Annotated in this window: 102 protein-coding genes (2 of these 102 only partly in view); 50 read left to right on the top strand and 52 right to left on the bottom strand. The window is 64.7% G+C overall.

Annotated elements, in window-relative coordinates; all coding sequences use genetic code 11:
• Nucleotides 1–1516 carry the 5' portion of a multicopper oxidase family protein gene (locus tag LG047_RS06595; RefSeq protein WP_227966017.1) on the bottom strand. Its footprint begins 152 nt before the window's first position, so only the first 1516 of its 1668 coding nucleotides appear in the window; it begins with the start codon at nt 1514–1516; its stop codon lies beyond the left edge, outside the window.
• Nucleotides 1517–1810: 294 nt separating this feature from the next.
• Between LG047_RS06595 and LG047_RS06590 the strand changes: the two genes are divergently transcribed.
• Nucleotides 1811–2827, top strand: a complete 1017-nt coding sequence (locus tag LG047_RS06590) for a TonB family protein (RefSeq protein WP_036285784.1) — start codon at nt 1811–1813, stop codon at nt 2825–2827.
• Here LG047_RS06590 and LG047_RS06585 read toward each other — a convergent pair whose 3' ends face one another.
• The 6 genes from LG047_RS06585 to LG047_RS06560 form a co-directional block, all read right to left on the bottom strand.
• Nucleotides 2828–3604 carry a polyphenol oxidase family protein gene (locus LG047_RS06585; RefSeq protein WP_227966016.1) on the bottom strand — a complete coding sequence of 259 codons (777 nt, stop codon included), beginning with the start codon at nt 3602–3604 and terminating at the stop codon, nt 2828–2830.
• Nucleotides 3605–3619: 15 nt separating this feature from the next.
• Entirely contained in the window at nt 3620–4702 is a 1083-nt protein-coding gene (locus LG047_RS06580) for a class I SAM-dependent methyltransferase (RefSeq protein WP_227966015.1), read from the bottom strand.
• Nucleotides 4699–5523, bottom strand: a complete 825-nt coding sequence (lgt, locus tag LG047_RS06575; RefSeq protein WP_227966014.1) for a prolipoprotein diacylglyceryl transferase — start codon at nt 5521–5523, stop codon at nt 4699–4701. The genes LG047_RS06580 and lgt overlap by 4 nt, the downstream gene beginning before the upstream one ends.
• 138 nt (nt 5524–5661) lie before the next feature.
• Nucleotides 5662–7869 carry a 3-hydroxyacyl-CoA dehydrogenase NAD-binding domain-containing protein gene (locus LG047_RS06570; protein WP_227966013.1) on the bottom strand — a complete coding sequence of 736 codons (2208 nt, stop codon included), beginning with the start codon at nt 7867–7869 and terminating at the stop codon, nt 5662–5664.
• Between the two features lie 152 nt (nt 7870–8021).
• The gene (locus LG047_RS06565) at nt 8022–9230 is read right to left on the bottom strand and encodes an acetyl-CoA C-acetyltransferase (protein WP_227966012.1); all 1209 of its coding nucleotides are present in this window, start codon (nt 9228–9230) and stop codon (nt 8022–8024) included.
• Nucleotides 9231–9287: 57 nt separating this feature from the next.
• The gene (locus LG047_RS06560; RefSeq protein WP_227966011.1) at nt 9288–11081 is read right to left on the bottom strand and encodes an acyl-CoA dehydrogenase C-terminal domain-containing protein; all 1794 of its coding nucleotides are present in this window, start codon (nt 11079–11081) and stop codon (nt 9288–9290) included.
• 373 nt (nt 11082–11454) lie between these two features.
• Between LG047_RS06560 and LG047_RS06555 the strand changes: the two genes are divergently transcribed.
• From LG047_RS06555 to LG047_RS06540, 4 genes are all read left to right on the top strand, one after another.
• The gene (locus tag LG047_RS06555) at nt 11455–16155 is read left to right on the top strand and encodes a peptidoglycan-binding protein (protein ID WP_227966010.1); all 4701 of its coding nucleotides are present in this window, start codon (nt 11455–11457) and stop codon (nt 16153–16155) included.
• 102 nt (nt 16156–16257) lie between these two features.
• A complete protein-coding gene (locus tag LG047_RS06550) occupies nt 16258–16557 on the top strand; it encodes a hypothetical protein (RefSeq protein WP_036285794.1) in 300 nt (99 codons plus the stop codon).
• A 110-nt stretch (nt 16558–16667) separates the two neighbouring features.
• Nucleotides 16668–17843 carry a lytic murein transglycosylase gene (locus LG047_RS06545; RefSeq protein ID WP_227966009.1) on the top strand — a complete coding sequence of 392 codons (1176 nt, stop codon included), beginning with the start codon at nt 16668–16670 and terminating at the stop codon, nt 17841–17843.
• 151 nt (nt 17844–17994) lie between these two features.
• Nucleotides 17995–18696, top strand: a complete 702-nt coding sequence (locus LG047_RS06540; RefSeq protein ID WP_227966008.1) for a sulfotransferase family protein — start codon at nt 17995–17997, stop codon at nt 18694–18696.
• 78 nt (nt 18697–18774) lie between these two features.
• Here LG047_RS06540 and LG047_RS06535 read toward each other — a convergent pair whose 3' ends face one another.
• Together LG047_RS06535 and LG047_RS06530 are read right to left on the bottom strand one after the other, a co-directional pair.
• A complete protein-coding gene (locus tag LG047_RS06535) occupies nt 18775–19935 on the bottom strand; it encodes an AI-2E family transporter (RefSeq protein WP_227966007.1) in 1161 nt (386 codons plus the stop codon).
• 61 nt (nt 19936–19996) lie between these two features.
• Nucleotides 19997–21712, bottom strand: coding sequence for a hypothetical protein (locus LG047_RS06530; protein WP_227966006.1), 1716 nt, complete (start codon nt 21710–21712; stop codon nt 19997–19999).
• A 147-nt stretch (nt 21713–21859) separates the two neighbouring features.
• Between LG047_RS06530 and LG047_RS06525 the strand changes: the two genes are divergently transcribed.
• The 4 genes from LG047_RS06525 to lptA all read left to right on the top strand — a co-directional run bounded on the left by LG047_RS06525 (nt 21860) and on the right by lptA (nt 24112).
• Complete coding sequence (locus tag LG047_RS06525) at nt 21860–22114, top strand: hypothetical protein (protein WP_144259737.1); 255 nt, start codon at nt 21860–21862, stop codon at nt 22112–22114.
• Between the two features lie 67 nt (nt 22115–22181).
• Nucleotides 22182–22796, top strand: a complete 615-nt coding sequence (locus LG047_RS06520) for a ribonuclease D (RefSeq protein WP_227966005.1) — start codon at nt 22182–22184, stop codon at nt 22794–22796.
• A 51-nt stretch (nt 22797–22847) separates the two neighbouring features.
• A complete protein-coding gene (gene lptC, locus LG047_RS06515; RefSeq protein ID WP_036285808.1) occupies nt 22848–23558 on the top strand; it encodes an LPS export ABC transporter periplasmic protein LptC in 711 nt (236 codons plus the stop codon).
• Between the two features lie 8 nt (nt 23559–23566).
• Nucleotides 23567–24112 carry a lipopolysaccharide transport periplasmic protein LptA gene (lptA, locus tag LG047_RS06510; protein WP_227966004.1) on the top strand — a complete coding sequence of 182 codons (546 nt, stop codon included), beginning with the start codon at nt 23567–23569 and terminating at the stop codon, nt 24110–24112.
• Between the two features lie 4 nt (nt 24113–24116).
• Here lptA and LG047_RS06505 read toward each other — a convergent pair whose 3' ends face one another.
• Nucleotides 24117–24617, bottom strand: a complete 501-nt coding sequence (locus tag LG047_RS06505; RefSeq protein WP_227966003.1) for a lytic transglycosylase domain-containing protein — start codon at nt 24615–24617, stop codon at nt 24117–24119.
• Nucleotides 24618–24770: 153 nt separating this feature from the next.
• Between LG047_RS06505 and LG047_RS06500 the strand changes: the two genes are divergently transcribed.
• Nucleotides 24771–25115: a DUF3175 domain-containing protein gene (locus LG047_RS06500; protein WP_227966002.1), complete on the top strand. Its 345-nt coding sequence runs from the start codon at nt 24771–24773 to the stop codon at nt 25113–25115.
• Between the two features lie 274 nt (nt 25116–25389).
• A complete protein-coding gene (locus LG047_RS06495) occupies nt 25390–26667 on the top strand; it encodes an acyltransferase (RefSeq protein ID WP_227966001.1) in 1278 nt (425 codons plus the stop codon).
• 62 nt (nt 26668–26729) lie between these two features.
• On the opposite strand, the gene LG047_RS06490 is transcribed toward LG047_RS06495, so the two are convergent.
• Entirely contained in the window at nt 26730–27377 is a 648-nt protein-coding gene (locus LG047_RS06490; RefSeq protein ID WP_036285818.1) for a hypothetical protein, read from the bottom strand.
• A 106-nt stretch (nt 27378–27483) separates the two neighbouring features.
• A complete protein-coding gene (gene ettA, locus LG047_RS06485; protein WP_036285820.1) occupies nt 27484–29136 on the bottom strand; it encodes an energy-dependent translational throttle protein EttA in 1653 nt (550 codons plus the stop codon).
• Between the two features lie 133 nt (nt 29137–29269).
• On the opposite strand from ettA, the gene purD reads away from it, so the two are divergent.
• Together purD and LG047_RS06475 are read left to right on the top strand one after the other, a co-directional pair.
• On the top strand, nt 29270–30568 hold the full coding sequence (gene purD / locus LG047_RS06480; protein ID WP_227966000.1) for a phosphoribosylamine--glycine ligase: 1299 nt from the start codon (nt 29270–29272) through the stop codon (nt 30566–30568).
• Nucleotides 30569–30803: 235 nt separating this feature from the next.
• Nucleotides 30804–32771, top strand: a complete 1968-nt coding sequence (locus tag LG047_RS06475; protein WP_227965999.1) for a methyl-accepting chemotaxis protein — start codon at nt 30804–30806, stop codon at nt 32769–32771.
• Between the two features lie 63 nt (nt 32772–32834).
• Here the strand turns inward: LG047_RS06475 and LG047_RS06470 are convergent, their stop codons facing one another.
• Nucleotides 32835–34082: an argininosuccinate synthase gene (locus LG047_RS06470; RefSeq protein WP_227965998.1), complete on the bottom strand. Its 1248-nt coding sequence runs from the start codon at nt 34080–34082 to the stop codon at nt 32835–32837.
• Between the two features lie 291 nt (nt 34083–34373).
• Here LG047_RS06470 and LG047_RS06465 point away from each other — a divergent pair, with 291 nt between their 5' ends.
• On the top strand, nt 34374–35516 hold the full coding sequence (locus LG047_RS06465; RefSeq protein WP_227965997.1) for an acyltransferase: 1143 nt from the start codon (nt 34374–34376) through the stop codon (nt 35514–35516).
• Here LG047_RS06465 and LG047_RS06460 read toward each other — a convergent pair.
• Nucleotides 35463–36383: a hypothetical protein gene (locus LG047_RS06460; protein WP_227965996.1), complete on the bottom strand. Its 921-nt coding sequence runs from the start codon at nt 36381–36383 to the stop codon at nt 35463–35465. The two genes, LG047_RS06465 and LG047_RS06460, sit on opposite strands and share 54 nt — an antisense overlap.
• A 96-nt stretch (nt 36384–36479) precedes the next feature.
• Between LG047_RS06460 and LG047_RS06455 the strand changes: the two genes are divergently transcribed.
• Nucleotides 36480–36980, top strand: a complete 501-nt coding sequence (locus LG047_RS06455) for a hypothetical protein (RefSeq protein WP_227965995.1) — start codon at nt 36480–36482, stop codon at nt 36978–36980.
• Here LG047_RS06455 and LG047_RS06450 read toward each other — a convergent pair whose 3' ends face one another.
• Nucleotides 36981–37442, bottom strand: a complete 462-nt coding sequence (locus LG047_RS06450; RefSeq protein ID WP_036285834.1) for a hypothetical protein — start codon at nt 37440–37442, stop codon at nt 36981–36983.
• A 265-nt stretch (nt 37443–37707) separates the two neighbouring features.
• On the opposite strand from LG047_RS06450, the gene LG047_RS06445 reads away from it, so the two are divergent.
• The 5 genes from LG047_RS06445 to typA all read left to right on the top strand — a co-directional run bounded on the left by LG047_RS06445 (nt 37708) and on the right by typA (nt 43019).
• The gene (locus tag LG047_RS06445) at nt 37708–38142 is read left to right on the top strand and encodes a Fur family transcriptional regulator (protein WP_036285836.1); all 435 of its coding nucleotides are present in this window, start codon (nt 37708–37710) and stop codon (nt 38140–38142) included.
• 1 nt (nt 38143) lies between these two features.
• Complete coding sequence (locus tag LG047_RS06440) at nt 38144–38980, top strand: YgcG family protein (protein WP_227965994.1); 837 nt, start codon at nt 38144–38146, stop codon at nt 38978–38980.
• Nucleotides 38980–39588 carry a TPM domain-containing protein gene (locus tag LG047_RS06435; protein WP_227965993.1) on the top strand — a complete coding sequence of 203 codons (609 nt, stop codon included), beginning with the start codon at nt 38980–38982 and terminating at the stop codon, nt 39586–39588. Before LG047_RS06440 ends, LG047_RS06435 begins: the two co-directional genes overlap by 1 nt.
• A gap of 70 nt (nt 39589–39658) precedes the next feature.
• Nucleotides 39659–40984 (top strand): TAXI family TRAP transporter solute-binding subunit, encoded by a 1326-nt coding sequence (locus LG047_RS06430; RefSeq protein ID WP_227965992.1) that lies wholly within the window; start codon nt 39659–39661, stop codon nt 40982–40984.
• 211 nt (nt 40985–41195) lie between these two features.
• Nucleotides 41196–43019, top strand: coding sequence for a translational GTPase TypA (gene typA, locus LG047_RS06425; RefSeq protein ID WP_227965991.1), 1824 nt, complete (start codon nt 41196–41198; stop codon nt 43017–43019).
• Between the two features lie 92 nt (nt 43020–43111).
• Here the strand turns inward: typA and LG047_RS06420 are convergent, their stop codons facing one another.
• Both LG047_RS06420 and LG047_RS06415 read right to left on the bottom strand, forming a co-directional pair.
• A complete protein-coding gene (locus LG047_RS06420; RefSeq protein ID WP_227965990.1) occupies nt 43112–46132 on the bottom strand; it encodes a class I SAM-dependent DNA methyltransferase in 3021 nt (1006 codons plus the stop codon).
• A 28-nt stretch (nt 46133–46160) separates the two neighbouring features.
• Nucleotides 46161–47180: an RluA family pseudouridine synthase gene (locus tag LG047_RS06415; RefSeq protein WP_051134377.1), complete on the bottom strand. Its 1020-nt coding sequence runs from the start codon at nt 47178–47180 to the stop codon at nt 46161–46163.
• A 78-nt stretch (nt 47181–47258) separates the two neighbouring features.
• Here LG047_RS06415 and LG047_RS06410 point away from each other — a divergent pair, with 78 nt between their 5' ends.
• Nucleotides 47259–48641, top strand: a complete 1383-nt coding sequence (locus tag LG047_RS06410; protein WP_036285845.1) for a TIGR03862 family flavoprotein — start codon at nt 47259–47261, stop codon at nt 48639–48641.
• Here the strand turns inward: LG047_RS06410 and LG047_RS06405 are convergent.
• Complete coding sequence (locus LG047_RS06405) at nt 48569–49042, bottom strand: DUF411 domain-containing protein (RefSeq protein WP_051134564.1); 474 nt, start codon at nt 49040–49042, stop codon at nt 48569–48571. The genes LG047_RS06410 and LG047_RS06405 overlap by 73 nt on opposite strands.
• 127 nt (nt 49043–49169) lie before the next feature.
• Here LG047_RS06405 and LG047_RS06400 point away from each other — a divergent pair, with 127 nt between their 5' ends.
• Genes LG047_RS06400 through LG047_RS06390 form a run of 3 tightly spaced genes read left to right on the top strand, consistent with a single transcriptional unit; the run spans nt 49170 to nt 50687 of the window.
• Nucleotides 49170–49676, top strand: a complete 507-nt coding sequence (locus LG047_RS06400) for a Spy/CpxP family protein refolding chaperone (protein WP_084679252.1) — start codon at nt 49170–49172, stop codon at nt 49674–49676.
• 57 nt (nt 49677–49733) lie between these two features.
• Nucleotides 49734–50525, top strand: coding sequence for a creatininase family protein (locus LG047_RS06395; protein ID WP_227965989.1), 792 nt, complete (start codon nt 49734–49736; stop codon nt 50523–50525).
• Between the two features lie 18 nt (nt 50526–50543).
• Entirely contained in the window at nt 50544–50687 is a 144-nt protein-coding gene (locus LG047_RS06390) for a hypothetical protein (protein WP_158497348.1), read from the top strand.
• A 1-nt stretch (nt 50688) separates the two neighbouring features.
• Here LG047_RS06390 and LG047_RS06385 read toward each other — a convergent pair whose 3' ends face one another.
• Complete coding sequence (locus LG047_RS06385) at nt 50689–52248, bottom strand: glucan biosynthesis protein (protein ID WP_036289021.1); 1560 nt, start codon at nt 52246–52248, stop codon at nt 50689–50691.
• A 750-nt stretch (nt 52249–52998) separates the two neighbouring features.
• Between LG047_RS06385 and LG047_RS06380 the strand changes: the two genes are divergently transcribed.
• Nucleotides 52999–54144, top strand: coding sequence for a type III PLP-dependent enzyme (locus tag LG047_RS06380; protein WP_036289024.1), 1146 nt, complete (start codon nt 52999–53001; stop codon nt 54142–54144).
• A 156-nt stretch (nt 54145–54300) separates the two neighbouring features.
• Nucleotides 54301–54894: a GNAT family N-acetyltransferase gene (locus tag LG047_RS06375; RefSeq protein ID WP_227965988.1), complete on the top strand. Its 594-nt coding sequence runs from the start codon at nt 54301–54303 to the stop codon at nt 54892–54894.
• Nucleotides 54895–54900: 6 nt separating this feature from the next.
• Here the strand turns inward: LG047_RS06375 and LG047_RS06370 are convergent, their stop codons facing one another.
• Nucleotides 54901–55683, bottom strand: coding sequence for a GGDEF domain-containing protein (locus LG047_RS06370; RefSeq protein ID WP_051134379.1), 783 nt, complete (start codon nt 55681–55683; stop codon nt 54901–54903).
• Nucleotides 55684–55798: 115 nt separating this feature from the next.
• Between LG047_RS06370 and LG047_RS06365 the strand changes: the two genes are divergently transcribed.
• Complete coding sequence (locus LG047_RS06365) at nt 55799–55990, top strand: DUF2256 domain-containing protein (protein ID WP_084679254.1); 192 nt, start codon at nt 55799–55801, stop codon at nt 55988–55990.
• Here the strand turns inward: LG047_RS06365 and LG047_RS06360 are convergent.
• From LG047_RS06360 to LG047_RS06350, 3 genes are all read right to left on the bottom strand, one after another.
• Nucleotides 55969–56574 (bottom strand): phosphatase PAP2 family protein, encoded by a 606-nt coding sequence (locus LG047_RS06360; RefSeq protein WP_227965987.1) that lies wholly within the window; start codon nt 56572–56574, stop codon nt 55969–55971. The genes LG047_RS06365 and LG047_RS06360 overlap by 22 nt on opposite strands.
• 507 nt (nt 56575–57081) lie before the next feature.
• Nucleotides 57082–58896, bottom strand: coding sequence for an aminopeptidase P family protein (locus tag LG047_RS06355; protein ID WP_227965986.1), 1815 nt, complete (start codon nt 58894–58896; stop codon nt 57082–57084).
• Nucleotides 58897–58987: 91 nt separating this feature from the next.
• Complete coding sequence (locus LG047_RS06350; protein WP_227965985.1) at nt 58988–59887, bottom strand: 50S ribosomal protein L11 methyltransferase; 900 nt, start codon at nt 59885–59887, stop codon at nt 58988–58990.
• A 93-nt stretch (nt 59888–59980) separates the two neighbouring features.
• Here LG047_RS06350 and LG047_RS06345 point away from each other — a divergent pair, with 93 nt between their 5' ends.
• Both LG047_RS06345 and LG047_RS06340 read left to right on the top strand, forming a co-directional pair.
• Nucleotides 59981–60976: a hypothetical protein gene (locus LG047_RS06345; protein WP_227965984.1), complete on the top strand. Its 996-nt coding sequence runs from the start codon at nt 59981–59983 to the stop codon at nt 60974–60976.
• 55 nt (nt 60977–61031) lie between these two features.
• On the top strand, nt 61032–61826 hold the full coding sequence (locus LG047_RS06340; protein WP_227965983.1) for a hypothetical protein: 795 nt from the start codon (nt 61032–61034) through the stop codon (nt 61824–61826).
• An 85-nt stretch (nt 61827–61911) separates the two neighbouring features.
• On the opposite strand, the gene LG047_RS06335 is transcribed toward LG047_RS06340, so the two are convergent.
• Together LG047_RS06335 and LG047_RS06330 are read right to left on the bottom strand one after the other, a co-directional pair.
• Nucleotides 61912–64122, bottom strand: a complete 2211-nt coding sequence (locus LG047_RS06335; protein WP_227965982.1) for a hypothetical protein — start codon at nt 64120–64122, stop codon at nt 61912–61914.
• Between the two features lie 177 nt (nt 64123–64299).
• Complete coding sequence (locus LG047_RS06330) at nt 64300–65136, bottom strand: hypothetical protein (RefSeq protein WP_227965981.1); 837 nt, start codon at nt 65134–65136, stop codon at nt 64300–64302.
• Between the two features lie 1193 nt (nt 65137–66329).
• Here LG047_RS06330 and hpnH point away from each other — a divergent pair.
• The gene (hpnH, locus tag LG047_RS06325; protein WP_227965980.1) at nt 66330–67481 is read left to right on the top strand and encodes an adenosyl-hopene transferase HpnH; all 1152 of its coding nucleotides are present in this window, start codon (nt 66330–66332) and stop codon (nt 67479–67481) included.
• On the opposite strand, the gene LG047_RS06320 is transcribed toward hpnH, so the two are convergent.
• Genes LG047_RS06320 through LG047_RS06310 form a run of 3 tightly spaced genes read right to left on the bottom strand, consistent with a single transcriptional unit; the run spans nt 67422 to nt 70507 of the window.
• Nucleotides 67422–68153 (bottom strand): phosphorylase, encoded by a 732-nt coding sequence (locus LG047_RS06320; protein WP_227965979.1) that lies wholly within the window; start codon nt 68151–68153, stop codon nt 67422–67424. The genes hpnH and LG047_RS06320 overlap by 60 nt on opposite strands.
• A 25-nt stretch (nt 68154–68178) precedes the next feature.
• Nucleotides 68179–70152 carry a squalene--hopene cyclase gene (shc, locus tag LG047_RS06315; RefSeq protein WP_227965978.1) on the bottom strand — a complete coding sequence of 658 codons (1974 nt, stop codon included), beginning with the start codon at nt 70150–70152 and terminating at the stop codon, nt 68179–68181.
• 34 nt (nt 70153–70186) lie between these two features.
• Complete coding sequence (locus LG047_RS06310) at nt 70187–70507, bottom strand: helix-turn-helix domain-containing protein (protein ID WP_036285865.1); 321 nt, start codon at nt 70505–70507, stop codon at nt 70187–70189.
• A gap of 187 nt (nt 70508–70694) precedes the next feature.
• Between LG047_RS06310 and LG047_RS06305 the strand changes: the two genes are divergently transcribed.
• Nucleotides 70695–71447, top strand: coding sequence for a hypothetical protein (locus LG047_RS06305; protein ID WP_227965977.1), 753 nt, complete (start codon nt 70695–70697; stop codon nt 71445–71447).
• A gap of 7 nt (nt 71448–71454) precedes the next feature.
• Here LG047_RS06305 and hpnE read toward each other — a convergent pair whose 3' ends face one another.
• The 5 genes from hpnE to LG047_RS06280 all read right to left on the bottom strand — a co-directional run bounded on the left by hpnE (nt 71455) and on the right by LG047_RS06280 (nt 76010).
• A complete protein-coding gene (hpnE, locus tag LG047_RS06300; RefSeq protein ID WP_227965976.1) occupies nt 71455–72702 on the bottom strand; it encodes a hydroxysqualene dehydroxylase HpnE in 1248 nt (415 codons plus the stop codon).
• A complete protein-coding gene (gene hpnD, locus LG047_RS06295; protein ID WP_192815610.1) occupies nt 72699–73562 on the bottom strand; it encodes a presqualene diphosphate synthase HpnD in 864 nt (287 codons plus the stop codon). Before hpnD ends, hpnE begins: the two co-directional genes overlap by 4 nt.
• Nucleotides 73559–74437, bottom strand: a complete 879-nt coding sequence (gene hpnC / locus LG047_RS06290; protein ID WP_036285871.1) for a squalene synthase HpnC — start codon at nt 74435–74437, stop codon at nt 73559–73561. The genes hpnD and hpnC overlap by 4 nt, the downstream gene beginning before the upstream one ends.
• Before the next feature lie 83 nt (nt 74438–74520).
• A complete protein-coding gene (locus LG047_RS06285) occupies nt 74521–75693 on the bottom strand; it encodes a glycosyltransferase (protein WP_227965975.1) in 1173 nt (390 codons plus the stop codon).
• A gap of 98 nt (nt 75694–75791) precedes the next feature.
• Complete coding sequence (locus tag LG047_RS06280; protein WP_036289051.1) at nt 75792–76010, bottom strand: ChaB family protein; 219 nt, start codon at nt 76008–76010, stop codon at nt 75792–75794.
• A 135-nt stretch (nt 76011–76145) separates the two neighbouring features.
• On the opposite strand from LG047_RS06280, the gene LG047_RS06275 reads away from it, so the two are divergent.
• On the top strand, nt 76146–76643 hold the full coding sequence (locus LG047_RS06275; protein WP_227965974.1) for a hypothetical protein: 498 nt from the start codon (nt 76146–76148) through the stop codon (nt 76641–76643).
• A 7-nt stretch (nt 76644–76650) separates the two neighbouring features.
• Here the strand turns inward: LG047_RS06275 and pyrF are convergent, their stop codons facing one another.
• The 6 genes from pyrF to dnaK form a co-directional block, all read right to left on the bottom strand.
• A complete protein-coding gene (gene pyrF, locus LG047_RS06270) occupies nt 76651–77340 on the bottom strand; it encodes an orotidine-5'-phosphate decarboxylase (RefSeq protein WP_227965973.1) in 690 nt (229 codons plus the stop codon).
• Nucleotides 77337–77954 (bottom strand): class I SAM-dependent methyltransferase, encoded by a 618-nt coding sequence (locus LG047_RS06265; protein WP_036285877.1) that lies wholly within the window; start codon nt 77952–77954, stop codon nt 77337–77339. The genes pyrF and LG047_RS06265 overlap by 4 nt, the downstream gene beginning before the upstream one ends.
• Nucleotides 77955–78033: 79 nt before the next feature.
• On the bottom strand, nt 78034–79152 hold the full coding sequence (dnaJ, locus tag LG047_RS06260; RefSeq protein WP_227965972.1) for a molecular chaperone DnaJ: 1119 nt from the start codon (nt 79150–79152) through the stop codon (nt 78034–78036).
• An 18-nt stretch (nt 79153–79170) separates the two neighbouring features.
• Nucleotides 79171–79548 carry a DUF86 domain-containing protein gene (locus LG047_RS06255; RefSeq protein ID WP_227965971.1) on the bottom strand — a complete coding sequence of 126 codons (378 nt, stop codon included), beginning with the start codon at nt 79546–79548 and terminating at the stop codon, nt 79171–79173.
• The gene (locus tag LG047_RS06250; RefSeq protein ID WP_036285883.1) at nt 79545–79835 is read right to left on the bottom strand and encodes a nucleotidyltransferase family protein; all 291 of its coding nucleotides are present in this window, start codon (nt 79833–79835) and stop codon (nt 79545–79547) included. The genes LG047_RS06255 and LG047_RS06250 overlap by 4 nt, the downstream gene beginning before the upstream one ends.
• Before the next feature lie 120 nt (nt 79836–79955).
• The gene (gene dnaK, locus LG047_RS06245) at nt 79956–81851 is read right to left on the bottom strand and encodes a molecular chaperone DnaK (RefSeq protein WP_227965970.1); all 1896 of its coding nucleotides are present in this window, start codon (nt 81849–81851) and stop codon (nt 79956–79958) included.
• Nucleotides 81852–82204: 353 nt separating this feature from the next.
• Here dnaK and LG047_RS06240 point away from each other — a divergent pair, with 353 nt between their 5' ends.
• The 8 genes from LG047_RS06240 to LG047_RS06205 all read left to right on the top strand — a co-directional run bounded on the left by LG047_RS06240 (nt 82205) and on the right by LG047_RS06205 (nt 93949).
• Nucleotides 82205–83302: an efflux RND transporter periplasmic adaptor subunit gene (locus LG047_RS06240; RefSeq protein ID WP_227965969.1), complete on the top strand. Its 1098-nt coding sequence runs from the start codon at nt 82205–82207 to the stop codon at nt 83300–83302.
• 13 nt (nt 83303–83315) lie between these two features.
• Nucleotides 83316–86444 carry an efflux RND transporter permease subunit gene (locus LG047_RS06235; protein WP_227965968.1) on the top strand — a complete coding sequence of 1043 codons (3129 nt, stop codon included), beginning with the start codon at nt 83316–83318 and terminating at the stop codon, nt 86442–86444.
• Nucleotides 86441–87070: a TetR/AcrR family transcriptional regulator gene (locus LG047_RS06230; RefSeq protein ID WP_227965967.1), complete on the top strand. Its 630-nt coding sequence runs from the start codon at nt 86441–86443 to the stop codon at nt 87068–87070. Before LG047_RS06235 ends, LG047_RS06230 begins: the two co-directional genes overlap by 4 nt.
• Before the next feature lie 91 nt (nt 87071–87161).
• Complete coding sequence (locus LG047_RS06225) at nt 87162–87986, top strand: carbon-nitrogen hydrolase family protein (protein WP_036285891.1); 825 nt, start codon at nt 87162–87164, stop codon at nt 87984–87986.
• Nucleotides 87987–88244: 258 nt separating this feature from the next.
• Nucleotides 88245–88574, top strand: coding sequence for an integration host factor subunit alpha (locus LG047_RS06220; protein ID WP_036289057.1), 330 nt, complete (start codon nt 88245–88247; stop codon nt 88572–88574).
• A gap of 87 nt (nt 88575–88661) precedes the next feature.
• Entirely contained in the window at nt 88662–90761 is a 2100-nt protein-coding gene (locus LG047_RS06215; protein WP_227965966.1) for an ABC transporter ATP-binding protein/permease, read from the top strand.
• Nucleotides 90758–91486, top strand: a complete 729-nt coding sequence (locus tag LG047_RS06210) for an RlmE family RNA methyltransferase (protein WP_227965965.1) — start codon at nt 90758–90760, stop codon at nt 91484–91486. Before LG047_RS06215 ends, LG047_RS06210 begins: the two co-directional genes overlap by 4 nt.
• 111 nt (nt 91487–91597) lie before the next feature.
• Nucleotides 91598–93949: a hypothetical protein gene (locus LG047_RS06205; protein ID WP_227965964.1), complete on the top strand. Its 2352-nt coding sequence runs from the start codon at nt 91598–91600 to the stop codon at nt 93947–93949.
• Between the two features lie 14 nt (nt 93950–93963).
• Here LG047_RS06205 and LG047_RS06200 read toward each other — a convergent pair whose 3' ends face one another.
• The 3 genes from LG047_RS06200 to map are packed head-to-tail and all read right to left on the bottom strand — an operon-like array spanning nt 93964 to nt 96990.
• Nucleotides 93964–95370, bottom strand: a complete 1407-nt coding sequence (locus LG047_RS06200) for a DHA2 family efflux MFS transporter permease subunit (protein ID WP_227965963.1) — start codon at nt 95368–95370, stop codon at nt 93964–93966.
• A gap of 49 nt (nt 95371–95419) precedes the next feature.
• Nucleotides 95420–96154 carry a DNA repair protein RadC gene (radC, locus tag LG047_RS06195; RefSeq protein WP_227965962.1) on the bottom strand — a complete coding sequence of 245 codons (735 nt, stop codon included), beginning with the start codon at nt 96152–96154 and terminating at the stop codon, nt 95420–95422.
• On the bottom strand, nt 96151–96990 hold the full coding sequence (map, locus tag LG047_RS06190) for a type I methionyl aminopeptidase (protein WP_036285899.1): 840 nt from the start codon (nt 96988–96990) through the stop codon (nt 96151–96153). Before map ends, radC begins: the two co-directional genes overlap by 4 nt.
• A gap of 201 nt (nt 96991–97191) precedes the next feature.
• On the opposite strand from map, the gene LG047_RS06185 reads away from it, so the two are divergent.
• The 3 genes from LG047_RS06185 to gpt all read left to right on the top strand — a co-directional run bounded on the left by LG047_RS06185 (nt 97192) and on the right by gpt (nt 99712).
• A complete protein-coding gene (locus LG047_RS06185) occupies nt 97192–98307 on the top strand; it encodes an OpgC family protein (RefSeq protein WP_227965961.1) in 1116 nt (371 codons plus the stop codon).
• Between the two features lie 104 nt (nt 98308–98411).
• Nucleotides 98412–99176, top strand: coding sequence for a molybdopterin-binding protein (locus tag LG047_RS06180; protein ID WP_227965960.1), 765 nt, complete (start codon nt 98412–98414; stop codon nt 99174–99176).
• A 26-nt stretch (nt 99177–99202) separates the two neighbouring features.
• Complete coding sequence (gene gpt, locus LG047_RS06175) at nt 99203–99712, top strand: xanthine phosphoribosyltransferase (protein WP_227968440.1); 510 nt, start codon at nt 99203–99205, stop codon at nt 99710–99712.
• 600 nt (nt 99713–100312) lie between these two features.
• Here the strand turns inward: gpt and LG047_RS06170 are convergent.
• Nucleotides 100313–100675, bottom strand: a complete 363-nt coding sequence (locus LG047_RS06170; protein WP_227965959.1) for a hypothetical protein — start codon at nt 100673–100675, stop codon at nt 100313–100315.
• 674 nt (nt 100676–101349) lie between these two features.
• On the opposite strand from LG047_RS06170, the gene LG047_RS06165 reads away from it, so the two are divergent.
• The 3 genes from LG047_RS06165 (at nt 101350) to LG047_RS06155 (ending at nt 104703) form a co-directional block, all read left to right on the top strand.
• The gene (locus LG047_RS06165; RefSeq protein ID WP_227965958.1) at nt 101350–101679 is read left to right on the top strand and encodes a hypothetical protein; all 330 of its coding nucleotides are present in this window, start codon (nt 101350–101352) and stop codon (nt 101677–101679) included.
• A 198-nt stretch (nt 101680–101877) separates the two neighbouring features.
• Nucleotides 101878–103455: a hypothetical protein gene (locus LG047_RS06160; RefSeq protein ID WP_227965957.1), complete on the top strand. Its 1578-nt coding sequence runs from the start codon at nt 101878–101880 to the stop codon at nt 103453–103455.
• Between the two features lie 42 nt (nt 103456–103497).
• Nucleotides 103498–104703: a sugar-transfer associated ATP-grasp domain-containing protein gene (locus tag LG047_RS06155; RefSeq protein ID WP_227965956.1), complete on the top strand. Its 1206-nt coding sequence runs from the start codon at nt 103498–103500 to the stop codon at nt 104701–104703.
• Here the strand turns inward: LG047_RS06155 and LG047_RS06150 are convergent.
• The 3 genes from LG047_RS06150 to LG047_RS06140 form a co-directional block, all read right to left on the bottom strand.
• Nucleotides 104678–106099, bottom strand: a complete 1422-nt coding sequence (locus tag LG047_RS06150; protein WP_227965955.1) for an amino acid permease — start codon at nt 106097–106099, stop codon at nt 104678–104680. The two genes, LG047_RS06155 and LG047_RS06150, sit on opposite strands and share 26 nt — an antisense overlap.
• Nucleotides 106100–106219: 120 nt before the next feature.
• On the bottom strand, nt 106220–106558 hold the full coding sequence (gene smbP / locus LG047_RS06145) for a small metal-binding protein SmbP (protein WP_227965954.1): 339 nt from the start codon (nt 106556–106558) through the stop codon (nt 106220–106222).
• A gap of 82 nt (nt 106559–106640) precedes the next feature.
• The gene (locus LG047_RS06140) at nt 106641–107042 is read right to left on the bottom strand and encodes a DUF3775 domain-containing protein (protein WP_036285915.1); all 402 of its coding nucleotides are present in this window, start codon (nt 107040–107042) and stop codon (nt 106641–106643) included.
• Nucleotides 107043–107192: 150 nt separating this feature from the next.
• Between LG047_RS06140 and ald the strand changes: the two genes are divergently transcribed.
• From ald to LG047_RS06125, 3 genes are all read left to right on the top strand, one after another.
• Nucleotides 107193–108311: an alanine dehydrogenase gene (gene ald / locus LG047_RS06135; protein ID WP_227965953.1), complete on the top strand. Its 1119-nt coding sequence runs from the start codon at nt 107193–107195 to the stop codon at nt 108309–108311.
• 179 nt (nt 108312–108490) lie between these two features.
• Nucleotides 108491–109204 (top strand): response regulator transcription factor, encoded by a 714-nt coding sequence (locus tag LG047_RS06130; RefSeq protein ID WP_227965952.1) that lies wholly within the window; start codon nt 108491–108493, stop codon nt 109202–109204.
• Nucleotides 109205–109316: 112 nt separating this feature from the next.
• A complete protein-coding gene (locus LG047_RS06125) occupies nt 109317–109757 on the top strand; it encodes a hypothetical protein (protein ID WP_227965951.1) in 441 nt (146 codons plus the stop codon).
• 12 nt (nt 109758–109769) lie between these two features.
• On the opposite strand, the gene LG047_RS06120 is transcribed toward LG047_RS06125, so the two are convergent.
• Nucleotides 109770–110216 (bottom strand): hypothetical protein, encoded by a 447-nt coding sequence (locus tag LG047_RS06120; protein WP_227965950.1) that lies wholly within the window; start codon nt 110214–110216, stop codon nt 109770–109772.
• Nucleotides 110217–110361: 145 nt separating this feature from the next.
• Here LG047_RS06120 and LG047_RS06115 point away from each other — a divergent pair, with 145 nt between their 5' ends.
• Entirely contained in the window at nt 110362–110664 is a 303-nt protein-coding gene (locus LG047_RS06115; RefSeq protein ID WP_144259743.1) for a hypothetical protein, read from the top strand.
• A 49-nt stretch (nt 110665–110713) separates the two neighbouring features.
• On the opposite strand, the gene LG047_RS06110 is transcribed toward LG047_RS06115, so the two are convergent.
• The 5 genes in view from LG047_RS06110 to LG047_RS06090 are tightly spaced (at most 43 nt apart) and all read right to left on the bottom strand, a layout consistent with a single transcriptional unit that may run on beyond the window.
• Nucleotides 110714–111163 (bottom strand): flagellar basal body-associated protein FliL, encoded by a 450-nt coding sequence (locus tag LG047_RS06110; protein WP_227965949.1) that lies wholly within the window; start codon nt 111161–111163, stop codon nt 110714–110716.
• A gap of 15 nt (nt 111164–111178) precedes the next feature.
• Nucleotides 111179–111598, bottom strand: coding sequence for a hypothetical protein (locus LG047_RS06105; RefSeq protein WP_227965948.1), 420 nt, complete (start codon nt 111596–111598; stop codon nt 111179–111181).
• 41 nt (nt 111599–111639) lie between these two features.
• A complete protein-coding gene (locus LG047_RS06100) occupies nt 111640–112131 on the bottom strand; it encodes a rod-binding protein (RefSeq protein ID WP_227965947.1) in 492 nt (163 codons plus the stop codon).
• A 43-nt stretch (nt 112132–112174) separates the two neighbouring features.
• Entirely contained in the window at nt 112175–112549 is a 375-nt protein-coding gene (locus LG047_RS06095; protein WP_227965946.1) for a hypothetical protein, read from the bottom strand.
• 2 nt (nt 112550–112551) lie between these two features.
• Nucleotides 112552–113015: the 3' portion of a flagellar biosynthetic protein FliR gene (locus tag LG047_RS06090; protein WP_227965945.1), read on the bottom strand. It continues 289 nt past the right edge of the window; 464 of the gene's 753 nt are visible here — the last part of the coding sequence; its start codon lies beyond the right edge, outside the window; it ends in the stop codon at nt 112552–112554.

The following is a 113015-nucleotide window of genomic DNA, read 5'->3' as shown; positions in this document are numbered from 1 at the left end:
CGACGAATCCGTCACGGACGGTGGCGTAAGCCTCTTCATCGTCGCCTTCGTAAATGCGGCTGACGATCTCGAACTGTTGTCCGTGAAGATGGATGGGATGCGCCATCGACATGCCCATCATTCCCATGCCGCGCATGCCGCCGCCCATGCCCATGCGGCCGCGCATCATGCCCATGCCGCCCATTCCCATGCCGCGGCCCATTCCCATTCCGCCCATTCCCCTGCCGCCCATCATTCCGCCCATGCCCATGTGGCCGTGCTCGTGGAAGATTTCCAGCAATTGCACCGTATCGACGGGGATGTGCTCCTGTGGCAGCAGGTCATCGTGTCCGAAGGCGCCGCCGTTCAGCAGCATCGACATATGCGCCATGGTTATCGCGATCGGGATCGGATCATTGCGATTGGCGACCTCCTCCATCCGGTAGTGTTTGATCGTCGAAAGTTTCTCGGGCAGCTTCGGGCTCTCGCCGATGGCGCGCGTCACCGTCGCGGAGAAGATCGGGAAGCCGTCGGTCATGGAGATCGCGCTGCCCATCATGCGCTCCGCCATCGGCGGAACGAGGCCATAGAAGCCGCCGCTCCACATCACGAGTTTCGACCCCACGGCGCGGCCGCTGAAATCGACCCAGAGATCCACGCGCTCCGCCGGCGCGAGCATCACATATGGTTTCGTCTCGGGCTTCTCCAGAAGGCCGCCGTCGACGCCGATCACGGTGAGCGGCGTTCCGTCGTCCCAGCCGAGCTTGTATATGCGCGCGTTGGAGCCGTTGAGAATGCGTAGCCGATAGGCGCGGCTTGCGACTTCGAGCTTGTAGTCGGGACGTCCGTTGACCAGCACGCGATCGGCGTAAAAGCCGAACATGCTGGTGTGCATGTCGTCGCCATAGACGAGCTGGTTTTCGCTATCGAAGGAGCGGTCCTGCAGAACGAGCGGAATCTCATATTCGCCGGAAGGCAGACCCAGCGCGCGCTCCTCCGCGTCCTCGACGATCAGGCCGCCCGCGAGGCCGCGATAGACCTGAGTCGCCGTCGCCTCATGCGTGTGCGGATGGTAGAAATTCATGCCCGCGCGATTGCGCACCTCGAACTCGTAGACATAGGTCTGCCCCGGCTCGATCGCGGCGGAAGGGTGGCCGTCCGCCGCCATCGGAACATGCAGCCCATGCCAATGGGTGATGGTGTGCTCCGGAAGTTCGTTGCGCAGGCGGATGCGCACCTTCTGCCCCTTCACGAGGCGCATCAGCGGGCCGAGATAGCTGTCGGGCAGGCTGGTCAGCGTATTCGGCGGCCCTTTCACGAGATTGCCGACGTAGCGCCACACCTGCGTGGGCTTTCCACCCAGAATTGGAACCGCGTCGCGTTTGCAAACGAGTTCGATCTCGACGTCGGGATTGAAGTTCGCGGAGGCGACATTCGGGACCCCCTGTCCACCGTGGTCGAGAGCGAAGGACGGAGTCGCCGCAGCCGCCGCCGAAAGCAGAAATCCGCGCCGCGTGAACTCGATTCTGTTGAGCATCGATCCCCCTTGCGCGCGTTTTACACCGCGCGAGGCTTAAATTAGCTGCCTCTTATATAAGCAGGGGCGGAGCCGAAAAAACTGCGGCAAATGGCGTCATTGCGCGCAGGGAGGACGCAGCCATTTCAGCCCCATGCGCGGAAGGTTTGCGAAGCGGCCACGGACTGTGCCAAAATTACAGCGCTTTCGCCGTGTTCATGGCATGAGTGACGCCAGGGCGGCGACAGCGGCGACGATGCAATCCGTATATGGCGCGCGGCTTGCGCGTGAACGGCGGCGGGTTTCTCCATCGCGATGAATGAGACTGTTCGACAAAAAGCGTTCGGCGCGAGCCTGGCCGCGGCTGCGATGGATCGGCTGTTCGAGCCGCGCCGCGACGGCCGGCTCATGCCGCGTCCGCGCTTTGCGGCCTTTATTCTGCTGTGCCTGCTGCTGCACGCCGCCATTCTCGCCTTCCTGCTGTGGGAGGATCAGCGCAATGCGCTTCTTCCGCCGGCGATCGAGGAAATCCCCGTCGAGGTGATCACCGAGCCGCCGCCCCAGCCAAAGGAGGAGCCGCCTCCGCCGGAGCCGCCGCAGCCCGAGCAAAAGGCCGAGGAACAGAAGCAGAAGCCTCCGCCGCCGCCGACCGAAATCGAGGAGCCTGCCTTCGATGCGCCCAAGCTCGAGAGCAAGGAGAAGAGCGAGCAGAACGCCCCCGAGGAGGCGAAGGAGGCCAAGACCAAGCGCAACGAGCCGGAAAAGCTCGCGCCCAAGGACGAGAAGCCTCAGGGGCTGAAGGACGCGCAGGACGACGCGGACGGCGACAAGCCGCCCGAGCCCGCGCCCGAAAAGCAGGTGGAGGACAAGCCCGACGCCGAGATCATCGAGCGCGCGGAGAAGACGCCCACGCCCACCGAGAAGCCCGACACGAAGGACACGAAGCCGGCGAAGAAAGGCGACGCCAAGTCGATCGCCGATCAGGTCGCCGCGCTGGCGCCGCTGCCGGATTTCAAGCTGGCCGCGCCGCCCAAGCAGTCGCCTGTCGGCGGCGGGCAGGCGAAGACGACCTATCTCACCATCCTCTATGGCCTCATCATGCCGCATATGCAGATCCCGGCGCGGGTCCGCGCGAGCCAGATTTCGTCGAGGGGCGTGGTCGCCTTCTATATCGACGAGATGGGCAATCTCACCCATCAGGCGGTCTATAAATCGAGCGGCATGCCCGATCTCGACGCCGCCGCGCTTTCCGCCGTGCGCAGGGCCGCGCCCTTCCCGCCGCCACCGCGCGGCCTGCCGCATTCGATGCTGTTCACCTACGCCACGAAGTGATCACGCCAGCGCTATCGCCGACACCAGCCGCCCGTAGTCCGGCTCCCGCCGATGCACGCTGCGCCGGTAGCTGAAGCAGCGCGTTTCATCCGTATAAGTGTCGACGGCAAGGCTCTCGAAGGAGGCGACGCCGAGCGCCTCGACCCGCGACGCGATGAAGCCCGGCAGGTCGAACATCGAATGGCCCTCGCGCGGCGAGGGCGCGAAGAAGCGCGCAAAGGCGCGGTCGGACTCGATGAAGCGCGCGGAAAATTCCGGCCCCACCTCATAGCTCTCCGGGTGGATCGCCGGTCCCAGCGCAACATGGATGTCCGCGCGCCGCGCGCCCTGTTTCTCCATGGCGACGACGGTCGCCTCGATCATGCCGCCGAGCGCGCCTTTCCAGCCCGAATGGCAGGCGCCGATCACGCCCGCGCGCGCGTCCGCGAAAAGCAACATGCCGCAATCGGCTCCCGTGACGCCCAGGGCGAGCGACGCCTCGCGCGTGACAAGCCCGTCGCAGCGCGGCCGATCCTCGGGCGCCCAGGGCTCGCTGACCGTCATCGCGTCGGCCGAGTGGATCTGGAACGGCACCAGCAGCCGCTCCGGCGCGACGCCGACCCGCGCCGCCATGCGCGCGCGGTTTTCGCCGACGCGGGCCGCCTCGTCCCTGGAGCCGACGCCGCCGTTGAGAGATGCGTAAACGCCCTCCGACACGCCGCCCTCGCGGGTGAAGAAAGCGTGGCGCACGCCGGGCAGATCGAGATTTCGCGCGCTGAGCGCGGGCGGATGGGTCACTCGCCGCTCCTGTGATTACACGAAGAAGCCCGGCAGGTCGGGCATGTCGGGATGCGTCACCGCCATCACCTTGAAGAGCGCGCCCATGTGGCGCCGCGGGTCCTGCGTTCCGGTCAGCCGGTCGAAAGCGCTGGCGATCTCCTCCGCCTGTTCGGGCGTCGCCTTTTTCGACAATGATTGCGCCCGCCGCTCGATGCCGAGCTGAAGCAGGAAATGCGCCTGCGTCACCGGCCCCATCACCTTTGCGCCCTGCGCGCGCGCCGCGCGGCCGAGCGCGGCGAAATCGACATGGGCGGTCAGATCGGCCTCGCCCGGCGCGGAGAGAGGATCGACATAGGTATGGCGGGCAACCGCCTGAAGGCTGTCGCCGAGCGAGGTCTGCGTATAGCCATAGTCGATGACGAGCATCGCGCCGCCTTCCGCGACCAGTCGCGCGGCGATGTCGCCCATCAGGCGCTGGCCCGCGGGGCAGACTTCGATGATCGAGCCCTCGCGCGCCGCCGCGGTCAGCGTCGGCTCGACGCGATCCGAAAGGCCGAAGGCGAGTTCGCCGCCGGCGTCGAGCCCCACGAGCCGCTCGCGCCAGCCTCCGATCGTCTTGACGAAATGGCGCACGGGCAGGGCGTCGAAAAACTCGTTGGCGAGAATGAAGGCCGGCCCATGCGGCGTATGTGCGAAATCCGTCGCCCAATCCACCGGCTTCGCGGCGCTGGCGAGCGTCTGCCGCTGGATGTCGCGCAGCGCCGGGCTCATTTCGACGAGATGCGCCGTGATCGCGTCGAGAAATTGCGGCGATATGCGCGCGACGCGCAGCACATCCGACATCAGCGTGCCTCGGCCGGGGCCAAGCTCGATGAGCCGCGCAGGCGAGGGCGACCCCGCCGCGCGCCAGGCTTCGCTCGCCCATACGCCGATGAGTTCGCCGAACATCTGGCTGATCTCCGGCGCTGTGATGAAATCGCCGCCCGCGCCGAAGGGATCGCGCGTCATGTAATAGCCATGGAGCGGATGGCCGAGGCAGAGCGACATGAAATGTTCGAGCGTCATCGGCCCGTCATGCGCGATGGCCGCGGCGATCTCCTGTTTGAGCGGATTCATGCCGGGACGCTCCTTTTGCGCAGCGCGTTCAGCATGGCGAGCGTTCCGAGAAGAACGAGCGGCAGCGACAGAACCATGCCCATCGTGAGCCCGTGCGGCAGCGCCTCCTGCACGGGGTCGGGCTCGCGGAAGAATTCGCAGAAAATGCGCGCGAGGCCATAGCCGACGCCGAAAAGCCCCGTGATGAGGCCCGGCCGCTTCAGCGCGCCGCCGCGCGCGGCGAACCACAGCAGAAGCCCGAGCGCAACGCCCTCCAGCCCTGCTTCATAAAGCTGGCTCGGATGGCGCGGCGCGTCGCCGGCGCCCGGAAACACCATGCCCCAGGGGACATCGGTTTCGCGGCCCCACATCTCTGGCTTGATGAAATTGGCGAGCCGCCCGAAGAACAGACCCACAGGCGCCACGGCCGCGCAGATGTCGCTGATGGTGAGGAAGGGGATGGCTCCGCGCCGCGCATAAAGCGCCATGCCGATGATTGCGCCGATGAGCCCCCCATGGAAGGCCATGCCGCCTTTCCACGTCTGAAAGATTTCCAGCGGATGGGCGAGATAGAAGCCCGGATCATAGATCAGCACATGGCCGAGGCGCCCGCCGATGATGATTCCGAGCGCGACATTGACGAGAAGATCGTCGATCCCCTCCCGCGTCGGCCGCGCCTGTCCGCTCGACCAAAGCGACTCCTTGCCGACAAGCGCGCGCATGCCGAACCAGGCGAAGACGAAGCCGCCGATATAGGCCAGCGCATACCAGCGCAGCGGCAGGGGCCCGATATTGACCGCGACCGGATCGACCACCGGAAAGGGAAGGGCGAAAATGGGCATGAGAGGCTGAAGTCCGAACGCGCGGCGCGGGTGGTGAGTCGCGCTTCGTTAACCTTTTTAGCCGTCGCTTATGGAGATGTCATGTCCCGCGGGAGCGTCCCTCGGCCTGTGGACGAGGGACGCAGACATCTGGCGGTTTCACGCCGCCTTCTGTTTCGGCATGAACCGGCCGTAGAAAGTCTCCCCCTTCGCCGCCATGTCGCGCAGCAACTGCGGGGGCTCGAAGCGCGAGCCGAACTTCGCCGCGAGCCTGTCGCAGAGCGCCACGAAAGCCTTTGCGCCCATGCCGTCGATGTAGGAGATCGTGCCGCCGGTGAAGGGCGCGAAGCCGAAGCCGAGGATGGAGCCGACGTCCGCCTCGCGCGGATCGGTGACGACGCCCTCCGCCATGGTGCGCGCCGCCTCCACCGCCTGAATTACGAGCAGCCGGTGCTTCAGCTCCTCTATGTCGATCGTGTCAGGATCGAGCTGATTTTCCGCGAGGGCGGAAAGGCCGGGCCAGAGCGATTTCTTGCCGTCGGCGGGATAGTCATAGAAACCCTTGCCATTCTTGCGGCCGAAGCGACCCTGCTCCTCGACCATGTAACGCAGCACGCGCTCCTGACGCGGATCGACCGCCTTCTCGCCCAGATCCTTCTTCGCGGCGCAAAGGATTTTCCAGCCGAGGTCGAGCGCGACTTCGTCGTTCAACGACAGCGGTCCCACAGGCATGCCGGCCATGCGCGCGACATTCTCGATCATCGCCGGCGGCACGCCTTCGGTCAGCATGATCTGGCCTTCGCGCACGAAGTTCAGCACGCAGCGATTGGCGTAAAAACCGCGCGTGTCGTTGACGACGATCGGCGTCTTCCTGACGATCCGCACGAAATCGAGCGCCGTCGCCAGCGCGCGGTCGCCCGTCTTTTCGCCCATGATCACTTCCACGAGCAGCATCTTCTCGACCGGGGAGAAGAAGTGAACGCCGATGAAATTCTCCGCCTTCTGCGAGGTCTCGGCGAGCGATGTGATCGGCAGCGTCGAGGTGTTGGAGGCGAAGATCACGTCCCCGCCCACCACGTCCTGCGCGCGTTTCGTCACATCGGCCTTCACCGCGCGGTCCTCGAACACGGCTTCGAGCACGAGATCGCAGCCCTTGAGCGACGCATAGTCGGCCGTGGCGTTCACCCGAGCCATCAACGCCTCCTTGTCGGCGGCGGTCGCGCGGCCTTTCATGACGGAGCCGGAAATGAGCTTGTCGATGACCGCCTTGCCCTTGTCGGCGCTCTCCTGATCGCGATCGATCAGGACGACGTCGAGGCCATTGAGCGCGCTGACATAGGCGACGCCGGCGCCCATGAAGCCCGCGCCGATAACGCCGATCTTCCTGAGATTGGTCGGCGGAACATTCGCCGGACGATGCGCGCCCTTCTCCAACTCGCCCTTGGAAAGAAACAGCGAGCGAATCATCGCCGCGGCTTCCTTCGAGCGCAGGATATGCGCAAACCAGCGCGCCTCGACCGTCAGCGCCTGATCCATGGGCAATTGCAGGCCTTCGTACACGGCGTGCAGAATGGCCCTTGCGGCGGGATAGTTGTTGTATGTCTCGCGGCGCAGGATGGCGTTGGCGGCGGGCCAGATCATCATGCCCGTCGGCGAGAAAACCTTGCCGGACGGGTTCTTGAAGTCCTTCGCGTCCCATGGCGCGAGCGCCTTGCCGCCATTGACGATCCATGCCTTTGCGCGATCGACGATCTCCGCTTTCGGCGCAATCTCATGCACAAGCTTCGCGCCGAGCGCCGCCTTCGGCTTGACCTGATCGCCCCGGAACAGGAACTGAAGCGCATCGCCGGTCTGCATGATGCGCGCGACGCGCTGCGTGCCGCCGGCGCCGGGGAAGAGGCCGACCTTGATTTCCGGCAGGCCGACTTTCGTTTTGTCGTCATCCGCCATCACGCGATAATGGCAGGCGAGCGCGAGTTCGAAGGCGCCGCCGAGGCACACGCCGTGAATGGCGATGGCGAAGGGTTTGCCGCAGGTCTCGAGTTTCCGATAGAGCAGGGAGAGCCGCCGCGCATTCTCGAGGAAAAGCCTGTTCGCCGCTTCCTCGCCCTGCTCCTTCAGCGCCCTCGCGTATTGCGCGGCGCCCTGCTGCAGCATGGTCAGATCCGCCCCGCCGGAAAAGGCGCTCTTGCCGGACGCAATCACGCAGCCCTTGATCGCGGCGTCGCTCGCGACCTTGTCGACGACCTGTTCGAGTTCGTTCATCACTTCGGGTGTGATGACGTTCATCGAGCGCTCGGGCATGTCCCATGTCAGGAGCGCAACGCCGTCGGCGCCGGTCTCGAAGCGGAAATTGACGAGGTTCATTGACTGCTCCCAAAATTCTTCTCAAGCCGCTTTCGAGCCTCGTCCTTCGATACGCCGCGCTTCGCGGGCTCCTCAGGATGAGGCTCGAGAGTGTTTCCTCATCCTGAGGAGCGAGCGACGCTCGCGTCTCGAAGGACGAGGAAACGCCGCATTCACACCCGCTCGATGATCGTCGCCGTGCCCATGCCGGCGCCGATGCAGAGCGTCACCAGCGCGATGGATTTGCCCGAGCGCTCCAGTTCGTCCATCGCCGTTCCCATCAGCATGGCGCCCGTCGCGCCGAGCGGATGGCCGAGCGCGATAGCGCCGCCATTGACGTTCACTTTCGCTGCGTCGAGATCGAAAGCCTGCAGATAGCGCAGCACGACCGCCGCGAAGGCTTCATTGACCTCGAACAGATCGATGTCCGCAAGCGACATGCCCGCGCGCTTCAGCACCTTCTTCGTCACATCGACGGGGCCGGTCAGCATGATCGCGGGTTCGGAGCCGATATTGGCGAAGGCGCGGATGCGCGCGCGCGGCTTCACGCCGATCTTCTCGCCGGCTTCCTTCGAGCCTACGAGCACGGCGGCCGCGCCGTCGACGATGCCCGACGAATTGCCGGCGTGATGCACGTAGTTGAGCTTCTCGATTTCAGGATAGGCCTGTATCGCGACGGCGTCGAAGCCGCCCTGTTCGGCATAGAAGGCGAAGGAGGGCTTCAGGCTCGCGAGCGACTGCATGTCGGTTCCCGGCCGCATATGTTCGTCGCGGTCGAGGATCGTTATGCCGTTCACGTCCTTCACGGGCGTGATGGATTTCCTGAAGCGCCCTTCCTCCCACGCCTTCGCGGCGCGCCCTTGGGATTCGACGGCGTAGGCGTCGACGTCGTCGCGGGAGAAACCGTATTTCGTCGCGATGAGATCGGCGGAAACGCCCTGCGGCATGAAATAGGAGGGAATGGCGATCGTCGGATCGACGGGCCAGGCGCCGCCCGAGGCGCCGATGCCGACGCGGCTCATGCTCTCGACGCCGCCGCCGATCGCGAGGTCATGCTGGCCCGACATGATCTCGGCTGCGGCGAAATTCACCGAGTCGAGCCCCGAGGCGCAGAAGCGGTTGATCTGCACGCCGGGAACCTTGTACGAATAGCCCGAGGCGATAGCCGCTGCGCGGGCGATGTCGCCGCCAGCTTCGCCGACGGGGTCGACGCAGCCGAGGATGACATCGTCGACTTCGGGGCCGGCGAGATTGTTGCGCTCCCTGATCGCCTTCAGCGCCGTATTGGCGAGGCCGAGCGAGGAGACTTCATGCAGCGAACCGTCCGGCTTGCCGCGTCCGCGCGGCGTGCGCACGGCGTCGTAGATGTAGGCTTCGGGCATGGGGTCTCCTCAGATGGGCGCATGGCGACGCGCGCGCCTCACGCGCCGCCTTATTTCCTAGAACATGTCCTCGGGTAACGACATCATCGTGTCGGCCCCGGTCGAAATGCGCGCGAGGCGCAGGCTCGTCTCGGGCAGCATGCGCTCCATGTAGAAGCGCGCCGTCGTGAGCTTTGCGTCCATCCACGCGGCCGCGTCTGGCTCGCGGGCCTTCTTCTCGATCGCCGCACGGGCGATTCTCACCCACATCAGCCCGAGCGCCACGCGGCCGAAGAGATGCATGTAGTCGTAGGACGCGGCGCCGGCGTTGTCGGGCTTGGCCATGGCGTTCTGCATCAGCCACATGGTCGCCTTCTGCAGGTCGCCGAGCGCCGATTGCGCCGGCGTCACAAAGGGCTTCATCGCTTCATCGCCGCTGAGCGAACCGAGAAATTCGGCCGAGTCCTTGAAATAGGCCATGATCGCGCGGCCGCCGTCTCGCGGCAGCTTGCGGCCGACGAGGTCGAGCGCCTGAATGCCGTTGGCGCCCTCGTAGATCATGGCGATGCGGGCGTCGCGGACGAACTGCTCCATGCCCCATTCGCGGATATATCCGTGACCGCCGAAGACCTGCTGCGCCTTCACGGCGTTGTCGAACCCGACATCCGTGAAGACGCCCTTCAGCACCGGCGTCAGCAGGCCGAGGCGATCCTCCGCCGCCTGACGCGCCGCCGGATCGTCGGAACGATGGGCGATGTCGCTGTCGAGCGCCGCCGCGAGCGCGAGGCCGCGCGCCGCCTCGTTGAACGACCTGATCTCGAGCAGCATGCGGCGGATGTCGGGATGCACGATGATCGGATCGGCGTTCTTGCCGGGGTTCTTCGGCCCGGTGAGCGCGCGGCCCTGCAGGCGCTCCCGCGCATAGGCGACGGCGTTCTGATAGGCGACCTCGGACTGGGAGAGGCCTTGCACGGCGACGCCCAGCCGCGCCTCGTTCATCATCACGAACATGGCGTTCAGGCCACGATTGGCCTCGCCGACGAGAAAGCCCTGCGCGCCGTCGTAGTTCATTACGCAGGTGGCGTTGCCGTGGATGCCCATCTTTTCTTCGATGGAGCCGCAGGCGACGCCATTGCGCGCGCCGAGCGAGCCGTCCGGGTTCACCAGAATCTTCGGCACGATGAAGAGCGAAATGCCCTTCACGCCGGCCGGGGCGCCCTCGATCCGGGCCAGCACGAGATGTATGATGTTTTCGGCCAGATCATGCTCGCCGGCCGAGATGAAGATCTTCTGACCGGTGATCGAATAGCTGCCGTCGGCGCGCGGGACGGCCTTGGTCGTGAGCAGGCCGAGGTCCGTGCCGCATTGCGGCTCGGTCAGGTTCATCGTGCCGGTCCAGCGGCCTTCGGTCATTTTCGGCGCGTAGAGGCGCTTCTGTTCGTCGGAGCCATGGGTCAGCAGCGCCGCGAGCGCGCCCTGCGTCAGGCCGGGATACATGGCGAAAGCCATGTTCGCCGAGGAGGCGAATTCGCTCATCGGCATGGTCAGCGTATAGGGTAGGCCCTGTCCGCCATATTCTTCCGGCACGGGCAGGCCGATCCAGCCGCCCTGCGCATAGGCGTCGAAGGCCGCCTTGAAGCCCGGCGGCGCAGCGACGCTTGCGTCAGGCTTGCGCGTGCAACCCACGGCGTCGCCCGACTGGTTCAGCGGCGTGAGAACCTCCTCGCAAAGCTTCCCCGCCTCGGAGAGAATCTGCGCCGCCACGTCCGGGGTGACATCCGCGAAACCGGGAAGACTTCCGAACTGCTGGAAATTCAGCACGTCGTTGAGGAGAAAAAGCGTGTCGTCGACCGGCGCCTTATAGCTCGGCATATACGCCTCCTTGAAAGTCAACGCTTTTCCGCCGCGCCGCGCGCGCCGGCGAAGCGCCGACGCGTCATAGGTAGATAGGCGAGCGGAGCCGCGCAATAGGCGGTGAACGTCGCTCACAACTCTTGATGCGGCGGCAGGATAGATGTTTCAATGGTTAAGCTTACGAATCACAGCCACGGCAGGGTCGGCCGCAAAGGTGAATGAAACGGCGCCGGTTGAGCTAAATCTTAACCGCTTATTTACCTTGATTGACGGAAAGTCGTCGCCGTTGGCGCCCCGCGCCCCGAGTTAAGCGCGATTCGCGCGGTTTCGAGTCGGTTCCCTTCGTCTCTTCAACATCTTGCCCACGGGCCTCGACCCGCCGGACACCCACATGACCAAGGCTCTTTCGCGCAATCTCCGTGGCCTCGATTACGACACGCGCGAGGCGGCCCGGGCGGCCGCGCGCCGCTCTGGAAAGAGCCTGGGCGACTGGCTCGACGACGCGATTCGCGAGAAAGCGGACGAACTCCCGGAGGAGGATTTCGACTCCGACGAGGATGGCGACGGCGACCGTCTCGACGCCGCCGCGCGCCGGCTCGCCCGTTCGCGGCGCGAGCCCGAGCCGCCGCGCGAAACCCGCCGCTGGCGCGACGACGCCGAGGATCGTCGCGAAGCCTCGCAGCGGCGCCAAAGCCGCCGGGAGCCGGAATTCGACCATGAGCCGCGCCACAAGGAGCCGCGCGGCGGCTCGCATCGCGGTCGGGAGCGCCGTGACTGGGAAAGCGAGGGCGACGCTCCGCGCCGCTGGCGCGACGAGGAGCCGCCGCGGATCGATCCGCGCGCGATTGTCGACGACGCCGCCGCCATCGTCGAGAAGCGCCTCGCCGAGAGCGAGCGCCAGACCGCCCGCGCGCTCGACAATCTCGCGGGGCTCATCAAGCGCAGCCAGCGCCGCGACGACGGCGCGGACGTCAAAAAGGTGATCGCCGCCTTCGCCCAGCGCACGGAGGAAAGCGAGCGCCAGACCGCCCATGCCCTGAACGACATCGCCGCCGTTCTCGAAAACGGCCAGCGCGAACGCGACGCGGCCGAGAGCGGGATCGCCGCGCTCGCCGACAGGCTCGGCCGCATCGAAAGCCGGCTCAGCGAGCAGCCGGGCGCGAACGCCACTGTTCGTCCGATCCGCAGCGCGCTCGCGCGTCTCGAGTCACGCCTCGACAAGCTGTCGAGCGAGGATCGCACAGCTGACTTCGAGGACGCGTTGAGCGGACTCGACAAGCGCCTCGCCGACATCGCCCGCCGGCTCGACGAGGACGCCCGCGAACGCGAGGAGCGCGAGCGCCAGGCCAGGCTCGCGCCAGTCGCGCCGCCCGCGCCCGCGGCTCCGCAGCCGGTCGCGCCCGCCCTCGACATGAACGGGGCCAGCGCCGCCGCGCTGGAGCAGGGCCTGCGCCGCGTCGAGCCGCGCACGCGCCGTCCGCTCGTCGACGCCATCGCCGAAATCACGCAACGACAGCGCGTTCTCGACGAAGACATCGTCCGCGCCAGCGCGCCGATTCCCGCCCCCGTTCCCGAGCCGGACGTCTGGGGCGGCGAGCCGCCGGCCCAGCGCTTCGCGTCCCTGCAGGCGACGCTCGACGCGATCGCGCAACAGCTCGACACGGTTCGTCAGGACTCCGGCGAACGCGCCGACCAGCAGATGGTCGTCATGCGCCAGGTCGAAGGTCTTCGGCGCGAGGTCGAGGACATGTCGCGCGCCATCGACGATCTCGCGCCGCGCGCCTCCGTCGCCGCCGTCGAAACCGCGCTGCGCGATCTCGCGCATCGCATCGAGTCGCAGCGCCATCGTGGCGTCGCCGACGATCTCCTCGCCCCGGCCGAGCGCATTGCCGGCGAATTGCGCGCGGTGATCAGGGAGCTCGATCCGAGCCCGATCGTGCGTAACCTTCATGCCGATGTGGAAACCATCGGCCGCCGTCTCGACGCCATGCAGGCGTCGAACCCCGACGATTCGATCGCCCTGCGCGAACTCTCCCTGCAGACGCGCGAATTGTCGGAGCAGACGCACGAAATCAAGCAGCAGCTTTCCGCGCTGACTGCGCGCCCCTTGCCGCTCGAAAAGCTCGAGACGCGGCTCTTCGATCTGAGCCAGCGCGTCGACGCTCTGGCGCTCGCCCACAGCAACGCATCCAAGGCCGCCGCCGCGCTCGACATGGGCGAACTCGTGCGCGCGATCCGCGCCATTGTCGCGGCGGAGACGGGCAGCGGCTTCGAGACCTTCAATCATCGTCTGGAGCAGCTCGCCGGCAAGCTCGACGACGCCGTCGCGCGCGTCGGCGGCAAACGCTTCGACGAACTCGGCGAGCGCATCGACGCGCTCGGCAAGTCGCTCGCGCAGCGCATCGACAAGAGCGCCGCGCAGCAGAAGCCCGTGGATACGGGGCCGCTGGAGCAGCTCGTCGCCAAGCTCGCCAAGAAGATCGACTCGGCGCTCGATCATAAATCCCACGCGCCGGCCTTCGAGGAAATCGGCCGCAAGATCGAGCGTCTCGAAACCCGCTTTGCCGATCCCGCGCCCAAGGAATCCATCGCCCGCATCGAGGCGATGCTGGCGAAGCCTGTCGCCGACCGGCAGTTCGCCGAACTCGCCCAGCGCATCGACCTCGTGCACAAGACGCTGGCGCAGCGGCTTGAGCAGGGCGTCGGCCCGAGCGAAGCCGCCGACGTGCGCTACATCGAGGAGCTGGTGCGCGGCCTCGACCAGAAGATCGAGACCGCGCTCGAAGCGGGCGTGAGGCAGCCCGAGCTGCAGGCGATCGAAAACCAGATCGGCCAGCTCTCCCGCAAGATCGACCGGCTCGAGGACCCGACCGCCAATCCGAAGCTGGGCGCGCTGCTCGCGCGGCCGCAGCACAATCCGCAACTCGACGACATTTCCGATCGTCTCGAACGCATGCAGCTCGCGCTGGCTCAGCGCGCGGAAGAGGGCGCGCGCGTCGAGGCGCGTCAGAGCGATCTCGCGGCGCTCGTTTCGGAACTCGCCGACCGCATGAATCAGGCGCTCGATCCGCGCGACGACACGGCGGCGCTGAAAGCTCTGGAGAGCCAGATCGGCGCGCTGTCGCAGCGTCTCGACCGCAATGACCATAACGGCGCCGCGCTCGCCGCGATCGAATCGAAAATCGGCGCGCTCGTCGCCCAGATCGAGGACGCGCGCACGGCGACGACTCTCGCGGCCGAAGAGGCCGTCCGCCGCGCGACGCAGGACATTCTGCGCGAAGCGTCGAGCGCCGATCCCTCCGCCTTGCGCGCCGCGGTCGAACGTGAACTCACCGATATCCGCAAGACGCAGGACGAGAGCGGCCAGCGGACGCATGAAACGCTGCTCGCCGTGCATGAGACGCTGGAGCGCGTGGTCGACCGGCTCGCCATGTTCGAGGACGAGCTGAGCGAAATCCGCAGCGCGCCCGCGCCCGCGCCCGCCTCCGTCGCCGCGCCCGCGGCGCCTGCGCCTTCGCCTGCGCCCGAGCCCGTGACGGCGCCCCGGCGTCGCACGGAGGATTGGCCGGCCGTCAACTCGCCGCGCCAGCCCAACGCGCGCCTGATCGCCGAGCCCGCGGCGCCGGCGGCCGAGCCGCGCCGTGGCCGGGTGGAGACGAGCGACGACGAAGACCTGATGGACTTTCTGCTGCCGCCGGGCGGCGGCGGCGCGCGGCGCGAGTCCCCACTGTCCGCGCCCGCGTCGGTCGAGGAGGAGGAGGAGGAGGACGTCGCCCCGGTCGGCCCGCGTTCGGTGCAGTCGGACTTCATCGCCGCCGCCCGCCGCGCCGCCCAGCAGGCGGCGCTCGACGCCAGCGCCGCGGAGTCGCAGCACGCCCGCCGCGCCGCCGCGCGCGCCAGGGTCGACGCTCCCGAAGCCCGCGAAGGCGGGAAGATCGCGAAGTTCGGCTCGATCGGCGCCGCCATTCAGGAGCGCAAGCGCCCCCTGCTTCTCGGTCTCGGCGCGATCGTGCTGCTGATTGGCGCCTATCAGATCGCTCGCGTCAGCATCCAGGGCGTCGACAACGGCGCCTCGACCCATCAGGAGCATCAGGAGGCCGAAGCCGCCGCGCCGGCGCCGACGGCCGCCGACGCGGCTCCGAAGGCCGAGGCCCCCGAGACTCCGGCGGCGCCCGTCGCCACGCCGAAAGACGCGCCGCCGCCGCGCATGATCTCCCCGCCGCAGGCGACCGATCCGACAAAGCCTCAAACGCGCGGCGCCCCGCCGCGTATGATCTCTCCCCCGCGCGCCGAGGATTCGAGCCCCGCGCAGACGCCGGCAGGCGCCGCAAGCCTCGAAACGCCGGTCGATCCGACGCCGACCGGCGCGATCAGCCCCGCGCCGGTCAATCCGCTGTCCGCGACTGACGCGACCAACGCCATCAAGGCGCTCGCAGCCGGGGGCGACGCCGCCGCGCAGTACGAGATGGGCGTACGCTACGCCGATGGCCGAGGCGTCGGCCGCGACGCGCGGACCGCCGCGCAATGGTTCGAGAAGGCGGCGGCGCAGGGTCTTGCGCCGGCGCAGTATCGGCTGGGCTCGCTCTACGAGAAGGGCGTCGGCGTCGAGCGCGACTTTGCGAGCGCCAGGAAATGGTATCAATCCGCCGCGGAGGCCGGCAACGCTCGCGCCATGCACAATCTCGCCGTGCTTGTCGCCGAGGGCGGCGACGGCAAGCCGGATTACACGGCGGCGGCGCAATGGTTCCGAAAGGCGGCGGAATTCGGCGTTCGCGACAGCCAGTTCAATCTCGCGATCCTCTACGCCAGAGGACTCGGCGTCGAGCAGAACCTCATCCAGTCCTATCTCTGGTTCGCCGCCGCCGCCCAGCAGGGCGACGCCGACGCCGGCAAAAAGCGCGATGAGGTCGGGGCGCGGCTGGACTCGAAGGAACTCGCGACGGCGAAGGCGCTCGCCGAGGGCTTCCACGCCAGGGAGCCGATCCGCGACGCCAACGACGTGCTCCCTCCGAAACTCGGCGGGCAGGCGGTGAAGGACCCCGTGAAGGCGCCGGTCAAGCCGGCCGCGAAGGCCAAGGTTTCGCAGATTTGACGGGGCAGGGGCGACGGTTTTCGAGGCGTTAATGATTCGTCTACGAAATCGCTTCTATTGTCCTGATCCAGCGGGCCTGATGACCCTGTTGGAGAGTGAGAGATGAGAAAGACCCTCGCCGCCCTTCCCGCCGCTCTTGCGATCGGGACGCTTGCGCTGGCGCCGTCGACGCCTGCGCGGGCGGACTCCGCCGGCCCCGCCATTGCGGCCGGCATCGGCGGCTTCGCGCTCGGCGCCATCGCAGGCGGCGCGCTCGCCCAGCCGCGACCGCCCGTCGTCTACGCCGAGCCGGTCTATGTCGCCCCGCCGCCGCCTCCGCCGCATTGCTGGGTCGAGCGCCGTCCGGTGTTCGACGAATGGGGCTATCAGGTCGGCTTCCGCCCGCGCCGCATCTGCGACTGAGGCGCGACCGTCGCTGTGTCCCTTGGAACTCCCGCGGAGAAATTTGCGGGAGCTTTCGTTTTTGGCGCGCCTTCCATGAAAATTAACCATGTGCGAGGTAATCTCCCGGCATGAAGGCGAATCACCTGCTTGCGGCCGGGGCCGCGCTTCTCTTCGCTTCGGCGCCGGCGCGCGCCGACTGGTCCTCCTGTCTGGGCGGTCTGCGCCATTCGGCGGCCGGGGCCGGCGTGAGCCAGCAGACCATTGCTTCGGCGACCGACGGGCTGGAGCCCAATGACGCGGTCAGCTTCATGGACAAGCAGCCGGAGTTCACGACGCCGGTCTGGGATTATGTCGCGGGGCTCGTCGACGAGGAGCGCGTCGAAGAAGGCCGCGCCATGCTGCACAAGCACGCGGCCGCCCTGCACGCCGCCGAGAGCCGCTTCGGCGTCGATCCGGCGACCGTGGTGGCCGTCTGGGGCGTCGAATCCGATTTCGGCAAGAGTTTTGGCAAGCGGCCTGTGGTGCAGTCGCTGGCGACGCTCGCCTGCGAGGCGCCGCGCCGTAACGATTACTGGCGCAAGGAATTCGTCGCCGCGCTGAAGATTCTCGACAGCGGCGACATTCGCGCCGACGAATTCATGGGCTCATGGGCGGGCGCCTTCGGGCACACGCAATTCATGCCGTCGACATTTCTGGGCGCGGCGGTCGATCACGACGGCGACGGACGGCGCAACATCGCGAGCTCGGCCGCCGACTCGCTCGGCTCGACGGCGAATTACCTCCGCAGGAGCGGCTGGCGCTCCGGCGAGCGCTGGGGCTTCGAGGTGCGGCTGCCGGAGGGCTATTCGGGCCCGAGCGGCCGGACGCGCAAGCAGCCCATGTCCTTCTGGGAAGCGCGCGGGATCACGCGGCTCGACGGCGGCGGGCTGGGCGGCGGCTCGGCGGGGCTACTGTTGCCGGCCGGACGCAACGGCCCGGCCTTCCTGGTGACGAAGAATTTCGACGCGGTCTACGCCTACAACGCCGCCGAGTCCTATGCTCTGGCGATCTGCGTGCTCTCCGACCGCCTTCGCGGCCGCCCCGGCATCCAGACGCCCTGGCCGACGGACGATCCGGGCCTTTCGCGCGCCGAACGCCGCGAGTTGCAATCGCTGCTTATCCGCGCGGGTTACGAAGTTGGCGATCCTGACGGCGTGATCGGGACCAAGACCAAAGAGGCGATCGCCGACTTCCAGGGCCGCGTCGGCCTGCCGCGAAATGGCCGCGCGAGTCTGAAAGTGCTCAACGCGCTACGCGGGCGGTGAGCGAACCGGGCGATGACGCACCCGCCTCGCCGCTCAGTTCCAGCGTTCACTGGAAGGTGATCTGCGGTCTTCCATCCGAACGCGCAACAATTTAGAAGTTGAAGCACGTTCGGCGCGCCCGGAGTCGATGTGGAGTGGATGAACACGACGCATGCAAGACAGTCTGATTGTGTTCAACCATATTCCGAGAACCTCCGGTTCTTCGATCCACGCATCTTTCGACGCGGCGTTGAAATCGAGAAACTTTTTTGTTTTCAACGGATCTTTTGAAGACGAGCAGAGATTTGCCGCCGCCTTCAATGACAGAGTCGCGGGCGTCTTCTATACGGGTGGTCACATCGGGTTCAAACGTCTGCAAAAACTCGGTCTGCTGAGCGACGGGAATTTGCTGTTGTCGATCGTCCGCGATCCAGTCGAACGCATGCTTTCGCTGTATTACCTGATGCGGCGCAGTCCCGATTGGCAGCCGCACATCGCGGCACATGTCGGCGACAGGGATTTTGCCTATTATTACGACTTCTGTCGTGAGAAAGGCTTTCACACCGGCAACGCCCAGTGCCGGGCGATCGCCGGCGTCGAGAGCTTCGAGGCGGCGCGCGAAAGGGTTTCGCAGCATTATTCCCTCGTCGGCTGCCTGTCGCATGTGGCGATGACATACAACGCGCTGGAAGTGATTGTTCGCAACTTTTTGCCCGAATTCCGTTACCTCGGCCCCATGAACGAAGCCCCGAGAGACGGACAGACAATCAGCTCCGGACTGGCGGAGCGGATCAGGCAGGACAGCTCCGAAGACTGCCTGCTCGTCGATTTCATCGAACGCGATTGCGGCGGCCTGTTTTCCCGGTCGCTGTAGCGCTGGAGCCTCGCCCGAGGCTGAGTCCGGCAAGCCGGGACATTCGACCTGCGTTTCGCCCCGATCGGAGCCAGCGTCTCAATCTTTCGAGGAAATGGAAAGCGTCTGCGACGACGAAAGCGGGCTGTCGGCCCCCGTGTCCTGGCGCGTCTCGTCGAGATCATCGGCGATCCACGCCTTGCCCAGCTCCCATACGACGGCGAGCACGACAGGACCGACGAAGAGGCCGGCGACCCCGTGCGCCAGAACGCCGCCGATGACGCCGATGAAGATGACGGCCATCGGCGTCGAGAGCCCATGCGCAAGAAGGAATGGTTTCAATACGTTATCCATGTAATTAACGGTCGCCATGCATATCGTGAGGGCCAGCGCGGGTCCGGTCGTCATATGCGTCCAGGCCCAGAAGATCACCGGGGCGACAATGAGCAGCGGCCCTATCTGAACGATACCGAGCACGAGAATGGCGAGGGTCAGCAGACTTGCGCCAGGCACGCCGGCAAGCGACATGCCCAGGCCGCCGATCACCGCCTGCATCAGCGACAGGCCCATCACGCCGCGTGAGACGGCGTTGATCGTGTCGCCGGCGAGATTGACGAATTTGTCGCCATTGGTCGGGTCGATCCGGCGGGCGAGCGCCCTTATGCCGACCAGCAATTGCGGGCCCGAGGCGAGCAGGAATCCGGCGAGCGCCACCGACAGCAGGAATTTGAGAGTGCCCAGGCCGGCGTTTCGGGCCCCGGCGAGCAGATATTCGCCGACCGGCTTCAGTTGCGGAAGGATCTGCGCCAGGGCGCCATGGATGTTCGTCGACGCGAGCTCCCAATAGGAGAAGAGCCAGTCGCCGATCAGCGGCCAGTCCTTGACGGACTCGGGCGGCGGCGGAACCGACAGGTCGCCGTTCTCGAAGCCGGCGAGGACGCCCTTGAGCGGGTCGATGACGCCCACGCCCATCCATGTGACGGGGCCGATGATGAGAACAAGGCCCGCGATGGTCATCAGCGCCGCGGCGAGGATCGGCCGCCCGCCGAGCCAGCCGGAAACCTTTTCGAACACCGGATCGAAGGCGACGGCGAGCACCACGCTCCAGACGATCATCGCCGCGAAGGGCTGGATGATGATGAAGGTCCAATAGGCGAGAAAGCCGATAACGAAGAGCCGGATCGACAATTCGATGAACATGGCGTTGAAGCGCCGTTCGACGCCGTTGAAGCCAAACAGGCCGTTGGATTCCTCGTCCACGCGACAGATCCGTTCTGCTGGAGATTATTTCGGGCGATTCTAGCGGGCCGGCGCGCCGGCGTCACTCTCCGCGCGCGTTCCGGAAAGCGGCGACCGCCCTCGATTTCACGAGATCGCGAATGTTTCGCGACCAGCAGGTGGTGTCCAGCGCCTCGGCGATCGATTTTTCGTCCGCAAACCCGAGATCGGACAGGCGCCGTCGCATTTTCGTGGTCTCTTCGACGTCGCCGCGCGCCGCCGCCAGCGCCATTTCGACGATCAGCACGACGGCCGAGTCGGTGCGCGCCGCCGCGCGGCGCAGGCGCGGCCGGTCGGCGTATTCGCCGCGTCGCAGCGCGTCGACGGCGATGGCGACGGTGTCGAGCGGGGTAAGGTCGGGGGCGATGGCGCGGGCGCGTTCGATCAGCGCCGCGCCTTCGGCGTAATCCCCGGAGCCCAGGATAAAGCGGGAGCCGATGTCGGCCAGGGCGAGAGGATTGTTGGGAAAACGCTCGACGGTCTCGTGGGCGACCTGCCGGAAGCCGTCTATGTCGCCGGTGCAGATCGCGGCGCTGTATCGCGCGACTCTGGGAATGAATTCGGAACTGTCGAGTTCATAGGCGCGCGCGGCGGTCGCCGCCGCCTCGGCGCGCGCTTCCTCGCGGGACCGGTCGGCATAGCGGGCGTTGTGCGCGTCGAAGCTCAGGAGCGAGGCGATAGCGAGCGTGTTGGCGTCGACCGCGCCGCGAGCCTTGACCGCCTCGAGGCACCGCCAGGCCGGCCCGTAATCCTGCGATTTGAAGGTTTTCCAGTAGTGGAAGGCGCGCAGCTGGCAGGTGAGGGCCTCGTCGGAGAGTTTTTCGTTGCGCGTCCTCTGGGCCAGCGCGATATCGGCGACGATGCCGAAGGGATTGCCGACGTCCCGGCCGATATTTCTGACGAGGTCGCTCTGCATGGCCAGAACCTCGCCGGCGCGCAGGCTCAGTTCGTAACGGTTCGTCCAGCGCACGGCGCCTGTTCGGCCGTCGAGCAGAAGAACGGTCGCCTTCAGCTGGTCGCCAACCAGCCGCAGTGAGCCGCGCACCACGAAGTCGGGCGTGGCGATCGAGTCGCCGCCCGGCCCCGCTCCGTTTTCGTCGGTCAGCGGAATGACCGTCAGCCATTGATATTCGGATAGAATGTCGGCGAGATCGGCCTGCAGGCCGCCGCCGATATAGGATTGTCCCTCCCTGTCGGCGTGGAAGTCGAAAGGCGCGATGGCGACGACAGGGCCGCGCCGGGCAAGGGAGGCGGTCTGTCGGGGCGCCGGCCCGGCGGCGAATTTCCAGAAAACGGCGGCGAGGAGGCCGGCCGCTAACATGACCAGCGCTGCGAGCATGGCGTGGCGGCCGAACCGCCGCGTCGGCGGCATGGCCGCCTCCGGCGGGGGCGGCGGATCGATCTGCGCGCGCGTGAAAACGGGGCGGTATTGCCCCTTGGGGATCGAAATGACGACAGACGCATTCTTGCCGTCCGTCAGGTAATAGCGTTCGAGCGCCTGCCGCAGCCGGCCGATCTCCACTCGGACGATGCTGTCCTGCTGGGGATCGAAATCGTCGGGCCGGCCGAGCACTTCCGTCGCGATCGAATAGGCCTTGAGCCGCTCGCCGCGCCCCTCCAGCTCCTCCGTGACGAGATAGGAAAGGAGATTGCGCTGGCGGTCGCTCGCGCCCTCCAGCCCGGCGTCGCAGGCGCGGTGCAACTCCTCGAGAATCGAGAGCTTCAAGTCCTGCGCCGGGGTCGTCACGACACTGCTCAAACCAACGCTCTCCGAGGCCCCCCAATGGGGGCACGTCACCTGTTAACGCAGCGCACGTGCCTGAATCTGTGCGGTTTCGACGCCATTCTCAACGTCGTGGAAACGTTCCGTCCGGCGCCGCCGGCGCCACGACAAAAGGGGTTCAGAATGAAAATGCACTATGAAGGCGCGAGGGAAAACGTCAAGCTCGAGCAACTGCTGATCGAGGCGCATTACCTCGGCCTGTCGATGCGGCTGGTCGCGGGGGAGCGCAATTACCGTTACGCCTCGCTCACCGCCTTCGTGAGCTCCCTGCTCATCGGGTGGGCGCGATTCATCGGCGCAAGGCTGCAGGAGGGCGAATGCGTCTTCCCGCGCGACGGCGATCCGGAGGCTGCGCCGCGGCCGCGCGAGGGGCGGTAGGTCGGCTTTCGACAAGCTTTCCCCTTTTCGGCTAGGATGGAGCCTCGAAATCAACGAATCGGGCTCCATGACCATACGTCTGCATCAGGGCGACCTCCCCGCGGGTGTCGCGGTCGCCCCCATTGTCGCGATCGACACCGAAACCCTCGGCCTCAATCATCATCGCGACCGGCTTTGCGTCGTGCAGCTCTCCATCGGGGACGGCGACGCCGAACTGGTGCAGATCGCCAAGGGACAGACGCAGGCGGAGAATCTCGTAAAGCTCCTCGTCGATCCCAAGGTGCTGAAACTGTTTCATTTCGCCCGGTTCGACATGGGCATGCTGGCCAAGACCTTCGGCGTCATGCCGGCCCCGGTCTATTGCACCAAGATCGCCTCCAAACTCACCCGCACCTACACCGACCGGCATGGGCTGAAGGATCTGGCGCGGGAGCTGGCCGGGGTCGAAATCTCCAAGCAGCAGCAGTCGTCCGATTGGGGCGCCGCGACGCTCACCGACGCGCAGCAGGCCTACGCCGCCTCCGACGTGCTCTACCTGCACCAGCTCAAGGAGAAGCTCGACGCCATGCTCGCGCGCGAGGGCCGGACCGAACTCGCCCAGGCCTGCTTCGATTTCCTGCCGACGCGCACCCGGCTCGATCTCGCCGGCTGGCCCGAGTCGGATATTTTCTCGCATGAATGACGCCGCTCTTGGCGCCTCGAATTCGCCACCGGCTCGCCTCATGATGGCGCGATGACCGACGCCCAGCAGACCCAGATCGCCCGAGAACGCAGTCGCAGCCGACTGGGCGCGCTTGCGGCGCCGCGTGAGAGCGCCTTTCCCGAGGCGCTTCGCCACACTGCGCGGGTGACGCGCTTGCGGCGATGGATGCTCTGGGGAGCTGGCGGCGTGGTGGCGCTCGTGGGGCTCGGGCTTCTTATCGGCTCGCTGAGCTTCCTTCCCGTCGACCTGAATCTCGCGCGCGTCGCGCTCAAGGGCACGCGCATCGTCATCGAGACGCCGAAGCTCGTCGGCTATCGCAAGGATGGTCGTCCGTATGAAGTGCGCGCCCGCGTCGGCGTGCAGGACATCGCCAAGCCGGACATTTTCGAGCTCGAAGGGCTCGACGTGCGCGTCGAGAACACGCAGGACAACTCCATCGTGCTCACCGCCGAGAAAGGCGTCTACAGCACGAAGTCAGATTACGCCGATCTGTCGGGCGGCGTGACTATTCGCGACGACAAGAATTTCGACATGCGGCTCGACTCGGCGTCCATGGATTTCAAGAGCTCCGTGATGAAATCCGACAAGCCGGTGACTCTCAGGATCGATGGCGGCGAGGTTGTCGCAAAGTCAGTCGAATTCGTGCAGAAGGAGCGGCGCGCGACCTTCGTCGGCGACGTCCATTCCGTGCTTTACGGCGAGGGCGACGTCCCGCCGGATGGATTGCGCCCGGCCCAATGAAAAGAGCCATGATGCGTCACACCGCTTTCGCCGTTCTCGCGGCGTTTCTCCTCGCCGGCGTCGCGCCGGCTCAGGCCGCGGGCCGTTCGGGCGGCATATTGCCCGGCGCCACCGCGAAGGACCCGCTCAACATCGACGCCGGCAAGCTCGACTTCTTCGACAAGGAGCAGAAGCTCGTCTATTCCGGCAGCGTGATCGTGACGAATGGGCCCTCGACGCTGAAGGCCTCGAAGATCACCATTTTCCTCGAGAACAAGGGCGCCGCCGCCGCCGCGGGGGCGACCAGCAACGATCGCGTGAAGCACATCGACGCGGACGGGCCCGTGACGCTCGTCTCCAAAGATCAGATCGGCACAGGCGACCGCGCGAGCTACGACAAGGCCGAGAACAAGGTCTATCTCACCGGCAATGTCACGTTGACGCAAGGGGAGAACGTCGTGAAGGGCGAACGCCTCGTCTATGACGTGACGACCGCAATAGCGACGGTGCAGGGCGGCGGCGCGCAGGGCGGTCGCGTGCGAAGCACTTTCACGCCGGGCAGCGCGAAGCCGTAAACGGCTATTCCTGCGCGGAAGTATAGAGCTCGCTCAGCATGTGGCGGCGCTTGGCTTCGTAATAATAGCCGCCGGCGTAGAGCTGGATCGCGCGCGCCTCGTTCCCGCCCGAGAGCTTGTAGGCGTTGGCGAGATAGGGCACGGCGTAGGTGAGGTTCGTATCGGCGTCGAGCAGACCGCTCGCCGGCCCGTGATAGCCCATGCCTTTTGCCGTATCGTGGCGGATCTGCATCAGGCCCCAGTAGGGTCCATGGCGGGCTGCGGGATTGTAATTGCTCTCCCGACGGACCGACCGATGGATGAGCGATTCCGGAATGTCATATTTGCGCGCGAAATGCGCAATTCGCGCGTTCAGCGCGTCCTTGCCGGAAAGGCCCGTCTCGGAGCGCGGTTCGTCGACATAGGATTGCGGCGCCGAGGCCACCGGCGATTCGGTCGGCGCGCAGCCTCCGAGAGCGAGGGCGCCGAGAGTGGCGAGCGCGGCCGCGCAAGTTGCTGATTTCATGAACGCAGGATCCCCTCGATCGCGCCGCTGATCAATTCTGCCCAGTAAACCGCCACGGCGAAGTGGCGAAATAGTGGCAACAGGGCGCTCGCGTTGATCCGGCCCGCGGAAATCCTAGTTTTGCGGGCTCATGGCCCGAAGAGGGAATGCGCCATGGCGCGGAAGGCCGCAAAAGACCGGGACAAGAAGGCGGCCTATTGGTCAGGCGACGTAACGCGCCGCAGCAACGCCCTCAACCTCGAGGCGGGCGTCTTCACGCTCGATGACCCGCGGGAGATCGCCTTGTCGCTCAAGCGTTCGGCGGAAGAGAGCGAGCGCCGCAAATCGACGCCCTTCCGCTCCGCCATGTCGATGCTGACCTTCTACATCAACCGCGCAGGCAAAAATCTGCCCGATTCGCGCCGCCGCGTGCTCGAGCAGGCGAAGGCGGAACTGCGGCGGGCTTTCGAGCGGCCCGCTGTGGACAATAAAACTGTTGTTCCTGCGCAACAAAACTGAAAAAATGGTTTAATTCTCATAAGTTGGATTGCTCATTCGATTGTCATGATTTCTGGATTGTTTCATAAAGTAACAGTCGAGGTCGAAACCGGCCTGTCGGGGCGGTCGGGAAGCCAGACATTTTGCGTGGGGGCGCAAAGCGATGAAAAAGCTGACATTGTCTGAGCGTTCCGTTGCTGTCCCGTCCTGCGCGGGAACCGAATTCGCAGGCGATCTCCTGTCCCGCACAGCGCGGACGGCGACCGTCCGCCGTCCGTCCGTTTCGACGGCGCCCGTGGCGCGAAAGGAATCCGCGGAGCGCCGTTTTGCGACGAAACGGCCGGAGCCCGCTCCTTTCAAGCTCGGATACAGGAGCGAACTCGAGGGCGTTCGCGCGATCGCCGTCCTTTCCGTGATGGCGGTGCATGCGCATTGGATCGGCAGCGGCGCCGATCTGTCGAAGGCGACGCTCGATCTCTACCCGATGGGGTTCGCCGGCGGCCTGTTCGGCGTCGACGTCTTTTTCGTGCTGAGCGGCTTTCTGATCACCTCCCTTCTGCTTCAGGAGCACAGGACGTGGGGGCAGATCGACCTCAGGGCCTTCTATACGAGACGTATCATGCGTCTGTCGCCGGCGATGCTGATGATGCTCGGCGCCTGCTCGGTCTATTTGTTGTCGCGGGGCGGCTCGTCGGGGAGTTTCGATTGGTCCGCCGTGCTCTATGCTTCGTTCTATCTGTCCAATTTCGCGCTCATCTTCGGCGGATTCGCGTTGGGCATGCTCACGCCGACATGGACGCTTTCCGTCGAAGAGCAGTTCTATTCGATGTGGCCGCTGGCCATGACGCGACTGGCCGCCATTCCGCGACGGGCGACCGTGGTCAAAATATTGCTGACAGCGATCTTGGGCGCCTGGGCGCTTCGGATGCTGCTTCACGAGAGCGCCTACGCTTTCGGAGCCTGGTCGCTCGGCACCTCCGCGCTGTATCTGATCTTCGCGCGCGCGGACGGATTGCTGTGCGGCGCCCTCGTCGCCTTCGTCGCTCATTGGGGATGGCTGCCCGACGCCGCTCGTCACGGCGCGAAGCTGCAATTGCTCGGATGGTTCTGCGCGCTCACGATCGCGGCGCTGATCTGGTTCGGGCCGGGACCGCTGACGGACGGGCTGCCCAACGCCGTCGTTCTTTACAATTGCTACGCCTATCTGTCCGTGGCGACGGCCCTGCTCATCGTCGTTCTGCTGGTCGCGCCGCCGAAGGCGATGCTGACGCTGCTGCGCTGGCGCCCGCTGGCGTGGACCGGCAAGATTTCCTACGGGCTGTATCTCTACCACATGTTCATCTTCGTCATGATCCCCGTGGCGACGCTCGGGCAGGGACTGTCCTTCGTGCTCGCTTTCGCGCTGTCCTTCGCCGTAGCGGCAGTTTCCTATTTCGCCGTCGAAAAGCGTTTTCTCGATCTCAGGGGAACGCTCGGCCTTCCGCGGCTTGCCCGTCTTGCGCGCGCAATCCAGGGTGAGACGCCGGCGCCGCTTGCCGCTGCGGAGAGCGGTCTGGGCGGCGCACGCGGGTAATTCGCGCCCCCTGCGCATGGCGTCGAGGATCGTGCGCGGCCCGCGTCCCGATCGCCCCGGCGCTATTCGACAAAATAGGCGCGGAACGGACTGTCGCTGAAACAGTCCCGCAATTCGTCATAGTTCTCGAGCGCGTCGCGCTGCCCGCCGCTCCTCTGGCGCGAGAACCGGCTCTTCAGGGCGCAGGGTGAAAGATCGAGGAAACGCAGCGCCTCGTCGGCGCCTTCCTTCGTCGTGATGCGCTCATAAGTCATCGGCAAGTGCAGGAAGCCGGACAGCGCCGCCTCCACGCTTTTGTCGTTTGTGAGGTACGAATTTATGTAGTCCCTCATTTCATCGGGCGTCGCCGTGAAACGGACAATGTCATGGGCGCCGTGAAGAGAGGTCCATTTATTGTTCAATTGCGCCAGCCGCATCGAAATGAACTGGTCGAGCTTGTTCTCGCGCCACAGGCGAATGGCCCGATAGCCTTTCTCTGAAAGGAACTGCATGGTCGCGGGCGACATCTGCCCGACCGGCAATTTGAATCCCGAAACGCGTTTTCCCGAATTGTGGACCATGGCGTCGAGACGTTCGCCGACGGAACAGCCGGCGGGCATGATTGCCGGCGTCAATATTTCGCCCGCGCAGGCGGCGTCGGGGTGTGAGTCCAGCAGGCCGCGAAGATAGGACGATCCCGACCTGCCGACGAAAGCGATGAAGAAATACATTTGGCGCCCAGTTTCGTGACGGTTCTCCTGCGAATGACCGCCGCCTCACGACAAACGCGGGCTCCGCGCCGGCGGAGGGCGGAGCCGACGCTCCGCCCGCGCCGAGTCATCTCGTGAACTTCTTGTATTTCAGCCGGTGCGGAATGACCGAATCCACGCCCAGACGGCGCTTCTTGTCTTCCTCGTAATCGGCGAAGTTTCCTTCGAACCACTCGACATGCGAGTCGCCCTCATATGCGAGGATATGCGTCGCGATGCGGTCGAGGAAGAAGCGGTCGTGCGAGATGATGACGGCGCAGCCGGCGAAGTCGACGAGGGCTTCCTCCAGCGCGCGCAGCGTGTCGACGTCGAGATCGTTGGTCGGTTCGTCGAGCAGCAGGACGTTGGCGCCGCTCTTGAGCATCTTGGCGAGATGCACGCGGTTGCGTTCGCCGCCCGAGAGCTGACCGACCTTCTTCTGCTGGTCCGCGCCCTTGAAGTTGAAGGCCGAGCAATAGGCCCGCGAATTGATCTCGCGCTTGCCGAGATAGATCACCTCATTGCCTTCGGAAATCTCCTCCCAAACGGTCTTGTTGGCGTGCAGCGCGTCGCGCGACTGATCGACATAGCCGAGCTGCACGCTCTCGCCGATCTCGATCGTGCCATTGTCGGGCTTCTCCTGCCCGGTGATCATGCGGAAGAGCGTGGTCTTGCCGGCGCCGTTCGGGCCGATTACGCCCACGATGCCGCCCGGCGGCAGCTTGAAGGAGAGGTCGTCGATGAGCAGCTTGTCGCCAAACGCCTTCGAGATGTGCTCGAAGTCGATGACATTGGCGCCGAGGCGCTCCGCCACCGGAATGATGATCTGCGCGGTCGTCGGCGCCTTGTCGTTCTGCTTGGCGACGAGCTCCTCGTAACGCTGGATGCGGGCCTTGCTCTTGGCCTGACGGGCCTTGGGGCTGGCGGCGATCCACTCGCTTTCGGCTTCCAGCGCGCGCTGGCGGGCCTTGTCTTCCGAGGCTTCCTGCATGAGGCGCTTCTGCTTCTGCTTCAGCCAGCTCGTGTAATTGCCTTCATAGGGAATGCCGCGGCCGCGATCGAGCTCCAGAATCCAGCCGGTGACATTGTCGAGGAAGTAGCGGTCGTGGGTGACGATCAGGATCGCGCCCGGATAGTTGCGCAAATGGCCCTCGAGCCAGTTCACCGTCTCGGCGTCGAGATGGTTCGTCGGCTCGTCGAGCAGCAGCATCTCGGGCTGTTCGAGCAGAAGGCGGCACAGCGCCACGCGGCGGCGCTCGCCGCCCGAAAGCTTGGTCACGTCCGCGTCGTCCGGCGGACAGCCGAGCGCCTCCATGGCCTGGTCGACCTGGCTGTCGAGATCCCACAGGCCCTTGGCCTCGATCTCGTCCTGCAGCTTCGTCATCTCATCGGCGGTCTCGTCCGAATAATTCATGGCGAGATCGTTGTAGCGGTCGAGAATGGCCTTCTTTTCCGCCACGCCAAGCATGACGTTTTCGCGGACGTTGAGCGCGGGATCGAGCTGCGGCTCCTGCGGCAGATAGCCCACGCGCGCGCCTTCCGCGACGAAGCCGTCGCCGGTGAACTCCTTGTCGATGCCGGCCATGATGCGTAAGAGCGTGGATTTACCCGCGCCGTTGACGCCCAGCACGCCGATCTTCGCGTCCGGGTAGAAGGAGAGGTGGATGTTGTCCAGGACCTTCTTGCCGCCCGGATAGGTCTTGGTGAGGCCCTGCATGTGGTAGATGAACTGGCGCGCCATTCTGTTTCTCGGTGTTTGGAAAAGTTGGGCCCGTGTTTAGAGCATTTGCCGGCGCGGAGGGAAGCGGTTTCCTTTCGGACCCGGAGCGCGTAAACCGGGCGGCGTCGCGGATGGGCGCGGGGAACGACCAGTCATGAACGTGCTTCTCATCGGATCGGGCGGGCGCGAGCACGCCATGGCCAATGCGCTGGCCAAGAGCCCGCGCCTGCGGCGCCTTTTCATCGCGCCCGGCAATCCGGGGACGGCGCGGGTGGGAACGAATGTCGATCTCGACGCGTCCGACCATGGCGCAGTCGTGCGCTTCTGCCGGGAGGAGGGGATCGCCCTCGTCGTCGTGGGGCCGGAGCAGCCGCTGATCGGCGGTCTCGTCGACGCGCTCGACCGGGCGGAGATCCTCGCCTTCGGGCCGACGCGGGCGGCGGCGCAGCTCGAGGGCTCCAAGGGCTTCACCAAGGACATGTGTCGCGAGGCCCGCATCCCGACCGCCGCTTATGAGCGTTTCGACGACAAGGACAAGGCGCTCGCCTATCTGCGCGAAAAGGGCGCGCCGATCGTGGTGAAGGCCGACGGGCTCGCCGCCGGCAAGGGCGTGGTCGTGGCCATGACGCTGGACGAGGCCGAGCGGGCGGTTGCGGCGATGTTCGCCGGCGCCTTCGGCAAATCTGGCGCGGAAGTGGTGATCGAGGAATATCTCGAGGGCGAGGAAGCCTCCTTCTTCGCGATATGCGACGGCGTCCGCGCGCTGCCTTTCGCGACCGCGCAGGACCATAAGCGCGTCGGCGACGGCGATACGGGACCGAACACGGGCGGCATGGGCGCCTATTCGCCGGCGTCGGTCGTCACTCCCGAGATCGAGGCGCGCGTGATGCGCGAGATCATCGAGCCGACCATGGCCGCCATGTCGAGAATGGGCTCGCCTTTCAAGGGCGTCCTCTACGCCGGGCTGATGCTGACGAAGGACGGGCCGAAGCTCATCGAATACAACAACCGCTTCGGCGATCCGGAAGCGCAGGTGATCCTGCCGCGCTTCGAGGGCGATTTGCTCGATCTCATGATCGCCGCCGCCCGCGGCGCGCTGCCCGACGCGCGTCCGCGCTTTTCGACACAGGCGGCGCTCACCGTCGTTCTCGCGGCGAAGAACTATCCCGGCGCGCCGATGACGGGCTCCGAGATTCGTGGAGTCGAGCGCGCCGAGACCATGGCGAATGTCATCGTCACCCACGCCGGAACGCGCGAGGAAGGCGGCCGGCTCATCGCCGCAGGCGGGCGCGTGCTGAACGTCACAGCTCTTGCAGAAAATGTCGCGCAGGCTCAGGAACGCGCCTATGCGGCCGTCGACGCGATCGACTGGCCCGGCGGCTTTTGCCGGCGCGACATCGGCTGGCGGGAAGTCGCGCGGGAGCGCGCTCCGGGCGGTTCGCGACACTCTTAAAGCCTCTGCCGCGCCTTTCCTGACCTTCGGTAACAGGATGGAAAGGTCGGGCGCCTATAAAGACAATTGATTTGCTGCGTCCGGCCGCGCGCCGGTGACGCGGAGGCATGACGCCGCCAAATCGCGCTCCCAGCATGTCACATCCCCCGAGGGCCATCTCCCTGCGCCGTGGCGTTCGTCGCCGCGCGCGGCCCCTCGCCGCATTGGCGTCGCCGACATCCATGGAAAATGAATCATGAGACTCGATCTGGACAATCTGAAACTGAGTACGAAGACTCTCATTCCATTGGGCGGCGTCGCGGCGCTGTTTGCGCTCGTGCTCGGCCTCGGAATCTACCGGCTGCATACGATCAGCGGCGAATACGCCAATCTCATCGAGCGCTCGAACATCGCCGTCATCAAGGTGCTTCGCGCCAACAGGCTCGCTGCGCAGATTGCCTATTCGCTGCATGTTGTCGTCGATTTCCAGGCGGATAATCCCGTCTCGGTGACGGCGCAGGAAACGCTACGGACAGCGCCGAAGGCCGTGCAGGCTTACCTGAAAGAGGCGGACGAACTGATGCCTCAATATTCCAGGGAGCTGCGCGACTTCGCGGAGCGGGTCCGGGTGATTGCCGCTGAGTCGAAACAGCCCTTGTCGATCGCCTTGACGGTTCCGGGCGTTGATGCAGGAAGCAGGCTGACGCCGAACGAGCTCAATGAGCTCTCCAAGGCCGCCAAGCTGCTCGACCCGATCGACGTCAAGGTGCAGAAACTCGCCGCGGACATGACGGCGTTCAACGACAAGCGCCTTGCCGAAATCAATAAGATGAGCGCCGATTTGCACCACACGGCCGATCAGGCGATCTGGATCATGCTCGCCGCCGGGGCGGCCGCCCTCATCGGCGGCGTTGCGGCGTCATTGTGGATGACGAGGACGAAGGTCGTTCAGCCCATCATCAAACTGTCGGCGCAGATGAAGCGGATTGCAAAAAATGATCTGAAAATCGATATCGAAGGCGTGAATCGCGCCGACGAAGTCGGAGAAATGGCGCGCGCGCTGCAGACCTTCAAGCAGATCTGCCTCGATGTCCAGGCGGCGGACGTCCGCGCGGCCGAGGAGCGACGCCGAAACGAGGAAGAGCGTCGCGAGTCGGAAGCAAGACTCATCCAGAACGAGCGCAACGTCGTGGCGCAGTCGATTGGCGGCGGCCTTGCGCGCCTCTCCGAAAAGGATCTCACATTCCGCATGCCCGACGACCTGCCGGAGGCCTATCGGCGCCTGCAGGCCGATTTCAACGCCGCCATGGCGCAGCTCGAGAGCGCGCTGAGCGACGTCTCCACCGGCGCCAACACCATCGGCGCGGCGACGCTCGAAATCGCCGCCGCCGCCGACGATCTGTCCCAGCGCACAGAGCAGCAGGCCGCCAATCTCGAAGAGACGGTCGCCGCGTTGAAGGAAATCACCATCACCGTCGGCAAGACGGCCGAGGGCGCGCGCCACGCCAATGAGATCGTGTCCTCGACAAAGACCGACGCGGAGAAAAGCGGCGACATCGTGCGCCGCGCCGTCGACGCGATGAACCGCATCGAGAAGTCTTCGCAAAACATTGCGCAGATCATCGGCGTCATCGACGAGATCGCGTTTCAGACGAATCTTCTGGCGCTCAACGCCGGCGTCGAGGCGGCGCGCGCGGGAGAGGCGGGCAAGGGCTTCGCGGTCGTCGCCTCCGAAGTGCGCGGCCTCGCTCAGCGCTGCACCGAGGCGGCGAAGGAGATCAAGGGGCTCATCTCCACCTCGACCGGCGAAGTGGGCGAGGGCGTCACGCTCGTCGTCGAAACCGGCAAGGCGCTCGATCGGATCGTCGCCTCCGTCGTCGAGATCAATCACGTCGTATCCGACATTACCAACGGCGCGACGGAACAGTCGACGGCGCTGCAGCAGATCAACGCCGCCATCTCGCAGATGGATCACGATACGCAGAAGAATGCGGCGATGGTCGAGGAGACGACGGCGGCGACGCATAGTCTGAAGCGCGAGACGGAAGACCTCGTGTCCTCCATCGCGAGCTTCAGGATCGCGCAGGGCGCGAGCGCGAACAGCCGCGTCGAGAAGCGTCCGGCGCAGGTTGCGCGCCCGGCGTTGAAGACGATGGGCGGCCGCGCGGCGACGGCGCGCAAGCTCGAAACCGCCGCCGACGAGGAGAACTGGGCGGAGTTCTGAGTTCCGCCCAAATGAAAAAGAGCGGCGCGCGCCATGCCTTGCTCGCAGCGCGCGCCTTTTGCGTCACTTCTTGGCGCCGCGGGCGGCGCGTTTTGCAAGGGTGCGCAGACGCAGCGCGTTGAGCTTGATGAAGCCTTCCGCGTCGCGCTGGTCGTACGTCCCACCTTCCTCGAAGGTCACGAGATCCTGGTCGTAGAGCGACCACGGGCTCTCGCGGCCGACGAGCGTCGCGTTGCCCTTGTAGAGTTTCAGGCGCACGCTGCCGGTGACATGTTCCTGGCTCCTGTCGATCGCCGCCTGCAGCATCTCGCGTTCGGGCGAGAACCAGAAGCCGTTGTAGATCAGCTCGGCATAGCGCGGCATCAGCTCGTCCTTGAGATGCGCGGCGCCGCGGTCGAGCGTCAGGCTCTCGACGCCGCGATGCGCGACGAGCAGGATCGTGCCGCCGGGCGTCTCATACATGCCGCGCGACTTCATGCCGACGAAGCGGTTTTCGACGAGGTCGAGACGGCCGACGCCATGAGTGCGGCCGAGATCATTGAGCTTCGCGAGCAGCGCCGCCGGCGACAGCTTCACGCCGTCGATCGCTACAGGGTCGCCCTTCTCGAAGTCGATGGTGATGTATTGCGGCGCGTCCGGCGCATCCTCGGGATTGCCGGTGCGCGAATAGACGTAGTCGGGCGTCTCCTCGTTCGGGTCTTCCAGCACCTTGCCCTCGGAGGAGGTGTGCAAAAGATTGGCGTCGGTGGAGAAGGGCGCCTCGCCGCGCTTGTCCTTGGCGATCGGAATCTGGTTCGCCTCGGCAAAGGCGATGAGGTCGGCGCGCGAGACGAAATCCCATTCGCGCCAGGGCGCGATCACATTGATGTCGGGCTCCAGCGCATAATAGCCGAGCTCGAAGCGCACCTGATCGTTGCCCTTGCCGGTCGCGCCGTGGCAGACGGCGTCTGCGCCCATCTTGCGGGCGATCTCGATCTGCTTCTTGGCGATCAGGGGGCGGGCGATGGAGGTGCCCAGCAGATAGAGGCCCTCATATTGGGCGTTGGCGCGAAACATCGGGAAGACGTAGTCCCGCACGAATTCCTCGCGCAGATCCTCGATGAAGATGTTCTCGGGCTTCACGCCGAGCAGCAGCGCCTTCTCGCGCGCCGGCCCCAGCTCCTCGCCCTGGCCGAGGTCGGCGGTGAAGGTCACGACCTCCGCGCCATAGGTCGTCTGCAGCCATTTGAGAATGATGGAGGTGTCGAGACCGCCCGAATAGGCGAGGACGACTTTCTTGACGGTTTTCCTGCTCGTGTCTTGCTTGCTCATGTCTTGCCCGGGCCTGGCGCGCTTTCCGCTCGCACGGAATCATGCGAGCGACAAGAAATCGCGCGAAATCATAAAGTTGGAGCGCATTCTGACCGCAAAGGTCTGTCGGCTTTTGCGGAATGCGCTCTAGCGCTTGAGTCGGGGCCGTTATAACGGGGCGACGGCCCTGCGCAACTGCGGGAAAAAGGCGCGCGGCGGAAAATGGGCGCGTCGTCGCGACCGGGCGCGCCGGCGGTCATTAAAATAATTTCAATGCGCGCGCGCGACCATGGCGAAGCTGGAGCTTCGTTCATGTCGAGAATTGCAAGACTTGACGCCTTACGCGCCTATTGCGTCATTGGTGTTTTCCTTTTCCACGCGCATTTGTTCGATAACGGCTGGATCGGCGTGCAGGTGTTTTTCGTCCTTTCCGGCTTTCTGATTACCGGTATTCTTGTCGATTACAAAAACAGAATGTCGGCTGGAGATTTTTTTATCAATTTCTACGCCCGTCGCACCTTGAGAATATTCCCGCCCTATTATTTCTTTCTCTGCGTCTTCGCGGTTCTTGCGGCGACCAGCCTGGTTCCGGGTCGTGAAATCGGCGCCCGATATTTGGCCGAGCTTCCGTATCTCGCTTCCTACACGGAGAATATACGCGCGCTTGCGGGCGATTACGTGAATTCGGATTATTATTCCCATTTGTGGACGCTCTCCGTCGAGGAGCAGTTCTATCTCGTCTGGCCGCTGGCGCTGTGGCTGACCCCGGCCGCAAGGCTGACGCGGCTCTGCCTCGGCGCCGTCGTCGCCGCCATCGCCTTTCGCACGGGGTTGACCGGCTATGCGCTGCTCGTCGCTCAGGACGACAATCTGTTCCAGATCGCTGTCCCGCGGGCGCCGCTCAGCAATGTCGACGCCTTCGCGACCGGAGCGCTTGCGCTGATCGCGCAGCGCGAGAAGAGCGACATTTTCCAGCGCGCGATCAGGTTTTCCTTCGCCGCCGCCTTCGGCGCGACGGCTGTCGTCCTGGCGCTCGCGTTGTGCAAGGCGTCGGCGCGCGGCGCCCTGTTCGCGCTCACGCAGGATCAGGTGACGCAGGCCGCCATGTATGTATGGGGGCTGATGTTCCTCAATATCAGCGCCGCGAGACTCATCGACGCGCTGTCTCTGCCCGGAGACGCGGCGTCATCGACAGCGCTACGACTCTTCGACGGCCGGGCGCTGCAATATCTGGGGATGATTTCTTACGGCTTCTACATCTACCACGATCCGATGCTCGCCCTCGCACAGAATGTGACGAGCGGGTCGCGGGCGGCGGGCGCCTATCCGCTCGTCGCCTTCGCAATGACTTTCGCGGCGGCGCATCTCAGCTACCGATATGTCGAAACGCCTTTCCTCGTCTTAAAGGACAGGCTGCCGCGGCGCATCGGCGTCGCCGGACTCCATCAGCGCTGACAGCGCCGGCGCGATGGCCGGAGATTCGTCGCGCAGAAAACGCAGAAGGCGCCTTTCCGCGTGCGAGATCACGCCGTCGCGGCGCAGCCGGGCGATGAGCCAGTCGGCTTCGCCAGCGTCGATGACTTCCGCTTTGGCGGTCGCCTCGGCGTCGGCGGCGTTTTGCGCGGCGTCGGGATCGACGTCGTCCGGGATGCGGCTGAAATCGAGCATCGACGAGAAGAAGCCGCCAATGCCCGGCGCCGGCGCGTCGAGCCAGTTTTCGATTCGCTTCGCCTCGGCGGCCGTGGAGGTCCAGCGGAAGGCGACGCCCATCAGATAATTGCCGATCGCCTGCGCAAAGAACTCGTCGAAAGCGGGATCGTTATCGGCGTCTATCGTTGCGTCGGCGATGCGAAACAGCGCCTCAGCCGACTCACGCGTGACATGCAGCGCGCTGTCCTGCGTCGCGGCGTAGACGACGGTGCGCAGCGCTTCGAGATCGTCGGGCGTGACGCGGCCGGCGCCAGAGACGATGGCGCGCTCGATTTGCGTTACCCCGAAAGCGGCAAGCGACGGCGGGACGGAAACCGCGCTGCGGATCACGCGCGTCAGCACGTCGAGCGCGAGAAGACCGGGAACGCCGCCCTCGGTCGTAAGCTGCGCGACCAGCCAGTCGGCGTCGGCCTGCCGGATGTATTTCGGTGGATCGACTTCATTCACCAAGACGTCGGTCGCCACTTCGGCGAGCAGGTCGGCGAAGGCCTCGGAGGTGGGGCCTTGCGCGCGGCTCATGTCGAGCAGGCGGCTGAGATCCGTCTTTATCGCCGCCCCCTTGCCGTAGATGTCGCGCCGGAGCGTCATTGCAGTCTGGTCGTCGAGCGGCATAAGTCTTCCCCATTATTGATGGATCGGAAAAGTCGCGTACAATCTTGCGGCGAAAGCTTTACCGTCTATGAAACCCGGATATGCGGGGAGGAAGCCGTGAGTCGGAAAACGCGCCGAATAGTGAATCTCGCCTTGATCCTCGCCGCGGTCGGGGCGGGAACGCCCGTCGTGCACGCCGCCGACGAGCGCGTCTGGACGCTCTCCGGCGTCGAGGAGAAGAAGCCTGACAGCATCTACCTCGGCTATGGCGTGCCGGAGACCGACGACAGTTTTGGCGGTTTCTCCTGCAAGCCGGGAAGCGGCGAGGTGAAACTCTGGATCAGCGAGACGAGCGAAAAGTTGAAGCCCGGGAAAAGCGCGACCGCGATCCTCTCCGTGGACGAGACGAGGGCGAAGGTCGCCGGAAAGCTCATGCCCAATGAGGAGGCTGGCGTGCCGAGTTTCGAAGGGCGCCTGCCGGCCAATGATCCGATTTTCGCGGCGCTTGCTGGCGGAGAGACGCTCGCGGTCGCCGTCGGCCCGTCGAAGCAGACGGCGCCCCTGAAGGGCGCCGCCGAGAAGTTCAGGCGGTTCGCGGAGAAATGCGCGAAGCCCTGATCAGTCGAAAGCCAGCTGCGCCGTCGTGATCGCGCGGTCGAACCAGGCGGCCGGCTCGTAGCAATAGCCATTGGTCGCCACCGGCGCTTCCTGGCAGCGCGGCGCGGCGTCCGTCCACCGGAAGCCGGCTGCGTTCATGCAGGCGACGATGTGGCGGCCGATCACGCCCGTTTTGCCGCCGCGAGCGTCGGGATGCGCGCTCTCGCCTTCGAGTTCGCATGTCGAGGCGCGCGCCATCTGGCCCTTGAGGAAGGCCGTATTGCTGCTGCCGGTGAAATGCACGCCGATCCCGGCGACGAACATGGCGCCGGCCAGCGCAAAGACGGTTCCCTGCGCGAGCTTCGAGCGCGTCTGCATCAGCACGAGATTGCTGCGCATGAACCCGACGCCGCCGGCGACGATCATGACGACGCCCAGCGCGAAGGCGACGATCATGATAAAGGCGGACAGTTCTGCGGTCATGAGTTTTTCTCCATGAGTTCTCGTTCGCGAGAAGTCGAGGCAACGACTTCCTGCGAGATGGCCAAGTAGTATTTTATGGATGACAGCGTTTATTGTTTCAGGCCGAAGCGATATGGCCTGATCTTTGTCGGATATTTCCAGACGTGAGCCCGAGCGTCTGTGACTTTGTCTTTCTCGAAAGATTTTTTTCAGCTATCGGCGACGCGTCTCTCGCGAGGCCCGCGCCGGCCTCGTTTTTCGCGTCCCGCCCCGCTACAATAGTTTCATGACCAGCCATTCGACGCAGGACGCCGCGCTGCAGGCGAAGATCGCGAGCCTCACGCCGGCGCGCCGCCGCGCGCTCGACATTCTTACCCAGGCCAATCGGCCGGTCGGCGCCTATGAGATGATCGACCTCATGGCCGACGCCGACGGCAAGCGCCCCGCGCCCGTGTCTGTCTATCGCGCGCTCGCGTTTCTGCTCGACAATGGGCTCGCGCACCGCCTCGAATCGAAGAACGCCTTCGTCGTCTGTGGTCATTCGCACGGCGCCGAGGAGCCGGTCGTGTTTCTCATCTGCGAACAATGCGGAGAGGTGAAGGAGGCGACCTCGACGGGTCTTGCGCGCGAGCTTTCAGCGCTGACCGGCGAGGCCGGCTTCAAGGCGCGCACCCGCGTCGTCGAGATCGCCGGGCGCTGCGCGCGTTGCGCGGGCGGCTGACATGAGCGGCGCCCCCGCCTCCGTCCCAACGCGCGTTCGCCCGTCGGCGGCTCCATTGCGCGCGTTGCTCGTCATTGTCTTCACGCTCTTCGCCGCGCTCGCCTTCGCCGCGCCGAATTACCCGGAACTCAGCGGCCGCATTGTCGATCAGGCGGGGATTCTTCAGGCGTCCACGCGGGCGGGGCTCGAGTCGAAACTCAGGGATCTCGAGGACAAGTCCGGCATCCAGCTCGTCGTCGCTTCGCTCAAATCGCTCGACGGTTACGACATCGAGACCTACGCCAACGGCCTTTTCCGCTATTGGAAACTCGGCGAGGCCAAGAAAAATAACGGCGTCCTGTTTCTCGTCGCGCCCAATGAGCGCAAGATGCGCATCGAGGTGGGCTATGGGCTGGAGGGCGCGCTCACCGACGCGCTCTCCAAGGTCATTCTGACGAGCGCCGTCGCGCCCCGCTTCAAGGCGGGCGATTACAATGGCGGCGTCGAACGCGGCGTCGAGGGGATTATCGAAGTCCTGAGCGGCGACTCGGCGGAATGGGTGAAGAAGGTTCCGCCCCAGCCGACGTTGTTCGATCAGCTGTTTCCGCTGCTGATCTTCGCCCTGTTCATTTTCATCTTCATCTATATGGCGCGAAATGCGGGCGGGCGGCCGACTCATTACCGCCGCTACCGGCGCGGCGGACCGCCGATCATCATCATTCCGCCCGGCGGCGATACATGGGGCGGCGACAATTTCGGCGGCGGCTCCTGGGGAGGCGGCGGCGGTTTCGGCGACGGCGGCGGCTTTTCCGGCGGCGGCGGCTCGTCGGGCGGCGGCGGCGCATCGGGGGATTGGTGATGCAGTTCACGACCGCCGACTATGAGCGCATCGCAGAGGCGATCCGGGAGGCCGAAAAGGAAACCTCGGGCGAGATCGTCTGCGCCCTCGCGCGGCGCTCCTCCGACTACGCCTATGCGCCGCCGCTCTGGGCGGCCTTCATTGCGCTTGTCGCGCCCTGGCCGATGGCGGTCTTCACCGATCTTTCGACGAAGACGATCTACGCCGCGCAGATCGCAATCTTCATATTTTCGGCGGCGATCATCTCCTGGCCGCCGCTGCGTTTCGCGCTGACGCCGCGCCTCGTGAAGCGCACGCGCGCGCAGCGCGCCGCGATCGAGCAATTCCACCTGCTCGGCGTCGCGGGAACGAAGGGGCGCACCGGCGTGCTGATCTTCGTCTCCTTCGCCGAACATTATGCGCGCATCGTCGCCGATGACGGTCTTGCGGGCAAAATCTCCAATGAGGAGTGGCAGAGCGCGCTAGACCCCTTGCTCGCCTGCATGCGCGAAGGGCGCTGCGCCGGCGGTTTTGTCGCCGCTATCCGGGAATGTGCGCGGCTGCTCGCCCGCTGCGCGCCGCCGGGCGCGGGCGAGAACGAATTGCCCGACAAAATTCACGTCATGTGACCGAACTGCCTTCAAGAAACCCTGATCTTGCATAATTTAGCGGGTGTGCGTTCGACATCCTGGACTCGCGATGCGCAAAGCGCTTTTCGCCATCATCGCCGCTCTTCTGGTCTCCGTTGGCGGCGCGGCGGCGGCCCTCTATTTTTATACCCGGCCGACGGTGCTGCGCGTCGCCGTCCCGCAGGGCGCCGAGGATTTCCGCCTGCTGTCGGCGACGGCCCATGTCTTCGCCCGGCAGCGCGAACAGTTTCGCCTTCATCTCGTGCCCGTTCAGGACTCCGCCGCCGCGCTCGATTCCGGAACGACCGAGCTTGCGGTCGTTCACGCCGACGATGCGCTGTCGCCGGCCACGCAGGCGCTGGTCATTCTTCATCGCGACACCGCGTTGCTCGTCGCGCCGGGCGGTTCGAGGCTGAAGAAAGTCGCGGATCTGCGCGGCAAGCGCGTCGGCTTGATCGTGGAGGCGGGCGCGCCGGAGCGCAGCGCACGGATTTTCGAGCGCATTCTCGCGCAGTCCGACGTGCCTATGAAAGCCGTGAAGCTGACGACGGTTTCGCCCGCCGAGATCAGAATGGCGCTGAAGGAGAAGCGCGTCGACGCCTTCTTCACGGTGGCGCCCATGCAGAGCGCCGTCGCGCATGACGCCGTCGCGGCCATCGCCGCGGCGAATCTCAAGGCGCCCGTCTTCATCCCCATCAGCGAGGCGAAGGCCATCGCCAATCACACGCCCGCGCTGGAGCCGACGGAGGTGATGCAGGGCGCCTTCGGCGGCGATCCGCCGCGCCCGGCCGAAAATATCGAGAGCTCGAGCGTCAGCGTCCTCCTCGCCGCGCGCCGCGAGCTTCCCAACGACTGGGCGGGGGAAGTGACGCGGCTCTTTTTCGCCGGCCGCGCCGCTATCGCGGTGGCGGCGCCCCTCGCCAACGCCATGGAGGCGCCTTCGACCGAAAAGAGCGCCGTGGTTCCGGCGCATGCGGGGACGGCCGAATTTCTCAAAGACGAATCCGAGAGCTTTTTCGACAAATATGGCGACTTTTTCTATATCGGCGCGATGCTGCTCTCGCTCGTCGGCTCGGGCGCGGCGGCGCTGGCGAGCCGGTTCAACACGAGCGTCCACCGCCACACCGAGCAGCTCGCCGAGCAATTGCTCGAAATCCTGCAGGCGGCGCGCAACGCCGCGACCGTCGCCGAACTCGACGAATATGAGCGCACGGTGGACGATGTTCTCGCCCATGCGCTCGCCGACCGCAGCCTTCGCAGCGCCGAGGCGCCGGGGCTGCATGTGGTTTCGCTGGCGCTGGATCAGGCCCGCCGCGCCATCCGCGAGCGCCGCCGGGTTCTGGCCAAGGAGGGGAAGGTGGTGAGCTTCCCGGCTCATCAGCTGCCGCGCGCCTGATCCATTTTCACCCCGACCGGCTGCCGGCGCGCCCCTTTTCCGCGGGCCCGCCGGGCCGGACGGGCGATTCTTGTTCCAAATTCCCGCGCTTTGGGATAAGAGACGCTGCATCGCAACATAAGCCGCGCCTCCGTCTTCCTCCGAAGCTTCGCCCCGACCGGGCGCGACAGGAAGCGTTCGCGGCTGTTTTCATTGAAGGCCGGCCGGTTACATGCAGCTGCGCAACATCGCCATCATCGCCCACGTCGACCACGGCAAGACCACGCTCGTCGACAGGCTCCTCCAGCAGTCGGGCGCCTTCCGCGAAAACCAGCGCGTCGCCGAACGCGTCATGGATTCGAACGATCTCGAAAAGGAGCGCGGCATCACCATCATGGCCAAGGCGACCTCGATCGCCTGGAAGGATGTCCGCATCAACATCGTCGACACGCCCGGCCACGCCGACTTCGGCGGCGAGGTGGAGCGCATCCTCTCCATGGTCGACGGCGCCATCGTGCTCGTCGACGCCGCCGAAGGCCCGATGCCGCAGACGAAATTCGTCGTCGGCAAGGCGCTGAAGATCGGCCTCAAGCCCATCGTCTGCGTCAACAAGGTCGACAAGCCGGACGCGCGCGTTTCCGAGGTCGTCAACGAGGTTTTCGACCTCTTCGCCGCGCTCGACGCGACCGACGAGCAGCTCGACTTCCCGATCATCTACGGCTCGGCCAAGCAGGGCTGGATGGCCGAGGAGCCGGAGGGGCCGCAGGACGGCATGGCGCCTCTGTTCGATCTCGTCGTGAGGCATGTGCCGCCGCCGAAGGTCGAGGAGGGCGGGTTCCGCATGCTCGGCACGCTGCTCGAAGCCAATCCCTATCTCGGCCGCATCATCACGGGCCGCGTTTTCTCCGGCTCGGTGAAGCCGAACCAGCCGGTGAAGGTGCTGGACCGCACCGGCAAGGTGGTCGAGCAGGGCCGCGTCTCCAAGATTCTCGCCTTCCGCGGCATCGAGCGCCAGCCGATCGAGGAGGCGGAGGCCGGCGACATCGTCGCCATCGCGGGCCTCGAAAAATTCAACGTCGCCGACACGCTTGCCGCGCTCGACGTGAACGAGCCGCTGCAGGCGCAGCCGATCGATCCGCCGACCCTGTCCATGACCTTCCTCGTCAACGACAGCCCGCTCGCGGGCACGGAGGGCGACAAGGTGACGAGCCGCATGATCCGCGCGCGGCTCTACAAGGAAGCCGAGGGCAATGTCGCGCTGCGCGTCGAGGACTCGCCTCAGGGCGACGCCTATATCGTCTCCGGCCGCGGCGAATTGCAGCTCGGCATCCTGATCGAGAACATGCGCCGCGAGGGCTTCGAGCTCGGCGTCTCGCGTCCGCAGGTGGTGTTCAAGAAGGGCGAGGACGGCGAAATTCTCGAACCGATCGAGGAAGTCGTCATCGACGTCGACGAGGAGCATTCGGGCGTCGTCGTGCAGAAGATGGCCGAGCGCAAGGCCGAGATGATCGAGATGCGCCCCTCCGGCGGCGGGCGCCTGCGCCTCGTTTTCTACGCCCCGACCCGCGGCCTCATCGGCTATCAGGGCGAGCTTCTGACCGACACGCGCGGCACGGCGATCATGAACCGCCTGTTCCACGAATATGCCCCGCATCGCGGCGAGATTCAGGGCCGCCGCAACGGCGTGCTGATCTCCAACGATCAGGGCGAGGCGGTCGCCTACGCCATGTGGAAGCTCGAGGATCGCGGCCCGATGATGATCGAGCCGGGCTGCAAGGTCTATCGCGGCATGATCGTCGGCGAGCACACGCGAGACAATGATCTCGAAATCAACGTGCTGAAGGGCAAGCAGCTCACCAACATCCGCACGCAGTCGAAGGACGAGGCCGTGCGCCTGACGCCGCCGATCCAGATGACGCTCGAAAAGGCGCTGGCCTATATCGAGGATGACGAGCGCGTGGAAGTGACGCCGAAGTCGATCCGCCTGCGCAAGGTCTATCTCGACCCGAACGACCGCAAGAAGTTCGGCAAGAAGGCCGGCGCGCTGGTGGAGTAAGCGGGGACCCGGCGCGGGCCGCCACCTTTTCCCTCCCCCTCGCGGGGAGGGCGCGGCGGCGCTTCAGCAGCGCCGCCGACGATGGCGGCGGCTCATTCTGCCGCTCTTTGCAGATTCAGCTCCAGCAATTTCGCCAGCGCGTCCTCGGTCGAAATATCCTCCGGCCAGCCATAGGCGGCCGCGACGGCCTTATCGAGTTCGGCGTGGGCATTGACGAGCCATTGCGGGCGCTCGTTATAGAGATTGGTGAGCGTGCGCGTCTTCAGAACCGCCGCCGCCTGCGCGTCTTTCGGCAATATGCGGTCGGGATAGCCGGGAACGACCTCGGGTTCGATCACGACGAGATCGGGCGGGTTGAGCCAGTTGCGGCGCAACTCGTCGAGCTTCTTCGCCGCCTGCGCGATGCGCCGCGCGCGGGGGTCGCCGGCGTATTTCTCTGCGGGGATGTTCGGCGTGAGTCCTTCCGGGAAGGGGAAGGTCTCGAAAGTGGTGGTGATTGTGTAGCGAGGGTCGTTTCCAGCCCCATGCCAAGAACCGGCTGCCAATGACCACTCATGATGAAATCTACTTAGCAAGACTCCAATCGTAGTGTCATCATCGCGAACTATCACCTGAAGCTTATGGTCTGGAATTATTGGTGGACTGAGCCAAGCAAAAACCCGGTGTTTCGATACTTCGGGTGTGGCAATATACCGAGCCACCCCTCCATGACAGGGTGAGAGAGCGCCAATCGCCTTCCACATCGCGGGGCGCGGCTCGACATGGCGCCACCAGCTCTTCGCATAGGACGCGCGGCGATTTTGTTCGCGCTCCGGCTTCACGTGCTGGCGGATATATTGAAAAGGCTTCTCGTAAAGAGCGGCTTCCGCCTCGCTCATCTCCCATCCGAAATCGACGATCCACATGTCGCGCGGACGCCGCGTCAGATCGAGGCCGTTGACCCATGGATGCAACACGTCGCTGTTTGGCCGGCCGTTCGGATTGAGCGGCGCCTGTAGCCACGCACGGGCGATCTCTCCTTCAATGTCGAAAGCGCCGCCCTTGGTGTCGCCCATGAAGGCGACGTCTGCGTTTTCTGCGAGGCGCTTCGCCCGCGTGATGTCGAATGAGCGTCCGCTCAAATCCGCATTGATCCTCGCAACCGCAACGCCATCGAGCCGACAAGCAACCTCATCCTGAGGAGGCTCCGAAGGAGCCGTCTCGAAGGACGAGGTTGCGGCGCTGACCCTCGTGCTTCGAGATGTGCGCTGCGCGCCCTCCTCAGCATGAGGGCCTTGTGGGGCGGCTCGCGCGCTTTCTTGGGGCTCGTGGAAACACACAATGCTCACCCGCACCGCCGCGCCGTCGAGAATCCAGGGCTCGTCGCTCCACGCCTCGAAAATCGCGCCCGCCTGCGCGATGGGCTCCAGCAGGCGCCGGTTGGCGCCGCCGCGAATGGAATTGGTGGAGACGAGCCCGACGCGCTGCGCCTTTCCGCTCACAACCGCGCGCCATGCTTTCGAAAACCAGTAACAGACGAGATCGGCCTCGGCGGGAACGGCGCCGTCATAGACCCTGAAAAGCATATCGACGTAAGCGTCGCCCAGGCCCTTGCGCAGCAGCTTGCCGCCAAGAAACGGCGGATTGCCGACGATGAAATCCGCGTCCGGCCATTCGGCTTCTTTCCCCTCCGGCGCCAGCACCGCGTCGCGGCACTCGATCGAATCGAGCTTGCGCAAGATCGGCGAGGGGCGCGAATAGATCGCGTTCTTGATCCCCCATTGAATGTCGCCGATCCAGATCGTCGTGCGGGCAAGTTCGGCCGCGAAGGGGTTGATCTCGATTCCGTGCAAAATCTCCGGCCCGACGCGCATCATGGCCGGGCGGTCGAGGCCCAAAGTCTCGCATTCATTGACGACGCGATATTCGAGGTCCTTGACCCCCTGCAGCGCGAGATAAAGAAAATTGCCCGAGCCGCAGGCGGGATCGAGAATGCGCAGATTCGCGAGCCGTTCGATGAAGTCGTCGCGCAGCCGCGCGGCCTTGGCGCGCGCCTCGGCGATTTTCTTGCCCTGCTGCGCCTGCCCCTTGCGTCCCGCCAGCCCCGCCTCGCGCGCGGGCGCCATGACCGCTTCGATTTCCGCCCTCAACGCCTCCCATTCGCGCCGCAGCGGGCGCAGAACGACCGGCTCGACGATCAGCATGATCTTGTCGGGGTCGGTGTAATGGGCGCCGATCTGCGCGCGCTTGTCGGGATCGAGAAAGCGTTCGAACAGCGTGCCGAAAATGGTGGGATCGATGAGGCTCCAGTCGAGGCCCGTCGCCGCGAAGAGAAGATGGATTTCCCCATGTTGCAGCGGCAGCGCGCGCCGCCCGTCGAAAAGGCCGCCGTTGAACCACGCAATGTCGGTCAGGTCGAACTCGCCGCCCTTCTCCATCTGCTCGAAGAGCTTGTCGAAATAGTCTTTCGATCTGGCCGGGCGTTTCTCGGCCGTGTTCAAGAGCTTCTTGAGCAGCCCCTCGGGCAAAAGCTTCACGCTGTCGGCGAAAAAGCAGAAGACGAGCTGGTTGACGAAATGCGCCACAGCCTCGCGGTCGGGATGGCGCTGTTGCAGCGCGTCGGAGATCGTCTGGAACTTGCTCGCCGCGTCCGCGGTGATCATCGCGCGGGTGCGCTTGGGCTTCAGCGCCTCCGGGTCGTGGAAGACGGCGCGCAGGAGCCTGAATTTCTCCGGCTCCGCGAGGTCCTCTAACTCGAACTCGTATTTCTTGGTTTCGAGATTGGTCCAGGTCGTGAGGATCTGGAAGCGGATCGTGTCGCAGGCGACGAGCAGCGGCGGATGCTCCAGCGCCGCCGCATAGCGCGCAAGCTGCGCCATCGCCTCGTCCAGATTGCGCCGGCGCTTCTTGTATTCCCAGGCGAAATGGCCCTTCTTCCAGACGTCCGCCCAGCCATCGCCGCCCCCCGTGATGGCGGCGCCTTTCTCGAAGGCGAATTCCTTGCCTTCCGGGTCCGCTTCCGCGGGCGTCGGGTGCGAGAAGAGCCGGCAGAGATCGATGAAATGCTCCTGCGCCGACGCCCGTTCGGTCAGCGCGTGGTTCTTCCATTTCCTGATGAAATCCTGCGGCGTCATGGCCGTTTTGCTACCATGATTCGGCGGACTACCCTTCCAGCGCCGCCATCAGCGCGGCCAGATCGTCCGGCAGCTCGCTCGTAAACATCATCTCCTCGCCGGTGATCGGATGCTCGAATCCGAGCGTCGCGGCATGGAGCGCCTGCCGGCCGAGCTTCTCCACAGCCGCGCGCGCCGCCTCCGGCAGTTTGGCGACCTTGGTCTTGAACCCGGCGCCATAGGTCGAGTCCCCGATCAGCGGATGGCCGATATGGGCCATGTGCACGCGGATCTGATGCGTGCGGCCGGTTTCGAGCTGGCAGCGCACAAGAGAGGCCACGCCGTAATCGGCGACCTTCTCCCAATGGGTGATCGCCTCGCGCCCGCGCGCTTCCGGCACCACCGCCATCTTCTCGCGCTGGATCGAATGACGGCCGAGCGAGGTTTCGATCGTCCCATGCGCGCGGTCGGGAACGCCCCAGACGAAAGCGAGATACTCGCGCGTCAGCGATAGCGTGCGGCCATGGTCGGCGAAGAGGCGCGACAGGCCGTGGTGCGCCGCGTCGGTCTTGGCGACGACGAGCAGCCCCGTCGTATCCTTGTCGATGCGATGCACGATGCCGGGCTTCTTCACGCCGCCGACGCCGGAAAGGCTCTCGCCGCAATGGGCGATCAGCGCATTGACCAGCGTGCCGCTCTCATGTCCGCTCGCCGGATGGACGACGAGACCCGCCGGCTTGTCGATGACAATGAGATGCGCGTCCTCGTAAACGATGTCGAGCGCGATTTCCTCGGCCTGCGGTTCGGCGGGCTCGGGGGGCGGCACGTCGAGCGACACCGCGTCGCCCGCCGCAAGTTTCTTCGCCGGGTCGCGTATTGCGGCGCCGCGAAGGCTGACGCGGCCCGATTCGATCAGCGCCTTGATGCGGCTGCGCGAAAGATGCGCGTCCACGATTTCCGGCCGCTCGGCTAGGAAGCGGTCGAGCCGGGCGCCGGCCGCCTCGGGCGCCACGAGAAAATCGAAGCGCGCGCCGGCTGCGTCAATTTGCTGCACGTCATTGCTGGTCATTCAAGATTTCTTCCGCCTTTGGGAGCGCCATGCTAACTGGGGTAGGAGAACAACGCCGGCGAACAGGCGCTAGAAGAGATGGGCGAACGCCATCCGCCATTGAACCGTTTGACCGCCGCCGCTCCAGTGGAGGCCGCTCTCATTAAGGACGCCGTCGCTCCGTTCTGCGCCGTGATCGGCGCGGGGCCCGCCGGGCTTTTCGCGGCCGAGGCGCTCGCCCGCGCTGGCGCCCGCGTGACCATCTATGAGCACAAGGCGAGCCCCGCGCGCAAATTTCTCATGGCCGGCCGCGGCGGTCTGAACATCACCCACAGCGAAAATCTCGACCGCTTCATCTCACGCTATGGCGCGGGAGCAAAGCGCGTCGCGCCCTTCATCCGCGCATGGCCGCCGCAGGCCCTGCGCGACTTTTGCGCGGAGCTGGGGGAGGCCACTTTCGTGGGCACCAGCGGCCGCGTCTTCCCCGCAAGCTTCAAGGCGTCCCCCCTCCTGCGCGCCTGGCTCTTGCGGCTGCAGAGCCTCGGCGTGACGATCGCGACGCGCCACGCCTTCCGGGGTTTCGCAGGCGAGAGGGTTTTGCGGCTGCAGGGGCCGGACGGCGACGAAATCATCCGCCGCGTCGACGCGGTCGTGCTGGCGCTCGGGGGCGCTTCCTGGCCCAAGCTCGGCTCCGACGGCGTCTGGGCCGGGCGGCTCCGTTCCGTGGGCGTCGCGGTGACGCCGCTGTCGGCCGCCAACAGCGGGGCGCTGGTGGAATGGAGTTCGCTGTTTCGCAGTGATTTCGAGGGCCAGCCGATCAAGACCGTCATGCTGCGCCACGGCGGCGCGGGCGCGCGCGGCGACATGGTCGTCACGCGCACGGGTCTCGAGGGCGGACCGGTCTACGCCCTGTCGTCCCGCCTTCGAGAGGCGGTCGAGCGCGAGGGCAGGGCGACGCTTTTCGTCGATCTGCGGCCCGACACCTCGCCCGCCTGTCTGACCCGCAAGCTCTCGCGCCGGCCGCCGAAACAGTCGCATGCGACCTTTCTGCGCCGCGCCGGCTTCTCGAAGGCAGAGATTGGCCTCCTGCGCGAAGCGCGACCCGAGGGTCTGCCGCGCGACGCGGAGGCGATGGCCGAGCTGATCAAGAACGCGCCGCTGACCGTGACGGGCGTCGCCGGGCTGGAGCGCGCCATTTCTTCGGCCGGCGGCGTCTGCTTCGACGAGGTCGACTCCGATCTGATGCTGAAGAGGCTGCCGGGCGTTTTCGTTGCGGGCGAAATGCTCGACTTCGACGCGCCGACCGGCGGCTATCTGCTGCAGGCGGCTTTCGCCACCGGATTCGCGGCGGGCAGGGGCGCCGCCCGCTATCTGGGGCTGAACCTGGCGGACGATCAGGCTGGCGGGACTCAGGCCGGCTTGTCGCCCACCCATTTGCCGAATTCACGCGCGCCGGCGGCGTCGAACAAATACAGCGTATAAACCTCCGCTTCGCCCATCTCCATGCCGGGCGAGCCCGCGGGCATGCCGGGCGCGGCGATCCCGACGACCTTCGGGCGATCCTTCAGCAATTGCGCGATGGCCTGCGCCGGCACATGGCCTTCGACGATGTAGCCGTCGATTTCCGCCGTGTGGCAGGAGGCCATTTTCTCAGGAACCCCGAGTTTGGCCTTCACCGCCTTCATGTCGGTCTCGATGATTTCCTCGACGACATAGCCGGCCTCGCGCATCCTCGCCGCCCATTTGCCGCAACAGCCGCAGGTCGCGCTCTTGTGAACGACCATTTTTTTCGCGTCGTCAGCGCGCGCGGCGCCGATGCAGAGCGCGCAGGCCGCTGCGCCGAGGAAACGCACGCTCTCGCGACGGGAGAAGTTTTTCGACATGATCCTGTCCATTATCTCTTGGGTGCTGCGGCGCCTGCCCTAGATATAGCGAGCGATCGCAGAAGTTTAAATTGCCCGCCGCCAGAGGACGAAATTTTGGCGCGCGCGATTGGGAGACAGAGCCATCATGCGGAAATTCATATTCGTCGCAGCCGCCGCCATTTCAGTCGTTTGTTTTTCTCCGGCGCTTGCGGCGCCCGCCGAGCCATTTTCGAGCCGGCGGCATTTTTCGTCCGAGGACATGTCCGCCTTCGCCGACGCGCGCATCGCCGCCCTGAAGGCGGGGCTGAAGCTCACCCCCGAGCAGGAAAAGAATTGGCCGGCGCTGGAGACCGCGATGCGCGACATAGCCAAGGCGCGGATCGCCCGAGTGGAGGAAATGCGCGAAACGGGTCCCGGCCTGTTCGACACGGACCCGATCGGCGCGCTGCAGCGGCGCGCGCGAAACCTCGCCGCGCGCTCCGGCGAAATGGAGAAGCTCTCGACCGCCGCCAAGCCGCTCTATGACAGTCTCGACGACGCGCAGAAGCGCCGTTTCGGAGCCCTTCTGAGATCGGCGATTCGGGAACGCATGGGCCGGGGGCATGGTCGCGGCCCGATGGGCGGCGGCATGGGCGGGCCGGGCATGGAGTGAGCGCGGGCCCGATCGCGCTTTTGACCTTTCGGGCGCGATGGGGCTTATGATCGCGGCATGCTTGCGTCGCCTTACTGGTCCGAACTCTCCTTGCGCGACATGCGCGCGCACGACATGGCGAACGTCATCGCCGTGCTCCCGATCGCGGCCGTCGAGCAGCATGGGCCCCATCTGCCCCTCGGCGTCGACGCCATGATCATGGAAGGCTGCATCGAGCGCGTATCGATGCGGCTGCCCGAAGATCTGGAAGCGGTCTTCCTGCCGGTCCAGAGCGTCGGCGTCTCGATCGAGCATCGCGATTTTCCCGGCACCTTGTCGCTGTCGCAGGAGACGGCGGCGCGAATGCTGGGCGAGATCGCCGAAGGCGTCGTTCGCGTGGGCGTGAAAAAGCTCGTGCTGATGAATTCGCATGGCGGCAATTCGGCGCTCATTTCGCAGGTCGCGCTCGACCTGCGCGCTCGCTTCGGCGTCCTCGCCGTCACCTGCTCATGGGCGCGCTTCGGCTATCCGGACGGGCTTTTCCCGGCGCAGGAGCAGCGCCACGGGATTCATGGCGGCGAGATCGAGACGTCGCTGATGCTCGCTTTCCGCCCCGAACTGGTCGACATGGCGCGAGCGAAGAACTTCCCGCCCGCGACGCTCGATTTCGAGCGCGATTTCGCCTGGCTGCGCGCGGACAGACCCGCGGGCTTCGGCTGGATGGCGCAGGATCTGTCTCCCGCCGGCGCCATGGGCGACGCCACGAAAGCCACGGCCGGTAAGGGCGAGGCGGTCGCCGACTATTGGGCGACCGCCTTCATAGAGTTGCTGCGCGACATCGAGAGTTTCGACCTGGAGCGGTTTCGTTGATGACAAAGCGAGAAGATAGTGACGCCTGAACAGCAAACCGACCCCGCGCTCATGGCCATGATGCGCTGCTACATGTCGAGGCCGAGGATCGCCTGGCCCTATCTGGCGCTTCTCTTCGTCGCCATGGCCGTTCTCGTCGGCGGGCTGTTCCTGCCCGCCTGACTTACGCCGCCGGCGCCGTCCAGGGATAGGTCCAGGTCTCCGTGAGCGTGCGGCCGTTCGCGCGCAGGAAAACACGGATGTCCGTCGTTTCTCCCGGCTTGCAGCCGATGTCGATCATGGCGCGCACGCCGCCGATATTCACGTTCGGCGCAATGCCCGTTCGAAGCACGCGTCCGCAGGTCGTCGTGGCGACGACCTCGATCTGGCCAGGGTCCGAAACGTAATAGGAGAGATCGCCGCCGGCGAAATCGACGAGGAAGCGATTCGCGGTCGGATTGTCCGGCTCGGCCGAGCCGAGCGCGCGGGCAGGCGCCTCGAAGGTGTTCACGACATGGCCGTTCGGCGTAAGGCGCGGCATGTCGAGCCCCGCTGTAATCCGATAGCTGAATGTATAGGGCTTGCCCGGCTCCAGCGGATTTGCCGGAGTCCATGCAGCGACGACATTGTCGTTCGTTTCGTCCGTCGTCGGCAGCTCGATCAGCTCCACGCGGCCGGCGCCCCAGTCGCCCGCCGGTTCGACGAAATAGGTGGGACGGTTCTGATAGGCGAGATCGAGATCCTGATAGGATTCGAAGGTCCGGTCGCGCTGCAACAGGCCGAATCCGCGAATGTTGGAGTCGAAGAAGGACGTCGAGCGCACGCGCGTCGGATTGGCGAGCGGCCGCCAGAGCCATTCGCCCGAGGCGTTGTGAACGAGAAGCCCGTCCGAATCATGCAGCTCGTTGCGATAGCCGTCGTGCACGTGACGGTCGTTCTCGCCGGTGAGATACATCGACGTCAGCGGCGCCAGGCCGAACTTCACGCCGGCGCGGCGCGCAAACAGCGTCGCCTGCACGTCCATCGTGCTTTCCTGGCCGACAGTGAGATCGAACTTGTAGGCTCCGGTCGCCGCCTCGCCGTCGAGCAGTGCGTAGATCGTGACGTGATTGCTTCCCGCCGTCGGCGTCTCGACCCAGAATTCGCGGAAGAAGGGGAAGGTCTCCTTCGGGGTGCCCGCCTCGACGCAGAGTCCACGCGCCGACAGGCCATATTGTTGGTCGCGGCCGAGGAAGCGAAAATAGCTCGCGCCGAGAAAGGAGATCGCCTCGTCGTGGGCGTGGGGGTCGTTCACCGGAAAGTTCAGGCGGAAGCCGGCGAAACCCATGTTGACCGGCGGCGCCTTTTCGACCTTCAGCTTGCCGTAGTCGAACAAGGACGGCGAATAGGGGATCGGCGAGGCGATGCCGTCGCGAATCACATTGATGGTGACGCCGCGCCGGTACAGGAAGCCGCGGTGAAAGGTATGGAGACGGAAACCGCCCGCGACATTGGAGAAGATCGCGTGGTCTTCCTTGAAACGCAGGTCGCGCCAGGTGTCGAAATCCAGCGAATCGAAGGGATCGGGCAGTTTCGCGTCGGCGTCCTCGAAGGGCGCTTTCACGAGATCCTGAGCGCGCCGAAGGACGTCGTCGAAGCCAAACTGCGGAGCAGGATTGGCGGGTTGAGCCTGGGATGGCAGCGTCATCTGTAAGCCGGCTGCCGCGGCGGCGCCGATGAAATGGCGCCGGGTAAATTCGGTCATTTTCGTTTCCGGAAGGTGGCGCCCCGCCGCGCGGGGCGCGATGCGCGGAAGTCGCTGCTGTAACGACATCGCTGAAGCTGCGCAAGCACTTGTAAGTTTATGTAACTCCGCCCGGGATCGCGCGACTGCGGAGTAATGCGGCGCATTCCGCCGCCGATCCCGCAGCGCACTTGGGCTTGGCGGCTGTTGCAGTTCTGCGCCCCTCGCGAATTTATTGCGGCGCACGGTCAAAAAGCTCTTGTGTTCGCTGCAAAAGCGCGTATCTACCGACTTGCCCAAATCGCACGTGCCTGTGGTCGTGTGTCGGTCGTCGGGGATCCGGACAAGAGGCCGGTCAACCGTCGGAATAAAACCGGCAGCCGGAGGCGAACCGGCGAACTCCGCCCTCAACGGAGGATCGCGACTTAAAGCAACGACGGACCGGGCTTTTTTGGTCTCTGTCGGCCCTCCAAAGGTCGACGCACCGAAGAGGCTTGTCTTTCTTGCCGGGCGTGCGGAAAGGGAACTTCCCCTTCCAATCGATGGCTGTTCGGATCGAAACGCATGCGCTGACGCGCGTGATTTTCGTCGTCTGACCGGCCTACGGCGCATCACCGGATCGTTTGCGCGCAAGCGTGACGCGGTCCTGGATTGCTGGCGCATCAGCGTTCGTCGCGTCTCCACCACGCGCGAACGAAGGACGTCGTGCATCCGCCGAAGCAACTGGTTCCTGGCGCGCCTCGCATCGCGCCCTTCGAAGGGGATGCCGCAATGACCGACCGTATCCACGAATTCCTCGCCGACCGTCGCCGCGCAGGCCGCGACACGGGCCCCTGCCTCGTCGTCGATCTCGACGTCGTGCGCGAAAACTATCTCGGCTTCGCGAAGGCGTTGCCCGACACGCGCGTCTTTTACGCGGTGAAGGCCAATCCGGCGCCGGAAGTGCTGTCGCTGCTCGCTTCGCTGGGCTCCTGCTTCGACACGGCCTCCGTCGTCGAGATCGAGCAGACGCTGGCCGCCGGCGCGACGCCCGACCGCATCTCCTTCGGCAACACGATCAAGAAGGAGCGCGACATCGCGCGCGCCTATGAACTCGGCATTCGCCTCTTCGCTGTCGACAGCGAAGCGGAAGTCGAGAAGATCGCGCGCGCCGCGCCGGGCTCGAAGGTCTTTTGCCGCATTCTCTGCGACGGAGCCGGCGCCGAATGGCCGCTGTCACGCAAGTTCGGCTGCGTCCCGGAGATGGCGACCGGCGTGCTGGAGCATGCGCATCGTCTCGGCCTCAACGCCTATGGCGTGTCCTTCCATGTCGGCTCGCAGCAGACCAACCCGCGCATGTGGGACGGCGCGCTGAAGTCGGCGGCGGATATTTTCCGCGATCTCGCGGAGCGCGGAATCACGCTGCAGATGGTCAATCTCGGCGGCGGCTTCCCGACGAAATATCTGAAGAACGTGCCGGCGGTGAAGCAGTACGGCAACGCCATCTTCCGCGCGCTCTCGAAGCATTTCGGCAACCGCATTCCGGAGACGATCATCGAGCCGGGCCGCGGCATGGTCGGCAACGCCGGGATCATCGAGGCGGAAGTCGTGCTGATCTCGAAGAAGTCGGAAGCCGAGGGCGAATTGCGCTGGGTCTATCTCGACATCGGCAAGTTCAGCGGCCTTGCGGAGACGATCGACGAGATGATTCGTTATCCCATCCGCACGCCCGCCGATGGCGCGCCCACGTCGCCTTGCGTGATCGCGGGTCCGAGCTGCGATTCGGTCGACGTGCTTTACGAGAAGCATCCCTATGATCTGCCGATCTCGCTTGAAATCGGCGCCAAGGTGCTGATCGAGGGAACGGGCGCCTATACGACCACCTATTCGGCGGTCGGCTTCAACGGCTTCCCGCCGCTGGAGACGTTCATCATCTGAGCGCGCCGCCGCTCTCCGGCAAGCGTGATGGCCGGGCCTGTCCCGGCCGTGCGTCCGCGCGGGCGCGATAGCGATCACCCAAGTAACCAGTCCCGTACGGCGGGCGCGTAACCGCGCCAGGCGCGAGGGTCGCTTGTCCTCTTGAAGGAGGAACAGATGACCTTTGATCTTCACCCTCACATCCTCGCGCCCGTCGCCGCCTCCGCGCCGCTGCCGCGTCCGCCTTCCGCGATTCTCGATGAGACGCAGGCCGATGCGCCCGCGCGCGAGGCGCTGCTCGACGCCGCTTTCGGTCCCGCGCGCTTTCTCAAGACCTGCGAGCGTCTGCGCGAAGGGCGCAGGCCCGCGCCGGGTCTCGCGCTCATGGCAAAGGATGACGAGGGCGAGCTGATCGCGACGATTCGCCTGTGGCCGATCTTTGCGGGCGGTCGCCGCCCCGCGTTGCTGCTGGGCCCGCTTGCTGTCGCCGAGCATGCTCGCTCGCTGGGTTTGGGCGGGGAAATGATTCGCGCCTCGCTCGCCCGCGCCGAGGCGCTCGGCCATCGCGCGGTGCTGCTCGTGGGCGACGAGCCCTATTATCGCCGCTTCGGCTTCGAGCGGCGCTTCACCGAGAAGCTCGCCTTGCCGGGGCCGGTGGAGCGCGCGCGCTTTCTGGGTCTGGAGCTTGCGCCGGGCGCGCTCGAGGGCGCGCGCGGGCGCGTGACGGCGGCGCCGGACCTTGCGCCGGTCGGCCTGCCATTCGCAGCCTGAGGATTCTCAGGCCGCGGTCGCGTCGGCGCGTGGTTCGAGCGCGGTGACGCCTTCGATGAAGGCGCGGTCGCGGCCCGCGCGCTTCGCCGCATAGAGCAGCATGTCGGCCGCCTTGATCGCGTCGTCGAGCGAGCGGCCGGGGCGACGCTCGGCGGCGCCTATGCTCACCGTGAGGCCGATCGCGCGCCCATCGATGACGGCGCCGCTGGCGCGCACCGTCGTCCTGATCGTTTGCGCCATCAGCAGGGCGAGCGCGCTCGTGGCGCGCGGCAGGAAGACGCCGAACTCTTCGCCCCCCAGCCGCCCGACAAATCCCGAATCGCCGACGCTCGCAGTCAGAGAGGACGCCAGAGTCTTGAGCGCCGAGTCTCCGAGGTCGTGGCCGTAGGTGTCGTTGATTTTCTTGAAATGGTCGGCGTCGACCATCATGAACACGCCGCCCTGAGAAAAAGCCCTTTGCGTCTCGCCGAGGAAATGCGCGCGCGTCAAAACGCCGGTGAGCGGATCGAACTGTATGAGCGCCCCGACACGGTCGATCGTCCGGGTGATCAGCAGCAGCATATAGAACACGACGAATGCGAGCGGGACGGTGATGAAGATTGGAATAAAGGCCGCGATGCCGACGCCGAAGTAAAAGACGACATCGGGCATGGGCCAAAGCGCGCCGCCCACGACGCAGACTGCGACCAGGGTCGTGAAAATGGTGCAGACGATCGTATAGCCGACGACCTGTCGGAACGACTCCATCCGCAGCCAGCGTGAAATAATCCGGTCAAACGCTTCGAGCATCCCCCCATCGTGGGGGCGATGCATTAAAGCCGTCTGATGGAAGACGGTTAATGATCGTCTTCCGGTTCAGAAGAGCGCAACTTGCGCGCTGAGATTCGCGCGCCATGTTTGGCTCATGTCCAAGCCTCGACAGAGCCCTGCACGCAGCAAGACGGATTTGCCCGAGAAAATCTGCCTTGCCTGTGGAAGGCCATTCGCCTGGCGCAAGAAATGGCGCGAGTGCTGGGAGGAGGTGAAAACCTGCTCCGAGCGCTGCAAGGGCGATTTGCGTCGCGCGCGCCGCGCTCAGAAAAAGGAGAGCGCGTAGCCCGACAGCGGAAAGGCAATCACGACGGCGAGCGCAACGCCGGCAATGACGTCGGTGGGATAATGATGCGCCGTGGCGATGCGCGACCATGCCATGGAAAGGACGATGATCCCCGCCGAGACCGTCATCGCCGGCCAGGCCAGCACGATTGGCGCAAGCACGCCGGTGATGGTCATGGCGTGGCCGCTCGGGAATGAGTGCTCGTCGAGCGTCTTCAAGAGCGACGGCAGCCGCGCGTCGACATGACAGGGGCGCTTGCGCCGGAAGCGGCGCTTGATGGTCGGATAGAGAATGTGCAGCAGCGCGGCGTTGAGGCCCGCGAGCAGGACCACATGCCAGCCGTTCCAGCCGAGGCCCCAGAATACGAGCGGCAGCAGAATGAGATAGATCCAGCCATTTCCCAGCTTGCTCACGCCGATGGCGAGATATCGGATCGCCCTGGGCTGCGCCATGCGGGAGAAGAGGTAAACGGCAGCGAGATCAGCGTCGGCAAGACGTTGCAGCCAGGCGGCCTGAAGGCCATTTTGCGGAAGGGATGACGCGTCGCGCGTCAGCTTCGTCGCGAGGTCTGTTGTAAACGCCATGATGCAAGGCTAGGCGCGCTGCGCTGCATTTTCACGACGTTGCGACTGCGGTTTGGTGACGGTTCGATAGACGGTGTGTGACGGGTGGATGACGGTTTGGTGACAATAGCGATCCTCAAATATCCACTATAATCCATTCGACTAACCAATCGTTCAAAGGTACCGCAGGCGGTCTCTGAAAGAGGAATCGGCATGAGCGATTTTGGACACTCTGTAGGATTCAGAAACGAAATTTGGGCTGAGATTTCGCGTGGCGCGGCGAAGGGCGGCATCGTGGTCCCCCATCGGAATCAGCGTGGGCGCTTCGCTGGGCTTTACATTGCCAGCAGGTCCAGATTCCAGCGAGACTACATAGGCGTTGGAAGCATTGAAGAACTCAAAGAGTACATCAAAAAAGGTTATTCGATCAGGATGTCGCCGCGCGATTGCGGAGGAGCGCCCAGCCTTGTTGCGCCCGAATCTATCAAGGGGTGGCGTTAGGAGGGCGGGCGCTATGCGTCCGCCAATTCAAATCGCCCGCGTCGCCTCCCGCAGCCACTTCCGCGTCTTCGCATCCACTAGCGGCAAGAGCGTCTTGCGCACATGGGCGTGATAGGCGTTGAGCCAGCCGATCTCCTCCGGCGCCAACAGTTTCGGTTCGACACAATTGAGGTCGAAGGGCGCGAGAGTGATGGTCTCGAAACCATACATCTCGCGCTCGCCGCCCTTGATCTCGCGTCTTTCGACGATGACGAGATTTTCGAGGCGAATTCCATATTCGCCTGCGCGGTAGTAACCGGGTTCGTTCGACAGGATCATGCCGGGAACGAGCGGCGTCGTTCCGAGTTTGGAGATGCGCTGCGGACCTTCGTGCACGGAGAGATAGGCGCCCACGCCATGTCCCGTCCCGTGATCGAAATCGAGTCCCGCCTCCCACAAATAGCGGCGCGCGAAGGCGTCGAGCTGCGCGCCGGAGACGCCTTTCGGAAACACCGCGCGCGCAATCGCGATATGGCCCTTCAGCACGCGCGTGAAATGTTCGCGCAACTGTTTCGACGCGCGGCCCACGCAGACGGTGCGCGTCACATCGGTCGTGCCGTCGAGATATTGCGCGCCGCTGTCAACGAGATAAACGCCCCTGCCGATTTTCAGATTGCTCTTTTCGGTCACGCGATAATGCGGGATCGCGGCGTGCGCGCCGAAGGCGGAAATCGTCGGGAAGGAAATGTCGCGCAGATCGCCGTTCTCGCGGCGGAACGTCTCCAACGCTTCGGCCGCGGAAATCTCCGTCAGCCTGCCCCTGGGCGCGGCCTCCGCGAACCATGCGAGAAAGCGCGTCAGCGCCGCGCCGTCGCGAATATGCGCCTCGCGCGCGCCGGCGAGTTCGGCCTTGTTCTTGATCGCTTTCGGGAGCGACGCCGGGTCGTCGGCGAGGCGCGGCTTTCCGCCCGCCGCGCGCAGCGTCTCGACGAGTTTCGCGGGCGCGGTGACAGTGTCGAACATGACCGTCTCGCCGCGCCTGCCCGCTTCCGTAAGATCGTCGATGAGCGCCGAAGGCTCGTGTAGCGTGAGAAATTTCTCCAGCGCCGCGCGCGTCTTCGCGTCGAGCTTGGCGTCGTCGATATAGAGCCTCGGCGCGCCGTCCTTCGGCAGCAGCGCGAAGGCGAGCGCAATCGGCGTATGCGCGACGTCCGAGCCGCGAATGTTGAAGGCCCAGCAGATCGCGTGCGGATCGGACATCAGCGCCGCGTCGGCGCCCTTGAGGCCGTCGCGCAGCTTCCTGATCTTCGCGGCCGCGCTTTCACCCGCATAGCGCGGCGGATGGATGACGACGGCGCCGACCGGCTCGCCGGGGCGCTCGGACCACAGCGCGTCGATCGGATTGGCGTCGAGCGGAACGAGCGTGACTTCCTTGCCTTCCAGCGCCTTCGCGAAGCGTTCGGTCTGGCCGCTGGTGTGCACCCACGGATCGTAGCCGATTCGGGCGCCGTGATGCGCGTGATCGGCGAGCCAGTTCGCGGGCGAGATCTCGGCGATGTCGAGCGGTCTGAACAGTTTCTCGTCGATTTCCTGACGGACCTGAATCACGTAGCGGCCGTCGACGAAGATCGCGGCCTGTTTCTCCAGCACGACGGCGAAGCCGGCCGAGCCGGTGAAGCCCGTGAGCCACGCGAGGCGCTCGGCGCATTTGGGCACATATTCGTTCTGATGCGCGTCGGCGCGCGGAACGAGGAATCCGTCGAGCCCCTGTCGTTTGAGTTCCTGACGCAGGGAGGCGAGCCGCGCGGCGCTGTCGCTGGAGGAGGAGGCGTCGGCGAAGGTCTGGAATTTTGCTTCGAACATAGCGCAAAGCTAGTCGCGCGAGCGGCCGTCGGCAATGGTCTCGCGCCTTAATCCGCGGCCTTTCTGTCCGTCCCCGCCAGGAGCGAGAGCGTTACGCGCCGCCCCGTCGCAACACCAGCGTCGCCCAGCCGTCGATGTCGCGGCGCTGGGCGAGAGAGAAGCCTTGCGCCCGGTATGCGGAAAGCACGCCCGCGACGTCGCGCGCGAGAAGGCCCGAGAGCACCAGCTCCGCATTCGGCTTCGCCGCGCGGGCGATGGCCGGCGCCATGAGCCGCAGGGGCTTCGCCAGAATATTCGCGAAAATGAGGTCGTATTTGCCCGCGAGCGCCGCATGGCGCAGGCCGACGGCGGTAACGGGCCGCACGAAGGCGCGGGCGGCGTTGGCGACGGCGTTGGCGCGGGCGGTATCTACCGCCACGGGGTCGATGTCGCCGCAGGCGACCTTCTGGCGCAGCAGCCTGGCGGCGGCGATGGCGAGCACGCCCGTGCCCGTGCCGACGTCGAGAATGCGGCGCGGGCGGCGCCGCTTCGTGATGCGGTCCAGCGCGCGCAGGCAGCCCAGCGTCGTGCCGTGATGGCCGGTGCCGAAGGCGAGCGCGGCCTCGATCTCGACGCCGATGTCGTTCGGCTTCAACCGGTCGCGGTCGTGCGAGCCATGCACCAGAACGCGGCCGGCGCGCACGGGCTCCAGGCCCGAGAGCGATTTCTGCACCCAGTCTTCCTTGGCGATCTGGGAAAATTCGGCGCGCGCGGCGGTTTCCGCGTCGCTCACGGCCTCGATCAGCCCGCGGATTTCATCCTCGTCGGGTTCGTCCGCGAAATAGACCTCGACCGCCCAGACTGGCCCGTCGTCCACCTCGAAGGCGGCGGCGGCGGTTTCGGTCGGGTCGAATGTCTCGACGATGATGTCGGCGACGGCGCGCGCGCGCCGCTCGTCGCAGGAGAGGCGCAGCACATGGCTGGCGCCGTTGGGGGGCAGGCCTTCTAGCATGGGACCGCGCTTATCACGGCGGACGCCGCCCCGTCACCTTTCCCGCGCCGCGCCCGCCCTGTATGGTCGGCGGCGGTTTTCCGGGAAGGGGATATGACGGAGAGAGTCGCGATTTGTCTCGTCGGGCCGAAGAAGGGCGGCAAGACCTCCCTGCTGGCGTCGTTGACGGATTGCGTCGCGCAAAGCGCCTTCGGCTACTCGCCGCGCCTGCGGCCAACGCTGCAGCCGATCACGCAGGCCGAGTTCCGCGCCGAGACGGTCGAGTCGCGCAAGGCGGATTTTCTCACGATCGAGCAGGGCGACTACGAAAGGCTCAAGCGCGATTTCGCCGATGGCGGCGTCGCCACAGACACGCTCGACACCTATGAATATTATTTCCGGCTCTCGGTGAATGGCGAGGCGCCGCCGGCGGTCGTGACGCGCGGCCCCTGGCTCCTCGAAATCGTCGATTCGGCCGGCGAGATCGCCGTGCCGCCGGATGGCGCCGAGGTCGCGATCCTCAATGACGTGAAGGCCAAGCTGGCCGGGCAGATGCTCATGTCGGAGGCCATCGTGATGGTGCTGCCGATGGTGCGGCTGGAGGATTCCGCCTGGACCGGCACGCTGGCGCGGCTCATTGACCGGCTGGCGCTTGCGCAGGACAGGAAGCTCAGGCGGCTCGTCGTCGTCTTTTCGCAATATGAGCGGCTCTTCACGCGGCTCGGCCCAAGCGCCTTCACCTACGCCTGCGATCCCGACGTGGCGCTGCATGTGCTGCGCAAGACGCTGCGCGCCGCGCAGTGGATGGACCGGCTTCGCGCGCTGGAGGCGCCGCGGGGCAATGTCTCGGTGCGTTTCACCATCTGCTCCGCCTATGGCTTCACCAAGCGCTTCCAGAACCCCAACATCGACCCGCATCAGCTGGGCGAGCGGCGCTTTCGCCGCGCGGGGCTCGAGGGCGCGCGCGCCTATGCGGAATATTGGCGCCCTTTTCTCACCGCCGAACCAATTCTTTATGCGGCGCTCGGCCTCGACAGCGCCTTTACCTTTTCCTACGAGCAGCTCGACGCGCTCGCCGAAGAAAATTCGTTAACGTCAATTCTTGCTTAAGCAGCCGCGCGTAACCTCGCAGGCGTGTGAGTAAGCTTAAGCGAGGGTTCCGCCGATGCGCACGGGCTCGACGGTCGGCGACGCCGAAACGGCTGTGATTTCCTTTTACCGCCTGCATTACGGCAAGCTCGCCGAAGGACGCGCGCTGAGCGTTCCCGCGACGGCGGGCTATGGCGTCACGCGGCGTTCGCGCGAACTCGATCCCGCATATGATCGGCGGCTTTCGCCGTCGCTTCTGATGGGCCTGCGTCGTTTCGAGCCCGACTTCGTCGACGAGGCGGCGCGGCGCGCGGGCTGTTTCCTGGCGCGCGCGGGCGCCGGCGGGAGCGCGGTGATGATGCGCGCGCGCTTTCGTCCCGAGGACGGCGAGGACGGCCACGGGCGGCTGCATCAGCAGTCCGCGATCTGGGTCGCGGCCTTCGACGACTGGCGGCAAAATCCGGCGGCTTGCCTCGCGGTCGCGGCGGGAGAGCTGAAGGCGACGCCAGACCTGGTGAGCGAAGACGAATCCGCGCGCTTCGGCGAAGGACCGCTGCGCTGGCGTGTCGCGCGGCCCGATCCCGCCGCCGTGCGTCGTGTGCTGGAGCGCGCGCGCTGGGGCGCCGCCATGCTGGAGGTTTTCGCCAGAGGCGTCGAGACGGGCGGCGATCTCACACTGGATTTCGACGCGGCGGATTTTGCCGGCGAAAGCGATTTCCTCGCCGCCGTCGGCTTCGCGTTGCAGTTTCTGCCGGGCGATTATCCGCGCTGGCGCGAGATCAGCATTGTTTCGGGCCTGCGTCACGCGCCGACGGGATTGTGTCTGCGCTACCTTCCCTCGGGCCGTCAGGCGACGCCTGTCGCGGCGTAGAGCGCGCTCACGACCTGCATGGCTTTTTCGCCGAACGCGCGCCATGACGTGAATCCGGAGCGAAGCCGGATTCGCTGAATTTCCCTCAGGACGTCGGCCCCACGCCCGGCGCCGACGCCGTATTGTCCGGCGTGAGATAGCGCTCGAGCGCCGTCGGGCGTCGCCGGCGCGCGCCGGCCATGGCGGGGTCGGCGTAATAGGACCGCGGCCCGCCGCCGGGCCCGCCTTCCGCCGCGAAGCGCAGGGCCCGGGCGGCGCGCGGCTTCATCGCCGCATAGAGCCGCGAATCGATCTGCGAGACGGTGACGTTGTCGACGATGTAATTGCCCTTGCGATCGACATGGGCGATCTCGTCGCGCACCAGACGGTTGAGAATCGCAACGAGATTTTCGCGCACGCTGGGCGCCATGGCGGAAAGCGCGGGCGATTTCGGGTCGATCTCGCTCATGTCGCCCGGCGCCGGCTTCGCCACGCGCAGCATGGCCTTCATCGCGCGCATTTCGACGGGCTCTTCCTCGTCGTCGGTGAGATCGAAGGGCGCGGAGAACTGCCGTCGCTCGCGCGCCTCGTAACTGCGTTTGAAGATCTCCGACAGGAATTTCATGATGAAGAGGAATGCGTCCTGCGCCATGGCGACGCCGATCGCCATCGTCGAATCCGGCGTGAAGCTCCAGAAGGCCTCGCGCGCGAGTTCGAACTTGTTGCGCTCCGTGGAGTGGGCGCGCAGAAAGGCGTCGCTCTTCTTCAAAAGCTCGCGCACATCGTCTTCGGATAGTCCCGCGGCCTTGCCGGAGACGACGCAGGCGTCGATCAGGCCTTTCGCCGCGTTGAAGCCATTGGCTGCGGCGGCCTTGTCCGATGCGGGAGCGGCGCGGATCTTCGCGACGATCGCCGAAAGCTCGTCGCGCAGGCCCGTCTCCAGTCCACATTTGGCGTCGAAGGCGGCGCGGGCGGCGATGACCTCGTCGCGGGCGGAAAGCAGATCGCGCGCTTCCCCCTGCGGCTCGCAGGCAAAGTCGCGCGGAACGATGGAGGGCGTTGCATTCGACTGGCGCGCGGCGGTCAGGATCGGTTCGCAGAGCGGCTTCGCCTCGCGCGCTTTCGCCCATGTCGGATCGACGCGCAGCTGGTCGCGCAGCGCGGTGAGATCGCGCAGGGTCGCGTCGAGATCGAGCGCGGCTTCGCCCTTCGGCGCGGGGCGGCCGGCGGCTGCGGCGAAAGTTTCGGCCTTCTGTTTCAGCGCGATCGACTGCGCGGCGAGCGCGTCGCGTTTCTTCAAGGCGGCCGCGCGTTCGGTCGTCGGCCCGGCGAGCGTCTGGCGAATGGTCGCCGCGCGCCGCATCGCTTCTTCGGCCTTCGCGCGATGCGACCTGCAATTGGGTCCGCAGGTCGCGCCCCTGTTGTCGAGGCCGTGCTCGGCGTCGATGGCGAGCTGCTCCTCCCGCCGCGCCGTCGCCGAGAGCGCGTTGATCTCCTCCTGCTTGGATTTGATGATGGCGTCGAGATCGGCGACGCTATGCTCGAGCGTCGCGATCTCGGCGCGGGCGTCTTCGAGCTGGCGGGTCGCGGCGCGGGCGCTTTCGATCTCGGCGGCGGCCTGTCTCGCGGCCTGCGCCAGAACCGCCTGCTGCGCCTCCTGGCTCTTGCGGATGGCCTCGCGCAGCGCCGGACCGGCGGTCCGCGCGGCGTCGATCAGCCCGTCGAGCGAATCGAGATAGGCCTTGAACGATGCGTTCGCGACGATCTTCGCGGAGGCCGCGTCATAGGCGGCGCCGATCTGCTTGGTCGCCGGGAGCACGACTTCCGCCGCAAGCTCCATCGGCTGCAGCTCGGCGACGATCTTGCGGGAGGAGAGCTTGAAGATGTTGTTGTAATAATAGGTGAAGGAGAAGAAGGCCGAGATCGAGAAGACGAAAGCGAAGACGACCGCCGTCACGATCGTCTTGATGATCACGCGTTCTCGCGCCATGCGGCGGCGGGCGATCAGCGCGGCGAGATCGGCGCCGAGCGACCAGGAGGTCGCGGCCAGCATGACCAGCACGGCGGTGGTCGCGACGAAGGTGCCGCCGAGACCGACGAGGTCGCCGGGCTCCTTCTGCATGATGTCGATCATGCCCGACGAGGTCGTGTAGAACACCCAAGCCAGCACCGGCAGGGCCACGGCCATTCCGACGCGCCCCAGATCCAGTTCGCCGGCCCAAAGCCGCCTCAGCGGCGCGAAAAGCGCCCGCAGCCATCCGAATCGGCGCGGCGGCTGCGCCTCCGGCCGCGCGGAAGGGGAGGCTGGGGCGTTCAATGCGCGGCTCCGCGGAGGGCGCAGGGGCGCGGGATGGAAACAGGCTGCGTCATTGCAAAGTCACCTCGAACCGCCCCCGATCTTTCTGGGACAGAAATGAGACCGATTTGCGCTCGCGCGCAAGCGGGGCGGGCGCCGTTCCGAGACGACTTTGGTTGAGCGCTTACAGGGTCGCTTTCATGGAACCGTGTAATGGACGGTTCGCGTCGCGACATTCCCCGCGAGATCGGCGGCGTTGACGGTGAAGCCGTGAACGCCGCTCGCCGAAGTGTCGATCGGCGCGCCGTTCGGCACGGTTCCCACACAGCTCCTGATCCCCGGACCGCCCGGGTCTGCACAGGAATAGCTGGCGGCTACCCTGCTGCCCCTCGCATAGTTGGCGCCGTCTGCCGGCGTCGTAATGGTGATCGTCGGCGCCGAATTGGGCGAGACGGCGGCCTTGATGTAGGTGCTCAGCTCGGGGTTCGGATAAGGACCGAGCCAGGCCGCGAGCGCTGTTCCCACGGGATTGACTCCGACCACGGGGTTCAATTCCTCCGCCGCGGGCGGCGACAAATTCTGTACTGTCGCCCACGAGCCGTTGACGAGGCGCATCCTGGCGAAAACGCCGCCGCAGTTACAAGATGCTCTGCGCATGTGCCATACGACGACGGTATAGGCCGATGGATTCATGGCGAGACGCAGGCCAAGGAAATCGGGCGACGCGGTGGGGTCGCCGACCGGCGAGAGATTCTGGATCGGGCCCAGCGCGCCTGAGAGTCCGCGCGCCCGCGCCTGGACCTGCGCGGTGGCGGGGAATACATTCGTGTCATGGCGGCCCCAGACGACGAGCGCGCCGCCGTTGCGGTCGACGCCGACACGCGGAGACCGGATATGCATGCCGGCGCCGGGCGCGGCCGATAGTCTTTGGACGGTCGCGAAGCCGCCCCCGAAGGGTCGGAACCGGCCAAGCACGGTCGAGGCGTTGGTGGGGAGTGGCCCGCCGTAACTGCCGGCGAAATGTCGCCACGCCACGAGCGCGTCGCCCCTTGCGTTGATTGCGGCCTCCGGGGCCTCGTTCCAGTCGCCGCAACTATTCGGCGGGCAGTCCGTCGCCGGCGTAAGTTGCTGGATTGGTCCCCATGATCCGTTTGTCGCCCGCAGTCGCGCCTGTATCTCCTTGTCGTAGGAATTGTATCCAATCTCCCAAACTGCCAGTCCGGCGCCGTTGGGGGCAACCGTGACATGCGGGTTTCCGGCGTTCGGAGGCCCCCGAGATTCGACAGATGGGCGATGGGGCCCAGCGCGCCGTCGAGCGCGATGGTGCGGGTCATGATCCTGATCTGGACTGGATCGGGAATGCGCCCCTGCCATACGACGACGGCCGGACCCGAGTCGCCGACCGCCACGTCCGGATTGGCGCGCTCCGGCATTACGCCCGGAGCGTAAAGCAATTTGAACGCGCCTGCCGCGCCGTTTGCGGGCCAGACGCGCGCATAGACGCGCCAATTACCCGAAACGTTGGCGGACCAGACCACGAACACGTCTCCGGCCCTGTTGATCGCGACCCGGGGCTGACTGGTGTCGGGCAGGGCGGGAGACAGGGTCGTGACGGGTCCGTAAACGCCCGCCGCGCTTCGTCGCCGAGCTTGAATGACGGGATAGGTTCCCCCATGTCGCCGCCAGACGATAACCGCCGCGCCTTGGGCGTTTATCGCGACCTGTTGTTGAGTGGCGCCGGGAGCTGAAACAGTGGTCGGGGGCTGAAACCCGGCCGCGGATGCGGGGGCCGCCGAAATTAATGTCAATGAGAGCGCAAGCGCGGCGGAAAAATGAATGATAATGCGCGGCATGACTTTTCGTCCTTAAGGAAAAGCTTTGCGCGGATCGGGCGATGTCGGTTGAATTTGTAAACGTTATCAGTAGGTAAAGGTTCCCCGACCACTGCTCGGGATTGTCGTGCGACGCCAAAAACGATCGTTGGGCATTCCGGCGGCGGGCCTCGAGCGACTTCAGGAGCCCAGGCGGTCGTTCCATTCGCCGTTAGCGAGAATTATGGCGACGAGTTCGTCGTTTCCCCATTCGCCGCCTGCGCTCCGCCCGGGTTTCCCTTGCGGGGCAATCATGATAGAGGCGCAGGGTCGGCGCGACGCTCGCGGCGTGATCCGCGCGGACGCCTTTTGTCTCGCGGCCCCTTGAAGGTTCGCGCAACACAACAGGAATTTGCCGTGTCCATACCCTTCCGTTACGTCGCGAAGATCGGCGCCTATATCGTCAAGCAGCATCTCATGGGCGTGAAGCGCTACCCGCTCGTTCTCATGATGGAGCCGCTGTTTCGCTGCAATCTCGCCTGCTCCGGCTGCGGCAAGATCGATTACCCCGACCATATTCTGAACAAGCGGCTCTCGGTCGAGGACGCGCTGGCGTCCGTGGACGAGTGCGGCGCGCCGGTCGTCGTGATCGCAGGCGGCGAGCCGCTGCTGCACAAGGACCTGCCGCAGATCGTCGAGGGCGTCATCGCGCGCGGTAAATTCGCGATCGTCTGCACCAATGCGCTTCTGCTTGCCAAGAAGATCGACCAGTTCAAGCCGAGCCCTTACTTCACCTGGTCGATCCATCTCGACGGCGACAAGGAGATGCACGACCACGCCGTGAGCCAGGAAGGCGTCTACGAACGCGCGGTCGAGGCGATCAAGCTCGCCAAGTCCAAGGGCTTCCGCGTCACGACGAACAGCACCTTCTTCTCCGACGCCGATCCGGCGCGAGTCGCCAAATTCCTCGACGACACGACGGCGCTCGGCGTGGACGGCATGACGGTGTCGCCGGGCTACGCCTATGAGCGCGCGCCGGACCAGACACACTTCCTCAACCGCCAGAAAACCAAGGAGCTGTTCCGCGCCATTCTCGCGCGCGGCCGCGGCGGCAGGAACTGGGCCTTCGAACAGTCCGGCCTGTTCATGAATTTCCTCGCCGGCAACGAGTCATACGCCTGCACGCCCTGGGGCAATCCGCTGCGCACGGTCTTCGGCTGGCAGCGCCCCTGCTATCTCCTCGGCGAAGGCTATGTGCCGACGTTCAAGCAGCTCATGGAAGAAACCAACTGGGATTCCTATGGCGTCGGCAATTACGAGAAATGCGCCGACTGCATGGTCCATTGCGGCTTCGAGGCCAGCGCCGTGAAGGACACGGTGCAGCGCCCCTGGAAGGCGGCGATGGTGGCGCTCTTCGGGGTGCGCACGACCGGCCCGATGGCGCCCGACATCCCGCTCGATAATCAGCGCCCCGCCGAATATGTCTTCGACGAGAATGTCGCGAAGCTCTCAGAGATCCGCGAGCACGAGGCGAAGCAGCGGGCCGAGGAGCGGCCCACAGCGGCCTAGGGAGCCGAAGGCCGCGCGGGAATCGAGGCCCGCGAGGATCAGTCCCCCGATCTGGCCGGGCGCGCGGAACAGTTCGCGCGCCACGGTCGCATTATCGATATCGCCGGAGGGCGTTAGAGCCTTGGCGGCAAGCGGCGGCAGGGCCCGCGCGGCGGGATCGCTGATCGCGCGCATGACGCCGAGGGGAATTTTGCGCGCCTGCGCGAACTCCAGCGCGACATGCGACTCCATATCCACGGCGACGGCGCGATTCGCCTCCCGGAGAACGGTCTTTGCGCCGGTGTCCATGGCCGGCTGATCGACGCCGACGACAGCGCCGGGGATCGGCTTGCAGCCGCCGGCGACGACGGCCTCCGTCAGCACGTCGGAAAGGCGCAGATGCGTCGGATGCCGCCGCTCGCCCGCGACGACCGTATCGGCGATCACCACATCGCCGGGGCGCAGCGAATAATCGAGCCCGCCGGCGAGGCCGAAGCTGACCACGGCGGAAAACTCCATCCCGCCCAGCTCGTCGAGCGCCTTGCGCAGCCGCGCGACATTGGCGCCGCTGCATAGCGGCACGACGCCGTCGCCCGCAACGCAGGCGGCCTCCCGCTTCATGCCCGTGACAACGAGAATCGGCGCGGCGGCGCTCGCCCGCGCCGCCTCTCTCCTGCGGTTGAATACGCGCATATTCGCCCCTCCGGGGGCTCTTTCGTTAGAGGCCGACCTGCACGAGCTTGCTGTTCGCCCGCCGGAGATTGCGATAGCGCGCCAGCGCCCAGAGCGGGAAGAATTTCGCATAACCATGGTAGCGCAGGTAGAACACGCGCGGGAAACCCGTCGCGGTGAAACGCGCCTCGTTCCACAGCCCATGCTCCGCCTGCGTCGCCTGAAGATAGGCGATCCCGCGCGCCACGGCCGGATGATCGACGTCGCCGGCGGCCATCATCGCCAGCAGCGCCCAGGCGGTCTGCGAGGCGGTCGAGGGGGCCTGCTCATAGCCCTTGTAGTCCATCTTGTAGCTCGAAAGGTCCTCGCCCCAGCCTCCGTCGGGATTCTGAATCGAGACGAGCCAGTTCACCGCGCGGCGATAGGCTTCGTGCTCATGGGGCAGGCCGGCGGCGTTGAGCGCGCAGAGCGACGACCAGGCGCCATAGATGTAATTGGCTCCCCAGCGGCCGAACCAAGAACCGTCCTTCTCCTGCTCCTTGATGAGATATTCGACGCCGCGGCGCAGGCATTCGCTGGATTCCACCGTGTCTCCGAGCTGCGCCAGCATGGAGACGCAGCGCGCCGAAACGTCCACCGTCGGCGGGTCGAGCAGCGCGCCGTGGTCGGCGAAGGGGATGTGGTTCAGATAGTGATAGACGTTGTCGGCGTCGAAGGCGCCCCAGCCGCCGTTCTTCGACTGCATGCCGACGATCCATTCCTTCGCGCGGGCGATGCGCTCGGCGTAGGGCTTCTTCTCCTCTCCGCTGGTCAGGCGATCCATGGCGGTCGCCACAACGGCGGTGTCGTCGACGTCGGGATAATAGGCGTTGGCGTATTGGAACGCCCAGCCGCCGGGGCGGAGGTCCGGGCGCTGCGCGGCCCAGTCGCCCTTCACGTCGAGCACCTGCAGCGGCGCGAGCCACTCGCAGGCATCCCGGGCGCGTTCGCGTGCGTCCTCGTCGCCGGTTTCGAGGAGCGCGTGGGCGACGAGCGACGTGTCCCACACCGGCGAGACACACGGCTGGCAATAGGCCTCGGTTTCATTGACGACCAGCAGGCGCTCGATTGACTCACGCGCATCCTTCACGCGCTGGTCGGTTTCCGGCACGCCGAGCACGTCGTACATGAGCAGACTATTGACCATCGCCGGGAAGATGGCGCCGAGACCGTCGACGCCGTTGAGGCGCTCCGTCGTCCAGCGTTCCGCGAGCTCGATCGAATATTTGCGCGAGCGCTTCGGCATATGGGGTTCGATCAGGCGCAGCAGCTTGTCGATCTCGCCGAAGACATGCGCCCATGGCCATGTCTGGTGTTCGCCCTTCGGCCAGATTTTCACATCTTCGGGCGGCGTCGTGAAGAGTTCCTGGATGCGCACGCCTTTGGGGTTCTTGGCGCGCGGCTTGTATGTCATCAGCACGAGCAGCGGCACGAGAACGGTGCGGCCCCAATAGGAGATCTTGTCGAGGTGGAAGGGAAACCACTTCGGCAGCAGCATGATTTCGACGGGCATCACCGGCACGCCGCGCCACGGGATTTCGCCATAGAGCGCGAGCAGCGAGCGCGTGAAGACATTGCTCGTCGCCGCGCCGCCATGGGCGAGAATCGCCTCTCTCGCCCGCGCCATATGCGGCGCGTCGACATCGTCGCCGATCATCTTGAGCGCATAATAAGCCTTCACGCTCGCGCTGATGTTGAAGGCGCCGTCCTGAAACAGCGGCCAGCCGCCGTGCGCGCCCTGCGTGCGGCGCAGATAGACGGCGATCTTGCGTTCGAGTTCGGCGTCGACAGTCTCGGCGCGATAATGACGCATCAGCACATATTCGGCCGGGATCGTGCAGTCGGCCTCCAGCTCGAAACACCAGTGGCCATCGCCCTTGCCGAGATTCAGCAGCGCCTTTTTGGCGTTCTGAATGCTGCTTTCCAGCGCCTCGGGGCCCAGCGGAGTGAAATTGTGGTCAACACGCGCGGCTGCGGTCATCGTGAATCCTTTTTCGTGAATCTGCGTGTGTGGCTCAGGCGATGCGTAGCGATGCGGCTTCGGCGGCGTCGCGTCGCGGCTTCACGACAATTTCCACGTCCTGTCCGAGCGCGACGAGGAAACGCAGCAGCCTCTCGACCGAAAACTGCCTGAAGTCGCCATGCAGCATCTTCGAGACGTCCGGTTGCTTCACGCCGAAAAGCCGGGCGGCCTCCACCTGTTTCAGGCCGCGCTCCTTCAGCAGCGCATCGATCATGCGAACGAGCTTCGCCTTGAGGAGATGGTCCTCCGCGTTTGGCGCTCTCGAATTGGAAAAGTCGCCGTCCGTCGCGACGGGGCCGGATCTGAGGGTCATCGTCTTCCTGCTCGACGCTGATCGCCGACTGGCGCCCGAATATAGTGATCTGGCTATAACGTCAAGGAAGGCCGTCGTCTGGCTCGTCGATTGCTAAATCAGTCCCGCGCCCGCCTCCTCGCGCTCGGCGAGGGGCCTTTTGTGATTTGTCGGACAAGCGGGATCAGAGCCGGACGGAGAGGCTTTCATGACGGACATGGCGGAACTGCAAAGGCGAAAGCAGCCTCTCAATCTGGCGATCGTCCATGTCGATCCGGAAGCCTTCATCGCCAATTATCTCGGCTGGCTGGAGATCACCGCCTTCATCACTGCGCTGCGAGCCTCAGACGCGCAGGCTCCCGTCGACGGAGCGACGCCGAAACTGACGCCGCAGCAGCTCAAGGGCGGCGTCGCGGCCAAATACGGCAATGACGCGGTCTTCTCTTTCTGCATGACGGCGGCGCTGAAAGGCGACAAGGCGGCGGTGGACCGGGTCGACGCGGCGCTGACGGAGAACCTCGGCAAGGACTATCCCGGCTCGGTCGCCTTCTGGAGCTTCCGGTCGGCGATGGATTCGCCTGTGAGCCTCGAGGATCACGTCGGTCAGGCGGCGAGGAAAATGCTCGCGGGCGACATTCCGCCGCCGCCCATGCGCGCGCGGGAGAACTGGAACGCTGGCCTGCGCTTCTTCGAGAAGGCGCGCCAGTCCAATTTCGTTCACGAGATCACATATCCGCTGGCGCTCTGGAGCCGCGCGCGCTGGACCGAGACACTGGAGAAGGGCGTCGCCTTTCTCGCCCACATCGAGGACAGCGTGCCGGCCCTGCAGGACGCTCTCGCGGAGCCGCGCAACGATCAGGCTTTCATCGCCAATCTGCTGCTGAAGACGGCCCCCGCGATCGAGCAGGATCTGAGCGACGACGCGCAGGGTTTCCTGCGGTCTCTGGCGCGACGGGCGTAGTGCCCGCTCAGGGTCTCCGCGACGTCAGCCCCGCGGCCTTGTAGCCGGAGCGGATGGAGCCCTCGATCGTCGCGGGCAGTCCCGTCGCCGTCCAGTCGCCGGCGAGGAAAAGATTGGTCCAGGCCGTCGCCGCGCCGGGGCGGCGCGCTTCCTGAGTGGGCGTGGCGGCGAAGGTCGCGCGCTTCTCCTTCACGATCTGCCACGGCGGCGACTCCGGCGGCAGGCCGGATGCGGCGGCGACCTCGCGCCAGATTTGCCCGGCCAGCTCCTCACGCGGCTCGTCCATCAGGCGGTCGGCGCCGCTGATCGTCACGGAAAGGCGGTCGTCGAAGGCGAAGAGCCATTCCGTCAGCGAGCCGATCATGCCGAGTAGCAACGGCTGGCCGGGCGGGGGCGCAATCTTGAAATGGACATTGAGGATCGCGCGAAACTCGTCGGGCGCGACGAGATCGGGAACCAGCTCCTGCGCGATCCATGGGGGGACGGCGAGGACGACGCTGTCGTCTTCCCGCAGCGGAATCTCCACGTCTCCAAAGCGCAGGCCGCGCGCGCGCCAGTCGTCGAAGGTGATTTCGCGCAGGCGCGCCCCGAAATGCGGTTCGACGCCCTTCGCCGCGAGCGTGCGCAGCGCCGGCTCGATGAAGGCTTGGCCGAGCCCGCCCTTGGCGACGAGCGGCCGGCAGGCGGCGCCGCCGGCGGCCAGCGTCTCGCGCAACACGGCGCCGGCGAGGACGGCGGATGCGTCGCGCGGCTCGGTGTTGAGCGCGGAAAGCATCACCGGGCGCCAGAGCTTTTCATAAAGCGCGCCGTCGCAATTCATGATCTCGCCGATGGTCGCGTCGCCCGTGGCGAAGAGGAGCTTCGCGGCGTCGAGATAGTCGAGCGGCCCCGTGCCGGGCACGCGGCGGTCCTTGACGAAAATCCACCATGGGAGGCGGGAGGCGTTGGGCCGAAGCCGCCAGTGCTCGCCGCTTCGCGCGTCGAGAAAGTCGAACTCGCATTCGTCGGGACCGACGAGCGCGTCGCCGGCGCCGATGCGCCGCGCATAATCGCGCGCGGCCGTGTTGCCCGACAGGAGCAGATGATTGCCGTTGTCGATCGTGAGGCCGAGCGTCGCGTCGAAATAGGAGCGGCAACGGCCACCAGCCATGCGCGCGGCCTCATAAAGCGCGATGTCGCGGCCTTCGTCCGCAAGGCGCACGGCGCAGGCGAGGCCGGCGAGCCCCGCGCCGACGATGTGGATCGTTCCGCTCACGTGAGGGCGTGACGGAAATAGGCGCCGATGAGCTTCATCCGCGACATGTGCACAGGCGCGCGCGGCGGCGCGAATCCGCGCGTGGCGAGCCTGTCCAGAATGGAGCGATAGCCGGCGGACATGAGATAGGGCGCCTTCACGGCGGCCTTGGGCATTCCCGCCATGACGAGGTCGGCCTGTTCGTAATGCTCGCGGGCGCGATGCAGGACCGGCGCGCAGACGTCGCCGAGCGCGGGATGCGACAGCGCGGCGTGGGGCGCGAGGTTTTCCACGCCCGCTTCCGCAAGCGCCTCGCGCGGCAGATAAAGGCGCCCGCGGGCGGCGTCCTCGTCGAGATCGCGCAGGATGTTGGTGAGCTGAAGGGCGCGGCCGAGGTGATGGGCGAGGAGCTTCGGCCCCGTGGGCAATTCGCTTTCGCCATCGTCGACAAGCCCGAAGGCGCGAACGGAAAGGCGGCCGACGGCGCTCGCCACCCGGTCGCAATAGATTTCGAGCTTCTCCCACTCGGGCGCGCGAATGTCTTCCTCGACGTCCATCAGCATGCCGTCGATGATGGCCTCGAAATCGGAGCGGTCGAGACTGAACCGGCGCACCGGCTCGGCAAGAAAGGCGGCGGCCGGACGAATGCGGCCGGCGTAGAGTTCGTCGAGTTCGTAACGCCACTTGTCGAGCGCGGCGCGGCGCATGGCGCGATCGCCCTCGTCGTCGGCGATGTCGTCGACCTCGCGGCAGAAGGCGTAGATTGCGAACATCGCGTCGCGGCGCGCGGGCTCGAGAATGCGCATCGCGAGATAGAAAGAGCTCTTCGTCGCGATCGCGCGGGTCTTCAATGGGGCGGTGTCGGTCAGGTCCATGGTCATGAGGCGGCGTCCGCCGTTGCCCGGCGCGGGCGCGAGAAGCGACGAATCAGCGCCGCGACGGCGCCCTGCGTTCCGGCGAGGGCGAAGCCGAATTTATCGGCATGCACATTCTCGCTCAGCGGATCGGCGACGCGCAGCCGCGCGACGAGCTTTTCGGCGAGCGCCTGAATGGCGCCGACTTCCATCGCAAGCCGGACGTCGTCGATGAGATCGGCGAAGGGGCGCGACTGGTCGAGTAGTCCGGCGGTCTTTTCGTTGAGGTCCCGGATCGTCGCAAGCAGGGGCGCGGGCGCGCGGGCTTCGCCCAGCATCTCCACTTCCGCGCCATGGGCCGCGAGCGACTCCTGCGTGAGATAGACGCGATCGAGGTCGCGATAGTCCTTGCCGCAGTCCTGAAGATGATTGATCACCTGCAACGCCGCGCAGAGCGCGTCATTCGCCGCCCAGGTGCGGCCGGCGTTCTCCCCATGGACGTCGAGCACGAAACGCCCGACCGGCATGGCCGAATAGCGGCAGTAGAAGATGAGGTCGTCCCAGTCGCGGTAGCGGAGATAGTCGACGTCGCGCTTGAAGGCGATGATGAGGTCGCGGGCGTGCTGGCGGTCGAGGCGGCGCTCGACGCAGGTTTCGCGGAGGCGCGCCGCGACGGGTTCGTCCGGGCCGGATCCCATCAGCGCCGCGTCGAGGCGATCGAGCAGGTCCAGCTTTTCCTGCGGCGTGAGCGTGGGATGATCCGAGATGTCGTCGGCCGCGCGCACGAAGTTATAGAAGGCCATGATCGGGGCGCGAAAGCGCGGCGCGATAAGGACCGACGCGACGGGGAAATTCTCGTCGCGGTGGGTCTTGCCCGAGCCTGTGTCGGCGATGTCGATCATGACGCCGTTGATGCCTCGATATGGCGGAGACGCAAAAAGCGCTTTCCGTCTTTGCTTCAATGTCTGCGCCGGACCGGGCCCCGCTAGGGGGTGGGCTGCTCCTGGCGCGCCTGGTACCGGCCTTTCCATTCGCCGCCGCGGCCCCGGAGGTGCCGCCAGGCCGACAGGGCGGTAAACCACGTATAGCACGCCGCGACCGCAGGCAAAGCAAAGGCGTGCATTCGCGACAGGCCATAAAACCGCAGGGAGGGCATATAGGCCTGCGCCATGATGAGCCAGGCGACGAGCGTCATCTCCCGGGCCGGGGACTCGCCGAAGATCGTCAGCACCGGCGGGGCGAGATAGACGACGCCCATTCCCGCCATGGCGCCAAGGAGTTGAAACGGCGAATAGTCGAGCTGCGCATAGGCCGAGCGTGTCACCATCCGCTCGATATCGGCAAAGCTTGGATAGGTGCGCAGACTGAACACGTCGTCGGTGAGCCCGAGCCAGATCGGGCCCTGCGTCTTCATAAGCGCGCCGAGCGCGCAGTCGTCGATCAGCGCATCGCGGATGGCGGCGAGGCCGCCGGCGCGGGCGAGAGCCTCGGGCCGCACCAGCATGACGCCGCCGGCGGCGCCGGCGACCTTGCTTCTCGGGTCGTTCACCCGGGTGAAGGGATAGAGCTTCTGGAAGAAGAAGATGAAGGCGGGGACGAACCAGCGTTCGACGCGACTCTCGCAGCGGAGCTTGACCATGAGCGAGGAGAGCACGGTTCCCCGCGCCATGGCGCCGGCGACGAGACGGGCGAGCACAGGCGGCTCGAATGCGATGTCCGCGTCGCAGAACAATACGAAATCGGGCTGCTCGGGCAAGGCGAGGACGTGATCGAAACCGCGATGCATCGCGGCGAGCTTGCCGGTCCAGCCTCTGTCGGGGCCGCGCGACGACAGAACCGTCAGACGGTCGGCGCCGCCCTCGGCCGCCGCGCAGGCGCGCGCGACGTCGGCGGTGCCGTCGGCGCTCTCGTCGTCGACGAGGACGATGTCGAAACGGCCGGGAAAGTCCTGGCGCAGCAGCGAACGCAGGCTCGTCGCGATGACGTCGGCCTCGTCGCGCGCGGGGACGATGGCGACGACGCGGGTTCCAGGCGGAATCGTCGCATCCGCGGGGGCGAAGCGTCGGTCATGTTCCGTCAGCCGCCAGAAACCGCCGTGGAAGGCGATGAGGTAAAGTCCGGCGGCGAGCGCGGCGAGGGCGATCAGCGTTGAAATCATGGGCGTTCGGTCGGTCGAGCGGCGCACGAATCGCATTACGGCGGCCGTCGGCTTTTACCATCCGGCGCGGTCGCTTGGCCAGAGCGCGACAGCCTCGTTCACGCCGGCTCGTCCCGACGCCGCCAGCCGCCGGCGGTCTTCGCATAGCTCCGCTTCACCGCCGCCCAGGCGATGCGATGCGCGGCCTCCTCCCGCCGGGGATCGCCTTCATGCGCCGCATAGGCGTGGTTGAAGGCCTCGCGAAAAATGTCCTGCGCATGCTCGGGCAGAAGCCGCTGGAGATTCTCCGGGAGATCGGCGTTGCTGGCGTAGGGCATGGCTTCGCTCGTGGGTCGGCTCGTCGTTGTGGCGCCCGCCGGCGGCAAGTATGATGGGTCGTTGATCGTCATTTGCCCAGAACGATTTTTATCGGCGACGAAGGCCGGGCCACCCGTGAAATGCGGAGGATCGCCATGATCTATTGGACAATTTTCTTCGGCGCGGCCGCCTCTCTCGTCAGTTTTCTTCCCGGAATGTTCGCCAAAGGCTCGACTGAGGTCGAGCTCCGGTTTCTCGAGCGCGGCAACGCATTTTCCGCCGAGACGCTCGCGTCATGGATCAGCGCCAATCCGGAGGCCGCAAGGGCTTACGCCTTCCCGATCCTGCTCGGATTCGATCTCCTCTTTCTGCTGTGTCTCGGTTGCTTTCTCTCGCTCGGGTCGCTGCTGGCCGCAGGGGCGGCGCAATGGCCGGGCGCGCTGCAGTGGGCGGTCGTTATTCTGCCCATCGTCTTCATGATGGCCGACGCGACGGAGGATTTGACGCTTGCGCGCTTTCTGCTGACGCCGGAGACGATCGACGCCGCCGCCGTCGCCTTCGTTCAAAAGGTCACGCAGGTGAAGATATACGCCTGCGGGGCGGCGATGGCGCAGACGGCGGCGCTGTCGTTCTATGCGGCGCTTTTCAAATGACGCGGGATTAAGCGCCCGCAATCTCCACCACGATCGCCTGCGCGGCCGCGCGCGGGTCGGCGGCGCGGGTGATCGGGCGGCCGACGACGAGATGGTTCGCCGACGCGGCGATCGCCTGCGCCGGGGTGAGGATGCGCTTCTGGTCGCCGGCGTCGGCGCCGGCCGGGCGTACGCCGGGTGTGACGAGCAGCACCTGCGGCCCGACGATGGGGCGGATCGTCGAAAGCTCCAGCGGCGAAAGAATGAGGCCATCGATTCCCGCAGCCTTCGCCTGCGCCGCCCGGCGCGCCACGAGCTCCGCGACGCCAAGGGCGTAACCCGCCTCCTTCAGATCGGCGTCGTCATAGGAAGTCATCACGGTCACGGCGAGGAGCCTGAGGTCGCCGGCGCCGGCGCGGGCCGCAGCCATGGTCTGCGGATAGGCGTGGATCGTGAGGAAATCCATCCCCATGCGGGCGATCTGCCGCGTCGCGCGCTCCACCGTCGCGCCGATGTCGTGGAGTTTCAGGTCGATGAAGACGCGCTTGCCCGCGTCCTTCAGCTCACGCGCGAGGTCGAGCCCGCCGCCATAGGCCAGCTCCATGCCGATCTTGTAGAAGGAGACCGCATCGCCGAGTTGCGCGATGAGCGCGCGCGCCGCCTCGACGCTTTCGACGTCGAGGGCGACGATGAGGCGGTCGCGTGCGTCCGCCGTCACGGCCGGCCGCCGTGGCCGGCCTTGCGGTAACGCCAGACGCGCGCCGGCGGGACGTTGAGCAGGATCGGCGCCGAGCCCTTGCCGACATAGGAGCCCTTGACGCTGTGGGCGTGGAGCGGCATCGGCGATTTGGTCAGGCCGTAGGTGAACTGGATGAAGAGGCCGTCGTCGCCCATCAGCTCGAAGGCCTGGTGCAGCAGCTCGACGCGGTCGCGCTCCGGCCGCACGAGCAGCGGCAGGCTGGAGACGACGGTCGCAACTCGGCCGTCGATCTTGCCGTCGAGCGTTGCCTTCAGGCCATAGGCGTCGCCCTGGATGATCTTCACGCCGGGGTAACGCTCCTCCAGCATGTGGCAAAAACGCCCTTCATATTCGACGAGCACCAGCCGCTCCGGCTCGATGCCGCGCGCGAGGAGCGCTTTGGTCACGGGGCCGGTGCCGGGTCCGAGCTCCACGATCGGCCCCTCGCGGTCGAGATCGACAAAGCTCGCCATGGTCCTGGCCAAGGCGGGTCCCGAGGGCGAAACAGCCCCGATCAGGCGCGGATTCTCGATCCACTGCTTGATGAAGCGGGCATTGTCGGCGAGCGAGCTTTTCTGCTGTTTGTTCGGCACGGCGAAGAGAGCCCTTTTTCTGCGAGGTTACTGTCGCGGCGCCGGCGGCCCGCCCGGCGCCGTATAAGCGGAAAGCCGGTCAGCCGCCAAACAAATCTTTCATGCGCGCGAAGAAGCCATGCTCCTCGGGGTGAGTCTCCTGCGAGGACTCCTTCTCGAATTCCTGCAGAAGCTCCTTCTGGCGTTTGGTGAGCTTTTGCGGCGTTTCGACGCTGATCTGCACGTGCAGGTCGCCATGGTCGCGTCCGCGCAGGACGGGCATGCCCTTGCCCTTGGCCTTGATCTGCCTGCCGGACTGCGTGCCCTCGGGCACCTTGAGTTTCACCTCGGACCCGTCCAGCGCATGGACGGCGATTTCGCCGCCCAGCGCCGCGCGCACCATGGAGATCGGCACGCGGCAATAGAGGTCGGCCCCGTCGCGCTGAAAGAAGGGGTGGGGTTTCACCGAGAGGAAAATGTAAAGGTCGCCGGGCGGCCCGCCGCGCAGGCCGGCCTCGCCCTCGCCGGCGAGACGGATGCGCGTGCCGTCCTCGACGCCGGGCGGCACATTGACGGAGAGCGACCGCTCCACAGTCTTGCGGCCCGTGCCGGCGCAACCCGGGCAGGGGTTGTCGATGGTCTCGCCGCGGCCATGGCAGGACGGGCAGGTGCGCTCGATGGAGAAGAAGCCCTGCTGCGCGCGCACGCGGCCATGGCCGGCGCAGGTCATGCAGCTCTTGGGCTTGGAGCCCTTTTTCGCGCCCGTGCCGGTGCAGGCGTCGCAGGTGACGGAGGTCGGGATCTTGAGCGAGGCGGCCTTGCCCTGATAGGCCTCGTCCAGAGTGATTTCCATGTTGTAGCGCAGGTCCGAGCCGCGCTCGCGCCCGCCGGAGCGGCCGCGCCGACCCATCACGTCGCCGAACAGATCCTCGAAAATATCAGCCATGGATGCGCCGAAGCCCTCGGCCCCAAATCCGCCCATGCCGCCGCCCTGTTCGAAGGCGGCATGGCCGAAGCGGTCATAGGCGGCGCGCTTCTGCGGATCGCAGAGGCATTGATAGGCCTCGTTCAGTTCCTTGAACCGCGCCTCCGCCTCCTGATCGCCGGGGTGACGGTCGGGATGGCACTGCATCGCCGCCTTGCGGAAGGCGATCTTCATCTCGACTTCGGTGGCTGTCTTCGAGACGCCGAGGATCTCGTAATAGTCGCGCTTTGACATCAGGAAGGAAGTCGCTCGTCAGGAATGTTGTTGGTCGTCCGCGCCCACCGTGGCGGCCCGGACAGAAGGAAGCCGGGAAACGAGTTCGGGAACGCAGGCGCGCGTTGTTTCCCAGACAACTCGCATGTTCAGATCGAAATAGCCATGTGCGATCCTGTTCCGCATTCCCGTCATCTGTCTCCAGGGAAGATCAGGATGGGCCTCCGCGAATGTCGGGTCGTCCTTCAGGAGCCTCGCAACGGCCTCGCCAATTATGATCAGGTTCATGGCGACCGCTTGCTGCGTTCTCGTGTCCGTCAGAAAATCGCGTTCGTCCATGCCCTCGACATAGGACGCCGCCAGGCGGGCGGCTTCCAGCATCCGGTCGATGTGCAGAAGATTCCTGTCGCGTCTCATATCGGGACCGCCTCGGAGACCACCTTGGCGCGGATCTGGCGCGGTATTTCTTCCGGGGTGAGAAGGTCGACCCGAACTCCGAGGATGTCCTGCAGGTCCATCTGCAGGCCGCCGAGATCGAGCAGTGTCGCTCCCGGCAGCGCGTCGACAAGGATGTCGATGTCGCTTCCTTCACGATCTTCGCCCCTCGAGACCGACCCAAAGACACGCGGGTTGGCCGCCCGGCAACGGCTCACGGCCGCGCGTATGGCTTCCCGGTTTCTTTCAAGGGCCGCGGAGGGTTTCATCTGAGGGCCTTTCCGTGACTTGAAACAAGCCGTCGAAAACGCAAGGAAACCCGGCGCTCTCACGCCGGGTTCCCGTTTCGCTAGCGCATCGGGACAGTCAAATCCATCCCCCAGCGCCGCTTACTTCTTGTCGTCGCCGACGTCCTTGAACTCCGCGTCGATCACGTCGTCCTTGGGGGCCTCGGTTGCGCCGGCGCCGGAGGCGTCGGCCTGCTGGGCCTTGTACATCGCCTCGCCGAGCTTCATCGAGGCCTGGGCCAGTTCGTTGGTCTTGGCCTTGATGGTCTCGACGTCGCCGCCTTCGACCGCCGTCTTCAGCGACGCGATGGCCGCTTCGATCGCGCTCTTGTCGGCGGCGGAGACCTTGTCGCCGAATTCGGCGACCGACTTCTCGGCCGCGTGAATCGACGCTTCCGCGTGGTTCTTGGCGTCGACCAGCTCGCGACGGACCTTGTCCTCTGCGGCGTGCGCCTCCGCGTCCTTGACCATCTTGTCGATGTCGGCGTCCGACAGACCGCCCGAGGCCTGGATGCGGATCTGCTGCTCCTTGTTGGTGGCCTTGTCCTTCGCCGTGACGTTCACGATGCCGTTGGCGTCGATGTCGAAGGTCACTTCCACCTGCGGCATGCCGCGCGGCGCCGGCGGGATGCCGACGAGGTCGAACTGTCCGAGCAGCTTGTTGTCGGCCGCCATCTCGCGCTCGCCCTGGAAAACCCGGATGGTGACGGCGGTCTGGTTGTCTTCGGCCGTCGAGAACACCTGGCTCTTCTTGGTCGGGATCGTCGTGTTGCGGTCGATGAGGCGGGTGAACACGCCGCCGAGCGTCTCGATGCCCAGCGACAGCGGGGTCACGTCGAGCAGCAGCACATCCTTCACGTCGCCCTGCAGAACGCCCGCCTGGACCGCCGCGCCGATGGCGACGACTTCATCCGGGTTGACGCCCTTGTGCGGCTCCTTGCCGAAAAACTGCTTCACGACCTCCTGCACCTTCGGCATGCGGGTCATGCCGCCGACGAGAACCACCTCGCCGATCTCGGCCGCGGAAAGGCCCGCGTCCTTGAGCGCCTTGCGGCAGGGCTCGACCGTGCGCTGGATCAGATCGTCGACCAGCGCCTCGAACTTGGCGCGCGTCAGCTTCAGGGTCAGATGCTTCGGACCCGTGGCGTCGGCGGTGATATAGGGCAGGTTGATCTCCGTCTGCGTCGCGGACGAAAGTTCGATCTTGGCCTTTTCCGCCGCTTCCTTCAGGCGCTGCAGGGCGAGCTTGTCCTTGGTCAGGTCGATGCCCTGCTCCTTCTTGAACTCGGCCGCCAGATATTCGACGATCCGGTTGTCGAAGTCCTCGCCGCCGAGGAAGGTGTCGCCGTTGGTCGACTTCACCTCGAAGACGCCGTCGCCGATTTCGAGAATCGACACGTCGAAGGTGCCGCCGCCGAGGTCATAGACCGCGATGGTGCCGGACTGCTTCTTGTCCAGGCCGTAGGCGAGGGCGGCCGCCGTCGGCTCGTTGATGATGCGCAGAACCTCGAGGCCCGCGATCTTGCCGGCGTCCTTGGTCGCCTGACGCTGGGCGTCGTTGAAATATGCGGGAACCGTGATGACGGCCTGCGTAACGGTCGAACCGAGATAAGCCTCCGCCGTCTCCTTCATCTTCTGGAGGATGAAGGCCGAAATCTGCGAGGGCGAATACTGCTTGCCCGCCGCCTCGACCCAGGCGTCGCCATTGTTGGCCTTGACGATTTTATAGGGGACGAGACCGATGTCCTTCTTGGTCATCGGATCTTCGAAGGTGCGGCCGATCAGGCGCTTGATGGCGAAGAAGGTCTTGTCGGGGTTCGTCACCGCCTGACGTTTCGCCGGCTGGCCGACGAGACGCTCTCCGTCGTCCGTGAAGGCGACGATCGAGGGCGTCGTGCGGGCGCCTTCCGCGTTTTCAATTACTTTCGGGTTCGACCCGTCCATGACGGCCACGCAGGAATTGGTCGTGCCAAGGTCGATGCCGATAATTTTGGCCATATTGTCTTCCTTTCGCTCGCGAATTTTGGACCCCGAAGCGGTCCCTTGAAACGCCGAAGACAGCGGCTCGCCATGAGCCCGCCGCGCGATCCTCGACGCTTTGCTGTTCCCAAGATTGTGTGCGCCCCAGCCAGCCGCAAGGGCAAGCCGCATATAGAAGACAGATTCCTTCACGACAAGCGCCCGGGGTCGACGAAGCCGACCGAAAGGCCCGGCGGGGCGGAATGATTCCTCCGGGGGCTTGACCCTGTGTGACGAGTGATAAATATTGAATTTCGTCAGACGACATACGTCATTACAACGGCGCTGTCACGCTCCAGCCGTGAAGATGGCGCTACTCAGGCGGCGGCAATATGGCACTCAGCTTTTCTCGATCCCTGACTGTGGTTGCGTGCGTCACCGCCGCGCTGCTGCTCGCCGGCTGCGACAGGCGTCCGGCGCAATCGGCCGAGGCGCCGCCGGAGCGGCCTGTGCTCGTCGCGCCGGCGCGCTTCGCTGCGCAGTCCCAGGTGCGCGACTTCGTTGCGACGATCCGGCCGCGGGTCGAATCGGACCACGGCTTTCGCGTCGCCGGCAAGGTGGTGAAGCGCCTCGTTCAGGTCGGCCAGCGGGTGAAGGCGGGCGATCCGCTCGCGCTGCTCGACGAGAAGGACCTCCGGCTGCAGAAAGAACAGTCCGAAGCTGAATTTTCATCGGCGAAAATGGCGCTGACGCAGGCGGAGGGCGACGAAAAGCGCACGCTCGCCCTGCGCAAGAACGGCTGGACGGCGCAAGCCGCTGTCGACCGCGTTCGCGCGGCGGCCGAGGAAGCGCGCGGCCGCTTCCAGCGCGCGCAGCGCGCCGTCGAACTCTCGCGCAATTCGCTGGACTACGCGACACTGCGCGCCGACGGCGACGGCGTCGTGACGCAGACCCTCATCGAGCCGGGCCAAGTCGTGTCCGCGGGCCAGACCGCGATTCGCGTCGCCCGCGCCGGCGAACTGGAGGCGGCCGTTTCGCTGCCGGAGGATTTCACGTCCTTTGCAGACAAGGGCGCGGCGACGCTGACGCTCTGGTCCAACAAGGGCAAGACCTACAAGGCGAGGCTGCGTGAGTTGAGCCCCTCCGCGGATGCGGCCACGCGCACCTTCGCCGCGCGCTACTCGATCCTCGATCCCGATCCGGCGATCTCCATTGGAATGAGCGCGACGCTCGCCATCGCCGCGCCGGGCGCGGAGCCGATGCTGAGCGTGCCGCTCGCGGCGCTCTTCAATCAGGGCGACGGTCCGGCCCTGTGGCGGGTCGACGCCGACGACCGCCTGCAACTCGTCCCCGTGAAGCTCGTGCGCTACGAGGCCGATGCGGCTCTCGTCACCGGCCCCGTCAACGAGGGCGACCAGATCGTCATTCTCGGCGTCCACAAGCTCGAGGCCGGCCGCAAGGTCCGCGTCATGGCTGCGAAAGCGCACTAGGGAGGCCTTGCGGATGGGCGGCTTCAACCTGTCGAAATGGGCCGTCGCGCGGCCGACGCTCATGCTCTTCCTGATGCTGGCGATCAGCGCGGCGGGGGCGGTTTCCTATTGGCGCCTCGGGCGTGCGGAAGACCCGTCCTTCACCATCAAGGTCGCCAATATTACCGCGACCTGGCCCGGCGCGACGGCGGAGGAGGTGCGCGACCAGGTCGCGGACCTGATGGAAAAGAAAATCCAGAGCCTCCCCTATCTCGACAAGATCGAGACCTATACGAAGCCCGGCTTTCTGGCGATGCAGGTGACGTTGAAGGATTTCACGCCGCCCAGGGAAGTGCCCCAGCTCTTTTATCAGCTGCGCAAGAAGCTTAGTGACATCCAGCCTTATCTGCCGGCGGGCGTGCACGGCCCGGCGGTCAATGACGAATATGGCGACGTCGACACCGTCATGTATGCGGTGAGCGGCGACGGCGCGGACTATCACCAGCTTGATCAGGTCGTCGAAGTACTTCGCCAGCGGCTGCTCGAGGTGCCGGACGCCGTGAAGGTCGATATCGTCGGCGAGCAGATGCGCCGCATCTATGTCGAGTTCAGCGAGGCGAAGATCGCCAATCTCGGCGTCGAGCCGCAGGCGATCTTCGATTCCCTTTCCAAGCAGAACGCGATCAACGACGCCGGCGTTTTCGAAACCCCCGCCAATCGCGTGCGCGTGCTGGTGACGGAGGAGCTCAAAGGCGCGAATGCGATCGCCGCAATTCCGATCCCCGCGAACGGCAAGGTGATCCGGCTCGGTGACATTGCCCGGGTTTACGCCGGTTTCGAGGATCCGCCGACGATGCTCGCCCGATACAAGGGGCAGCCCGCGATGGTGGTCGGCGCCGTCATGGCCAAGGGCGGCAATGTCCTGAACTTCGGAAAAAACGTCGACGCGGCGGTCGAGGAAATCCGCGCCAAGGTTCCGATCGGCATCGATATTGAACAGATCGCCGATCAGCCGAAGGTCGTCGACGAGGCGATCAGCGAATTCACGCGCTCCTTCATCGAGGCGCTGGTCATCGTGCTCGGCGTCAGTTTCGTGTCGCTGGGTTTCCGCACCGGAATCGTCGTCGCCCTTTCCGTGCCCGTGGTGCTCGCCATCGTCTTCATCGCAATGAACATGATGGGCATCGATCTGCAGCGCATTTCGCTCGGCGCGCTGATCATTGCGCTCGGCCTTCTCGTCGACGACGCCATCATCGCCGTCGAAATGATGATGGTGAAGATGGAGCAGGGGTTCAACCGCATAAAGGCGGCGACCTTCGCCTGGGAGTCGACGGCATTTCCGATGCTCACCGGCACGCTCATCACGGCGGCCGGCTTTCTGCCGGTGGGCTTCGCGAACTCGGCGGTGGGCGAATATACGGGCTCGATGTTCTGGGTGCTGCTGATCGCGCTCATCGCCTCCTGGTTCGTCGCGGTGACATTCACGCCCTATCTCGGCGTGAAGCTCTTGCCCGACTTCGGCAAGCTGCATCCGCACCACGACCCCGACGAGATATATCAGACGCCCTTCTATCGACGGCTGCGCGCGGTCATCACATGGGCCGTCGACAACCGCCTGCAGGTCATCGGCGGAACGATCGGCGTCTTTGCGCTCGCGATCGTCGGCTTCTTCTTCGTGCAGAAGCAGTTCTTCCCTTACGCCGAACGTCTCGAACTCTTCTTCCAGCTGCGCCTGCCCGAAGGCTCGTCGATCGGCGCCTCGCTCGAGGCGGCGAAACAGGCCGAGGCGCTCATCAAGGACGACCCGGACGCCGCGCTTTATACGACCTATGTGGGTCAGGGGCCGCCGCGCTTCTGGCTCGGCCTCAATCCGCAATTGCCGAACGAGGCCTATTCGGAAATCGTCATCGTCGCGAAGGACATTGAAGCGCGCGAAAGGCTGAAGAAAAAACTCGAAACGGCCATTGCAAATGGCGCCGTGCCGCAGGCGCGCGCCCGCGTCGACCGTTTCACCTATGGCCCGCCGGTCGGATTCGCCGTGCAGTTTCGCGTCGTCGGCGACGATCCGCAGAAAGTGCGCGCCATCGCCTATCAGGTGCGCGACGTGATGCGTGAGGACGAAGGCGTCGACGATCCGCATCTTTCCTGGAACGAGCAGACACCGAGCGTGCGGCTCGTGATCGATCAGGATCGCGCGCGACTCCTCGGCGTGACGCCGCAGGATGTGTCGAACCGGCTGCGCATGGCGATTTCGGGCGTGACCGTCACGACGTTGCGCGACGGCATCGACCAGATCGACGTGGTCGCCCGTTCGGTTCCGGAGGAGCGCGGCGACCTCGGCCGGCTCGGCGACATCGTCGTCTATTCGCGCGACGGCAAGCCTGTCACCGTCTCGCAGGTCGCGAAGATCTCCTATGAACACGAGGAGCCGATCATCTGGCGACGCAATCGCAACATGATGATCACCGTGCGCGCCGGCGTGAAGGACGGCGTGCAGGCGCCGGACGTCTCGAATCGCATCTGGCCGAAGCTCGCCGAAATTCGCGACCATCTTCCGCAAGGCTACCGGATCGAGATGGGCGGCGGCGTCGAGGAGTCTGCAAAGGGCAACACTTCTATCTTCGCCGTCTTCCCGCTCGTCGGCCTGGCCATGCTGACAATCGTGATGTTCCAGTTGCAGAACTTCACGCGCGTTGCGCTCGTCATGATGAGCGCGCCGCTCGGAATCATCGGCGCGTCGCTCGCGCTCAATGTCGCGCACGCGCCCTTCGGCTTCGTCGCGCTGCTCGGGCTGTTCGCGCTTTCCGGCATGGACATGCGCAATTCGATCATTCTCGTCGATCAGGTCCGTCAGGATCTCGAGCGCGGCGACAGTTACCGCGAAGCGATCATCGGCGCGACGGTGCGGCGCGCGCGTCCTGTCGCGCTAACCGCGCTCGCAGCGATTCTCGCCATGATTCCGCTGTCGCGTTCCGCCTTCTGGGGGCCGATGGCGCTGACGATCATGGGTGGACTCTTCGTCGCGACTTTCCTCACCGTGCTTTTTCTGCCCGCGCTTTACGCGACATGGTTCCGGCGGCATCTTAATGAGGGCATCGCCGTTTCGCCGTCGCGCACTGTTGCGCTCTCGGCGTCGAGGCTTGCGGGGGAGGCGGCGGAATGACATTGGTTGCAGATGCGTCGAACGCCCGCGAAGCCGAGCAGCGCGCAAGGATTATCGCCACGGCCGAGCGCCTTTTTCGCGAGATCGGCTTCCAGAAAACGACGGTCGCCGACATTGCGCGCGATTTGCGCATGTCGCCGGCGAACGTCTATCGCTTCTTCAGCGCCAAGTCCGAGATCAACGCCGCCGTCGCGAGCCATCTGATGGGCGAGGTGGAGGCGGCGGCGGAGCGGATCGCGAAGGGGCCGGGTTCGGCCGCCGAGCGCCTGCGCGCGCTCATCGTAGCCAATGAGTCGATGAACGCCGAGCGCTATGTCGCCGACCGCAAGATTCACGACATGGTCGAGGCGGCGCTCATCGAAAACTGGCCGATCATCTCGGACCATATCGAGCGGATCGATTCGATTATCGAATCCGTGGTCGCCTCCGGCATGGCGAGCGGGGAGTTCGCGGCCGGCGACGCGCATCTCGCAGCGCGCCTCGTGCATGTAGCCTGCATCCGCTTCTGCCACCCGCGCCTGATGGTGGAATGCGCCGACCGCCCCAAGCCGACGAGCGCGCAGATGATCGATTTCTGCATTGCAGCATTGCGCGTGGGATGGGCCGCTCCCTCCCCCGGCAAATAGCCGCCTGGAGGATTGGGCTATACGCCGACCGCCTCGCTTGTGTAGTATGACAGGCCGATGAACGGCGGAAGGTAAGGAAGCAGAGCGGTCAATGAAGGTCACACTGGTTCAGATGAATTCGATCGGCGACAAGGCCGTCAATCTCGCCAACGCCAGCAAGCTCATCGAGCAGGCCGTCGCGCAGGAGAAGCCGGACTGGATCTGTCTGCCGGAGGTCTTCGACTTCATCGGCGGCTCGCGGGCCGAGAAAATGGCGGCGGCCGAGGAGTTGCCGGGCGGGCCGGCCTACGAGATGTGCAGCAAGCTTGCGCGCGAGCACAAGGTGTTCATCCACGCAGGCTCCATCCTCGAGAAGATCCCGGGCGAGGAGCGCCTGCACAACACCAGCGTCGCCTTCAACCGGGAGGGCAAGGAGGTCGCGCGCTACCGCAAGATCCATATGTTCGACATCACTGCGCCCGATGGCGCGAAGTATCACGAGAGCGCCGCCTTCAAGGCTGGCGACGAGGTCGTGACCTATGACGTCGAGGGGGTCACGGTCGGCTGCGCCATCTGCTACGATCTGCGCTTCTCCTATCTTTTCCAGGCGCTCGCGGATAAGGGCGCGGACATTGTCGCGCTGCCGGCGGCCTTCACGCTCGTCACCGGCAAGGATCACTGGGAAGTTCTGTGCCGCGCCCGCGCGATCGAGATGCAGGCCTATCTCTGCGCGCCCGCGCAGACTGGCGCTCACAGGGCGGGGCACGAAACACGGTTCACCTACGGCAATTCCCTGATCGCCGATCCTTGGGGCCATGTCGTCGCTAAGGCGTCGGAGGGGCCGGGCCTCGTCTCCTCATACGTTGACATAGAACGTATCAGGAAAGTCCGCGCGATGATCCCTGTCGCGCAACACAAGGTAAAACTTGCGGTTTGAGCCGCCGTCCGGCCGCGCCGCCGCGACATCGCTTCGCGGCGGGGCCGGGTGTTTTCCGCGGCGAATTATAAGCCCGAGCTCGTCGCGAGCGGACCGGCTTGGCCTTGCATCTCTATGAATTATGGATACTATGTGGTGCCCAAGCATTTGCTTGTGCAGTTTTTTCACGTTGTCGTCATCGTTCGGGAGCTTGGGGGCGCGAGTGCACGAGCCATTCAGTCGACCGGCGACGAGTCCAGCATGTTGCGTCCGTCAGGCATGGTAAGAAAGAACGCTCCCGGAAGCACGTTGACACGCGCCGCGTTGCGGGAAGCCGTCTATGGCTGCTGCCCGTCGCTGTCCCGCGCCGAGGCGCGCAAGATCCTCGACGCGACTTTCGAGGAAATCAGCGACGCCCTCTTGCGCGGCGAATCCGTAAAATTGCGATCCTTCGGCACTTTCAACGTCCGGTCCAAGCGCGAGCGCGTTGGCCGCAACCCCAAGACAGGCGTGGAGGCGACCATCACGCCCCGTCGCGTATTGACCTTCAAGGCGTCGCCAGTACTCGTCGCGCATGTCAACGGCGACCCCATTCCCGAGGAAGATTGAGTCCTCTTACGCTGTCACGCGCGGTCCTGGCCGTCGCGGCTCCCGTGTCGCGCGCGATGACGGCGTCCGTCCCTCAAAGGAATTCAAATGCATAGATTGAGCGTGGCTGTCGCCGCCTTCGCCGCCCTTGCTGCGATGGTCGGCGCGCACAAGGCCGACTCCGACCTCTTCGTGCTCGCCGTAGCCGCGGCGCTCTGCGCCTATACGACCTGGCGCGGCGTCAGCATGTCGAGCTTCATGAAAATCTTCGCCGGCATCTTCTCCACCGAGACCGTGGTCTTCGGACTCGTGCGGCTGCTGCAGGGGGAAGGTCTGTGGCCCGCCGCGCTCGCGAGTTACGCGCCCCCGGAAAGCATGGCGCTTACCGTCGCCATCTTCTCGGTTGTCGTCTACGCCGTCTCGAACATCCCAGTCGTGCGCGAGATGACGCGCATCGCCGACCTCTATTTCGACTCGCACAATCGCGGCGAAGGCCGCATCTGGCCGTTCCCTCGCTTCGCGGCGCGGGAAAGCTCCATCGCCACTGCGATGATCGTGTTTCTCGTCCTGATCAACCAGGCCCAGGTCGGCATTTCCGTGCGCCTGTCCTTCTTCAACCGGGACTGGTTCAACGCGATTCAGGAGAAAAACGGGCCCGAATTCTGGCGTCAGCTCCTTTACGTCTTCACGCCCTGGGCCTTCACCTATGTCGCGAGCGCCGTCATCGAATTCGTCGTGCAGTCGCTGCTCGTCATCCGCTGGCGCCGCTGGCTGACGGAGCATTATGTCGAGCGCTGGCTGGGAAGGCATACGCATTACGGCATGGCGCTCGCGGGCGGCGAGGCCGACAACCCCGATCAGCGCATCGCCGAGGACGTCAATCGTTTCATCAGCGGCGGCGAGGAGGGATACGGCATCTACTCCTATTCGATCCTGCTGATCTCAACCATCAGCTCGCTCGTGTCCTTCTCTTATGTGCTGTGGGATCTCTCGGGCAACTATCCTTTGCCGGGAACGGATATCCATGTTCCCGGATTTCTGTTCTGGGTCGTCTTTCTTTATGCGGCGCTCGGCACGCTCATCACGCATCTCATCGGCCGTTCGCTGACGGTTCTTTACTTCGACCGTCAGCGTCGCGAAGCTGATTTCCGCTTCTCGCTCGCCCGCCTGCGCGAGTATAGCGAGCAGATCGCCCTGCTTTCGGGCGAGACTGCAGAGCGCGGCACGCTCCTGCAGCGCTTCGGCGGCATCGTGTTCAACTATCTGGCGATCGTGCGCAAGCGCAAGGAGCTGATGGCCTTCACCGCCGCCTATGGCCAGCTTTCGCCGATCATCCCTTATGTCATTACCGCGCCCTTCTATTTCGCGGGCCGCATCCAGCTCGGCGTCATGACGCAGACGGCGAGCACATTCGGCCATGTGCAGGGCGCGCTGACCTTCTTCATCAGCTATTACACCTCGCTGGCGAATTTCAAATCCGTGCTCGACCGTCTGTCTTCGTTCGACAGCGCGATCGACGCCGCGCAGGCGCAGGCTGACCGGACGAAGGTTCTTTCGCGCGGCGCGGCGCCGCAGCTCGAACTGAAGGATCTGACGCTGTCGCTTCCGGACGGGCGCAGGATCGTCCGCGCCGAGGAGCTGGCCTTCGCGCGCGGGCAATCCGTGCTGCTCACGGGCCCATCGGGCTCCGGCAAGTCGACGCTGTTTCGCTCTATCGCCGGCATATGGCCGCATGCCGCGGGCCATATCATCCTGCCTCAGGGCGCGAGCGTGATGCTTGCGCCGCAGCGTCCCTACATTCCGATGGGCGCGCTCGCGCAGGCGATCGTCTATCCGGGAGAAAAGGCGGAATATACGCGAGCCGACATCGAGGAAGCGTTGCGCGCGGCGCGTCTGGCGCCCTTCATCGACCGGCTCGACGAGGACAACAATTGGGGTCAGCGCCTGTCGGGCGGCGAGCAGCAGCGCGTCGCCATCGCGCGCGCGCTTCTCGCGAAGCCGGACTGGCTGTTCCTCGACGAAGCGACATCCGCGCTGGATGAAAAGCTCGAGGGCGATATTTACCGGATGCTTCGCGAGCGCCTGCCGAACACGACGATCATCTCGATCGGCCATCGTTCGACGCTGCTCGATTACCACGAGAGGCATATCGCCATGGAGCCCGGCGCCGACGGCGTGTTCGCGCCAAGCGACAAGGTTCTCGCGTGAGCGGCGGCGACAAGATCTCCGGGCGAGAGGGCGGCCGCTCGCTCAAGACGCGCGTGAAGACTGCGCGCAAGCGTTCACTGTCCTCGACGTTGTGGCTCGAGCGGCAGCTCAACGATCCATATGTCGCGCGCGCGAAGCGCGAGGGATATCGTTCGCGCGCGGCGTACAAGCTGATCGAGATGGACGACCGCTATCACCTGATCAAACCGGGTGGCCGCATCGTTGATCTCGGCGCCGCTCCGGGCGGCTGGTCGCAGGTCGCCGCCGACCGTGTGAAGGCGAAGGACGGCAGGGGAAAAGTCGTCGGGGTCGATCTTCTCGACATGGAGCCGATCACGGGCGTCACATTCGCTGTGAAGGATTTCAACGACGACGATGCGCCCGATTTCGTCAAGGCGATGCTGGGCGGCGAGGCGGACGGCGTGATGTCGGACATGGCGGCCAACGCCACGGGACACAAGCAGACCGACCATCTGCGCATCGTCGCGCTGGCGGAGCTTGCCGCCGAGTTCGCCATGGACGTGCTCGCGCCCGGCGGCTTCTTCGTCGCGAAGGTCTTGCAGGGCGGAACGGAAGGTCAGCTGCTGACGCGGCTGAAACGCGATTTCGCAACCGTGCGTCATGTGAAGCCGGCGGCAAGCCGAGCGGACTCGGCCGAGCTTTACGTGCTGGCGACGGGATTTCGCGGGCGGCGGGACGTGAGCGAACCATCCGGACGGGAATAAATCGAGCCGTCAGGAATCTTGACGCGCTATCGCTACGCGATATTTCCATAATTAGATGCAGCAGTTTTCTTATGAGAAACGCCATTCGCCGCTCGGCGAGGGAGGCGTTCGATGCCGAAATTTGCAAGTTATATTTTTTGTTTTCGTCGATCGCGTCGGCCCGTTCTGATCACGGCGCTGTTTTTGCTCGCATGCGACATGCTGACTCCCGTGAAATCAGCGGTCGTCAGCCCGCGTGATAGCGGCTCTGCTTCCGCACAGGAGCAGCCTGTCCCGGTAAAAACCAAATATTGTTCCGACCGCGGCAAAGGCCTGGTCCAGGTAGATTTCACCGAAAGCTACGGAGAAGTGTGCGAGGCGCCGGGCGAGACCATGCTGGCGCGCGTCGCCGTCTGTATGGCGCGCGGAATGGAGGCGGTGCTCGTTCCGGATCTCAATGGCGTCGTCTGCGCCGCCGCGTCGCGGGGCGGCTTCTTTCTCGAATCGACAGTTGCAGGGAAACCGCGTTACGAAGCGCCAAAATATGTGAAGGCCGCACAGATTTGCGCCGATGCCCAAACATCCGACAGGCGGGTTCTGCCCAGGGGGTTCGTCAAGGATCTGGTCCGCGAGACGAAAGACAAGGTCGATCCCAAAGGAATAAGGCTGATCGGCGCGATTTTTTGTGAAGGCCTAGATTTGTCTGGCCTGGATATTCCATACACGCTCGCCTTGGACCGTTCGACTTTCAGATGCGGCAAATCCACCGAGTGCAGGCGTTCGCCCGTCGAGGTCAGAAATTTTCGTACGAAAGGCGACTTTTCTCTCGATACCGTTCTCTCCTATGAAAGAATTCTGATTACCAGAGCCGAAATTTCGGGTTCATTGTGGATGGAATTTGCCTATGCGCAGAAACTTGTCATTTCAGATACGACGGTAAAGGGCTCGCTCAGACTGAAAGGCTCTCTCTATCGTGAAGAACTGAACATCGAGAACGTGGCCATATCAGGCGACGTCGATTTGTCTGCAAGCTTCTTTTCCAACGTGTCGCTGCTGAAGAACCAAATTGATGGCGCGCTGGACCTCACCCAAAGCCAGGCGCGCTGCAGCTTCGATATTCGAAAGAACGAAATTGCCGATATCGTCGGAGTGGAATTTGGTTTCGGCAGCGTAAAATCCCCTTCTTCATTTCAAAAAAAGGACGATGCGGTTTACGGCTTCAAGGACCATGAAACAGAGTCCATCGGCGCCGCCGGCGACGAGAACGCTTTTGAAAGATACGCCAATTCCGGAGAGGTCATCAGCAAGAATGAAATGCGCCACACGCCCTGCAAGGCGTATCGGGCTATCGTTCCCGGCGTCCTCGTTTTCATAAATAATCATGTGAAATATTCGATGTGTCTGAGGGATTTCAGATGGCTCTCCGACTATGCCGGTCGTCCGCGAGACAGCATCATTTATCTGAACGAGGATGTCGTCGACGGAGCCGCCTGGCTGGATCTCGACAAGACGCTGGAGGCTTCGACAGGCGCGGGCGTTGCCGACGAGGGCAAGCCAATATTGAGCATCTTCAATTTTCGGACCGGAACGCTGGTTCTGGATTTTGGAGTCGCAACCAGGAATGTCGTGGTCAAGGTCAATGGTCTGCACTTTCAGCGCGTTTACAGCGCGAAAGATCGTTGCGAGACGGCCTTGTCGCCGCGCTCGAGCGCTCGTCAATCCCTGACGACGCCGACTGCCGGCGGCAAACCGCTTTTCCCGCCCGACCTGCATCTTCCCGACGCCGAAGATGTGACAGCCTGGGTGACAAAGAACGAGTTCATCGGCACCCAGCCGTTTCAGGAATTCGTGGCCGTTTTTGAAAAAGCCGGCGATCTCAACGGCGCCCGCGACCTCAAGATCAAAGGTGAGACCGCAGCGGTGAAAGCCAATCTTTGCATGAGCTGGGGCGTTCATTGTGATGGGGTTGGACGACAAGTCGGCGATGCGACGCGAAACGCCGAAACCAACATCCTGCGTCGTATCGAAGGGAGGTTTGTCTCGATCGTGCAATACGCCCTCTGGTGGCTGGCGGATCACGGCTATAGACCAGAGAGGGTCATCTGGTTCGTTGCGCTCGCGCTCCTCCTCTTCTGGCTTTTCATTCAGACCGTGCTTGGAATTGTGGGCTACAGCGTCGATGGCGAAACGGACCCTGCTGCGCCACGCCGGATCAAGCCGATCAGCTTCATCTTTCTTTTCGACAAGCTCGTGCCCGCCTACAGGATCAGGGAGGAGCACTCGAAGCCGCTAATATTTTATGTTCTTCCCACCAGCGAGTACGAAAAGACATATCCCTTCCGCAGATTTTTGAGGGAATGGAGCGTCACGGAAGCCAGCGAGAAGCAGCGGCGCCAGATCGAACTTTCTTTTGACTGGCTCAGATTCCTCGGCCTTATCTTCGCGATCTTCCTCGTTGCTGCGATAAGCAGGCTGGTGCGGTGAGGGTTCACCGACGTTCATGATCGCGGGGGCGCGAGAGGCCGAGTGCGCCCCACCAGCTCGTCGCCTGCATCGGGCGCGAGGCGCCAGAAAAGGGCCGCCGATAGCGCGGAAATTGTCGCGACTACGTAAAACGCCGGCGCGAAATCTTCCGCGCGCAATGCGCCGCCGCCATCCAGCGCGCGAGACGCTTCAAGGGCGGCGGCGCCGATCGCGACGCCGGTGGAGAGCGACAATTGCTGGCCGACCGCGGTGAAGCTCGTCGCATTGCTCATCGATTCCTGGCTGATGTCCGCATAGCCGATGGCGTTGAGCGCAGTGAATTGCAGCGAACGATAGAAGCCGCCGACGAGCAGCACGGACATGATGAGCCAATGCGGCGTCGCCGCCGTGAAACAGGCGTTGACGACGAGAAAGATCGACGAGATCACCGCATTGACGATCAGTACGCGGCGAAACCCGAAACGCTTCAGTATCGGCTGCGCCGTCGTCTTCATCGCCATGGCGCCCGCCGCCGCAACAAAGGTCAGCAGGCCGGACTGATAGGCGGAGAGATTGAAGCCGGCCTGCAGCATCAGCGGCAGCAGGAAGGGCAGGGCGCCGAGTCCGATGCGAAACAGAAACCCGCCATAGATCGCCGCCGCGAATGTGGGGATGCGAAGGAGCCGCAAATCGATGATCGGATGCTCGGCGCGCCGCGCATGCCGGACATAGGCGAGCAGGGCGGTTGCGCCGATGGCGATGACCAGCGCCACGACGGGCGCCGGCGCGAAGCCGCGTCCCGCGATGGTGAAGCCGAACACGAGACAAGACAGGCCGACGCCCGACAGCACCGCGCCTTTCAGATCGAGCGGGCGCACATTCTCCTCAAAAAGATCGGGTATGAAACGCGTCACGAGCGCCACGCCGAGAAGGCCGATCGGCACATTGATCCAGAAGATGTAGCGCCAGTGCAGATAGGTCGCGATGAAGCCGCCGAACGGCGGGCCGATCAGCGGCCCGATGAGCGCGGGGATGGTGAGCCAGGCCATGGCGCGCACGAGTTCGTGACGCGGCGCCGTTCGCAGCAGCACGAGTCGTCCCACCGGCACCATCATCGCGCCGCCAAGCCCCTGCACGACGCGCGCAGCGACAATCGTCGCGAGCGAACCGGAGAAGCCGCAAAGGATCGAACCCAGCGTGAAGACGACGATCGCCGCGCGAAAAATGCGGCGTGCGCCGAACTTGTCCGCGGCCCAGCCCGAGAGGGGGATGAAGACCGCGAGCGAGAGCAGATAGGAGGTCAGCGCGAGTTTCAGCGCAACCGGGTCTTCATGGAGGTCTGCCGCCATCGCGGGCAACGCCGTCGCCAGCACGGAGCCGTCGAGCTGCTCCATGAACAGCGCGGTGGCGACGATGAGCGGCGTGACGAGGAAGGAAGACAAGGGCGCTGTTTCGCGATCGGACAGTGAAGACGACGCCCGTCTTACCGCATCAGATGAGCTTCAGCCCGCGAAAACTGGCCTGCCCGTTCCGGCCGACGATGAGATGATCATGGACGGCGATGCCGAAGGGCTGGGCGATCGTGATGATGTCCTTGGTCATGCGGATGTCGGCGGCCGAGGGCGTCGGGTCGCCCGAGGGGTGGTTGTGCGCGAGGATCAGCGCGCTCGCGCCGAGCTCCAGGGCGCGGCGAACCACCTCGCGCGGGTAGACGGGGGTGTGGTCGATCGTGCCGACGCCCTGAACCTCGTCGGCGATGAGCGCGTTGCGCTTGTCGAGAAAAAGGATACGAAATTCCTCGCGCTCCGCATAGGCCATCGCCGTGCGGCAATAGTCCATCACATCCATGAAGGATGAGAGCACGGTGCGTTTTTCCAGCTTGCCGCGCGCAAGCCGCCTCGCGGCGGCCTCGACCAGCTTGAGCTCCACGATCGCAGCCTCGCCCAGCCCGTCGATCTCCCGTAAGCGCTCGGGCCGCGCGGCGACCGCCTCCGCGAAGGAGCCGAAGCGGTCGATCAGCGCCTTGGCGAGCGGCTTGACGTCGCGCCGCAGGATGGCGCGAAACAGCAGCAGCTCCATCAGCTCGTAGTCGGCGAGCGCGTTTTCGCCGGCCGCCATGAAGCGGTCGCGCAGCCGTTGCCGATGGCCATGATAGTGGATCGACTCTTCGCGCAGCCCGCTCGGCGTAGGGCCGTTCCGCTTTCTTGTCCGTCCCTCCGACGTCATGCGTCCGTGCGCGGCGCGCCGGCGGGATTGTCCAGCCCCAGCGGGGAGAGCGTGAAGATTTCCGCGCCGGTCTCGGTGACGCCGATCGAATGCTCGAACTGGGCCGATAGCGAGCGGTCGCGGGTCACGGCGGTCCAGCCGTCGGAGAGAATTTTCACCTGCGGGCGGCCGAGGTTGATCATCGGCTCGATGGTGAAGAACATGCCGGGACGCAGCTCCACGCCCTGACCCTTCACCCCGTAATGCAGGATGTTGGGCTCGTCGTGGAAGACGCGGCCGAGACCGTGGCCGCAGAAGTCCCGAACGACCGAACAGCGTTCGGCCTCCGCATATTGCTGGATGGCCGCGCCGATGTCGCCGGTGGTCGCGCCGGGCTTCACCGCGGCGATGCCGCGCAAAAGCGATTCATAGGTCACGTCGATCAGCCGCTGCGCCTTGCGGGGTATTTCCCCGACCGCGAACATTCGGCTCGCGTCGCCATGCCATTCGTCGAGAATGAAGGTCACGTCGATATTGACGATGTCCCCCTCGCGCAGCGCCTTGTTGTCCGGCACGCCGTGGCAGACGACGTGATTGATCGAGGTGCAGATCGACTTGCGATAGCCGCGATAGTCGAGGGGGGCGGGATAGGCGCCGTGAGACAAGGCGAAGTCGAAGACGAGGTCGTCGAGCGCCTGCGTCGTCACGCCAGGCTTCACATGCGGGACGAGCATGTCGAGCGCCTCGGCCGTCAGTCGGCCGACCCGGCGCATGCCCTCGAAATCCTCCGGGCCGTGCAGCTTGATCTGCCCGCTCTTGCGGCCGGCGGGGGCGAGGTGTGACTCGATAAAGGTCATGAGGGCGTCTGTGGTTCCGTCGAGAGTGCTGATTTAATCAACAAGGTAATGGTTCGGCCGGCCAAAGCAAGCCGGGGGCGGGGCCTCGCGCGACTTTCGCACATCCCGCGGCAACACGCGCCATGGCGCGACTGGCGCGACTCTTGTATATGAAATGGGCGGAGCCTGGCGCCGCCGGATTCGGTGCGCCTTCAAAATTCGATGAAAGCCGACGTGCAGAAGAAGCGCATCGACTCGATAGATTTCTGGCGCGGCGTCGTCCTCGCCGTAATCCTGGTCAATCACATCCCCGGAAATGTGCTGGGCGCCTTCACGCCGCGCAATTTCAATTTTTCCGACGCGGCGGAGGTTTTCGTCTTCCTTTCCGGCGTTTCGGTCCAGCTCGCCTATGGCGAAAAGTTCAGGCGCAGTCCCGGCGTCGCCGCGGCGGCGTCGCTCGTGCGCCGCGCCGCGCGGCTCTACGGAGCGCATCTGATGCTGACCGCGGCGGCGCTGGCCCTCTTCTGGGTGGCGAAGGATTACACGCCATACGACCTGTTGCTCAGCGAGCGGGGCCGCGCCACGCCGTTCCTCGATCCGGCCCGCGGCGTCGTTGGCATTCTCGCGCTCAGCCATCAGGTCGCCTATTTCAACATCCTCCCGCTCTACATCGTGCTCATGGCGGCGGCGCCGCTGCTGCTCGCCCTGACGCTGCGCGGCCGTTTCGCCATGCTGGCGGCGTCTGTGGCGCTTTACGCCGGCGCGCGGATGGCGGGCGTAAATCTGCCCTCATGGCCGGAGCCGGGCGGCTGGTATTTCAATCCGTTCACCTGGCAGCTGATGTTCGCTCTGGGGATTTTCTGCGGGGGCGCGCTGCAAGATAAAGGCGTGCCCTATCACCCCGTCGCCTATCATTTTTCGGTGGCCTTCACTTTCATCGGCGCCATGGTCGTTTCCAATGTTCTCGGCCTCGCGCCGGGCCTCGTTGAAGAGGCGGGCCTTTATCTGGACTGGGACAAGACCGACCTCGGCGTCGTGCGAATCATCGATTTTCTGACGCTCGCTTACGTGATCCACTTCTCGAACCTGACGGCGCGCATCAGGGCGACGCGAGCCTTCAGCTTCTTCAGCCTGATGGGGAGAAACGCGCTGCCGATCTTCTGCGTCGGCAGTCTGATGAGCGCTGTGGGGCAGATGCTTCGTGATTCGAGCTTGGCGTCGCCGGTTCTCGACGTCCTTTATGTCGGCGCCTCGCTTGCGCTGCTGCACCGCCTCGCCGGTCATATCGACCGTGATCGGCCTGTGCTCCTCCTTCCCTATAGCCAGCCGGCCGAGTGAGGCGCCGGGGCCGGGCCTGCGCCGGCCCATGCCGGAAGATGTCCTGTGAGGCTTGGCGTTCGTCCGCGCGCCCGCCATAATTGACGCTCCAGGGAGGCGGGCGAATGGAAGACCCCAAAAAGGGCGAGGCGCCGGCGACGGCGGCGGTTCTTGTCATCGGCGACGAGATTCTGTCGGGCCGCACACAGGATGTAAACACTCGCTATATCGCCAATTATCTCGGCGAGATCGGCGTCGATCTGAAAGAAGCGCGCGTCGTGTCGGACGACGAGGCGGCGATCGTCGCCGCGGTCAATGAACTGCGCGCGCGCTACACTTACGTGCTCACCACTGGCGGCATCGGCCCGACGCATGACGACATCACCGCGGATGCGGTGGCGAAGGCCTTCGGGGTCGAGATCGGCGAAGATCCCCGCGCCATTTCACTGTTGCGGGAGCGCTTTTCGGAGGAAGAGCTCAATCCCGCCCGCCGGCGCATGGCGCGGATACCAAAGGGGGCGGAACTCGTCCTCAACGCCATCTCCAAGGCGCCCGGTTTCTGGATCGGCAATGTGATCGTCATGGCCGGCGTGCCGGTCATCATGCAGGCGATGATGGACACTGTCGGGCCGCAGCTCAAATCCGGCGCGCGCATATTGGTCGAGACGGTCGCGGCGGGCGCGATTCCGGAGGGCAGCTACGCTGCGCGACTGGAGGAAATCGCCCGCGGGCGTCAGGGTGTCAGCGTCGGCTCCTATCCGTCCTTCACCAGCGCCGGCGTCCGCAACCAGATCGTGCTGCGCAGCCGCGACAAGGACGCACTGGCCCAGGCTGCCGAGGATGTGCGCAGGCTCCTGGCCGAATTGGCCGACCAGGACGGGCGGCGTTGACGACAACTGAAAGGAGCGAGGCTCACATGCATGGCGCCGGCAAGTCTTTCCCCGTCTCCTGGGACATGTTTCATCGCGACGCCCGCGCGCTCGCCTGGCGACTCGCCTCGATCGGCGGCTTTTCGGCGATCGTCGCGGTGACGCGCGGCGGGCTCGTGCCGGCTGGCATCGTCGCGCGCGAACTCGGGATCCGCGTCATCGAGACCGTGTGCGTCGCGAGTTATCACGAGGAGACGGAGCGGGACACGATAGAGGTGCTCAAGCCCCTGACGGAAACGATTCTCGAGCGCCCGAGCGCGGAAGTGCTGATCATCGACGATCTCGTCGACACCGGCGCCACGGCCAGAGCCGTGCGCAATATGCTTCCCAAGGCGCATTTCGCCACCGTCTACGCCAAGCCGCAGGGCCTGCCGATGGTCGACACTTTCGTCACCGAGGTCTCGCAGGACACCTGGATCTATTTCCCGTGGGACACGGGGCTCAGCTTTCAGGCTCCGATTCAGAAAACGCAGGGGAGACCGACGCGGCGAGGGTAAAAACCCGCTTGTCGCGGCCGCGGAGCGCGCCCTATAACGGGCCGCGGCGTGATCCCGGAAATCGGATCATGCGTCATGTCGTGCGGGCGTGGCGAAACTGGTAGACGCAACGGACTTGAAGCAATTTGAGTGCTCCAGACGGGAAACCGAGGGAGTAGAACCGCTCAAAGTCGGGGAAACCTCCAAAAGTGGCGATCCCGAGCCAAGCCCGCCGGGCGGCGGGAAGGTGTAGAGACTAGACGGGCGGCGCCTAAGGCGTTTCACGCTAGGGCGAAGGTATAGTCCAGACCCCAAACCCGCGCGAGCGGGGCGGCGAAAGCCGTAGCGGGTACGAAAATCCGTAGGGCCGCAAGGCCTGTGCCGGTTCGATTCCGGCCGCCCGCACCAAATCTTCGCCAAATTGAAAAAGAAGACTCAGCGGACATCCGGGACTCGCCGGACGCGTCACGGCGCGCGACAATCCGCGTTTCCCGCAACAGGCCAAACTCGGCCGATGTCAGATTTCTTTGCGCGCTCTCGCGAATTCCCGGCGAAGGACGGTCCATTCGCTGGCGGAGACGGTCGCGATTCCCCGATTATGACTTCTTCAAGCAAATCGCCTTAATCGCCGCATGGCTCAAATCTGCGTCCGTCGACCCGATACTCGACAAATTCATCTTCGACGCATGTGCCGATGACGATCGTGAGCGCCTCCAGATAATAGGGACTGGCGGCCGACAGGTCGCTTTGGTCGAAAACGGGCGTGGTCAATACAGCCGTCACGATCGCGGGTTCGCCATAGTTAGGGTAATGCCTGTTCTTGAGGCCGGCTTTCCATTGCACGAATTGGCCCTTCACGAATTCGTGAGGCCGATCCAGCCGATCGGAGAGTTCTCTGAGCTTGTCTTGCAGCTGGCGTGCGCCATGACCCTGCAATTTACTGACCGCCCGAATTGCAGGGGAGCTTCTCTCAACTTCAGCCATGACGCCGTCGCCCTTTCTGTGACTATATCACCCAGCCAGCCCGATTACACACGAAATAGAACAATTACACGCGTACATTTCTCTAACTCAACTGGCAAACATATCCGAATACTGTCTTCAAACCATGGAAATCTCAAGCGTTAATTTGTTCGCAGACGGTCCCGCGCGTTGATTTCAATCCAATTCTCTCCGCCGAAGCTTGCGGCAAGGTGACGTCGTCAGCGGCCGTGCTGGCGAAGCGCCCGGGAGGGCTCTTTAAAACCAGATACTTATGCTTCTGCGCCGCTGTGACGGAACGGGTCATGCGCGATCATAAATCGACCATGGATCGCGGCCGCGCCCGGGCGCCGATGTCGCGAACGGTCTTGCGCCGTTGCGGATAGTTCAATTGCGGCGAGGCAGGCGAATTGAAATAAACAAGTGTAATCCAATCAAGTTCCTGAAGCCGCTTTTCCGAGAATATCATGACGTTTCGCAAATCGAGGTGATCGCCTGCCGTGTAGACACCGGCGCCGGCGCCATATGATTTTCATGCTGTGGTCCCTTGGGACCCCACATACGCCGTCATATTTCGATGAAAACCGGTTTCCGAAACGCTGAGGTGCGCCAGGAAATCCATCGATACATCAATAACCGGGCCGTTCGACGCAGGATGGCTTGAGTTGGCGGAGTTAATGATGCGGAATAATCGTAATACGCTCCTGATCATCTCGACTGTCGCTGCTCTTTCAGGATTTACTGCGCTGGCTGACAGTCCGAATGCGCTGGCGGGCGAGCGCCAGCAGTTAGCGTTTCTTCATGAGCAGCATCATGGACGTTCAGATGAGCACGCCCATCACAGCAAGGGCTGCTTCGTCACGACATCGCCCCAGCATCATGCGAGAGGCATACGCCATTGGCGCAATCCCTGTCCGCATCATGATCCCAAACATCTGAATCCCTATCATCCGGGCCATCGTCGCCATAGCCCGCATTCGCAGCATCATTCGGAACACCATCAGTGATCCGGCCGGCCTTGCGGGCGGCGCGCCCCGCCGCTCGCGCCGACGTGGGTCGAACTCGGCCGCGTGCGCTTCGTCTCCGTCACGACGCAGTTTCGTCGCGAGGCTCGAAGCGTTACCTTCACCGTTAATTATTGCTTAGCTTTCGCCGACAAGAGTGGTCGCGCGCGATGAACGCGCGTGATTCGGCGACGAGCGGTGATGACGGACGCAGCGAAGCGATATTCGGACGATGTAGATGGCGCCGTGGCGCCGACGCCGGATCAAACCACGAACCGTCAGGCCGGGCCGGCGCGGGCGCGTCTCGATCTCATGCTGACCTCCGGCGGCGACGAGCGCATCTGGCCGGATCCGGTGACGCGCCGTAACCGCTATGGCGCGCCGACGCAGCCGGCGACCGACGAAATCTGGTTCTCCTCCTCCACCGCCGCGGCCATCACAGAGCGAGGCTACGCCGCCGCCCGCGACGCACTGGCGGCGCTGTCGCAGGACGGCGCCGATCTCCCCGCCTGGTTCGATGCGTTACGGGCGCGGATTCGCGCGCAGCTCGGCGCGCCCGGCGTGGAGGTCGTCCTCACCGCCTCCGGCACCGAAGCCGAATTCGCCGCGCTCGCGGTCGCCAGGGCGCTTCTGCGCCGGCCCATCGCCAATATCGTCGTCGCGCCGGAGGAAACCGGCAGCGGCGTCGCGCTGGCCGCGACGGGCGCGCATTTCGCCGCGACGGCGGCTTTCGAGCCGCAGGTCGAAAAAGGCGCGCCGCTTGCCGGCTGGGCAAGGGACGACGCCGTCATGCGCGCGATAAACATACGCGACGCAAACGGCCGTCCGCGATCCGCGCAGGAGCTCGACCGCGCCGCCTGTCTCGCCGTCGCCGACGCGCTGCGCGTGGGACGCGGGGCGCTGTTGCACGTGCTCGACTGCTCAAAGACCGGCCGCAGCGGGCCGAGCCGCGCCGTGGCGCGCGAGATGGCGGCGAGCGCGGGCGAGCGCGCGCTGATCCTCGTCGACGCCTGCCAGCTGCGATGCTCCTTCGACGAGATAAGAGCCGATCTCGACGCCGGCTTTCTCGTCATGGTGACGGGCTCGAAATTCGCAGGTGGGCCGCCCTTTTGCGGCGCGCTGCTGATCCCCCCGGACAAGGCCGCGCGGCTTGGCGATCTGCGCCTGCCCGAGGGCTTCGCGGCATACGCCGCGCGCTTCGACTGGCCGCGGCGTTTCGAGAGCGCATTCGAGGCGGCGAGTTTCGCGCCGGCCAATCTCGGGATGGGGCTGCGCTGGGAGGCGGCGCTCGCCGAGATCGAGGCTTACGCCGCGATTCCCGCTGCGTTGCGTGAAAATATCATCGCGCTCTTCACGGAATCGGCGCGCCGCTGCGTCGCCGGCAACCCCGATCTTGATTTTCTCGACGCGGAGAATTGGCGTCTCGGCGGCAAGCCGGCGACGATCTTTCCGATCATCACGCATCACGGCGACGTTGCGCAGGCGCGGTTGATCTATGAATCATTACGCGCGCCCGACGGCGATTTCGAAAAGCCGGAGCTTTCGCGCGTGTGTCATGTCGGTCAGCCGGTCCTGCTCGGCGGCCGCGCCGCGCTGCGCCTGTGCTTCGGCATGCCGCAGGCCAATGCGGTTGCGGAGCGCGTCGCGCAGGGCATGGATCCCGAGACCGCCTTCCGCCCGCTGCGCGAGGACATGGAACTGCTGTTCCGCAAATGGGGCGCGCTCGCGAGGCGCATCGGCGCCAATGGCGCTCTCTCACTCGCCGCATCCAGCAATTAACGCCGCGCGCAACGCGCTGCGCAACAGGACCGGAGGATTGCCGTGGCGTTTTCCTTTTTGAGTCGCAAACCAAAGACCGAGCAGCCCGCGCCGGCCGCGAGTTTCGACACCGCGCATGAGGGCGGAGAGGCGTCCATGGCCGAGAGCATGCAGCGCGCGGCGGCGCAGACCGGGGCGCCGCCAATGCAATTGATGCGGGAATATTCGCGTCTCGCCTTTGGACCCGGCAAGCTCTCCTTCGAGGATTATATAAAATACCGTCTCTTCGACGACGCATGGCTTGCCGGCGCCGATAAGGGCGACTTCGTCGGCGCCCGCCGCAATCGAGATCTCGTGGTCGAGATCAACTATCGCCACGATTGGCATGGTCTGCTGACAAACAAACTCGCCTCGCAGAGCTATTTGGCGACCTATGGCCTGCCAACGATTCCACCGCTGGCGATCTATGCGCCGGGCCTGAGCGTCGCGTCGGAGAGGTTGCTGCGCTCACGCGAGGAGCTTCGCGCCTTTCTGATGATTGAAGAAAATTACCCGCTCTTCGGCAAGCCGGTCGAAAGCTTCCAGAGCCTCGGCGCGCTGGCGCTGCTGGGTTGCGACGCGGCGACCGGCGAGCTGATCGCCGTCGGCGGCAAACGTCTCGATGTCGATGCGACGATCGACGACATCGAGAAACATTACGCCGCCGGCTATCTGTTCCAGCGGATGCTGCGGCCGCATCGCGATCTCGTTGCGGCGATCGGCGAGCGGCTCGCGACCGTGCGCATTCTCACTATCGCGACGCCCGATGGTCCGAAAGCGTTTCGCGCAGCATGGAAGCTCCCCGCCGCCGGCAATATCGCCGACAATTTCTGGCGCGCTGGAAACATGCTTGCCGGTCTCGATTTCGCGACCGGCCGTATCCAGCGCGTCACGAGCGGCGTCGGCTTCGAGATGAAGGACGTGACGCATCATCCCGACACCGGCGCCCAACTGATCGGCCTTGCGGTTCCCGACTGGGAAAGGATGAAGGCGGTCGCGGTCGAAGGCGCGAAAGTGCTGCGCCACTTCGGCGTCATTGGCTGGGACATGGCGGCGACAGACGACGGCCCCGTTATCGTCGAAGCCAATGAGACGCCGGATTTCGGCCTTGTTCAGATCGCGGATCGTCGAGGCGTGCTGTGCAGGGAGTTCGACGAACTTCTCTCCGCTCAGCAGACGGCCGGAGCGGCGCATGTGAAGAGAATCAAGGAGTCGGTGGCGCGCCTTTGATCTCTGCGGCGAGACGGCTGTGTCGTCGCCCGTAGAGAAAATAGATCGCGAGGCCGAGCGCCATCCAGATGAGAAAGCGCTCCCAGGCGATGGCCGGGAGCCGAGACAGCAGCCATAATGAAAAGGCGACGCCGACAAGCGGAATGAAGGGAACGAGCGGCGTGCGGAATGTCCGCGGCGCGTCCGGCCGCGTGTGGCGCAGCACGATCACCGCAAGGCAGATCACCACGAAAGCGGAGAGCGTGCCGATATTCACGAGCTCCGCCACCTCCTTGATCGGATAGAGGGCCGCGACGACAGCCGTCAGCCCGCCGGCGATAAGCGTCGGGCGATGCGGCGTGCGAAAGCGCGGGTGAACCTGGGCGAACCAGCCCGGAAGCAAACCGTCTCGGCTCATTGCGAACCATATACGCGCGCAGGCGAGGAGAAACGCCAGCATGACGCTGGCGATGCCGGCGACGGCCGCGAGCGAAATAATCAGCGTAACCCAGGGCAGGCCAATGGCCGCGAAGGCGGTGGCGACAGGCGCGGAATTGTTCAGCGTGTCGTAATGCACGACGCCCGTCAGCACGAGGGACATCACGACATAGAGGGTCAGCGACACGGCGAGCGACAGCAGCACCGCGCGCGGCAAGTCACGCTGTGGCTCTCGCGCTTCCTCGGCGGCCGTCGTCAGCGTGTCGTATCCGAAGACCGCGAAGAATACGACCGCCGCGCCTTCGGCTACGCCCGAGAAGCCATAGGGCATGAAGGGCCGCCAGTTCTCGGGCCGCACATAGGGCAGACCCGCCGCGATGACGAGCAGCACGGCGGCGATCTTGATGATAACCATCGTCACATTGAAACGCGCGCCCCATTCGATGCGCAACGTCAGAAGCCCGGCGACGCCAAGCGCGCCGAGCGCCGCGAAGAGATCAATCACATGGCCCGGGCCAGTTCCTGCGGCGCCCGCCGCCCATGTCGGGACCGGCAAGCCGAGTTGCGTGAGCAGCGCCTGCAGATAGGCCGACCAGCCAATGGAGACGACGGCGACGACCAGCGCATATTCGAGGAGCAAATCCCAGCCGATGATCCAGGCCACAAGTTCGCCAAGGACCGCATAGGCATAGGTATAGGCGCTGCCGGCGACGGGAATGAGCCCGGCGAATTCGGCGTAGGACAGGGCCGCCGCGCCGCTCGCAACGCCGGCGATGAGAAAGGAGAGAGCGACCGCCGGACCGGCCTGCGTCGCCGCGACAACGCCGGTGAGAACGAAAATGCCGACGCCAATGAGCCCGCCAAGCCCGATCCCGGTGAGCTGCCACACGCCCAAAACGCGACGGAACTCGCCACGCCTCCCGGCTTCGGCCTGCAAACGCTCGATCGATTTTGCGCGCGTCAGCTCCCGCAAATTCATGTCTCGCCCCTCTGATCTCGGGCGATGACATAAGCTATTGCTCGCAGCCTGTCATGAGCGGGCCGGCCGCAAAAAGAGAGCGACCCCGAAGGGCCGCCCTCGCCGCAAGAGCGGTCGGCCTTACTTGGTCGCGGCTTCCAGATGCGTCAGCGCCTCTTCGGCGTGCTTCGTCGCAACATCCGCGTGCTTCTGCTTGCCGTGGTCGATCGCCGCATTCAGATGGGTGATCCCTTCCTTCGTGTGAGGATTGGCTTTCTCCGCCTCGGCGGCCTTGGCGTGCGTCAGCGCCGCTTCGGCATGAGTCACGAGCACATCGGCATGGCCCATCTTTCCATGTTCGATTGCTTCCTTGGTGTGGGAGATGGCTTCGGCGAGATGGTTTTCCGCCAAGGCGAGTCGCGGCGCGAAGAATGTCGCGACGCCGAGGGCGAGAGCGATGGCGAAAATTCTGCGATTCATGTGCGTCTCCTCAAAAGTTAGCCGCAGGCTGTATATGGGGAGGCGGTGGGACAAGTTCGAGCCCTCCCCTGCCCACCGCCGCCTATTGCCGATCGGCCGCAAAGCCTGTGCAGGTCTCCCCGAATTCGCCAAGGCCGTTTTCTAAGTATGAGGCAAGCAATGGGATGCCGAGAAGATAGGCCGAGGTCGAACCCTCGCGCCGGCTGCGCGCCTCGGCGACCGCCGCCGCCAATTCCTCGGCGGAGAAATCGCCGCGGCCAATCCAGGCCAGCGCAACCAGTTCGGCCTGCTCGTCGATGTCCATGGCGTCGATGAAAGAGGCGATCTCATTGCGCACGGTTTCATAGGCCTCTTCCGTCAGCACACTGGTGAATTTGTCATCCGTTTCATTGGAGGCGTCGGCCTCCATGCCCTCGTCTTCGCTTTCGATTTCCCGCGCCTTGACGATGACGAAACAAACCTTGTCAGTATTGATTGTCAGCATTGATTTCGTCCTTTGCTCTTCCGGACGCTCGTTGCGCCCGGATCTTCAATTCAGCTTCAGCTTTGTCCTTGCCGCGCGGCGTCACCCTTCGCATATATGCAGCGCAGACGCCTTTTTGATCGGCGGCGTCAGCGATTTTTGGAGAGTCAGATGTGGATCGGCGCGCCTCGGGAAATCAAGGACAATGAATATCGCGTTGGCCTGACGCCTTCATCGGTCGCCGAGCTCAAGCAGGCTGGACATGAGGTCCTGGTCGAACGCGGAGCCGGGGACGGAGCGGGCCTGTCAGATGACGATTACGCGGCTGCGGGCGCCCGACTCGTCAACGACGCGAATGAAATCTTCTCGACAGCCGAGCTTATTGTAAAGGTCAAGGAGCCGCAGCCGGGAGAAGTCGCGCAGCTTCATCCCGATCAGGTCCTCTTCACATATTTTCATCTTGCCGCCGATGCGCATCTGACGCGCGAACTCGCCGCGAGCGGCGCGCATTGTATCGCGTATGAAACCGTGACAGCGCCGGCTGGCGGCCTGCCGCTGCTTGCGCCGATGTCGGAAATCGCGGGACGTCTCGCGCCGCAGATCGGCGCGCGCTACCTGGAGAAACCGGCTGGCGGTCGGGGCGTGTTGCTTGCCGGCGCGCCGGGCGTGCCCTCCGCTGAAGTGCTCGTTCTCGGCGCGGGCAGCGTCGGCGTGCAGGCGACGACGATTGCGCTCGGCATGGGCGCCAGCGTGCTGGTGGCCGATCGCAATCCCGATGCGCTCAGACGTCTCGAAATCCGATTCGGATCCGCGGTACGAAGCATTTACTCGACAGGCAAAGCGATAGCGGAATCGGTGAAGCGCGCCGATCTCGTCGTCTGCGCCGCCTTGTCGCCCGGCGCAAGGGCGCCAATTCTTATCACTCGCGACATGCTGAAAACGATGAAACGCGGCGCGGTCATCGTCGACGTCGCCATCGATCAGGGCGGCTGCTGCGAAACCTCGCGGCCGACGAGTCATTCCGATCCGACCTATGTCGTCGATGGCGTCGTGCATTATTGCGTTACGAACATGCCGGGAGTCGTGCCGCGCACTTCGACATTCGCATTGAACAATGCAACGCTGCCATTCGTTCTCGCAATCGCCAACAAAGGTTGGCGCGCCGCGTTGCGGGACGACCCACATCTTCGCGCCGGCCTCGCGATCACGGGCGGAAAAATCGTATCAATGCCCGTTGCGGCTACGCATAATCTGACCTTTACTCGCTTCGAGGATGTTTATGATGGTTAACGCCTAATTAACCGTTGACAATCGCTCGTATCAATCTCGCCCCAATTAAGTAACGACTGCTTCACGCAACACGTGTTTACAAATAGTATTTGGTTGACCCAAAGGATTCGCAGACTTTACCTTGACCATAAGCCGATTCGCAGCGGCACTTCCCTAATTGCGGAATTTGGAGGCAAAGCATGTTCATCATCGTCGACGAGCGCGATCTCGTAACGAATGGATACGCGTGTCGATTTGGTCAGGAAGGAATCGCCTCGGCGGGCTTTAGGCCTGGACAGTTTCGCGATTGGGTCGACTCGGCCGTCGAGGGCGACGTTCAGGCGATCGAGGCGTTTCTCATCGGCGAATGTCCGGAGCGTGAAGAAATTCCCAAGCTGATCCGCCGTCGTTCGCAGGCGCCGGTCATCGCCATGAACGAGGCGCCCTCCCTAGAGCAGACTCTTGGCCTGTTCAGCGCCGGCGTCGACGATGTTGTCCGCAAACCGGTTCATGTTCGCGAAATTCTGGCGCGCGTGCACGCCATTCGCCGGCGTGCCGAAGCCCGCCAGGATTGTGCGGCCGTTGGCGGCATACAGGTGTTCTTCAACGGCAGCGATCCGGTCGTCAACGGCGAGGTTCTCGCCTTGCCGCGTCGTGAACGTCGCATCCTCGAATATCTCGTCGTAAATCGCGGCCGTCGGTTGACGAAATCACAGATCTTCAACGCCGTCTATGGCCTGTTCGACGATGACGTCGAGGAGAACGTCATCGAAAGCCATATCAGCAAGCTGCGCAAGAAGTTGCGCGCCCGTCTGGGATATGACCCGATCGAGTCCCAGCGTTTCCTCGGCTATCTGCTCGTCGCTTCTCCCACGGACGCCGTTGATCGCGAGTCCTTGCTCGCGGCGGGCTGATGTCCGCCGCCTCCTGCTAATCATTTCACGTCATGATTTAATTTACGTGATAATCGGTTCTTAGCTTTCCCTCCCTACACTATTCGCGTTCAATGCGTGCGCGAGTAGTTGTATGCCGGTGTTCGCGGATGTTCTTGCCGATGTGGAGTCCGTGCGATGCGTGGACTCTGCGAAGGTGTCGCCTTCAATTCATTTCGAGCTTGCTTCAGTGGCGAGGAACGCCGACGTCGGCGCGCACGATGAAAGACTGCGGCGCGTCTCCGCCGCTTACCGGGCGACAATCGATGCCCTTGAGTCGTCAACCTCGATCATTCGAAATCGCGACGCCGAAATTGCAGAAAAGCGCTCTCCGAACGCAGAGTTTCCGGCTCTTCTCTCCCAGCAGATCGCCAAGGCGCGCCATTCACCGGAAAAACTGAAGTCATTGCGTCGGAGGATGGCGTGGATGCTCCATCCCGATCGCACACCGAGCGACGTCGCAGCGGCGTCGCAAGCGATGGCGCATTTCAATGCGACGATTGACGCCGCGTTAGCCGAATGTTCGAAGCGTTGAATAGTGGCGCGCTCAACGCTCGCATATCAGGCCGCCTTGGGTGCCGACGACCCATTTATTGTCACGTCGCCGTATTGAGACCACTTCTCCCACGCCAGGAAGCTTGACGCCAGGAGAGACGCGCGCAATTCGCCCTTGCGGCGTGCGGATCGTTGCAGCGGTCGCCGACGCCTTGATCAGCTCGAAGTCGCCCAGAACTGTTTCAGGCAAATTCCTCCGTGTTGAGCCCACTGGCGTATAGTCGATTTCCGCCGAACCAAGGGGCCGATACCGTGACGGCGCCGATGACGTTAGTCTGGCGTAGATCGCCAGATGTTCCAGCCCGGCGAATTGAGGATCGCGATCGGCATTGCCCAGCATATGGGCTGCAAATGCGACGCTGCCGCCTGCGAGGGCGACGCCCGTCACCCGTAACAACGCCTCCGTTCGATCAATGCGGCCACGCCATTGAAATCTCATGAATAGCCTCCGCCATGAGCATCTCGCCAATGCGCTTGAATTTTAGGGCTCGATGCCGATGCGAGGCTTGTCTCGCCGCCAGACGAAAAGGTGAAGAATCCGTTAAGTCCCGCAAGGTTCGAGACAGCTATAGGAAATAACGTAAATGAGCAGTCACCAAGAGGCTTCCCACATGCACCCCATGACGCAACTGGACATCCTTCGCAGACAAATGGTCGAGGAACTGACCCAGATTCCGCAATATCGCGCATTGAAGACGATGGAGCGCTTCATCGCGGAGATGTCCGCTATCTATGAATCGACACCTTCCGCGGAAGAAGAAGAGGAGGAAGAAATCGACAGCGCGCAGCAAAAGATTGCGCAGGCTATCGAGAACCATGTGAGAGGGGATTCGGGACCGGCGATCGTCAAGAACGCCACCTATGCGCCGGTGCAGCGGGTCGCGTAAGGCATACAAGAATCATGCGCGGCGCTCAATCAGGCGCCGCGCCCAATAATCAACGAGGCATATCCTCGCGCGGGACGAACGTAAAGTTCCTGACCAGCGTTTCCTTTACGACGTTCTTCCCCATCCGCTGATTCACATTCGCAGTAATCTGAGACGTCAATGCACTGAGATCTGCCTTCTGTATGTCGGAAAAGTCGATTTTCGATTCGGAGTAAATAACGCGAAAGGCCTCATCCAGAAAAAAGCTCTCCGGATCAAGCGTATGCTCGTGTTTGTCGGCCTGCGGACCGACCATTGAGAACTCTGCGGAAACGTATCCTCTCAGAACGCCGTCGGCGATAACCGGAACCGTTATCGGTTTCAATTTTCGCACATCCAGTTTTTCCGCGTGCTCGGCGGCCGGCGCAGTGTTTTGATGCATACGCCAGTATGCGCCGCCATAGGTTGCTCCCAGTGTCGCAACACAGGCCCAAAGCCCAATGAAAATAGTGCGAAACATCTTATTCCCGTTGCATTATCGACGCGGCGCGCCCTTCCTCGAATAGGTTCCGTCCGATTCATCGCTACGGATGCTTTCGACAATAAGGCATGTTATCTCCTGCATCGCATGCAGATGCAACTGCAGCGCTTCAGTATTGGATCCAAGTTTCTCGACGAGACGGTTCAATCGTTGCTGGGCAAGGCTGGAGGCTCGGGGAGGGAGGTTGCGCGCGACGCGCGTGAACTCGAGCAAGGCGTGTGTCTTGCGTAGATTGAGCGCCTCGAAATCAATGCGCGCGCAAGACCTCAACACTTGCGTCTCGGCATCGATCAAATCTTCGAGCCTTTCAACGCATCGTATGAAGGCGATTTCGGCCAACGACGGCGGCGCGTCGTTCCCGGTGAAGCCTTCCACGTCTTCCTGAACTGAACTTGGCGCAAGAAACTCGTTCATCGACTTGCAACCCCCGATATAATCAACTTATTCACGAACGCTCAGGCGCGAGGCATAGAGGGCGGGGTAAGCGGCCGCAACTCGGTGGGCGAATAATCGCCCTTGTCGATAATCCTCTGAATTCCGATGGCTCCCGATTTCGCCAATTGAGTCCCCAGTTGCTCCGCCATCATGGAACGCCATATGTTGCCCGCGCCACCAGATCCGAAAGTTCCGCCTTCAACTTTCGGCAAAAGAAGCTCGAGCCAGCTTTGGAGTATGTAGGCTTCAAATTTCTGCGCGGCGACCGCGGCGGGGGTCTTAGCGGGTTGTGGCCGTGTCGCCAGTCCTGTGGATTTCGCGCTTGGCAGCGTCAGCAGGGAGCGAGCGGGATCTGCGTTCCGCGAGCCGTCGAGGATGGCCGAGAACGCGGTCGCAGGCACGCCATGCGCGACGCTGATTTCGCTGAGACGTTTCATGGCAGCTTCGCGCTTGTGCGGATCAGCCGCGCGCGCGACGTCCGAGATGATGTCGGTTGAAGGGAAAATCGACATTGCGAGTCCCGGTTCGAGGTCAAATAAAAATAATACAGCTGACTTACGGCGCCCTGACGTCATCGCGCTCGGACAGGCGGCGAAGTTCCTCGGCGGCCTGATCGCGACGCCAAAGATTGTCGACCCGTTCAAAAAGGCGCTCTGTTTGCTTGGCGCGCCGCCCTTGTTCGCGGACACGAGCCAACTGCGCGCAACGGGCGTCCTCGGCCTCAACGCGTCGCTGTGTCAGGATCTGCAGGCGTTTCAAGATAAGAATTGGATCCGCAAAATTCCGTTCGAGGGCCTCGAGCGCCGTCCGTTCCTGATCTCGCAAATCCGCGAGAATTGTTTCAATTTGCGCCAGTCGCATTGTCTGCAGCCGCCAAAGCTTGTTGCTGAGCGAAAGGGCGCGAGCCAGGCGTTCGCGTCGCGCTTTCATGCCTATCCCCGTATGAGCCAGGAGCCAAACTGCGCAGAAAAAGCGGTGAAGAAATCCTGGGCTACGATCGAGAAGCCATAAATCCCGAGGATGATGACGAATGGCCCGGAGATGAAATACACCGGAACCTGGGGCGTAAGTCGCGCAAGGAAGCCAAAGGCGAGATTGACGATGAGCCCGAACAGGAGAAACGGACTACTGATGCGAAGGGCCAGGAGATATGATTGTGTCAATACGCGCGTCAATTCGTTGAGGTACGATTCCGGCGCCGCGGGCGAGAAGACCGGCGTCGTCTGATAGGATAGATAAAGCCCGCGTATCATTTCGAGATGCTGGTCGGTCACGAAGACCAGCATGATCGCGCAAATGACGACGAAAGTGGATAGGGCCGGGGCTGGCTCCGCTTCGATGAGAGCAGAGCCAAAAATATTGCCCAGGCCGATCGTCATTGCGACTGCGGTTGCGA

The sequence above is a fragment of the Methylocystis sp. WRRC1 genome, assembly GCF_020733155.1.
Classification (GTDB): Bacteria; Pseudomonadota; Alphaproteobacteria; order Rhizobiales; family Beijerinckiaceae; genus Methylocystis.
This window is presented reverse-complemented; position numbering and strand designations above follow the sequence as displayed.

What these genes read in the sequence shown, in the direction of transcription:
- smbP (WP_227965954.1), bottom strand. Translation starts at nt 106,558, where the DNA reads ATGAATCGCAGAATTTTCGCCATCGCTCTCGCCCTCGGCGTCGCGACA.
- LG047_RS06225 (WP_036285891.1), top strand. Translation starts at nt 87,162, where the DNA reads ATGAAGGTCACACTGGTTCAGATGAATTCGATCGGCGACAAGGCCGTC.
- LG047_RS06550 (WP_036285794.1), top strand. Translation starts at nt 16,258, where the DNA reads ATGAGAAAGACCCTCGCCGCCCTTCCCGCCGCTCTTGCGATCGGGACG.
- LG047_RS06405 (WP_051134564.1), bottom strand. Translation starts at nt 49,042, where the DNA reads ATGTCGAAAAACTTCTCCCGTCGCGAGAGCGTGCGTTTCCTCGGCGCA.
- map (WP_036285899.1), bottom strand. Translation starts at nt 96,990, where the DNA reads ATGACCTTTATCGAGTCACACCTCGCCCCCGCCGGCCGCAAGAGCGGG.
- radC (WP_227965962.1), bottom strand. Translation starts at nt 96,154, where the DNA reads ATGACGTCGGAGGGACGGACAAGAAAGCGGAACGGCCCTACGCCGAGC.
- LG047_RS06385 (WP_036289021.1), bottom strand. Translation starts at nt 52,248, where the DNA reads ATGACCGAATTTACCCGGCGCCATTTCATCGGCGCCGCCGCGGCAGCC.
- gpt (WP_227968440.1), top strand. Translation starts at nt 99,203, where the DNA reads ATGCATGGCGCCGGCAAGTCTTTCCCCGTCTCCTGGGACATGTTTCAT.
- LG047_RS06420 (WP_227965990.1), bottom strand. Translation starts at nt 46,132, where the DNA reads ATGACGCCGCAGGATTTCATCAGGAAATGGAAGAACCACGCGCTGACC.
- LG047_RS06165 (WP_227965958.1), top strand. Translation starts at nt 101,350, where the DNA reads ATGATGCGGAATAATCGTAATACGCTCCTGATCATCTCGACTGTCGCT.
- LG047_RS06360 (WP_227965987.1), bottom strand. Translation starts at nt 56,574, where the DNA reads ATGGCGTTTACAACAGACCTCGCGACGAAGCTGACGCGCGACGCGTCA.
- LG047_RS06370 (WP_051134379.1), bottom strand. Translation starts at nt 55,683, where the DNA reads ATGCTCGAAGCGTTTGACCGGATTATTTCACGCTGGCTGCGGATGGAG.
- LG047_RS06110 (WP_227965949.1), bottom strand. Translation starts at nt 111,163, where the DNA reads ATGTTTCGCACTATTTTCATTGGGCTTTGGGCCTGTGTTGCGACACTG.
- LG047_RS06120 (WP_227965950.1), bottom strand. Translation starts at nt 110,216, where the DNA reads ATGAGATTTCAATGGCGTGGCCGCATTGATCGAACGGAGGCGTTGTTA.
- LG047_RS06470 (WP_227965998.1), bottom strand. Translation starts at nt 34,082, where the DNA reads ATGAGCAAGCAAGACACGAGCAGGAAAACCGTCAAGAAAGTCGTCCTC.
- hpnD (WP_192815610.1), bottom strand. Translation starts at nt 73,562, where the DNA reads ATGACCATGGACCTGACCGACACCGCCCCATTGAAGACCCGCGCGATC.
- LG047_RS06565 (WP_227966012.1), bottom strand. Translation starts at nt 9,230, where the DNA reads ATGCCCGAAGCCTACATCTACGACGCCGTGCGCACGCCGCGCGGACGC.
- LG047_RS06280 (WP_036289051.1), bottom strand. Translation starts at nt 76,010, where the DNA reads ATGCCCTACGCCAGCAACGCCGATCTCCCGGAGAATCTCCAGCGGCTT.
- LG047_RS06205 (WP_227965964.1), top strand. Translation starts at nt 91,598, where the DNA reads ATGCCGAAATTTGCAAGTTATATTTTTTGTTTTCGTCGATCGCGTCGG.
- LG047_RS06465 (WP_227965997.1), top strand. Translation starts at nt 34,374, where the DNA reads ATGTCGAGAATTGCAAGACTTGACGCCTTACGCGCCTATTGCGTCATT.
- LG047_RS06150 (WP_227965955.1), bottom strand. Translation starts at nt 106,099, where the DNA reads ATGAATTTGCGGGAGCTGACGCGCGCAAAATCGATCGAGCGTTTGCAG.
- ald (WP_227965953.1), top strand. Translation starts at nt 107,193, where the DNA reads ATGTGGATCGGCGCGCCTCGGGAAATCAAGGACAATGAATATCGCGTT.
- LG047_RS06340 (WP_227965983.1), top strand. Translation starts at nt 61,032, where the DNA reads ATGCGCACGGGCTCGACGGTCGGCGACGCCGAAACGGCTGTGATTTCC.
- LG047_RS06555 (WP_227966010.1), top strand. Translation starts at nt 11,455, where the DNA reads ATGACCAAGGCTCTTTCGCGCAATCTCCGTGGCCTCGATTACGACACG.
- LG047_RS06345 (WP_227965984.1), top strand. Translation starts at nt 59,981, where the DNA reads ATGACGGAGAGAGTCGCGATTTGTCTCGTCGGGCCGAAGAAGGGCGGC.
- lptA (WP_227966004.1), top strand. Translation starts at nt 23,567, where the DNA reads ATGATGCGTCACACCGCTTTCGCCGTTCTCGCGGCGTTTCTCCTCGCC.
- LG047_RS06320 (WP_227965979.1), bottom strand. Translation starts at nt 68,153, where the DNA reads ATGCGCGTATTCAACCGCAGGAGAGAGGCGGCGCGGGCGAGCGCCGCC.
- LG047_RS06460 (WP_227965996.1), bottom strand. Translation starts at nt 36,383, where the DNA reads ATGCCGCTCGACGACCAGACTGCAATGACGCTCCGGCGCGACATCTAC.
- LG047_RS06355 (WP_227965986.1), bottom strand. Translation starts at nt 58,896, where the DNA reads ATGTTCGAAGCAAAATTCCAGACCTTCGCCGACGCCTCCTCCTCCAGC.
- LG047_RS06255 (WP_227965971.1), bottom strand. Translation starts at nt 79,548, where the DNA reads ATGAGACGCGACAGGAATCTTCTGCACATCGACCGGATGCTGGAAGCC.
- LG047_RS06545 (WP_227966009.1), top strand. Translation starts at nt 16,668, where the DNA reads ATGAAGGCGAATCACCTGCTTGCGGCCGGGGCCGCGCTTCTCTTCGCT.
- LG047_RS06415 (WP_051134377.1), bottom strand. Translation starts at nt 47,180, where the DNA reads ATGACCAGCAATGACGTGCAGCAAATTGACGCAGCCGGCGCGCGCTTC.
- ettA (WP_036285820.1), bottom strand. Translation starts at nt 29,136, where the DNA reads ATGGCGCGCCAGTTCATCTACCACATGCAGGGCCTCACCAAGACCTAT.
- LG047_RS06275 (WP_227965974.1), top strand. Translation starts at nt 76,146, where the DNA reads ATGATCTATTGGACAATTTTCTTCGGCGCGGCCGCCTCTCTCGTCAGT.
- LG047_RS06310 (WP_036285865.1), bottom strand. Translation starts at nt 70,507, where the DNA reads ATGACCCTCAGATCCGGCCCCGTCGCGACGGACGGCGACTTTTCCAAT.
- LG047_RS06395 (WP_227965989.1), top strand. Translation starts at nt 49,734, where the DNA reads ATGCTTGCGTCGCCTTACTGGTCCGAACTCTCCTTGCGCGACATGCGC.
- LG047_RS06540 (WP_227966008.1), top strand. Translation starts at nt 17,995, where the DNA reads ATGCAAGACAGTCTGATTGTGTTCAACCATATTCCGAGAACCTCCGGT.
- LG047_RS06160 (WP_227965957.1), top strand. Translation starts at nt 101,878, where the DNA reads ATGACGGACGCAGCGAAGCGATATTCGGACGATGTAGATGGCGCCGTG.
- LG047_RS06230 (WP_227965967.1), top strand. Translation starts at nt 86,441, where the DNA reads ATGACATTGGTTGCAGATGCGTCGAACGCCCGCGAAGCCGAGCAGCGC.
- LG047_RS06400 (WP_084679252.1), top strand. Translation starts at nt 49,170, where the DNA reads ATGCGGAAATTCATATTCGTCGCAGCCGCCGCCATTTCAGTCGTTTGT.
- dnaJ (WP_227965972.1), bottom strand. Translation starts at nt 79,152, where the DNA reads ATGTCAAAGCGCGACTATTACGAGATCCTCGGCGTCTCGAAGACAGCC.
- LG047_RS06375 (WP_227965988.1), top strand. Translation starts at nt 54,301, where the DNA reads ATGACCTTTGATCTTCACCCTCACATCCTCGCGCCCGTCGCCGCCTCC.
- lgt (WP_227966014.1), bottom strand. Translation starts at nt 5,523, where the DNA reads ATGCCCATTTTCGCCCTTCCCTTTCCGGTGGTCGATCCGGTCGCGGTC.
- LG047_RS06525 (WP_144259737.1), top strand. Translation starts at nt 21,860, where the DNA reads ATGAAAATGCACTATGAAGGCGCGAGGGAAAACGTCAAGCTCGAGCAA.
- LG047_RS06570 (WP_227966013.1), bottom strand. Translation starts at nt 7,869, where the DNA reads ATGAACCTCGTCAATTTCCGCTTCGAGACCGGCGCCGACGGCGTTGCG.
- purD (WP_227966000.1), top strand. Translation starts at nt 29,270, where the DNA reads ATGAACGTGCTTCTCATCGGATCGGGCGGGCGCGAGCACGCCATGGCC.
- LG047_RS06445 (WP_036285836.1), top strand. Translation starts at nt 37,708, where the DNA reads ATGACCAGCCATTCGACGCAGGACGCCGCGCTGCAGGCGAAGATCGCG.
- LG047_RS06440 (WP_227965994.1), top strand. Translation starts at nt 38,144, where the DNA reads ATGAGCGGCGCCCCCGCCTCCGTCCCAACGCGCGTTCGCCCGTCGGCG.
- LG047_RS06520 (WP_227966005.1), top strand. Translation starts at nt 22,182, where the DNA reads ATGACCATACGTCTGCATCAGGGCGACCTCCCCGCGGGTGTCGCGGTC.
- shc (WP_227965978.1), bottom strand. Translation starts at nt 70,152, where the DNA reads ATGACCGCAGCCGCGCGTGTTGACCACAATTTCACTCCGCTGGGCCCC.
- lptC (WP_036285808.1), top strand. Translation starts at nt 22,848, where the DNA reads ATGACCGACGCCCAGCAGACCCAGATCGCCCGAGAACGCAGTCGCAGC.
- LG047_RS06475 (WP_227965999.1), top strand. Translation starts at nt 30,804, where the DNA reads ATGAGACTCGATCTGGACAATCTGAAACTGAGTACGAAGACTCTCATT.
- LG047_RS06435 (WP_227965993.1), top strand. Translation starts at nt 38,980, where the DNA reads ATGCAGTTCACGACCGCCGACTATGAGCGCATCGCAGAGGCGATCCGG.
- LG047_RS06500 (WP_227966002.1), top strand. Translation starts at nt 24,771, where the DNA reads ATGGCGCGGAAGGCCGCAAAAGACCGGGACAAGAAGGCGGCCTATTGG.
- LG047_RS06380 (WP_036289024.1), top strand. Translation starts at nt 52,999, where the DNA reads ATGACCGACCGTATCCACGAATTCCTCGCCGACCGTCGCCGCGCAGGC.
- LG047_RS06095 (WP_227965946.1), bottom strand. Translation starts at nt 112,549, where the DNA reads ATGAAAGCGCGACGCGAACGCCTGGCTCGCGCCCTTTCGCTCAGCAAC.
- LG047_RS06350 (WP_227965985.1), bottom strand. Translation starts at nt 59,887, where the DNA reads ATGCTAGAAGGCCTGCCCCCCAACGGCGCCAGCCATGTGCTGCGCCTC.
- LG047_RS06285 (WP_227965975.1), bottom strand. Translation starts at nt 75,693, where the DNA reads ATGATTTCAACGCTGATCGCCCTCGCCGCGCTCGCCGCCGGACTTTAC.
- LG047_RS06235 (WP_227965968.1), top strand. Translation starts at nt 83,316, where the DNA reads ATGGGCGGCTTCAACCTGTCGAAATGGGCCGTCGCGCGGCCGACGCTC.
- LG047_RS06105 (WP_227965948.1), bottom strand. Translation starts at nt 111,598, where the DNA reads ATGAACGAGTTTCTTGCGCCAAGTTCAGTTCAGGAAGACGTGGAAGGC.
- LG047_RS06240 (WP_227965969.1), top strand. Translation starts at nt 82,205, where the DNA reads ATGGCACTCAGCTTTTCTCGATCCCTGACTGTGGTTGCGTGCGTCACC.
- dnaK (WP_227965970.1), bottom strand. Translation starts at nt 81,851, where the DNA reads ATGGCCAAAATTATCGGCATCGACCTTGGCACGACCAATTCCTGCGTG.
- LG047_RS06115 (WP_144259743.1), top strand. Translation starts at nt 110,362, where the DNA reads ATGAGCAGTCACCAAGAGGCTTCCCACATGCACCCCATGACGCAACTG.
- LG047_RS06220 (WP_036289057.1), top strand. Translation starts at nt 88,245, where the DNA reads ATGGTAAGAAAGAACGCTCCCGGAAGCACGTTGACACGCGCCGCGTTG.
- LG047_RS06140 (WP_036285915.1), bottom strand. Translation starts at nt 107,042, where the DNA reads ATGCTGACAATCAATACTGACAAGGTTTGTTTCGTCATCGTCAAGGCG.
- hpnC (WP_036285871.1), bottom strand. Translation starts at nt 74,437, where the DNA reads ATGATCGACATCGCCGACACAGGCTCGGGCAAGACCCACCGCGACGAG.
- LG047_RS06490 (WP_036285818.1), bottom strand. Translation starts at nt 27,377, where the DNA reads ATGTATTTCTTCATCGCTTTCGTCGGCAGGTCGGGATCGTCCTATCTT.
- LG047_RS06100 (WP_227965947.1), bottom strand. Translation starts at nt 112,131, where the DNA reads ATGTCGATTTTCCCTTCAACCGACATCATCTCGGACGTCGCGCGCGCG.
- typA (WP_227965991.1), top strand. Translation starts at nt 41,196, where the DNA reads ATGCAGCTGCGCAACATCGCCATCATCGCCCACGTCGACCACGGCAAG.
- LG047_RS06130 (WP_227965952.1), top strand. Translation starts at nt 108,491, where the DNA reads ATGTTCATCATCGTCGACGAGCGCGATCTCGTAACGAATGGATACGCG.
- LG047_RS06365 (WP_084679254.1), top strand. Translation starts at nt 55,799, where the DNA reads ATGTCCAAGCCTCGACAGAGCCCTGCACGCAGCAAGACGGATTTGCCC.
- LG047_RS06305 (WP_227965977.1), top strand. Translation starts at nt 70,695, where the DNA reads ATGACGGACATGGCGGAACTGCAAAGGCGAAAGCAGCCTCTCAATCTG.
- LG047_RS06560 (WP_227966011.1), bottom strand. Translation starts at nt 11,081, where the DNA reads ATGCCGAGCTATAAGGCGCCGGTCGACGACACGCTTTTTCTCCTCAAC.
- LG047_RS06125 (WP_227965951.1), top strand. Translation starts at nt 109,317, where the DNA reads ATGCCGGTGTTCGCGGATGTTCTTGCCGATGTGGAGTCCGTGCGATGC.
- LG047_RS06505 (WP_227966003.1), bottom strand. Translation starts at nt 24,617, where the DNA reads ATGAAATCAGCAACTTGCGCGGCCGCGCTCGCCACTCTCGGCGCCCTC.
- LG047_RS06170 (WP_227965959.1), bottom strand. Translation starts at nt 100,675, where the DNA reads ATGGCTGAAGTTGAGAGAAGCTCCCCTGCAATTCGGGCGGTCAGTAAA.
- LG047_RS06450 (WP_036285834.1), bottom strand. Translation starts at nt 37,442, where the DNA reads ATGACCGCAGAACTGTCCGCCTTTATCATGATCGTCGCCTTCGCGCTG.
- LG047_RS06180 (WP_227965960.1), top strand. Translation starts at nt 98,412, where the DNA reads ATGGAAGACCCCAAAAAGGGCGAGGCGCCGGCGACGGCGGCGGTTCTT.
- LG047_RS06250 (WP_036285883.1), bottom strand. Translation starts at nt 79,835, where the DNA reads ATGAAACCCTCCGCGGCCCTTGAAAGAAACCGGGAAGCCATACGCGCG.
- LG047_RS06410 (WP_036285845.1), top strand. Translation starts at nt 47,259, where the DNA reads ATGGGCGAACGCCATCCGCCATTGAACCGTTTGACCGCCGCCGCTCCA.
- LG047_RS06580 (WP_227966015.1), bottom strand. Translation starts at nt 4,702, where the DNA reads ATGAATCCGCTCAAACAGGAGATCGCCGCGGCCATCGCGCATGACGGG.
- LG047_RS06215 (WP_227965966.1), top strand. Translation starts at nt 88,662, where the DNA reads ATGCATAGATTGAGCGTGGCTGTCGCCGCCTTCGCCGCCCTTGCTGCG.
- LG047_RS06590 (WP_036285784.1), top strand. Translation starts at nt 1,811, where the DNA reads ATGAATGAGACTGTTCGACAAAAAGCGTTCGGCGCGAGCCTGGCCGCG.
- LG047_RS06430 (WP_227965992.1), top strand. Translation starts at nt 39,659, where the DNA reads ATGCGCAAAGCGCTTTTCGCCATCATCGCCGCTCTTCTGGTCTCCGTT.
- LG047_RS06185 (WP_227965961.1), top strand. Translation starts at nt 97,192, where the DNA reads ATGAAAGCCGACGTGCAGAAGAAGCGCATCGACTCGATAGATTTCTGG.